This is a genomic window from Bradyrhizobium sp. 23AC, assembly GCF_054863025.1.
In genome coordinates this window covers 221,825-335,277 of sequence record NZ_JAVAYN010000002.1, presented here as the reverse complement: position 1 = coordinate 335,277, position 113,453 = coordinate 221,825, and the positions used below count along the sequence as shown (strand labels likewise).

General features: G+C 63.9%; 103 protein-coding genes and 4 pseudogenes. 55 read left to right on the top strand and 52 right to left on the bottom strand.

The window, feature by feature from the left end; translation table 11 throughout:
• Positions 1–109: 109 nt before the first annotated feature.
• The gene (locus tag RAD10_RS06750) at positions 110–256 is read right to left on the bottom strand and encodes a hypothetical protein (protein WP_461616829.1); all 147 of its coding nucleotides are present in this window, start codon (positions 254–256) and stop codon (positions 110–112) included.
• Between the two features lie 73 nt (positions 257–329).
• Here RAD10_RS06750 and RAD10_RS06745 point away from each other — a divergent pair, with 73 nt between their 5' ends.
• Positions 330–746, top strand: coding sequence for a hypothetical protein (locus tag RAD10_RS06745; RefSeq protein ID WP_461616828.1), 417 nt, complete (start codon positions 330–332; stop codon positions 744–746).
• Positions 747–828: 82 nt separating this feature from the next.
• On the opposite strand, the gene groL is transcribed toward RAD10_RS06745, so the two are convergent.
• Positions 829–2,478: a chaperonin GroEL gene (gene groL, locus RAD10_RS06740; RefSeq protein WP_234683541.1), complete on the bottom strand. Its 1,650-nt coding sequence runs from the start codon at positions 2,476–2,478 to the stop codon at positions 829–831.
• Between the two features lie 144 nt (positions 2,479–2,622).
• A pseudogene (locus RAD10_RS06735) lies at positions 2,623–2,941 on the bottom strand (co-chaperone GroES).
• Between the two features lie 287 nt (positions 2,942–3,228).
• Between RAD10_RS06735 and RAD10_RS06730 the strand changes: the two are divergent.
• Positions 3,229–3,477 carry a PilZ domain-containing protein gene (locus RAD10_RS06730; protein WP_461616827.1) on the top strand — a complete coding sequence of 83 codons (249 nt, stop codon included), beginning with the start codon at positions 3,229–3,231 and terminating at the stop codon, positions 3,475–3,477.
• A 74-nt stretch (positions 3,478–3,551) separates the two neighbouring features.
• Here RAD10_RS06730 and RAD10_RS06725 read toward each other — a convergent pair whose 3' ends face one another.
• Entirely contained in the window at positions 3,552–3,776 is a 225-nt protein-coding gene (locus RAD10_RS06725; protein ID WP_461616826.1) for a hypothetical protein, read from the bottom strand.
• A gap of 33 nt (positions 3,777–3,809) precedes the next feature.
• Between RAD10_RS06725 and RAD10_RS06720 the strand changes: the two are divergent.
• A pseudogene (locus RAD10_RS06720) lies at positions 3,810–4,637 on the top strand (IS91 family transposase); the annotation flags it as partial.
• Between the two features lie 385 nt (positions 4,638–5,022).
• Here RAD10_RS06720 and RAD10_RS06715 read toward each other — a convergent pair.
• Positions 5,023–5,445: a hypothetical protein gene (locus RAD10_RS06715; RefSeq protein ID WP_461616825.1), complete on the bottom strand. Its 423-nt coding sequence runs from the start codon at positions 5,443–5,445 to the stop codon at positions 5,023–5,025.
• A 297-nt stretch (positions 5,446–5,742) separates the two neighbouring features.
• On the opposite strand from RAD10_RS06715, the gene RAD10_RS06710 reads away from it, so the two are divergent.
• Entirely contained in the window at positions 5,743–5,952 is a 210-nt protein-coding gene (locus tag RAD10_RS06710; protein ID WP_461616824.1) for a hypothetical protein, read from the top strand.
• A gap of 288 nt (positions 5,953–6,240) precedes the next feature.
• Here RAD10_RS06710 and RAD10_RS06705 read toward each other — a convergent pair whose 3' ends face one another.
• Positions 6,241–7,047 (bottom strand): transglutaminase-like domain-containing protein, encoded by an 807-nt coding sequence (locus RAD10_RS06705; protein ID WP_461616823.1) that lies wholly within the window; start codon positions 7,045–7,047, stop codon positions 6,241–6,243.
• A 192-nt stretch (positions 7,048–7,239) separates the two neighbouring features.
• Here RAD10_RS06705 and RAD10_RS06700 point away from each other — a divergent pair, with 192 nt between their 5' ends.
• From RAD10_RS06700 to RAD10_RS06675, 6 genes and pseudogenes are all read left to right on the top strand, one after another.
• A complete protein-coding gene (locus RAD10_RS06700) occupies positions 7,240–7,509 on the top strand; it encodes a hypothetical protein (RefSeq protein WP_247279112.1) in 270 nt (89 codons plus the stop codon).
• Positions 7,502–7,824: pseudogene (locus tag RAD10_RS06695) on the top strand (hypothetical protein). The gene RAD10_RS06700 and the pseudogene RAD10_RS06695 overlap by 8 nt, the downstream one beginning before the upstream one ends.
• Positions 7,825–7,880: 56 nt before the next feature.
• Positions 7,881–8,060 carry a hypothetical protein gene (locus tag RAD10_RS06690; RefSeq protein ID WP_461617064.1) on the top strand — a complete coding sequence of 60 codons (180 nt, stop codon included), beginning with the start codon at positions 7,881–7,883 and terminating at the stop codon, positions 8,058–8,060.
• 852 nt (positions 8,061–8,912) lie between these two features.
• The gene (locus RAD10_RS06685; RefSeq protein WP_195785838.1) at positions 8,913–9,131 is read left to right on the top strand and encodes a 4-fold beta flower protein; all 219 of its coding nucleotides are present in this window, start codon (positions 8,913–8,915) and stop codon (positions 9,129–9,131) included.
• Positions 9,132–9,523: 392 nt separating this feature from the next.
• Complete coding sequence (locus RAD10_RS06680; protein WP_461616822.1) at positions 9,524–9,895, top strand: hypothetical protein; 372 nt, start codon at positions 9,524–9,526, stop codon at positions 9,893–9,895.
• 469 nt (positions 9,896–10,364) lie between these two features.
• Positions 10,365–10,502, top strand: a complete 138-nt coding sequence (locus RAD10_RS06675) for an SDR family oxidoreductase (protein ID WP_461617063.1) — start codon at positions 10,365–10,367, stop codon at positions 10,500–10,502.
• A 41-nt stretch (positions 10,503–10,543) separates the two neighbouring features.
• Here the strand turns inward: RAD10_RS06675 and RAD10_RS06670 are convergent, their stop codons facing one another.
• From RAD10_RS06670 to RAD10_RS06655, 4 genes are all read right to left on the bottom strand, one after another.
• Positions 10,544–10,744 (bottom strand): hypothetical protein, encoded by a 201-nt coding sequence (locus tag RAD10_RS06670; RefSeq protein ID WP_461616821.1) that lies wholly within the window; start codon positions 10,742–10,744, stop codon positions 10,544–10,546.
• Positions 10,745–10,784: 40 nt separating this feature from the next.
• Positions 10,785–11,027: a hypothetical protein gene (locus RAD10_RS06665; RefSeq protein WP_247279109.1), complete on the bottom strand. Its 243-nt coding sequence runs from the start codon at positions 11,025–11,027 to the stop codon at positions 10,785–10,787.
• Between the two features lie 107 nt (positions 11,028–11,134).
• Complete coding sequence (locus RAD10_RS06660; protein ID WP_461616820.1) at positions 11,135–11,386, bottom strand: hypothetical protein; 252 nt, start codon at positions 11,384–11,386, stop codon at positions 11,135–11,137.
• A gap of 38 nt (positions 11,387–11,424) precedes the next feature.
• Positions 11,425–11,622, bottom strand: a complete 198-nt coding sequence (locus RAD10_RS06655; RefSeq protein ID WP_461616819.1) for a hypothetical protein — start codon at positions 11,620–11,622, stop codon at positions 11,425–11,427.
• A gap of 800 nt (positions 11,623–12,422) precedes the next feature.
• On the opposite strand from RAD10_RS06655, the gene RAD10_RS06650 reads away from it, so the two are divergent.
• From RAD10_RS06650 to RAD10_RS06625, 6 genes are all read left to right on the top strand, one after another.
• Complete coding sequence (locus tag RAD10_RS06650) at positions 12,423–13,286, top strand: transglutaminase family protein (protein ID WP_461616818.1); 864 nt, start codon at positions 12,423–12,425, stop codon at positions 13,284–13,286.
• A 309-nt stretch (positions 13,287–13,595) separates the two neighbouring features.
• Positions 13,596–14,513 carry a class I mannose-6-phosphate isomerase gene (locus RAD10_RS06645; RefSeq protein ID WP_461616817.1) on the top strand — a complete coding sequence of 306 codons (918 nt, stop codon included), beginning with the start codon at positions 13,596–13,598 and terminating at the stop codon, positions 14,511–14,513.
• Positions 14,501–16,777, top strand: a complete 2,277-nt coding sequence (locus RAD10_RS06640) for a glycosyltransferase family 4 protein (protein ID WP_461616816.1) — start codon at positions 14,501–14,503, stop codon at positions 16,775–16,777. The genes RAD10_RS06645 and RAD10_RS06640 overlap by 13 nt, the downstream gene beginning before the upstream one ends.
• A 47-nt stretch (positions 16,778–16,824) precedes the next feature.
• Positions 16,825–18,123: a glycoside hydrolase family 130 protein gene (locus RAD10_RS06635; protein WP_461616815.1), complete on the top strand. Its 1,299-nt coding sequence runs from the start codon at positions 16,825–16,827 to the stop codon at positions 18,121–18,123.
• Between the two features lie 255 nt (positions 18,124–18,378).
• Positions 18,379–18,585, top strand: a complete 207-nt coding sequence (locus RAD10_RS06630; RefSeq protein WP_234683555.1) for a hypothetical protein — start codon at positions 18,379–18,381, stop codon at positions 18,583–18,585.
• Between the two features lie 33 nt (positions 18,586–18,618).
• Positions 18,619–18,798 (top strand): hypothetical protein, encoded by a 180-nt coding sequence (locus RAD10_RS06625; protein WP_234683556.1) that lies wholly within the window; start codon positions 18,619–18,621, stop codon positions 18,796–18,798.
• A 217-nt stretch (positions 18,799–19,015) separates the two neighbouring features.
• Here RAD10_RS06625 and RAD10_RS06620 read toward each other — a convergent pair.
• The 4 genes and pseudogenes from RAD10_RS06620 to RAD10_RS06605 all read right to left on the bottom strand — a co-directional run.
• A pseudogene (locus tag RAD10_RS06620) lies at positions 19,016–19,268 on the bottom strand (SOS response-associated peptidase); the annotation flags it as partial.
• 666 nt (positions 19,269–19,934) lie between these two features.
• Positions 19,935–21,293, bottom strand: a complete 1,359-nt coding sequence (locus tag RAD10_RS06615) for a tyrosine-type recombinase/integrase (RefSeq protein ID WP_461617062.1) — start codon at positions 21,291–21,293, stop codon at positions 19,935–19,937.
• A gap of 509 nt (positions 21,294–21,802) precedes the next feature.
• A complete protein-coding gene (locus tag RAD10_RS06610; protein WP_461616814.1) occupies positions 21,803–22,639 on the bottom strand; it encodes a universal stress protein in 837 nt (278 codons plus the stop codon).
• A gap of 64 nt (positions 22,640–22,703) precedes the next feature.
• Entirely contained in the window at positions 22,704–26,282 is a 3,579-nt protein-coding gene (locus RAD10_RS06605; RefSeq protein ID WP_461616813.1) for a GAF domain-containing protein, read from the bottom strand.
• A 358-nt stretch (positions 26,283–26,640) separates the two neighbouring features.
• On the opposite strand from RAD10_RS06605, the gene RAD10_RS06600 reads away from it, so the two are divergent.
• On the top strand, positions 26,641–26,946 hold the full coding sequence (locus tag RAD10_RS06600; protein WP_461616812.1) for a hypothetical protein: 306 nt from the start codon (positions 26,641–26,643) through the stop codon (positions 26,944–26,946).
• Positions 26,947–27,011: 65 nt separating this feature from the next.
• On the top strand, positions 27,012–27,473 hold the full coding sequence (locus RAD10_RS06595) for a DUF7662 domain-containing protein (RefSeq protein ID WP_461616811.1): 462 nt from the start codon (positions 27,012–27,014) through the stop codon (positions 27,471–27,473).
• A gap of 2,007 nt (positions 27,474–29,480) precedes the next feature.
• Here RAD10_RS06595 and RAD10_RS06590 read toward each other — a convergent pair.
• A complete protein-coding gene (locus tag RAD10_RS06590; protein ID WP_461616810.1) occupies positions 29,481–30,158 on the bottom strand; it encodes a hypothetical protein in 678 nt (225 codons plus the stop codon).
• Positions 30,159–30,387: 229 nt separating this feature from the next.
• Positions 30,388–31,287 (bottom strand): LysR family transcriptional regulator, encoded by a 900-nt coding sequence (locus RAD10_RS06585; protein ID WP_461616809.1) that lies wholly within the window; start codon positions 31,285–31,287, stop codon positions 30,388–30,390.
• A gap of 99 nt (positions 31,288–31,386) precedes the next feature.
• Between RAD10_RS06585 and RAD10_RS06580 the strand changes: the two genes are divergently transcribed.
• The 4 genes from RAD10_RS06580 to RAD10_RS06565 all read left to right on the top strand — a co-directional run bounded on the left by RAD10_RS06580 (position 31,387) and on the right by RAD10_RS06565 (position 34,722).
• Positions 31,387–32,592: an arabinose transporter gene (locus RAD10_RS06580; protein WP_461616808.1), complete on the top strand. Its 1,206-nt coding sequence runs from the start codon at positions 31,387–31,389 to the stop codon at positions 32,590–32,592.
• On the top strand, positions 32,589–33,374 hold the full coding sequence (locus tag RAD10_RS06575; RefSeq protein WP_461616807.1) for a carboxymuconolactone decarboxylase family protein: 786 nt from the start codon (positions 32,589–32,591) through the stop codon (positions 33,372–33,374). Before RAD10_RS06580 ends, RAD10_RS06575 begins: the two co-directional genes overlap by 4 nt.
• A 130-nt stretch (positions 33,375–33,504) precedes the next feature.
• Complete coding sequence (locus RAD10_RS06570) at positions 33,505–33,900, top strand: (R)-mandelonitrile lyase (RefSeq protein ID WP_198293688.1); 396 nt, start codon at positions 33,505–33,507, stop codon at positions 33,898–33,900.
• A gap of 48 nt (positions 33,901–33,948) precedes the next feature.
• Entirely contained in the window at positions 33,949–34,722 is a 774-nt protein-coding gene (locus RAD10_RS06565; protein WP_461616806.1) for an SDR family NAD(P)-dependent oxidoreductase, read from the top strand.
• A 122-nt stretch (positions 34,723–34,844) separates the two neighbouring features.
• On the opposite strand, the gene greA is transcribed toward RAD10_RS06565, so the two are convergent.
• The 3 genes from greA to RAD10_RS06550 all read right to left on the bottom strand — a co-directional run bounded on the left by greA (position 34,845) and on the right by RAD10_RS06550 (position 36,365).
• Positions 34,845–35,327: a transcription elongation factor GreA gene (gene greA / locus RAD10_RS06560; protein ID WP_461616805.1), complete on the bottom strand. Its 483-nt coding sequence runs from the start codon at positions 35,325–35,327 to the stop codon at positions 34,845–34,847.
• Positions 35,328–35,386: 59 nt separating this feature from the next.
• On the bottom strand, positions 35,387–35,872 hold the full coding sequence (locus tag RAD10_RS06555) for a hypothetical protein (protein WP_461616804.1): 486 nt from the start codon (positions 35,870–35,872) through the stop codon (positions 35,387–35,389).
• A gap of 145 nt (positions 35,873–36,017) precedes the next feature.
• A complete protein-coding gene (locus RAD10_RS06550; RefSeq protein ID WP_461617061.1) occupies positions 36,018–36,365 on the bottom strand; it encodes a hypothetical protein in 348 nt (115 codons plus the stop codon).
• 258 nt (positions 36,366–36,623) lie between these two features.
• Between RAD10_RS06550 and RAD10_RS06545 the strand changes: the two genes are divergently transcribed.
• Positions 36,624–36,857, top strand: coding sequence for a DUF3551 domain-containing protein (locus tag RAD10_RS06545; protein WP_028140385.1), 234 nt, complete (start codon positions 36,624–36,626; stop codon positions 36,855–36,857).
• A 67-nt stretch (positions 36,858–36,924) separates the two neighbouring features.
• Here RAD10_RS06545 and RAD10_RS06540 read toward each other — a convergent pair whose 3' ends face one another.
• Positions 36,925–37,455, bottom strand: coding sequence for a hypothetical protein (locus tag RAD10_RS06540; protein WP_461616803.1), 531 nt, complete (start codon positions 37,453–37,455; stop codon positions 36,925–36,927).
• A gap of 226 nt (positions 37,456–37,681) precedes the next feature.
• Positions 37,682–39,229 carry an acetolactate synthase large subunit gene (locus RAD10_RS06535; protein WP_461616802.1) on the bottom strand — a complete coding sequence of 516 codons (1,548 nt, stop codon included), beginning with the start codon at positions 39,227–39,229 and terminating at the stop codon, positions 37,682–37,684.
• A gap of 268 nt (positions 39,230–39,497) precedes the next feature.
• On the opposite strand from RAD10_RS06535, the gene RAD10_RS06530 reads away from it, so the two are divergent.
• A complete protein-coding gene (locus RAD10_RS06530) occupies positions 39,498–40,076 on the top strand; it encodes a L,D-transpeptidase (RefSeq protein ID WP_461616801.1) in 579 nt (192 codons plus the stop codon).
• A gap of 196 nt (positions 40,077–40,272) precedes the next feature.
• Positions 40,273–41,088 carry a DUF2927 domain-containing protein gene (locus RAD10_RS06525; RefSeq protein ID WP_461616800.1) on the top strand — a complete coding sequence of 272 codons (816 nt, stop codon included), beginning with the start codon at positions 40,273–40,275 and terminating at the stop codon, positions 41,086–41,088.
• 79 nt (positions 41,089–41,167) lie between these two features.
• Here RAD10_RS06525 and RAD10_RS06520 read toward each other — a convergent pair whose 3' ends face one another.
• The 4 genes from RAD10_RS06520 to RAD10_RS06505 form a co-directional block, all read right to left on the bottom strand.
• On the bottom strand, positions 41,168–41,974 hold the full coding sequence (locus tag RAD10_RS06520; protein WP_461616799.1) for a class I SAM-dependent methyltransferase: 807 nt from the start codon (positions 41,972–41,974) through the stop codon (positions 41,168–41,170).
• 119 nt (positions 41,975–42,093) lie between these two features.
• Positions 42,094–43,227, bottom strand: a complete 1,134-nt coding sequence (locus tag RAD10_RS06515; protein WP_461616798.1) for an alanine racemase — start codon at positions 43,225–43,227, stop codon at positions 42,094–42,096.
• A gap of 1 nt (position 43,228) precedes the next feature.
• The gene (locus RAD10_RS06510; RefSeq protein ID WP_461616797.1) at positions 43,229–43,882 is read right to left on the bottom strand and encodes a helix-turn-helix transcriptional regulator; all 654 of its coding nucleotides are present in this window, start codon (positions 43,880–43,882) and stop codon (positions 43,229–43,231) included.
• Positions 43,883–43,891: 9 nt separating this feature from the next.
• Positions 43,892–45,019: a threonine synthase gene (locus RAD10_RS06505; protein ID WP_461616796.1), complete on the bottom strand. Its 1,128-nt coding sequence runs from the start codon at positions 45,017–45,019 to the stop codon at positions 43,892–43,894.
• Positions 45,020–45,278: 259 nt separating this feature from the next.
• Between RAD10_RS06505 and RAD10_RS06500 the strand changes: the two genes are divergently transcribed.
• The 3 genes from RAD10_RS06500 to upp all read left to right on the top strand — a co-directional run bounded on the left by RAD10_RS06500 (position 45,279) and on the right by upp (position 48,574).
• On the top strand, positions 45,279–46,535 hold the full coding sequence (locus RAD10_RS06500; RefSeq protein ID WP_104465600.1) for a GTP cyclohydrolase II: 1,257 nt from the start codon (positions 45,279–45,281) through the stop codon (positions 46,533–46,535).
• 7 nt (positions 46,536–46,542) lie between these two features.
• Positions 46,543–47,781, top strand: a complete 1,239-nt coding sequence (locus RAD10_RS06495) for a URC4/urg3 family protein (protein WP_461616795.1) — start codon at positions 46,543–46,545, stop codon at positions 47,779–47,781.
• 163 nt (positions 47,782–47,944) lie between these two features.
• Complete coding sequence (gene upp / locus RAD10_RS06490; RefSeq protein WP_018317218.1) at positions 47,945–48,574, top strand: uracil phosphoribosyltransferase; 630 nt, start codon at positions 47,945–47,947, stop codon at positions 48,572–48,574.
• Positions 48,575–48,583: 9 nt separating this feature from the next.
• On the opposite strand, the gene RAD10_RS06485 is transcribed toward upp, so the two are convergent.
• Positions 48,584–49,696, bottom strand: a complete 1,113-nt coding sequence (locus RAD10_RS06485) for a M48 family metallopeptidase (RefSeq protein ID WP_461616794.1) — start codon at positions 49,694–49,696, stop codon at positions 48,584–48,586.
• Between the two features lie 3 nt (positions 49,697–49,699).
• Positions 49,700–50,854 (bottom strand): YjgN family protein, encoded by a 1,155-nt coding sequence (locus RAD10_RS06480; protein WP_461616793.1) that lies wholly within the window; start codon positions 50,852–50,854, stop codon positions 49,700–49,702.
• 417 nt (positions 50,855–51,271) lie between these two features.
• Between RAD10_RS06480 and RAD10_RS06475 the strand changes: the two genes are divergently transcribed.
• Both RAD10_RS06475 and RAD10_RS06470 read left to right on the top strand, forming a co-directional pair.
• Positions 51,272–52,537 carry a cytochrome P450 gene (locus RAD10_RS06475; protein WP_461616792.1) on the top strand — a complete coding sequence of 422 codons (1,266 nt, stop codon included), beginning with the start codon at positions 51,272–51,274 and terminating at the stop codon, positions 52,535–52,537.
• Between the two features lie 244 nt (positions 52,538–52,781).
• A complete protein-coding gene (locus RAD10_RS06470) occupies positions 52,782–54,056 on the top strand; it encodes a cytochrome P450 (RefSeq protein WP_461616791.1) in 1,275 nt (424 codons plus the stop codon).
• A gap of 248 nt (positions 54,057–54,304) precedes the next feature.
• Here the strand turns inward: RAD10_RS06470 and RAD10_RS06465 are convergent, their stop codons facing one another.
• Positions 54,305–55,225, bottom strand: coding sequence for a LysR substrate-binding domain-containing protein (locus RAD10_RS06465; RefSeq protein WP_461616790.1), 921 nt, complete (start codon positions 55,223–55,225; stop codon positions 54,305–54,307).
• A gap of 125 nt (positions 55,226–55,350) precedes the next feature.
• Here RAD10_RS06465 and RAD10_RS06460 point away from each other — a divergent pair, with 125 nt between their 5' ends.
• From RAD10_RS06460 to mdlC, 4 genes are all read left to right on the top strand, one after another.
• On the top strand, positions 55,351–56,520 hold the full coding sequence (locus RAD10_RS06460; protein WP_018317224.1) for an acyl-CoA dehydrogenase family protein: 1,170 nt from the start codon (positions 55,351–55,353) through the stop codon (positions 56,518–56,520).
• Positions 56,521–56,530: 10 nt separating this feature from the next.
• Complete coding sequence (locus tag RAD10_RS06455) at positions 56,531–57,634, top strand: CaiB/BaiF CoA transferase family protein (RefSeq protein WP_461616789.1); 1,104 nt, start codon at positions 56,531–56,533, stop codon at positions 57,632–57,634.
• A gap of 15 nt (positions 57,635–57,649) precedes the next feature.
• Positions 57,650–58,501: an HTD2 family dehydratase gene (locus RAD10_RS06450; protein ID WP_461616788.1), complete on the top strand. Its 852-nt coding sequence runs from the start codon at positions 57,650–57,652 to the stop codon at positions 58,499–58,501.
• Positions 58,502–58,637: 136 nt separating this feature from the next.
• Entirely contained in the window at positions 58,638–60,260 is a 1,623-nt protein-coding gene (gene mdlC, locus RAD10_RS06445) for a benzoylformate decarboxylase (protein ID WP_461616787.1), read from the top strand.
• Between the two features lie 13 nt (positions 60,261–60,273).
• On the opposite strand, the gene RAD10_RS06440 is transcribed toward mdlC, so the two are convergent.
• A complete protein-coding gene (locus RAD10_RS06440; RefSeq protein WP_461616786.1) occupies positions 60,274–61,050 on the bottom strand; it encodes an SDR family NAD(P)-dependent oxidoreductase in 777 nt (258 codons plus the stop codon).
• Positions 61,051–61,110: 60 nt separating this feature from the next.
• On the opposite strand from RAD10_RS06440, the gene RAD10_RS06435 reads away from it, so the two are divergent.
• Positions 61,111–61,569 (top strand): MarR family winged helix-turn-helix transcriptional regulator, encoded by a 459-nt coding sequence (locus RAD10_RS06435; RefSeq protein WP_461616785.1) that lies wholly within the window; start codon positions 61,111–61,113, stop codon positions 61,567–61,569.
• A 142-nt stretch (positions 61,570–61,711) separates the two neighbouring features.
• Here the strand turns inward: RAD10_RS06435 and RAD10_RS06430 are convergent, their stop codons facing one another.
• A complete protein-coding gene (locus tag RAD10_RS06430) occupies positions 61,712–62,506 on the bottom strand; it encodes an SDR family oxidoreductase (protein WP_461616784.1) in 795 nt (264 codons plus the stop codon).
• A gap of 53 nt (positions 62,507–62,559) precedes the next feature.
• On the bottom strand, positions 62,560–63,255 hold the full coding sequence (gene trhA / locus RAD10_RS06425; RefSeq protein WP_461616783.1) for a PAQR family membrane homeostasis protein TrhA: 696 nt from the start codon (positions 63,253–63,255) through the stop codon (positions 62,560–62,562).
• A 178-nt stretch (positions 63,256–63,433) separates the two neighbouring features.
• Between trhA and RAD10_RS06420 the strand changes: the two genes are divergently transcribed.
• Positions 63,434–64,903: a YcjX family GTP-binding protein gene (locus tag RAD10_RS06420; RefSeq protein WP_461616782.1), complete on the top strand. Its 1,470-nt coding sequence runs from the start codon at positions 63,434–63,436 to the stop codon at positions 64,901–64,903.
• Entirely contained in the window at positions 64,900–65,928 is a 1,029-nt protein-coding gene (locus tag RAD10_RS06415) for a YcjF family protein (protein WP_461616781.1), read from the top strand. The genes RAD10_RS06420 and RAD10_RS06415 overlap by 4 nt, the downstream gene beginning before the upstream one ends.
• 125 nt (positions 65,929–66,053) lie before the next feature.
• Here the strand turns inward: RAD10_RS06415 and RAD10_RS06410 are convergent, their stop codons facing one another.
• Entirely contained in the window at positions 66,054–67,661 is a 1,608-nt protein-coding gene (locus tag RAD10_RS06410; RefSeq protein WP_461617060.1) for a glycosyltransferase family 39 protein, read from the bottom strand.
• Between the two features lie 300 nt (positions 67,662–67,961).
• Between RAD10_RS06410 and RAD10_RS06405 the strand changes: the two genes are divergently transcribed.
• The 4 genes from RAD10_RS06405 (at position 67,962) to RAD10_RS06390 (ending at position 71,864) form a co-directional block, all read left to right on the top strand.
• Positions 67,962–69,695, top strand: coding sequence for an adenylate/guanylate cyclase domain-containing protein (locus RAD10_RS06405; protein ID WP_461616780.1), 1,734 nt, complete (start codon positions 67,962–67,964; stop codon positions 69,693–69,695).
• A gap of 239 nt (positions 69,696–69,934) precedes the next feature.
• Positions 69,935–71,134 (top strand): SorA family sulfite dehydrogenase catalytic subunit, encoded by a 1,200-nt coding sequence (sorA, locus tag RAD10_RS06400; protein ID WP_461616779.1) that lies wholly within the window; start codon positions 69,935–69,937, stop codon positions 71,132–71,134.
• A 12-nt stretch (positions 71,135–71,146) separates the two neighbouring features.
• Positions 71,147–71,455, top strand: a complete 309-nt coding sequence (sorB, locus tag RAD10_RS06395) for a SorB family sulfite dehydrogenase c-type cytochrome subunit (RefSeq protein WP_461616778.1) — start codon at positions 71,147–71,149, stop codon at positions 71,453–71,455.
• Between the two features lie 208 nt (positions 71,456–71,663).
• Complete coding sequence (locus RAD10_RS06390) at positions 71,664–71,864, top strand: cold-shock protein (RefSeq protein ID WP_008134691.1); 201 nt, start codon at positions 71,664–71,666, stop codon at positions 71,862–71,864.
• Positions 71,865–72,034: 170 nt separating this feature from the next.
• Here RAD10_RS06390 and RAD10_RS06385 read toward each other — a convergent pair whose 3' ends face one another.
• On the bottom strand, positions 72,035–72,496 hold the full coding sequence (locus RAD10_RS06385) for an Lrp/AsnC ligand binding domain-containing protein (RefSeq protein WP_461616777.1): 462 nt from the start codon (positions 72,494–72,496) through the stop codon (positions 72,035–72,037).
• A gap of 114 nt (positions 72,497–72,610) precedes the next feature.
• Here RAD10_RS06385 and putA point away from each other — a divergent pair, with 114 nt between their 5' ends.
• The 3 genes from putA (at position 72,611) to RAD10_RS06370 (ending at position 77,731) form a co-directional block, all read left to right on the top strand.
• The gene (gene putA, locus RAD10_RS06380; protein WP_461616776.1) at positions 72,611–75,610 is read left to right on the top strand and encodes a bifunctional proline dehydrogenase/L-glutamate gamma-semialdehyde dehydrogenase PutA; all 3,000 of its coding nucleotides are present in this window, start codon (positions 72,611–72,613) and stop codon (positions 75,608–75,610) included.
• A gap of 115 nt (positions 75,611–75,725) precedes the next feature.
• On the top strand, positions 75,726–76,931 hold the full coding sequence (locus tag RAD10_RS06375; RefSeq protein ID WP_091958009.1) for a CaiB/BaiF CoA transferase family protein: 1,206 nt from the start codon (positions 75,726–75,728) through the stop codon (positions 76,929–76,931).
• Positions 76,932–77,083: 152 nt separating this feature from the next.
• Positions 77,084–77,731, top strand: a complete 648-nt coding sequence (locus RAD10_RS06370) for a glutathione S-transferase family protein (protein ID WP_461616775.1) — start codon at positions 77,084–77,086, stop codon at positions 77,729–77,731.
• 4 nt (positions 77,732–77,735) lie between these two features.
• Here RAD10_RS06370 and RAD10_RS06365 read toward each other — a convergent pair whose 3' ends face one another.
• The 6 genes from RAD10_RS06365 to RAD10_RS06340 form a co-directional block, all read right to left on the bottom strand.
• Positions 77,736–77,900 (bottom strand): hypothetical protein, encoded by a 165-nt coding sequence (locus RAD10_RS06365; protein WP_018317242.1) that lies wholly within the window; start codon positions 77,898–77,900, stop codon positions 77,736–77,738.
• Positions 77,901–77,975: 75 nt separating this feature from the next.
• Complete coding sequence (locus RAD10_RS06360; protein ID WP_461616774.1) at positions 77,976–79,487, bottom strand: hypothetical protein; 1,512 nt, start codon at positions 79,485–79,487, stop codon at positions 77,976–77,978.
• Positions 79,488–79,579: 92 nt separating this feature from the next.
• Complete coding sequence (locus tag RAD10_RS06355; protein WP_461617059.1) at positions 79,580–80,569, bottom strand: hypothetical protein; 990 nt, start codon at positions 80,567–80,569, stop codon at positions 79,580–79,582.
• Positions 80,570–80,980: 411 nt separating this feature from the next.
• Positions 80,981–81,478 (bottom strand): TPM domain-containing protein, encoded by a 498-nt coding sequence (locus RAD10_RS06350; protein WP_461616773.1) that lies wholly within the window; start codon positions 81,476–81,478, stop codon positions 80,981–80,983.
• Positions 81,479–81,483: 5 nt separating this feature from the next.
• Positions 81,484–82,380, bottom strand: coding sequence for a TPM domain-containing protein (locus tag RAD10_RS06345; RefSeq protein ID WP_461616772.1), 897 nt, complete (start codon positions 82,378–82,380; stop codon positions 81,484–81,486).
• A gap of 138 nt (positions 82,381–82,518) precedes the next feature.
• Positions 82,519–83,127 (bottom strand): LemA family protein, encoded by a 609-nt coding sequence (locus RAD10_RS06340; protein ID WP_104464076.1) that lies wholly within the window; start codon positions 83,125–83,127, stop codon positions 82,519–82,521.
• Between the two features lie 270 nt (positions 83,128–83,397).
• Between RAD10_RS06340 and RAD10_RS06335 the strand changes: the two genes are divergently transcribed.
• From RAD10_RS06335 to RAD10_RS06325, 3 genes are read left to right on the top strand one after another with little or no spacing between them, the layout of a single operon-like run.
• Positions 83,398–84,252: an enoyl-CoA hydratase gene (locus tag RAD10_RS06335; RefSeq protein WP_461616771.1), complete on the top strand. Its 855-nt coding sequence runs from the start codon at positions 83,398–83,400 to the stop codon at positions 84,250–84,252.
• Between the two features lie 5 nt (positions 84,253–84,257).
• Positions 84,258–85,397: an acyl-CoA dehydrogenase family protein gene (locus RAD10_RS06330; protein ID WP_461616770.1), complete on the top strand. Its 1,140-nt coding sequence runs from the start codon at positions 84,258–84,260 to the stop codon at positions 85,395–85,397.
• A 15-nt stretch (positions 85,398–85,412) separates the two neighbouring features.
• Positions 85,413–86,609, top strand: coding sequence for an acyl-CoA dehydrogenase family protein (locus tag RAD10_RS06325; RefSeq protein WP_461616769.1), 1,197 nt, complete (start codon positions 85,413–85,415; stop codon positions 86,607–86,609).
• Between the two features lie 214 nt (positions 86,610–86,823).
• Here RAD10_RS06325 and RAD10_RS06320 read toward each other — a convergent pair whose 3' ends face one another.
• The 3 genes from RAD10_RS06320 to RAD10_RS06310 form a co-directional block, all read right to left on the bottom strand.
• Positions 86,824–89,148: a xanthine dehydrogenase family protein molybdopterin-binding subunit gene (locus RAD10_RS06320; RefSeq protein WP_461616768.1), complete on the bottom strand. Its 2,325-nt coding sequence runs from the start codon at positions 89,146–89,148 to the stop codon at positions 86,824–86,826.
• Positions 89,149–89,370: 222 nt separating this feature from the next.
• Positions 89,371–90,246 carry a dihydrodipicolinate synthase family protein gene (locus RAD10_RS06315; RefSeq protein ID WP_461616767.1) on the bottom strand — a complete coding sequence of 292 codons (876 nt, stop codon included), beginning with the start codon at positions 90,244–90,246 and terminating at the stop codon, positions 89,371–89,373.
• Positions 90,247–90,302: 56 nt separating this feature from the next.
• Positions 90,303–91,268, bottom strand: coding sequence for a VOC family protein (locus tag RAD10_RS06310; protein WP_461616766.1), 966 nt, complete (start codon positions 91,266–91,268; stop codon positions 90,303–90,305).
• 184 nt (positions 91,269–91,452) lie between these two features.
• On the opposite strand from RAD10_RS06310, the gene RAD10_RS06305 reads away from it, so the two are divergent.
• Positions 91,453–92,319 carry a S1C family serine protease gene (locus RAD10_RS06305; RefSeq protein ID WP_461616765.1) on the top strand — a complete coding sequence of 289 codons (867 nt, stop codon included), beginning with the start codon at positions 91,453–91,455 and terminating at the stop codon, positions 92,317–92,319.
• Positions 92,316–92,687 (top strand): response regulator transcription factor, encoded by a 372-nt coding sequence (locus RAD10_RS06300; protein ID WP_461616764.1) that lies wholly within the window; start codon positions 92,316–92,318, stop codon positions 92,685–92,687. The genes RAD10_RS06305 and RAD10_RS06300 overlap by 4 nt, the downstream gene beginning before the upstream one ends.
• Here the strand turns inward: RAD10_RS06300 and RAD10_RS06295 are convergent.
• The 4 genes from RAD10_RS06295 to RAD10_RS06280 form a co-directional block, all read right to left on the bottom strand.
• The gene (locus RAD10_RS06295) at positions 92,682–93,752 is read right to left on the bottom strand and encodes a sensor histidine kinase (RefSeq protein ID WP_461616763.1); all 1,071 of its coding nucleotides are present in this window, start codon (positions 93,750–93,752) and stop codon (positions 92,682–92,684) included. The two genes, RAD10_RS06300 and RAD10_RS06295, sit on opposite strands and share 6 nt — an antisense overlap.
• Positions 93,739–94,431, bottom strand: a complete 693-nt coding sequence (locus tag RAD10_RS06290) for a response regulator transcription factor (protein ID WP_018317258.1) — start codon at positions 94,429–94,431, stop codon at positions 93,739–93,741. Before RAD10_RS06290 ends, RAD10_RS06295 begins: the two co-directional genes overlap by 14 nt.
• 100 nt (positions 94,432–94,531) lie before the next feature.
• On the bottom strand, positions 94,532–95,053 hold the full coding sequence (locus RAD10_RS06285) for a hypothetical protein (protein WP_461616762.1): 522 nt from the start codon (positions 95,051–95,053) through the stop codon (positions 94,532–94,534).
• 296 nt (positions 95,054–95,349) lie between these two features.
• Positions 95,350–97,686 carry a Tex family protein gene (locus RAD10_RS06280; RefSeq protein WP_461616761.1) on the bottom strand — a complete coding sequence of 779 codons (2,337 nt, stop codon included), beginning with the start codon at positions 97,684–97,686 and terminating at the stop codon, positions 95,350–95,352.
• Positions 97,687–97,918: 232 nt separating this feature from the next.
• Between RAD10_RS06280 and atzD the strand changes: the two genes are divergently transcribed.
• Together atzD and RAD10_RS06270 are read left to right on the top strand one after the other, a co-directional pair.
• Positions 97,919–99,028 carry a cyanuric acid amidohydrolase gene (gene atzD, locus RAD10_RS06275; protein ID WP_461616760.1) on the top strand — a complete coding sequence of 370 codons (1,110 nt, stop codon included), beginning with the start codon at positions 97,919–97,921 and terminating at the stop codon, positions 99,026–99,028.
• 127 nt (positions 99,029–99,155) lie between these two features.
• Positions 99,156–100,625, top strand: coding sequence for an amidase (locus RAD10_RS06270; RefSeq protein ID WP_461616759.1), 1,470 nt, complete (start codon positions 99,156–99,158; stop codon positions 100,623–100,625).
• A gap of 176 nt (positions 100,626–100,801) precedes the next feature.
• Here the strand turns inward: RAD10_RS06270 and RAD10_RS06265 are convergent, their stop codons facing one another.
• Complete coding sequence (locus tag RAD10_RS06265) at positions 100,802–101,122, bottom strand: hypothetical protein (protein ID WP_165637419.1); 321 nt, start codon at positions 101,120–101,122, stop codon at positions 100,802–100,804.
• Between the two features lie 117 nt (positions 101,123–101,239).
• Here RAD10_RS06265 and RAD10_RS06260 point away from each other — a divergent pair, with 117 nt between their 5' ends.
• Together RAD10_RS06260 and RAD10_RS06255 are read left to right on the top strand one after the other, a co-directional pair.
• Positions 101,240–102,148 carry a PaaI family thioesterase gene (locus RAD10_RS06260; protein ID WP_461616758.1) on the top strand — a complete coding sequence of 303 codons (909 nt, stop codon included), beginning with the start codon at positions 101,240–101,242 and terminating at the stop codon, positions 102,146–102,148.
• A gap of 67 nt (positions 102,149–102,215) precedes the next feature.
• Positions 102,216–102,581: a hypothetical protein gene (locus RAD10_RS06255; RefSeq protein ID WP_461616757.1), complete on the top strand. Its 366-nt coding sequence runs from the start codon at positions 102,216–102,218 to the stop codon at positions 102,579–102,581.
• On the opposite strand, the gene poxB is transcribed toward RAD10_RS06255, so the two are convergent.
• The 3 genes from poxB to RAD10_RS06240 form a co-directional block, all read right to left on the bottom strand.
• Entirely contained in the window at positions 102,578–104,314 is a 1,737-nt protein-coding gene (gene poxB, locus RAD10_RS06250; protein ID WP_461616756.1) for a ubiquinone-dependent pyruvate dehydrogenase, read from the bottom strand. The genes RAD10_RS06255 and poxB overlap by 4 nt on opposite strands.
• Positions 104,315–104,422: 108 nt before the next feature.
• The gene (locus RAD10_RS06245) at positions 104,423–105,055 is read right to left on the bottom strand and encodes a 2-dehydro-3-deoxy-6-phosphogalactonate aldolase (RefSeq protein WP_461616755.1); all 633 of its coding nucleotides are present in this window, start codon (positions 105,053–105,055) and stop codon (positions 104,423–104,425) included.
• Position 105,056: 1 nt separating this feature from the next.
• Complete coding sequence (locus RAD10_RS06240) at positions 105,057–105,983, bottom strand: 2-dehydro-3-deoxygalactonokinase (RefSeq protein ID WP_461616754.1); 927 nt, start codon at positions 105,981–105,983, stop codon at positions 105,057–105,059.
• A 211-nt stretch (positions 105,984–106,194) separates the two neighbouring features.
• Here RAD10_RS06240 and RAD10_RS06235 point away from each other — a divergent pair, with 211 nt between their 5' ends.
• Entirely contained in the window at positions 106,195–107,292 is a 1,098-nt protein-coding gene (locus RAD10_RS06235) for an LLM class flavin-dependent oxidoreductase (RefSeq protein ID WP_091958104.1), read from the top strand.
• Between the two features lie 58 nt (positions 107,293–107,350).
• The gene (locus RAD10_RS06230; RefSeq protein ID WP_461616753.1) at positions 107,351–107,920 is read left to right on the top strand and encodes a flavin reductase family protein; all 570 of its coding nucleotides are present in this window, start codon (positions 107,351–107,353) and stop codon (positions 107,918–107,920) included.
• A 135-nt stretch (positions 107,921–108,055) separates the two neighbouring features.
• Here RAD10_RS06230 and RAD10_RS06225 read toward each other — a convergent pair whose 3' ends face one another.
• Positions 108,056–109,921, bottom strand: a complete 1,866-nt coding sequence (locus RAD10_RS06225) for a sigma-54-dependent Fis family transcriptional regulator (RefSeq protein ID WP_461616752.1) — start codon at positions 109,919–109,921, stop codon at positions 108,056–108,058.
• 225 nt (positions 109,922–110,146) lie between these two features.
• Entirely contained in the window at positions 110,147–113,452 is a 3,306-nt protein-coding gene (locus tag RAD10_RS06220; protein ID WP_461616751.1) for an acetyl-CoA carboxylase family protein, read from the bottom strand.
• Between the last annotated feature and the right edge of the window lies 1 nt (position 113,453).

Below are 113,453 nucleotides of genomic sequence, written 5' to 3'. Positions count from 1 at the left end.
ATCGCAGCCGCGCCCCGCTTCCCGCTCGGCCCTCCCCACCATCCCGCTGGACCGGCCGACCTGTTACGCAGTAGCCGCCGCCCGTCACCCGCGTCAGTTATGCGGTATTCTACTCCTCCGGATGGAAGCGGTTCGGTTCGACCAGACCCAGGTCCACGAGCCGGGTTATGATCTCATGGTCGAACATCGGCGGGCTGACCCAGGATTCGCCGACGAGCCTCCTCAGAAAATCGCGCTCCAAAACGGTCAGCTCCATCCTCGTCCTCGAACCAGGAACGGAGCCATCCGTGGTCCCGTTGACTCCAGAAGACAACATCCAGGAGGCCAACATGGCCATCGGAGATCGCGAGACATTCAGTCTGATCGGAAGCGACAATGTCGAGGGCACGAACGTGTACGGGACCGGCGGGGAAAAGGTCGGCTACATCGAGCGCGTCATGACCGACATGGATCTTGGCATAGCGGATGACGGCGAACGCGCCGGCGACGAACAGGCCGCGCAGATAGCGATCACCTTGTTAGTTATTAGCTGCATCAGTCGCCGAGAAAACCACTGGCAAAGTCGCCTTCTGAGAAACCACCGACGGAGCGACTTGGTCGGGGCATTGGCTTTCCTTGCTTGTCCCTGGCGCGGAGCTAGTTCAGACCTGCTCTGGTGTCACGCTCGCGGACGGGACGCAGTGCCTCGCCTACTTTTGACGGAAAAGGTCAGCAAGCACCATTGGATGAAAGCATATCAACAGTAGCGGATCGAGGTCCCAGAACGCAACGCAAAGGCCCGGCATTGTTGCCAGGCCTTTCTCGTTTTGATCGCCTCAAAGCTGGGACTTAGAAGTCCATACCGCCCATGCCGCCCATTCCGCCACCCGGAGGCATGCCGCCGCCCCCAGCGTTCTTCTTCGGCACTTCTGCCACCATCGCTTCGGTGGTGATCAGCAGCGCTGCCACAGAAGCCGCGTTCTGGATCGCCACACGAACGACCTTGGTAGGATCGATGATGCCCTTGGAGATCAGGTTGACGTATTCGCCGGTCTGGCTGTCGAAGCCGTAGGAGTACTGGTCCTTCTCCAGTATCTTGCCGACGATGACGGAGCCGTCCTCGCCCGCATTGATCGCGATCTGGCGCGCGGGCCAGGAGAGCGCCTTGCGCACGATCTCGACGCCGGTCTTCTGGTCGTCATTCTTGGTGCGCAGCCCCTTGAGATGTTCGGAGGCGCGCAACAGTGCGACGCCGCCGCCCGGTACGATGCCTTCCTCGACTGCAGCGCGGGTCGCATGCATCGCGTCATCCACGCGATCCTTGCGCTCCTTCACTTCGGTTTCGGTCGCGCCGCCGACGCGGATCACCGCGACGCCGCCCGCGAGCTTGGCCAGACGCTCCTGCAGCTTCTCACGGTCGTAGTCCGAGGTGGTCTCCTCGATCTGCGCCTTGATCTGGTTGACACGCGCCTCGATGTCGGCCTTCTTGCCGGCGCCGCTCACGATGGTGGTGTTCTCCTTGTCGATCATCACCTTCTTGGCGCGGCCGAGCATGGCGAGCGTGACATTCTCCATCTTGATGCCGAGATCTTCTGAGATCGCCTGTCCGCCGGTCAGGATCGCGATGTCCTGCAGCATGGCCTTGCGGCGATCGCCGAAGCCCGGAGCCTTGACGGCCGCGACCTTGAGACCGCCCCGCAGGCGGTTGACGACGAGGGTGGCGAGAGCCTCGCCTTCGACGTCTTCAGCGATGATGACCAGCGGCTTGCCGCTCTGCACTACGGCTTCGAGTAGCGGAAGCAGTTCATTCAACTGGGAAAGCTTCTTTTCGTTGATCAAGACATAGGCATCGTCCATTTCGACGCGCATCTTGTCGGCGTTGGTGACGAAGTAGGGAGAGATATAGCCGCGGTCGAACTGCATACCCTCGACGACCTCGAGCTCGGTTTCGAGCGACTTGGCTTCTTCGACCGTGATCACGCCCTCGTTGCCGACCTTCTTCATGGCATCGGCGAGGAACTTGCCGATCTCGGCGTCTCCATTGGAGGAAATGGTGCCGACCTGGGCGATCTCGTCGTTCGAGGTGACCTTCTTGGAGTTCTTGACGAGGTCGGCGACCACGGCGTCCACCGCCAGGTCGATACCGCGCTTCAGATCCATTGGGTTCATGCCGGCGGCAACTGACTTGGCGCCTTCGCGGACGATTGCGGCCGCGAGCACGGTCGCGGTAGTGGTGCCGTCGCCGGCAGCATCGGCGGCCTTGGAGGCGACTTCGCGCACCATCTGGGCGCCCATGTTTTCGAACTTGTCCTCAAGCTCGATTTCCTTGGCGACGGTGACGCCGTCCTTGGTGATGCGGGGCGCGCCGAACGACTTGTCGAGCACGACGTTGCGGCCCTTGGGGCCGAGCGTCACCTTGACCGCATTGTTGAGTATGTCGACGCCGCGTAGCATCCTGTCGCGGGCATCGACGCCGAATTTGACTTCCTTTGCTGACATAATCATCTCCGTTTTCAACTGGTCAGACCGCAAAAGGCCTCGCGACTAGGCGAGTTTCTTGAGGAATGAGATTTGAATTGCTGATCTTATCCTTCGAGACGCCGGCTGCGCCGACTCCTCAGGATAAGGAAATCTGGCTGGCGCTTAAGCGGCCTTTTTCTTGGCGGCGGACAGATCGGTGAGGACAACCCATGATGTCGCTCTCCTTCATGATCAGCAGCTCTTCACCATCGAGCTTGACCTCGGTGCCGGACCACTTGCCGAACAGCACGCGGTCGCCAACCTTGAGATCGATCGGGATCAGCTTGCCGGCTTCGTCGCGGCCGCCTGGGCCGACCGCTGTGATCTCGCCCTGCGAGGGCTTCTCCTTGGCAGTGTCCGGAATGATGATGCCGCCGGTAGTCTTCTCTTCGGCGTCGACACGCTTGACCACAACGCGGTCGTGAAGCGGACGGAATTTCATGGCGGTCCTCCTGGGTTTGGTTTTTGTTTGAAATTGGCACTCAGGACTGGCGAGTGCTAGCCATCTTTCGCACATAAGCGTGCGTTGCAGGCGCACAAGGCCTCATGAGAAATAATGCCATCTCAAGGGCCGCGTCTGATGACGCGACCCGAACCTTCCAGATGTTTGATGCTGCTAGCGGCTCGCACTGCATGGCACAGATACGATTCGATAGGAGAACAGTAGTTGCCAGCTTGCACGATTGGGCAAATGCTGCCTTCAAGAACAAAATTTCACGGGAGAGAAGCATGCCCGGTCTAGACGAAAAGCGAGGCACCCAGCGCCAGCAGACCCTAACGGCTGGAACGATCTCGCTTGATGGCTCTGGAATCGACTGCCTGGTCCGCAAAATGTCAGGCTATGGCGCAAATCTCGAGGTCGAAAGCCAAATCGGCATTCCCGACTCTTTCGACTTGGTTATCGGCACAGAGCGCAGCAATCACCATTGTCACGTTGTCTGGCGAAAGACACGTCGGATCGGCATCGCGTTCGATTGAGGCCTGAAAATCCGGCCGGCATGGAACCGGCGGACCACTATCGTGTCAATAAAGCGAACCGATTAGCGAACCCGCTACGCAGATTTTAGGCCGCTGACTACCTGATAAAGGCTGATCGAGCTTACGACCATGAGCACTAACCCCGTGAACGTCCAAGCCAATGGCGATCCAGCAATGACGGTGCCCACGACAATCCAAACACCAAAGGCCATTATTCCTGCCGATATCAGAAACGAGAGCATCGCATCCATGTTTCGTCCTTCTCCGCCTTTAGCAGCGGCCGCGCCGATGTTGAGCATTGCTTGGCACCGGGCGCTTCCCCCTGCAGCCCTTCTGCCGAGACCCTGATCACCATCGCCGCTGACCCCAAGCATCTCGGGGCTCGCGTCGGCGTTACCTCCGTGCTGCACACCTGGGGCTCGGCGCTCACCCATCATCCGCCCGTGCACATGATCGTGCCGGGCGGCGGCATCTCGCTTGATGGCAGCAAGTGGGTATCGTGTCGACCCGGCTTTTTCCTTCCGGTGCGCGTGCTCTCGCGGCTGTTCCGCCGGCTGTTCCTGGAGAAGCTCATGGCGGCGCACGCAGCCGGCCGCCTCAACGTCTTCGGCAATCATCCCCTGCTTGCCGACACGCAAGCCTTCGCGGCCCATCTGGCGCCGCTGCGCAGAAGCGAATGGGTGGTCTACAGCAAGCGCCCGTTCGGCGGACCCGAGGCGGTGCTGGCCTATCTGTCGCGCTATACCCATCGCGTCGCCATCGCCAACAGCCGCTTGATCGCCTTCGATCAACATGGCGTCACCTTCAAATGGAAGGACTACCGCATCGAGGGCCGCGATCGATACAAGTGCATGACGCTCGGGACCTTCGAGTTCATCCGCCGCTTCCTCATCCACGTGTTACCCAAGGGCTTGCACCGCATCCGTCATTACGGCCTGTTCGCTAAAGGCGCTTGCGCCAACAACGTCGCTCACGCCCGTGAACAGCTTGCCATGGCAAAACCTGAAGACCAGCCTGCCGCTGCCGCCGTCGATCCCAGCAGGCCCACTTGTCCATGCTGCGGCGGTCACATGATCATCATCGAGGTCTTCGCGCGCGGTGTAACGCCACGGCATCGGCCGACGCCTCCAACGAACCGCATCAGGATCGACACCTCATGACCGCGTCACAATCCTGCAAATCTGCTCGTCGTGATCGCCGGCTCTCGACCGGCCACGGCAGAGTGCGCTCAGATATCCGCCAGCCGTCGCAAATCGTCAGACAGCTTATGGAGTTCGGTGCCATCCGCCGCGCATTCGTCAGCGGATTCGCCGTCGCACAAATCGTTGCACCAGCTCGATCTCAATCAACGTGCTCACCCGCGGCGCTCAAATCCCCATAGCGCCTGCCGCACGGCCTTCCGTTCCCTTAAGCGCGGTTTCCTCCCTTGTAGGCTTTCGGACGCCGGCCCCGGCGTGCGCGGCACCACCTTCATGGGGCCGGCATCCGAAACCCTTCACATGAGCCGACATCGCTCCAATCAAGCGGCGATACTTGTCAGGCTCCTTAGCGGCCGTAGGGGAAGCAGCGGTTGCGATCGAGTGTGAGACCGAAATGCGCTCCCAGTGCAGCGATGGCCGCGTCCTGCTGAGGATAGGGATCGGCATTGGATGCGGCAACGATGATGATCCGGAACCCGCCGCGATCCTTGCCACCGGGTGGCAGCATCGCTGTAGTCAGTGCATTGCCCTCCCTGTCGCGCAGCGTGAGGAAAAGCGGCATCTCTCGCTGTACATGGGCCTCGAGGCCGATGTCGCGCTCGATCGCGTTGGGCCGCTCCGGACGCCAGGACTGGACTGCCTTCTCCCGCTCGCGGCGGAAATATTTCTCAACTGTGTGGCCCATCAGGCGCGACTCATGCACCGCTTCACCTTCCGTCTCGATACGGAACCACGTCTTGCCCTTCGGCGCGTCGCAAACATACTGCATTTCGCCCGTCCTGCGATCGACGCAATTCTAGGGCGGCGGGCCTGCAAAGCCAATATGAGACTCGCTCCCGTGTATAGGCGGACACCAAATTGGGGTGTACCAAGCTGTACCAATCTTGGTTTGGGCACCTAATCATCGGTTTGGTTCAGGTTTAGCCTGCGCAGGATACGGCCTTTGAGAAGCAACCAAAATTCTTTTTGATAAGAGGGGCTAAGAGTTCTTGATTGGACGTTGAAGTTCTAGTGAGCCCAAACAATACCAGGTCGACCGGAATAATCCTCTTCAAGGAGCGTCCCGATGCCTGACGTAAGGGAAAAGCAACGCGAAACCCGCCGGAAGATCATTCGCCAATGGGCGAAGCTTCCGAAGGATAAACGGGAGTCTATGGAGGGGATTTCTGAATTCGCCAGGACCGCCGCTCAGCAGAACGAGAACGCATTCGTCCGCAGTCGTCGCGATCCGTATCAGAAGATCATGGGATGGCTATTGCCGCGTGCTCATCTCTGAACGACTGAGTCCTCTGCACATCCTTCGAAGGCGACATCGGGTTCTTCAGCTTGACCCATGTGGCGAACGGCCCGCGCGATTTAGGGAGCAAACCACGCACCTTGCCGCAAACCACATTGAGCGGGATTTTGTAACTCCGATCAGGCGACGCCCGATTCCCGTTTAGGGTCAAAATGCGAAGAACTCAGGGTGAGCAAATCTGGTCCGCGATGCCCCAATAAGCAGACCTGGACCAGACGGGGCGTCACTTCGCTGATGGGCCAATCTCGGAACTGAGATCATCCTTCGTCACACGATCTCTTCGGTCCAGACCTTGAAGCTGACCAGTGTGTTTGGCCCGAACGTCTGGGTGATCGGCACATCGGAGGCGTCGCGGCCCTGCGCGATCAGGATGCGGCCGATCCTCGGCACGTTGTTGCGCGGATCGAAGGTGCGCCAGTGGCCGCCGAGATAGGCTTCGAACCAGCCGGCGAAATCGCCCGCGGCCCAAGGCTTTGGCGTGCCGATGTCGCTGAGATAGCCCGTGCAATAGCGCGCGGGAATGTTCATGCAGCGGCAGAACGCGACGGCGAGATGGGCGTAATCGCGGCAGACGCCCTTGCCTTCCGCGTAAGCCTCCCACGCCGTCTTGCTGGCGCGCGCATGCTCGTATCCGAACGCGACGTGACGGTGCACGAAATCGCAGATCGCCTGGACCCGTGCCCAGCCCGGCGGTGTTTTCTCGAACAATTGCCAGGCGATTTCCGAAAGCCGCTCGGTTTCGCAATAGCGGCTGCCGAGCAGATAGACCAGGGTATCCGCGGGCAGGTCCTCGACCGCATGCTGAACTGCAGAAGCAAACACCGGATCGGGCAGGCCGCTGTCGCGAACGACGCCATCGGCCGCAAGACGCACACGACCGGCGGGCGCAACCATGCGGCTGCACCAATTGCCGAACATGTCGCGATAGGGTCCGATCTCGATGGCGGGGTCGGTAGTGAGGAAGTCCGGCACGATCACATCGGACGCGCGCGTGAAGTGTGTGCCCAGCACCATGATCATCGGCGTCGGTTGCGGAAAATCGTAGAACATTTCGAATCCGACGCGAATCTTCATTCGAAATGCCTTTCAGGCTCCTCACAATTGAAATGGCTACGAAACGAACCAGTACAAGGCTTCGGCCGGGTTATTCGGTCAAATGCGGCCGGCAGCGGAAAAAACGATAGCTAATTGCCGCAAAAGCGCGCACGCTGCGACGATGTCCGCAAAACCTCATGACTTCGCGCGCAGATTCGCCGGGCTGCCGGCATGACCACGCGCACACGACGGGAAACGGTTCATTTCAGGCATCCCTTCCGCATCAAGGGTATCGACCGGCAGCTCGCATCGGGAGCTTACGAAATCATCACCGACGAGGAGATGATCGAAGGCCTTTCGTTTCCGTGCTTCCGGCGGGTCGCCACCATGATCATGGTGCCCGGCGCGCCGCCGCAACGATCCGCGATGGAGATGATCTCGATCAGTTCGATCGATCTGTCCGACGCGCAACGCATCGATGCGAGTGCGCCGCGTGACTGAGACCCCGATCGAGTTCGACAAACATCGCGGCATGGCGGCGCAGAAAGCCACCGATATCCGTCGCGTAGTTGCCGAAGTCGAGGCCAATGCGAAGCTGCTGCGTGACAAGCAGGGCGTTGTCGAATCGAGATCCTCGCCGCACCGGCCACCTCGTGGCCCGAGGCTGTGGCCAAGGCGCGTTACGTGCTCAACCTGTATTCCGCCGGCCTGCCGGCGGCCGACACCCATCACCGCGACCTGGTGTCCGCGGTGCTTGCGGACCTTACCCGACTTTCGGGGAAGAGACCTGAACAAACCAGTGTTTGGCTCAAGTGAGCACTTCATCCTGCCCGTTCGTGCCACGATGGAACGGCCTAACCGAAAGCACCATGATGCAAAGTCTCTCGCCTCGTCACGTCATGACAGAAGAATCGCTTCGTCTCGGTGTGGAATCCGGCTGGTACTCGACCAAAGTCAGCGGAACCTTCGTCTCGGGCCCGCATTCTTCCGAAGCCGACTGCTTGCGCAGGATCGCTGAAATCAATCCGCCGACAGCGAAAAAGAAGACCTAAGTCCGCTCTGTTTCGGGAGAAAGGTTTGATGCTCGCGCGCGGCAACATCCGGGGATATGAGGACGAACAGATGGGCCTGCTGTTTTTTATGCTGAACGGCGCTAGGGAAGTGAAAGGCCGTTGATCGCCTCTTGCTATTGTTTGAGACAAGGGACGTTGCCCGAGCGCGCCAAGAAGGTCCGTAAAGCGTGGTTAGCCGATAAAGATGCCAATCTTCGACGAACGCTATCAGCAGCATCACCATAACCGCCGTGTCCGCTTTGGTGCCAATGATGGATATCGGTAAAGATGAGATCGAATATCGCTGCGCTACCGTCGATGCCAATCAATGTTGATCGTTCGAGTGAGAAGCCGCCAGCCGCGCAATTCTGACCCTGCGGATCGAAACCGTGATTGCGCCGATCTAAAAATGGCGGAGTGCTTGAATACCGTGTCGATTGCTCGGAATTGACTCGTTACTGGACCGTTAAAAGGCGCAGGGTGATTTATCACCGTTTCGCGCTTTCGGCTGTTGTCGGTGACTGACAGTGTTGTGCTCCCGCCTTGGTGAAAGGGAGATCCTATGCCCAAGAATACCCCGCCTCCCATCTGCCCGAAGTGCAGCAGGCCTATGCGATTTGTGCTCGTGAAAACGGGAGGACGCAAATTCCGCTGCGTCGATTGCGATGTAACAGGTCTCCTTAAGTTGCCGGAGGTCACACAGCTTCTTACGGTCGAATTAGCATCCCGAGCTAAATTGCCTCCGTTGGCCATGGCGATGGTCGTCTGGATTTTCCGGCGTGGCGTCCGAATTGTCTCGCTATCTGGTTACAACAAGCGCAGCTTGGTTCCGGGGCCTCTGGGAGGTCAGTCATGAGTGGCAATATTTTTAATAGCAATGGCACCCGCGTTGGGGTGGTGGATGGCGCGACCATCTTCAGCCTTAACGGCCAAGAACTTTATCATCTAAAAGGGATCAATATCTATCGACTTTCCGGCGAGTTGGTCGGCCATCTAAACGGGACGCAAGGCTCCGATAAGCGGCTCGATCGTTCCACTGACAAGCTATTCTCCGCCAGAGTCAGTCCTTAAGACCCTGCCACAATGGTGATCGCCGAGACAGCTCTCTGCCTGGCCCATAATCTGGAGGCGGTCATGAACGTCGTCGGGACCAAGCCGCTGATAGCTGCAATCACGGCCTGAGACCGCGCTCAGAGACGACGGCACTGCTACCTTTGGACTGGAACTAAGAAGGTGCTGTACAGCATCAGGCCATCAGACTATCGTTGAATGGCAAGGTGGCAGTTGTTCGCCTTGAAGCTGTCCATGAAGCGGTGACTTCCGAGGTCGCTGCTCGTCGTCGTAGCGGCAGCTAGCGTGCCATCGGAAGGCGCAATCTCACACAGCTAGATGTTTTGCCAAGCGCGGACGCAAGCGGCGTCTGCGGCTGCGAACCCGCTTGTGCGCAAAAAAAGGAGACCATCATGAGAATGCCCGACATTTTGCAAGGTGAGGCGCGGACTCGCTTCCTCCAGGGAATCGCTTTCGGCGCTGTTGCGGCGATAACGATCGGATTTTCCTGGGGCGGCTGGGTCACCGGCGGTACCGCCCAAACCATGACCACAATGGCGGAGACCAACGGTCGGATGTCTGTCCTGGTCCCGATATGCGTCGCTCAGTTCACAGCGGCCGACGGCGCCGTCGCCAAGTTCAAGGCGGCGAGCTCCTATTCAAGGGACAACGTCATCGGCGAATTTGTGAAGACCGTTGCCTCCACGAGTATGGACTATTCATTCGCCAGGGCGTGCGCAGTCGGCGTAGAAGCTGAACTCTCAAAGACGGCCACAAAGAGCTGAGCGGTCGCTTCGCCAAGAAAGGGTCCAGCGAAATGAGCGCTCTCGGGTCCGGACGGCCTTCCTACCTTGTATATGGTTTGTTGGCCGTCATCCTATTCGGCGGTTATGTGCTGCTCAATGGCTTTCAAAACGACAATTCCGCAACTATGGCCCCGACCCTGACACTCAATCGTTGACGCCTCGCGCGGTTTTTCATTGGGAACCACACGGGCACGTCCACGCCGGCAAGTGAATCCGCCGCCTCGTTTGTCTGGAAGGCTACGCAGGCGGCGACCCATCGGCTTGCTTCCGATAGCGTACATCGGTGCCCGCTCCGAGAATGTTCGCTTTGCGGTCACAAGCGGCAGTCCGGCCGTTCTGTTTGTCAGGTCCGGTTCTCCTCTGAGAGCGGCCTATGCGGCCCCTCGTAGTCAGTTCGGCTGAGGGCCAATGAGCCGACAATGACCGCAATGGACGCGCTTCACTTCCGATCGCGAACCATTCCCATCATTGGGGCGAGCCGGAAGATCTCGCCGCGCTTGCGATGTGTCTGGCGTCACCGGTGGCGCGGTACACAACGGGCACGGTGATTCCGGTGAATGGCGGTTTGCGGCGGTATCAGTTCTAGGGCGGACGAGACGAACGCCCGCGACGAGACCTGGGCGTGGCTTAACTTCCTGACGGGCAGGACATCTCTCCGCTTATCGCGCGGTCCAAGGCGTCGATGAGTGTTTGTAGCTCGACGAATTTGTTGCGTGCACGCTCGGCCTTGTCGCGATCGAAGGGAGCGGCCAGTACGGTCGCATGCGCGTCCCTATCCTCGATCATGCGACTACGGGCTGTCTTCAGCGTCTCAAGTCGAGCGCTCATCAATATTCGCCTTCTTGTCGCTTTGATCCGAACCGAAGCCTCAATTGAAGGCCGCCGGTAGCTCACCCTTGCGAAAGATGACTGTAGGTTCATCGTCATAGTCGCCCATTTCGGGATCGCCACTCGACGAGAACGCAACAACAGCAAGCTTGCTCAACGCGAGCCGCTCCGCCGTTCGGAGCGCGGCACTTTCCGTTTTGCAGGCTATCGGAGAGTCCGGCTTCAGATGTCCGCCCTTGCCGGCGTTGAATGCCTGCACGATATAGATTGTTTCGCGGGCCACAAAGGCTCCTTTGACTGCTGACAAACGCGGGATGATGCCAACGACCGCAACGGCTCGCTTCGCCGCCTTCCCTGTCTCGCACTCCCACTACTGCGGTGTCGCAAATCTCAGCAGCCGCGACAGATATTCTTCAGCTTCGCTACACTTAGGGCCTCTTCCGCCGCGAATGGGTCCTTGTATGCCGCTCGCGATCCGTCGCTCTCGACCGTCACAGGCGCCTTGATTTTCGGAGGAAAAGCGGCGTCATAACAAGCGAGACGTCCGCTGGTGTTCTCGATCGTGCGGCAGTCGAGCTCGCGGGCGAGAGCGTCTTGCGCAAAAGTGCAGAGCGCAAACACCACAAGAAACGTCTTCATCATATGCCTCTCCGAACAACACTCATGAGACTCGTGCGGCCTCATGCCTCGAGCTGATCGAACTCATCGGACAGCAGGACGCGGCCTCGCGGCGTGCAAATCCGCACGTCCGAATAGCCCCTGTCCAGGAGCTCATTCGCCTTCTTCAAGGCGGCAGCGGTCGTGTCGTGGCCAAAATTGACGCGGCCCGATTGATGGTCCCCGCTGACCAGGAATTGCAGCTGCGTGGTCCTATCCATGCAAGACGGCCGCCGCGCACACTAGGAACAGAAGAAAGAGCGGAACTATCACCGGCGGCACGATCCAATCAGCCAGACGAAAACGCGGCATACGCGCTCCTCCTGTTCGGCGGGAGCGCTCGTCACCCTCAGTCACCGGTCGAAGCCGTGGGAAGGGCGGTGATATCACGACCCTACGCTGCTCCGTTGGGATTAGCGAGCTTTTAAAGCGCGGCCGGCGGCGGCGGATCATCGCAATCGATACGCCCGTCGTGGCGCGCTGAAATGAGGGTAGATTGTCGCCAAAATCGGTTCGGAGCTTCGGTGCCCAAGACGTGCGCCGCGCGATCATCGGGGCCAGACGTGCGCCGCGATCTGGGGGCCGGAGCACCGTCGAGGTCCGGCCGAAATCTCTCTGCTAGCTCTTCTACGCGCGATCAATGCAGGTAGAAAGACTTACCGCACCTCCGCGCGACCGTTGGCGGGAGGCAATAGTTCGCGCGCAGGAGACCGCTGTTTGCCATACTCAGCCCGTTTTATCGTCGGTTGATGGACAGCAGTGCGAACAGGGCTGAATCACCCTGAATCTGAGCAGCCTCCCGCGTAATTTCGAACCCCGACGCGATCTCCGTTGCACCGTCTGAAACGTTCCACTTCCAACGTCCCTGACCGGATTGCGACACGGCGACGTCAAGCAAGCGAACTGGGGATTTGGCCATAACAGCAATATGAGCCTGAGTTCCGCAGTTACAAGTGCGCCGTGCGCCGAGATCGCCTAGTCTGTCTCGGACTGCTCGTAGGCGTGGATATTGGAGCTCCTGTTGGTTGCGCTTCGAATTCAACACAAAACTACCTATCGTTTCCGCGGGTTGGTGAGCCTTGCACCACACCGCTTGATGCTTCGTCCACGCGAAAGTCGCGACCTTCGTCTCGCATCGCAGAACCTGACGATAACGCCGGTAGCGGTGCCGGCATGGGCACATGACGTCTTCGGCAATGCGGTCGCTGTGGCCACGTTCACGGCCATGACCGATATGCTCATCATCGACAGCGTGGCGAATATCTCACTCGAAACGGCTGATTGGCCGGTTTTTGCCATCGCCGCTTCGGCTATCTCCTACCCGTTCAGCTATTCCACTGACGAATGGACCGACCTCGGAGCACTGACTATCGCGCAATATCCTGATCCAGCCGAGCGGTTGCAAAACTGGGCGAGAGGTTTCATCCGCAGCAGTCCGACCGATACCCTTTCCCTGCTCAAGGACCTGAATGCCGGTATCGCGCAACGCATCCAGTATCAGAGCCGCGAAGTCGAGGGCACCCAATCGCCCAACGAGACGCTCGATCGTGGCTGGGGCTCGTGCCGCGACTTCGCGGTGTTGTTCGCAGAAGCCGCACGCAAGCTCGGCTTCGGTACGCGCGTCGTGTCGGGTTATCTGCACGATCCGAACCACGACCAGCTGGGTTCGGTCGACGCGGGCTCGACTCACGCCTGGGCCGAGGTTTTTGTCCCCGGAGCGGGCTGGACCACCTTCGACCCGACCAACCGCAGTGTCGGAGGCCGCAATCTGATCCCCGTTGCGGTCGCTCGCGATATCAGCCAGTGCACGCCGGTGTCAGGGAGCTTCCTTGGCAGCACTGACAGCTTTCTGAGCATGGATGTGAAGGTATTGGTCACCTCTTAATCAGAACATGCCGAACCGTCGACCGCGGCATGACCGAAGATAGTCATATCTATCCAGCAGGAAAGAGCGCACAGTCGGTGACGATTTCGTCGCCCGTCGAACGATGATGCCAACCTGGACGTCATCCTTCGCAGAACTGGCTTGCGGAACTGCGCTGCCATGCGAGTCGCCGTAAGCGGTGTTGGCAGCGGACGCCATTAGCGCAACCACATCACCGAGGCCAAGCCCACGCCGCTCTCTTTCTCGAAGAGAGAGCGTCGCCTGAATCGCGAGTGGTACGGCTTGCGCCGCAGAGGCCAGGGAGACCGAGTGTCGATCGAGCGCGCCATTGTAGAGGCCCGACGCAAGCCGTGGGGAAGCCGCAATTTGCTTCCCTGGAGCGACATCGTCGCCAGTGACGATCCGATCGGCGAATTATGGTTTCGGCGCGCGGACGCGAATTCTCCGAGGAGCGCTCTGCTGCTCAAACTTCTCTTCACGACCGAGCCGCTGTCCATTCAAGTTCACCCCGACGATACGTTCGCCCGATCAATCGGTCTGGCCAATGGCAAGACCGAGGCGTGGTACATTCTTTCGGCCACGCCCAGTGCCCGGGTTGCCATCGGATTGAAGCGCTCGCTCTCATCTACGGAGCTGCGAGCCGCCATTTTGGATGGCTCGATCGGTGGCCTCGTGCAGTGGCGTCCGGTTCGCTGCGGTGATGTTATTTTTGTTCCTGCCGGCACTATTCATGCGATCGGCGCGGGTATCGTTCTCGCCGAAATCCAGCAGCACAGCGACGCCACATTTCGCCTTTTCGACTACGGACGGCAGCGTGAGCTGCATCCCGACAATGCCGTTGCCGTTGCAAAGGCAGCGCCGGCACCGCGTCAATGGCCTTCGCGAAAACTGAATGAGACGCGAACGGCCCTCGTCACCAGTGCCCATTTTTTCCTTGAAAAAATCGATCTTGCCGCCGGCTCGGTCTGGACGCTCGACGCCAAAAACGAGGCGTGGATTGTCTTGATTAAAGGGCAAGGCCAGATCGCAGCAGCGACAATGTCCGCCGGTCATGCGGTCTTTGTCGAGGCGGATCAGCTTAGGATCGAGGCCGGCCCCGACGGCCTGACGGCGCTCCTCGCCTATCCCGGCCCACATGCAGATTCAGTTGCACTCGTTGAACATTACCCAGACATGCCCGGGCATCCCCGGCCGAAAACGGAGGAGGTGCAAACGTGGTTGCGCTAAATCGGGTCGCATTTATCGGAAATTCACTGCCTCGCCGGTGTGGCATAGCCACGTTCACTACCGATCTTCAGCACGCTGTCGCTGCCTCGCGGCCTGATCTGGAGACGGTCGTCGTCGCGATGACCGACCACGGCCAGGCCTATGACTATCCTTCTACCGTTGGATTTCAGATCAACGACGATCGGCCGGAGGACTATATTCGTGCGGCAGAGTTCTTGAACCGCGGCCGGTTCGAGGTTGTTTCGCTTCAGCATGAGTTTGGCATTTTCGGTGGCGACTGCGGCAGTCACATCCTGGCCCTGCTGTTGCGCCTGAATATGCCAGTCGTGACCACGCTCCATACCGTGCTCGCCGAGCCGACGAAGGTGCAACGCGAAGTCATCGTCCGGATTTCCGATATATCGTCCAAGATCGTGGTGATGGCCGAAAAGGGCCGCGAATTGCTGAGAACCGTTTATCAGGTGGTCGACGAAAAGATCGAGGTCATCGCGCACGGAATTCCGGAATTTGCGTTCGTTGAACCGGACGAGGCCAAAGCCAGGCGAGGTTTCAGCGGCCGGGCGGTCATTCTTACTTTCGGCCTTCTGTCGCACAACAAGGGTATCGAAGTCATGATCGACGCCATGCCCGCGATCCTGAAAAGCCGTCCGGATGCGGTCTATGTCGTGCTCGGCGCGACCCATCCGAACCTGATACGCGACCAGGGCGAAGCCTATCGCGACAGCCTCGTGGCGCGTGTTCGCAAGCTCGGCATCGACAGGCACGTCGTGTTTCTTGACCAGTTCGTCGACCAGCCGACGCTGCTCGATTTCATTTCGATGTGCGATGTCTATGTTACGCCGTATCTAAACGAAGCTCAGATGACGTCGGGCACGCTGGCTTACAGTTTTGGCTTGGGAAAGGCGGTCGTCTCCACACCATACTGGCATGCGCGCGAGCTGCTGGCCGACGGCCGTGGTATCCTGGTTCCGTTTGGAGATACCGCGGCAATTGGCAATGAAATCGCGAAGCTACTGACCAACACGGTGTTGCGGCAGGCCATGCGTAAGCGGGCCTATTCCAGCAGTCGTCCCATGACGTGGGAGCGGACAGCCGAACGTTATGTGTCGACGTTCGATAATGCCGGTCGCAGGCATCGTTTAAAGGCAATCGTGCGCTCGGACACCAGCACGCTGCTGCGCGATAGCCGCGCGCCACCGGAAATGCGCATCGGTCATTTCCTGTCGATGTGCGACGACACCGGATTGTTCCAACACGCCGTACATTGCGTGCCGGATCGCTCCCATGGCTATTGTGTCGACGACAACGCTCGCGCGCTGCTGCTGGCGTGCGCGCTCAACATTCCCGGCGAGCAGCGATTGCCGGAAGTGTTGACGGCCCGGTTTGCCGGCTTTGTCCAGCACGCGTGGAATCCCGACACAAAGCGGTTTCGCAATTTCATGGGCTTTAACCGCAGCTGGCTCGAGGATAGCGGCTCGGAAGACAGCCATGGCCGGACCTTATGGGCTCTCGGCGTCTGCGCGTTGACCGACGCGAATCTGTCACGGCGGAAATGGGCTGCGGCGCTGTTCGCCGAGGCTGCGCGGAGTGTGGAAGTCTTTCACTCGCCGCGTACCTGGGCTTTCGTGCTGCTGGGGCTCGACGCCTATTGTGCCGCCGCCCCTGGCGACGCGGGCGCGGCCGATCTCCGGCTTCGCCTGGCGGATAGATTGATCGCGATCTTCAATGCGGTCGAGACGCAGGACTGGATTTGGTTCGAAGAAGGCCTTGCCTACGATAACGCCCGTTTGCCGCAAGCCCTCATCCTGACCGGCATGGCGACCAAGAGTGCCATCTATCTGGACGCCGGCTTGAGATCGCTGCGCTGGCTGGTGAAGCAGCAAACTGCCGCGAGCGGTCAATTCCGGCCCGTCGGCACCGCAGGTTTTGGCGACACGCGCCGGAAGCCGAGGCCGTTCGATCAGCAGCCGCTCGAGGCTACGGCCACCATCGCCGCCTGTCTCGCCGCATGGCGTGCCGACCATGATAGCGAGTGGAAAGCCGAAGCCGCGCGTGTGTTCGCATGGTTCCTCGGCAGCAACGACCTTTCGATCTCGCTGGTCGATCTGGAAACCGGCAGTTGCCGGGACGGCCTGCATCCCGACCGTCCGAATGAGAACCGCGGCGGGGAATCGGCCGTGTCGTATTTGCTCGGCCTCTGCGAAATCAGGCAACTCGCCCGCCTGAGCGAAAGCCGCGTGCAGCCCGCGCCGCTGGTTGCCTGACGGCCTTCGATCATTTTCCCTCTCCTTGAAAACACTCCGAGGACGCTTTGTCGCAGTCTCCATTCCTGAACCGTCAGGCGCTTTATCTGCGGCCCGATCCAACGCGAGTCATCGTGCGCCCCTTCAAGCCGGCGACCGAACCGCGCGATCTCAACCCCACGGACAAGACCCGTGCGAACCACATCGTCGATCGGGTTCTGGCGCTCGATGCCGATGCGGCAGCCCGCCAACTCGACGATGTTCTTGAGAATTTCATCGGCCGGCACCGCAATTTGCTGCGGGCGTTCGAGGCACGTGCCGACGACATGGAAGATGCGCTGGCCGTCCACGCCTCGTTCACGCAAGCGCAACGCCAATTGGTCGGCGCCTATTTTCTCAATGAATATTCGTTCGAAGCGTCTGCCTTGTTCAACCCGAGTATCGTAGCGCATCCCGATCAGTCCGGCGCGCCTCCCGGTGCGTTACGCTTCATCCTGAGCCTTCGTGCCGTCGGAGAAGGCCACATCTCTTCGCTAACCTTTCGGTCCGGAATGATCGCGGCAGACGGAGCGGTCAGCGTCGATCCAACGACACGCCTGGCCTCGAGCCCGACCATTCTCGCGCAGACGCAGGGGCCAGCCGGGGACGATGTCGAGGTCGCTTTCCAAAGCGGCGAAGATATCAGCGAACGGGTCATCTTTCCCATTACCGCATCTCAGTCGAATGGCATTGAGGATGCACGCTTCGTGCAGTTCAGCGATGGCGAACGACAGGTCTACTACGCGACCTACACTGCCTATAGCGGCAGGGCGATCAGGTCGGAGCTGATTGAGACGTCCGATTTCGTGTCGTTCAGGCTGTCCACCCTGAAGGGCAGCGCCGCGCGCAACAAGGGCATGGCGCTGTTTCCGAAGAAGATCGGCGGCCGATATGCCATGATCGCCCGGCAAGACAATGAAAATCTCTATCTCATCTATTCCGACGACCTCCGTACATGGGACGATGGCGGCAACGCGGTTTTGAAACCCGAATTCCCGTGGGAGTTCGTGCAGATCGGCAATTGCGGATCGCCGATCGAACTGGATGAGGGCTGGCTGTTGCTAACCCACGGTGTCGGGCCGGTTCGAAAATATTCGATCGGGGCGGCGTTGCTGGACAAGAACGATCCCTCGAAAGTGCTTGCGCGCCTGCATGAACCCTTGCTTCGGCCCGACCCGTCCGAACGTGAGGGATATGTCCCAAACGTCGTGTACACATGCGGCGCGTTGCGACATCACGACAAGATCATTTTTCCCTACGCCGTCTCGGATACATTCTCAAACTTCGCGACGATCAACATCGCCAGTCTGATGAACGCCATGGAATGAACGATATTTTGTTGTAAAAGCAGAGATTGCAAATGGCCAAGTGAGAACCGCGGATCAGTAAATGATCGGTGCAATGAACGGCGGAGCGGCTCTCATCTGGTCTCGAAATATAAGAGTCATGCTTCCAGAAAGCGGCATCCGTCGGCGCTACCAGGATGTTCGTGAAGGGCTCAGAAGCGGAACGGCAACAGGATGTATTGCATTGCATCACAGTACGGCCCGCGTTAGAGCAGCTGTAGGTTTAGAGGTAGATCCATGTCATACGCCTACAAGCTGAATGAAGACGTTCGCCATCAGCCACAAGGGCCACAAGGACGTGCTGCTACTGAGCGTCCAATGATTTACACCATCGTTCAACATATGCCCATCGAGGCAGATGGACGTATTAGATACCGCATCAAGTGCAAATCGGAGAAGATCGAGCGAGTCGTTACGGAAGATCAGCTTTCCTATTCTCAGTGATATGGCGCGCTTTTTGACGGTAGGATTCTAGTTATGCTGAACGATCGCGAAAATATCCTGAGCGCGCTCCGCGAAAAACCACTCAAAGTCTACGAAGTCGTGAGACGCGCCAACATCGTGAATGAAGAAACTTGCCAATCCCTCCTGTTGAAGATGCGAGACGAAGGGTTGGTGAAGTTCGATATTCACAAAGGGCGATGGCTCATCGGATGATATTCGAGAAATTGCGGCGACCGTCCAGCGTTGTTCACTAAAACTCGCCCCGGCGATCAAGAACGCGCTGGAACTTGTTGGGCAGGGTTTAATTCGGAACGCTGCGCGGACCTTCCTTTATCTGCGTTCGATCGTCGTTCCCGGCGGTTAGCGTGGCAGGAATTTCGAATCGCTGGGGCACGGGCTTGTCCACATGTTCCGTGGGTCTGTGCAGAACCTATGTGGCCGGCGCTGGGTCTTCCTTCTCGCCAGTGGCGACAATTTTAAGCGCCCCGTCAGGAAGCTGCCTTTGCAGCGCCTTGGCTTCGTCCCCGGGGGGCTCGGAACCAGATGTCGTATTCTTCCGCCGCCGTCAGAATCACGGGCATCGCTTTCGGGTGGACGCGTTTCACCTCCGCATTCGGCTCGCAGGTCAGGAAACCGAAGATATCGGTGTTCACTTCGCCTTCCTTGGCCTCTTTCGGCCGCGTCGTCACCGATGCGGATCGTCAGACCAAGATGGAAGGGACATACTGCGATTGCGTGCGTCGTCTCCAGCGCATAGTGCACGGCCGAACCGAGATCATCAGCGAAGTTGCTTGCGAGCATGCGGGCCTCCTTCTCGGAGCCGAGGCCCAGTACAAGGTCGGGCCTCATCATCACCTCACCAGCCCCGACGAATATAGACTAGGCGATCTTTGATGTAGGACAACGCGAACGACGGAACCTTCCATCTTTAAGGAGCGGCTTAAGGATGGAACCTACTGCTGGACGTGCCGACCACCGGCCTCGATCCCGAACTGTCTCCCGCGCGCTGCGCAGTAAACTCAAGCGTTGATGATGCGCTGCAAATCTTCGTGCTCTTCGAAGGGAATGAATTTTCTCTTCCGGCGTGACCGCGGCTCCTCTTCCGCCTATTCGAGCACTTGGCTCCGAACCAGCTGATGTCGTTCATGCGTTGGCCGGACGCGATACGCTGCCGGGCAGCTCCAATTTGACGGCATTGGAGGTGGCCGCGGTCATCCGGCGCACGCTCGAAGCGCTGGAGCAGTGGAGGCGCGATCCGAACCACCTGCTGAAATGGCGTTACGTCGACGGGCGCCCGCTCTATCGCGCCGATGCAGTGCGCCACTATCTGGCTGGGCGCGATAAGCCCGCTAATCGCCCTGGGCCGCATAGTGCTCGCGGAGACGACCGAGCAGTTCGGCCTTGATCGTGTCGAGCGGATTCCTCCGCTGCAGGCGCACGACCTTGCCGACCCGTTTCGCACCGACCAGCTGCGCGATGTAGTCGTGAGCCGCCTCGAACGCCATCTTGCGGATGATCCACTGTTCGTCCTGATTGTAGACCTGATCGATCCCCCGCGGCTTTTGCCCGACACATAGCCGCTGGATCTCGTTGTCGTAGCCGCAGCGTGACATGATGGTTCGCAAGGTGCGCCTCAAGTCATGCATGGTGAATCTGGCGACGCCCGCTTCCTTGATTAGGCGGCTGACCATCTTGGTGAAGCCGGACATCTGGCCTCCGGTCTTCGGTGACGGGAAGACATAGTCGGAGGTTGCGCGCTGGAAATGCTTTGCGGCCGCGAGCACCTCGTCGACGAGGTGCGTGCGGGGCACATCGTGGTGCAGCCCCATCTTGGTCCATGCCTCATCGAAGGTAACGCGGTCATCCGTGATGTGTTTTTGCCACTGGATCATTGTTGGCTCGCTACGACGCGGACCACCGAGCAGGCACAGGCGTGTCAGGAGACCAAAGGCCCCGAGCTTGCCGGAGGCGTGCCAGACCTTGATGATCTCCTCATCGGTCAGCGCGCGGCCCTTGGATCGGCGTCCGACCCTCTGCGCACGGGTTTCCTTGGGAGCGCGATAACCGGCGAGCACGTTGTGCTCGACGTAACCTTCGCCGACACACCATTCGAGGAATGTGTGGACGTGCTTGCGCAAGTCCCTGGCTGCGCCGCGCTTGCCGATCTTGGCGATCTTATCCACCGCCGCCATGATTTGCCGCCGCGTCAGGTCGCCAATGGCGAGATCGACATGAGCCTTGAGACCGCGCCTGAGCGCCGACATCGCTGGCTTCCAATTGACGACTTGGCGTCCAGTCAGGGACGTTTCGTAGGGGCCGTCCTCAATGATCAGGTTCGCCAGCGTGGTGCGCTCCCTCTCGGCCAGTTGTTGCCGCTTGGCCTCGCGCTTGGCGTCGTTCGGATCGCCTCCCTTGACCACCTCGCCTGCGGCGATGGTGGCGGCTTGGCGCGCTGCCTTCTCGTTGAACTTGGGCCATGCACCCAGCGTCTTGCGTTGCGTGCCCCTCGCACCGGGCTTGGTGAACAGGTAGACCCAAGTCCGGCCGCCAGTCGCGCGCATCCTGATCGCCAGCCCTGGCTGCTCTGTGTCGTGCAGATAGTGTTGCGACTTGCCTGACGGCAGCGTGGCCGCACGTATCGTCGCGTCAGTGAGCCTCAGGTAGTTCGTCGTCACTCCGGCGCTGAGGTCGTTATCGCTCGCTTCCATCATTCCTGCCCTTTCTCAGTGCCCCGCGAGACGCCCCGGGGGAGGCCCGAGAAATGGGTCACAACCCGTTCGCTCCATGTTCCGACCCTATTGTGCCCAAAGGGAAAATTCACAGAGGGGCACAGCGGGGGCATACAAAATATAGAATGTCCAGCCATGGCCCACTATGGTCACATATGGACAATTAACCTCGTATCGCAGGGGTTTTTGCAATTTTACTATGGCGGAATTTGGTTGGCTGCGGTCTACCGATTGTGGTTCACACGGGAGAGGTCCAAGGTTCGATCCCTTGTGCGCCCACCATTCACTTTCCTGACCGCTGCCGGTTGCGGACGATCCACCCAGGCCTCAGGGCGGCGGGACCGCCCGTATCAAAAATGTCGAAAACAACCCCATGCACAGTAGCCGGCCTCAGTCGGATCAATGGGTTACGCCTTTTCCGAATCCTGGTTTGACCCGTCGGGCAAGACAGGAGCAGGGTTGCATGATCTGAAGAGAGGGGAGCGGCTCTAATGAGCCATCAAAACAGGCAGATCCGCATGCTCCATGATATAGCTGGTCGCCCCGCCGAATATCATTTGCCGCAACCGGGTGCGGGTGAAGGCTCCCTTGATCAAGAGGTCGCAGCCCTCAGCTCTAACGGCATCGAGGACTGCCTCTCCGGTGTCGCGATCCTCCAGTTCAACCGTTCTCGCCTGCGCTGCAATGTCATTGTACCGCAGTTGCTGGACGATCTGATCGGCAGACGGTCCTGGTACCGCTTGGCCGCCAACGACGGTTAGGACCGATACTTTTTCGGCCAGACGAAGCAACGGCATGGCAAATGCGTTTGCCCGAGCTTGCTCGGTACTACCGTTCCAATGGATCATAACATTTGTTGCGACGCTTCTTGGTGCATTCGATGGCACAAGTAGAACGGGCCTGCCGCTCTCAAACAGCGCGGACTCAATCGCGCGACGGTGAGGGCCCGCAGCATCAATGTCAGACCGTGCCATCACGATCAGATCGAAAGCGCGCCCATAGCTTCCGACAAAATCTTCGCCCTCAGGGGCGGTCTCCAGCCAGCCGAAACATGGTCGACCCAATCCAGCGGATCGAGGAACATCGTGCTTCAGCATGAATGCTTCGAAAAAGTCGCGCATGTCGTTCAATTCGGCTTCGCTCTTCACTTCATACGAATCTAACAGAATGCCGGTGGCCAATTCCGCGGCTAGATATTGAGGGATGCCGAACCGGAGCGGAAAGCCTTCGATATAGGCGCCGGTACGATGCGCGAGGCGTACAGCGACATCGAGCGTGGATGTCATCATCGGAATATTTTGAAGCGGGACCAAGAGCGTCTTCATTTTCGACCTCCGGTGTTTGCAGTGAATATCGACGCAGGATTCCTAGTTTCGCTTGAATTGATGCCTACGATAATTTCACGTCGCGTCGTTCCGGTGTGCCGCTACGCGGCAGCCTGATGATGAACTCCGTATAATCGCCGGGCTCGGTATCGACCTCGATGCTGCCGCCGTGCTGTTTCACGATGATGTCGTGGCAGATTGAAAGGCCAAGGCCAGTTCCTTCGCCTGCGGGCTTGGTTGTGAAGAATGGGTTGAATATTTTCTCTCTCACGTCGGCCGGGATGCCGGCGCCATTGTCGCGAATCCGGATCTCTACGGCGCCGCCGAGGTTTGTCGTCGTCGCGCGCAGCCTTGGCTCGAAGCCGTCGCCGGCGGCGTCCTTTTGTTTGCTCGCCGCGTAGAAGCCATTTGAAACGAGATTGAGGAACACCCGCGTGATTTCCTGCGGATACAGATCGAGCGCCCCCGCAGACGGATCGAGGTTCCTTTCGAGCGTGATATTGAAGCCTGCTTTCTCGGCGCGCGCTCCGTGATAAGCAAGGTTGAGGCTTTCCTCGAGGATGGCGTTGATATCGGCCGCGCGGCGTTCGCCAGACCCTTCGCGAGAGTGCAGAAGCATATTCTTGACAATGGAATCGGCGCGCGTTCCGTGCTGCACGATCTTTTCCAAATTGCCTTGTAGCATGTGTATCAGCACGTCGATGTCCAGCCTTGCTGCCTCGCCGAGTCCGGCTGAGCGCAGCGCGTCGCCGAGTTCTTCGATGAGTTCGGAGGAAAGCGCAGCAAAATTGTTGACGAAATTGAGCGGATTCTTGATCTCATGCGCAATGCCGGCGGTGAGTTGCCCGAGCGAGGCAAGCTTCTCGGTCTGGATCAACCGATCCTGCGCATTTCGCAATTCCTCGAGCGATTGTGACAGTTCCATAGTGCGCTCGCGCAGCTCGTTCAGCAGGCGTGCATTCTCGATCGCGATCACTCCTTGGTGTGCGAAATTGGACACGAGCTCGATCTGCTTGTCAGTGAAGGATCTAACTTCCTGGCGAAAGATCGTGATGGTGCCAATCAGCTCATCTTCCTTGAGCATGGGCACGATGACGAGGGTCCGTGCGCCGGCAAGGTCGGCAAGCGCGCGAACGTTCGGGTTGCCTTCGACGTAGGGCGGCTGAGTCCTGATATCGTCGATATGAACCGTCTGATGAGTTTTCTCGACGGTACCTAGCCCGCTCGCCGGATGTGGGCGGATGCTCTGGTATAGCCGGGTATCAACATAAGCTTGCGGCGCGTTGTGTAACGCAACCGTGCGAAAGCCGCCATCCTCGTAGAGATTCATGGTGCCGAAGCCGGCGCCGCAAATTCGCGTCGCGTTCTCCAGCATCTTGTGGAAGACCGGAGTCAATGCGCCCGATGAAGCGCTTATGATTTCCAGCACCTCCGACGTTGCCGTCTGCCGCTCCAACGATTCATTCAATTGTTCGAACAGACGCACGTTGCCGATGGCGATGACAGCTTGATCTGCGAAAGTCTGAAGCAGGGTGATCTGCTTCTCGCCAAATGGACGAACCTCCGTGCGACGAAGCACGATCGCACCCATGCTCTCGTCATCGCGCAACAGCGGCACGCTCAGAACGGTCCGAACGTTTGAGCGAAGCGCATATTCGCGTCCGGTCGGGAACTCCTCGCCTTCGGGCCCGAGCAGGTCGTGCACATGAACGGTGCGACGGTCGATAATCGCCCGGCCGGTGGGCGATTTGACACTGATCGCCCGCCGGCTCCACACCACGGGGACTTGTCCATGATGGGCCTGGATGACGATGTCGTCGCCGTCCCTCAGAACCACCAGTGCATCATATGCCTCGCAAAGCCCGCATGCGCTTTCCACGATCGCCTTGAGCACCGGACCGACCTCGGTCGGCGAGGAAGCGATAACCCGCAAGATATTGGCGCTGCCGGTCTGGTACGTCAGCGCCTCAGACAGATCTCGCGTTCTGGTCTGCAATTGTTCGAACAGCCGTACATTCTCGATGGCGATCACGGCCTGGTCGGCAAATGTGGCGACCAGCTCGATCTGTTTTTCCGTGAAGGGCTGCACGCGCTTGCGAGCGATTACGAGCGCGCCGATCGGCTCATTCTCGCGCAGAAGGGGAACACCGAGCGCCGTGCGCTGACCAGCCATGGTGACGGACTCGCGCAGGCCGTATTCGGGATCGGCAGCGACGTCGAGGATCTGCACTGGACGGCGCTCGAGTACGGCCCGACCTGTAACCGTGCTCCGGCCGGGCGTAATCGGGTGCCCCTGCAGAAACTCGATGTAGTCCTCGGAAAACCCCACCGCTGCGCCGGCTTGGTATTCATCGCCCTCGCGACGCATGATGAATGCCATCTCCGCTTCGCACAGCCGTGCCGCCGAATCGACCAGCGTGTTGAGCACGGTCTGCAGATCGAAGGTCGAGCGGCTGATCACCTTCAGCACATCGGCAGTCGCGGTTTGCTGCTGGAGCGATTCGGCGAGATCGCGCGTCTTCGCTTGGACCTCATCGAACAGCCGGACATTCTCAATCGCGATCACGGCCTGATCGGCGAAAGTGGAGACCAGGTCGATCTGCTTGTCCGTGAACGAGTTCACGGCCTTGCGACCCAGGAACAGCACGCCGATCGTTTCTCCGGATCGAAGCAAAGGTACGCCCAGGAGGGTCCGGTAACCGCCGGCCCTCTGCTGCTCGGGATAAGCGTATTCGGGATCAGCCAGAACATCCTGGATCTGGACAGCCTTGCCGGACAGCAGGACGCGCCCAACGACGCTGCCGCGTCCGGCATTGAGTCGAATGCCCGCCGAGACCTCGGCCCACTCGGGCGAGAAATTGTACCGAGTTGCATGATAGTAGGCGCCGTCGGTGTCCTGCCGGACGATTGCCGCCATGTCGGCACCACACAGCCACGCCGCCGATTCCGTGAGCGTGTCGAGAACCGTTTGCAAATCAAACGCGGAGCGGCTGATGACCTTCAACACATCGGCGGTCGCCGTCTGCTGCTGCAGCGATTCCCGCAAGTCGTCGGTGCGCGCCTGCACCTCATCGAACAGCCGCGCATTCTCAATGGCGATAACGGCCTGATCGGCGAAAGTCTGCAGAAGTTGCACATGATGCGGAGCGAAGGCACCCGGCTCGACCCGCGTTACGCTGATCATGCCGATCACCACGCCTCCGGTCGCGAGCGGAACGAACAACATGCTGCGAAAGCCGCGGGCGCGCGCGATGAATTTGATGTCGTTTGTCAGCGCTTCGGTATCGGGGGTCGGCACCACCTTACCGGCCCGCGTCCTTTCAAAACTCTCGAAATCGGCAATCGGCCGCGGAAACATCTGCTGCAAAGCTCGATCGGCGGCAGAATTCGTCGGCGTGAAGGCCGCCAAATGGGCAGTGCCGTCCATGAAGCGAAATACGGTCGTCGAAAAGCCGCCGAGCAAAGCATTGGCGCGCCTCGCGATTGCGTCGAATACCGGCTTCACCTCCGATGGCGAACTGGCAATGATTTTGAGGATGTCCGCGGTGGCGGTCTCGCGATCTTGTGCGGCGCGTAATTCGGCCAGGAGCCGCGCGTTCTCTTGCTGCAATTCCGCCACAACGCCCTGAGGAAGCGCGGCCATGATGAAAATCCAGGTCGCCAGCCGGTTCGCGGCCGACGTCAAAATCCAATCAAGAAAGCGTCGGAATTATTCCACCATCAGGTGCCTCCGACCAGACGTATCGTTAGTTGATTTTCAATCGACCACGCGTCAATTCGCCTCCGCGATCTACCGAAGCAGCGAGCTCCACAAGTCGCGCTGCTTTGGTCCACATGGTGGCAGATCGCCGGATCCAAGTGCGGCTATTGCGGCGGCTGATTTCGGACCGCCTCTAATCTCTCAATGCGAGATACGGGTTGATTTAATTTTGCGCTAGCTTTTTCCGCACCAATGCTTCAGACTTGCGTTTATTATAGATTTAATTCTTAAGGGCGTTCCGATGGGAAAACCTGCCGTTTCCCGCGATGCTTTCCGTGGGCTGTTTGCTTTATATGCTGCGAAGGCGCATCACGACCGTAAGACCGAGGGCGAACATCGTCTCTTGAAGCTGTTCGGATCTGCGGAAGATTTACCCGATGCTTTACTGCTGCAGTGCTCGGACAGAGCTGAGCTGCTCCGCTCTGAAACTGTTGCTCGCTTGGTGAGCCCGCGCGCCCGTCGAATCACGAACGGCAACGCTCAATATGACCATGCCAGCGACTTTCTGCACTCGCTACTGAGAGACCTTGAGCAAAAAGTGCACTAATCGATACTCGCTGCGCTATCGTCGCTGATCCAGGAGCAATTGAGTCTGGTGATGCGAGCCAACTCATGCTGGGGCGAAGCGGAGCGATCAATCAGCTGCAACCAGATACCCGGAGCATGGCAGGGACGCCTACGGGCCAACGTGACGAGCCGACTGTTATGTCCGTTTACGATCCACTACGGGAAGAGCTACAGCGCACAGGGCCGCAAACGATTCGGCTCACGTTCTCGGAAATTGAAGCAATTCTCGGCAGACCGTTGCCGCCGTCAGCGTACAAGTTCAATGCCTGGTGGGGAAACAGTTTGCGGAAAGCTGGGCACACGCAATCTATGGCTTGGCTCCATGCCGGCTTTGCGGCCAGGGTTTCATTAAGACAGCGAGCCGTGGAGTTCATCGATCTTGAAGAAACTCACCGCGCTGGGCTGTGCTCCGCCCGTACCGGCAAGATCCATCAGAGATCATCGCCAAGAGCGCACGTCAGGAGCGCATCGCGTCAATCGCGTGGGCTATCAGGACCGCAACGCTGACGCCGATAAGGATAACGAGGACCCAGTTCAAAAACACGTTCGCCTCCACCTTTGGAATTGAACGCGAGCAACTGTGCACAGTCAAAAACAACCGGCCAAAACTATTAATTTCGGCTTGGGTTGAGGATTCAATGTAACTGTTGCGTCCGTTGTCGGCCCTATCGATGGAATGCCATGAATAGAAGAACCCCGACAACGCACGCCGCGAGCGAGAGCAAGTAAATACCCACGGCAAATCCCGACTCATCTCGAACTGGAGATTTAAATGGGAACTCGCATTATGCGCCGGTCAAGTCCAAAGCTTACTGGAAACGGTTGATATGACCTTTAACCTTCCCGCTGCGGCAATCATGGCACGGCAGCCGAAAGTCTCTGCCGCGACACTCCAGCTTTAAATGACTGAATTAAATGCACTTTGCCATGAAAATTAGGCTTGATTTAATTCCGCTCTCACGCGACTGCGACCGGCGCATTCAAAGCAAGAAGCGCGCGATTTGCGTTGCTCGCACACGCCTTGCCGACGCCTTTTTCCACATTTATGACAAGCGGCCTCGGTTTGGGGCCGAGGTCGCCAACCTTGGGGAAGGTTTGCTCCCGACGGGGGCTTTTGATTTGGGGACTTGTCGGGAGCTTGGATTCGACTCGGAATTGGGAAAGTCGTTCCGCTTACCGAGCAAATAAAAGCGGCCTCAGCGAACGGGTGCCGGGGCCGCTGCATTTCCGACCATTCATTCAGCTCACCTGTCCTATCGGGGCTCGTCCTCATAGTCATCGGACTTGTAAGCGCTATCGGTCCACCTCATGGGTTGTCCCTACCTGATGCGAAAGGCAATAATGCTCATCGAATTGTCCTCGAAGAGCAGCCGTGGCCGCGCGCGTTCTTGAAGCAGTCTGGGCGGCTGAGGCCGGCCGGGCTCTGCTTCGGCTTAGAGAGCCTTTGGGCCAGAGCAAAACAGCAATCCACACTTCACGGTCGCGTGCACGAAACCATTTTGGCGGCCAAACGAAGCGGCGCTGAAACAACACCGTCCGATGCTGAGATGGAGTGAGGGAGGATTAAATGCGCAGCCTAATTTTCGGGGTAGCGCTCGTAGCGCTAGCAACGATCGGATCTTCATCGTTTGTTTCGGCCGCTCTTTCGGCAACGCGGGATGCGAAGTCCGCAACGATCTCAACGCGGTTCGCGCCAGCACCAAATGCTCCCACCTGCACTTTCGCCCCTAGGCCGCGGGCGGGTTTGAGCGTGCGTTCTTGAGCGGCTGTTTTCCGAACCATGGATCGGCACTCCGCTGATCGATCAGAACCTGATTCAATCTCAACGGCTTGAACGAATAACAATCGCGACCAAGAATAATTGCGCATTGTGCGTAGCTTGGGGATACCTGCTAATAGGTCAACGCATCTGCATTTTCCGAATCGACGTTCCATGGTCGCTGGCTCATGCGTCGTATTCGGGGGTGTAGGTGTGAGCCAGTTTCTATCGATGCTGCTGCTAACAACAGCCGTGGTTCTAACCGTCTGCTTCGGGGTGGCGGCCTGGCGCCTCTCTGACGAAAGGGACACCGACATTACTGGCCAGATCGCACGCCAGTCGTATGGATGGAAAGCGGCACCGGCCAGATAACCCTTTCGCTTGCCTCCTGCGCGCTCTCTGGCCTGAAATGCCGGTTGCGCTTCCCTGGCACGGTCCTTGCCAATCCCGGCCTATCTTTACCGGTCCTGGCAGGGAGCCGTTTCGCGATGAAACAGAAATCTCGAACCTCAAAGCCGCAAAGGCCTACACTGGCACACATAGCTTCCGATTTGGTGAGATTGCTTAAGGCAATACAGGATCTCGAGGGCCTCAGAGAGAAAGTCCGGCTAGCAGAAGCCGCTCGCGTATTGCACTAAGCTTGGCGGGTAGAGGCGCATTATTAACGTGTGGCTAGATCAGCGCCGTCGCCCTGAAGCCTGTCGATCGCAGGCGATCACGGCGCCCGCCGGCGGAGATGTAAGACGGAGCATGCTTCAGGCCGCGCGCTCCGGCCGCCAGGCCGCGTAGAGGCCAACAAGCGTCCCCATGGCGGCCAGCGCTGCCGCCAACAGCACCTGCAATTCGCCGTCATCGGTGGGGCCGACGGACGACACCAATCTGGTCACGATCACGAACAGGATGCCGACGGCGGCGGCCGCACCCACGCAGAGATAGGCGAGCTCTCGCGTCAGGCTGCGGCCGAGAAGTCCGAGCGCCGTGAAATACATCGCGCAGGCGTTGGGATGAACGAACAAGGCAATGCGCGCGTAAGCGCCATAGGCGTCGAACAGGGACTCGCATCGGCGCAGGGCCGCCTTCGAGGCCACCCGCTGCAGGAACGGCCTGAAGAAACGAGCCTGTCCGTAACTCAAGACGGCGCCCAGGATGATGGCGAGCCACGCCACCACAAAGACGGAAGCATCCGCCGACTTTGGATTGAGCGCCACGGACATCAGAATGAGGGCGGTTCCGGGAAAATAGCCGAAATACGGGAAGACCGCCTCCAGCAGCACGCAGACGAACATGAAGACCAGAAACCATGACGACCCGGTCGCGCCATGGACGATGGCGTTCAGATCGAAAAGGTTCGTCCTGTACAGGACGAGGTACATGCACATGGCCAGTACAGCCAGCGCGTAGAACGGCAACGCTCCCGACAGAAACCGTCTCATCCAACCATCGGGCTTTGTTTCGCGGACACGGCGGAGATCATCGATATCAGGACAAGACAACGGACACGCATGGCTCATGCTTTAGGCGAATGGGATTGCTCCTGCAATCCTCGCCTCACCCTGCACACCCCACGCAATCGATCAAATCTCGATGTTCTGCGCGCCTGAGGTGCTGGACGCGGTCATTCCGTTCGACTTGCCGATTCGACTTGCCGTTCTACTTGCCGTTCTACTTGCCGCGGTATCGCAGCGCCTCCACCAGCAGCGAGAAGGCCGGGGAAGGCTGGCGCCGGCTGGCATAGTAGAGATGATATCCCGAGAACGGCGGACACCAATCCGAGAGCACGCAGACAAGACGTCCCTCTGACAAATACGGCTGCACATGTCCCTCGGTGAGGTAGGCAAGGCCGAGGCCCTTCAACGCTCCGTTCAAGAGAAGCCCCGCGCTGTTGAACACGAGCTGGCCCTCCACCCGCACATTGAGCTCCCGCCCGTTCTTCTCGAATTCCCAGGCATACAGGCTGCCGCCGTGCGTGGGCAGACGCAGATTGAGGCAATTGTGCTGGGTCAGATCCTGCGGCGTCTTCGGCCGCCTGCGGTCGGCGAAATAGGACGGAGAGCCGACGACGGCCATCCGGAGATCGGGGCTGACGCGCACGGCGATCATGTCCTTGGCGACAAGCTCGCCGGGACGGATGCCCGCATCGACCTGCTGCGCGACGATGTTGGTAAGCCCGTAGTCGATGATGATCTCGACATGGATGTCGGGGTATTTGGGCAGGAGCTTTCCCAGCGCCGGCAGCAGGATTTCGCTGGCGGCATATTCCGTCGCGGTGAGCCGAACGGTTCCAGCAGGCTTTTCGCGAAACTCGCCGAGGGCAGCGAGATCGTTGTCCATCTCGGTGAACTTGGGGCCGATGCTCTGGAACAGCCGCTCGCCGGCCTGGGTCGGCGTGACGCTCCGCGTCGTTCGATTGAGCAGCCTGACACCCAGCCGCTCCTCCAGATTCCGGATGATCTGGCTCAGCGCGGACTGAGTCATGCCAAGCTTCGCCGCCGCGCGCGTGAAGTTGCGCTCCCGCGCCACGGCCAGGAAGGCAAGAAGGTCGCTCGCGTCGTCCCGATGCATTGATTAGTCACCCTAATAACTTCATTCGAAATCTATCACCTAATCAAGGCACGGCGAAGGTCCTAGGTTCGGAGCAGCCACCAGGAGCCCTGAATCAGCATGCCAGTGACAGTCATGCAGCCCGTCGCCTCGCTTCGCGTCACGGCGAATTTGCTGCCGATCATGGCGGTCGTCTTCGCAGCCTTCCTCGTCATCGGCATGGCGATGCCTGTGCTTCCGCTTCATGTGCACGACGGATTGGGGTTCGGCACGTTCGTGGTCGGCCTGGTCGCCGGCAGCCAGTTCGCGGCATCCCTGGTCTCGCGGCCATGGGCCGGCCACGTCTCGGACAGGAGCGGGGCAAAGCGCGGTGTCATCGCCGGCCTCATCGCGGCCGCAGCGTCCGGGCTGTTCTACCTGCTCTCGCTCGGCTTCACCGAGGCTCCACTGGCCTCGGTGACCATTCTGCTGCTGGGCCGCGGCCTGCTCGGCGCCGCCGAGAGCTTCATCATCACGGCCGCGGTCAGCTGGGGGCTGGTTCTCGTCGAGAGCGGCAACACCGGCAAGGTCATCGCCTGGGTCGGTTCGGCGATGTTCGCTGCCTTCGCTATCGGCGCCCCCGCAGGCTCAGCGCTTTACGCCGCCTACGGCTTTGCCGCGATAGCGCTCGCGACGAGCGCAGCGCCGCTGCTGGCTCTGCTGTTCGTGGTACAGCTTCCCGCGGCGGCGCCGGTGCAGCAAGTGCGCTTGTCGTTCGCCAAAGTGCTCGGCGCGGTATGGGTGCCGGGCCTCGGATCGGCCCTCGGCAGCGTCGGCTTCGGCGCGGTGACGACGTTCGTTGCCTTGCTGTTTGCCAGCCGGGGATGGGCCAATGGATGGCTTGCTTACACGGCCTATGCCCTCGCCTTCATCCTGGCGCGCGTCTTGTTCAGTCATCTGGCCGATACGATCGGCGGTGCCAGGGTTGCGCTTCTCTGTGCCTTGGTCGAAGCCGCCGGGCAGGCCCTGATCTGGCTTGCGGCACGACCCGAGATGGCACTGGCCGGCGCCGCGCTCACCGGGTTCGGCTTCTCGCTGATCTATCCCGGCTTCGGCGTCGAGGCCGTGCGCCGCGTTCCCGTGCAGAATCGCGGCCTGGCCATGGGCGCCTACACCGCCTTTCTCGACCTGGCGCAGGGGATCGCCAGCCCCGCGCTTGGATTGATCGCGACCGGAGCAAGGCTGAACGTTTTGTTTCTGGCAAGCGCCGTCACCGTGCTCTGCGCCGCGCTGGTCGCCTGGTGGCTGCTGGCGCACCCGTTCACCGTCGAAGGACATCCGCAATGAGAACGCTCGCAACCACCTTGTTGTCATTCTGGCTAATCGCCGGCGGCCCGGCCGCCGCGGACACGGCAGCCGTCAAAGGAGCAAATCCCATGTCGACATCGGAAGACATCCGCGCCGTTGCGCCGGCGCTCGAAGCCTACGCGCAAAAGTTCGTCATCGGCGATCTCTGGAAGCGCCCGGGTCTTTCGCCACGAGACCGCAGCATCGTCACGGTCGCGGCGCTGATCGCGCGCAACCAGACCGTGGAGCTGCCGGACTATCTCGCACGCGCGCTCGACAACGGGGTGAAGCCGGCGGAGATATCGGAGATCATCACGCACCTCGCCTTCTATACCGGCTGGGCGAACGCGGTGGATGCGATCCCGGCGGCGCGCGACGTCTTCAAGAGCCGCAACATCGGGGCCGATCAGCTCCCGCCGGCCTCTGGGCCGCAACTGCCGCTCGACGAAGCCGCGGAAAAGCAGCGGGCGACCCGCGTCGGCGAGCAGTTCGGGCAGATCACGCCAAGCCTCGTCCAGTACACGACCGACGTGCTGTTCCGCGATCTCTGGCTGAGGCCGGCGCTGGCACCGCGCGACCGCAGCGTCGTGACTGTGAGCGCGCTCATCGCGACCGGTCAGGTCGCGCAAATCACCTATCATTTGAACCGCGCGATGGATAACGGGTTGACGCGGGAGGAAGCCGGCGAGGTGCTCGGCCATCTCGCCTTCTACGCCGGCTGGCCCAACGCATTCTCCGCGGCGCCCGTGATCAAGGACGTCGTCGAAAAGCGGCCGCGCTGAGCGGAGACGTGCCGTGATCAGGCGCAGGGACGTGCTCATTGGCGGCAGCGCCGCCGTTGTCATCGGAATTTGCCGCGCGCAGGCGCGCGCGTCGGACACACAGGAGACGCACATGACCATGGACTTGGACATCGACATCAAGCGAAACGGATCGCGCCCGTCCCAGAAGGGACCGCAGGACTGGTTCACCGGCACGGTACGCATCGACCCGCTGTTTCAGGCCCCTGATCCGGCTCGGGTGGGCGCGGGCCAGGTCACCTTCGAGCCGGGTGCCCGCACCGCCTGGCACACGCATCCGCTCGGACAGACGCTCATCGTCACCGCGGGACTGGGTTGGGTTCAGCGCGAAGGCGGAACCATCGAGGAGATCCGGCCCGGCGACGTCGTGTGGTTTCCGCCGGGATTGAAGCATTGGCATGGCGCCTCGCCGACGACGGCGATGACCCATATTGCCATCCAGGAATCCTCCGGCGGCAAGAACGTGGACTGGATGGAGAAAGTGAGCGACGAACAATATCGGAAGTGATGGGCGGGCGCTGTAGAGTGCGTTCTGAGACATCGGGAGAAGCAGCGCATGGCGATCATCTTCATCACCGGGAGCACGGACGGCCTCGGCCGGGCGGCGGCGCAATCGCTCGTTGATCAAGGTCACCGCGTGGTGCTGCACGCGCGATCGGCGGATCGCGCCGCCGGTATCGGCGAGTTCGCGTCGCGTTGCGCCGGGATCGTGGTCGGCGATCTCCGCAGTGCCGCAGATGCAAGAAGCATCGCCGACCAAGTCAACGCGATCGGGCGCATGGACGCGATCATCCACAACGCCGGCGTCTACACGCGGCCGGGCCGTGGCGCGACGCCGGAGGGCCATGCCGAAACCCTGGCCATCAACACGCTTGCGCCGTACATGCTGACCGCCCTGATCGAGCGGCCCGACCGATTGGTGTATCTCAGCAGCGGATTGCATCGCGGCGGAGAGGGCTCGCTCGACGACCTCGATTGGACACAGCGGGCCTGGGATTCGGCCAAGGCCTATGCCGAGAGCAAGCTGCACGTTGTCGCGCTGGCGTTCGGTCTGGCACGACGCTGGCCCAAAGTGCTGAGCAACGCCGTCGATCCCGGATGGGTCCGCACCAAGATGGGTGGTTCGGGCGCCCCGGTCGATCTCCACACCGGACAACAGACCCAAGCCTGGCTCGCGGTGAGCGAGGAGCCCGCCGCCCTGGTCAGCGGGCGCTACTGGCATCATCTCCGGCGGGAGGAGCCGGCCAGTGAGGCGACCGATCCGGATTTTCAGGACGCACTCATCGAAAGACTGGGCAGGCTGACCGGAGTTCCGCTTCCGCAGGCCTAAAGCGCGACGAGATTTGGATGAATCATCATCGCGCTTTGGGTTGTTGTTTGCGCATGATCCTTCCGGAAAACCGCTTCGCACTTTTCCGGATCATGCTTTAGGCAGACCAATATGGGCCCGCCCTACCCGATCGACAGAATCTCGATCTCCTGCGCGCCCGTCCCTACGACGTCACCCACCGCCTTCCCCATCAGCGATCGCGCGACCGGCGCGACGAACGAGATCGTCCCCGCCTTGGGGTCGGCTTCGTCCTCGCCGACGATGCGGTAGGTCTGCACGCGGCCGTCGGTGCGGCTGAAGGTCACGGTGCTGCCGAAGGCGACCGTTTCGGTCGAGGTCGGATCGGGAATGAGCTGCGCCGTGCGCAGCCGTTCGGTGAGATAGCGGGCGTCGCGCAACGGCACCGCCGACTGCCGGCGCTTTTCGTTGACGTCCTCGATGGCCTGCGCGGCCTCATAGGCCTCGCGGGCCTGCTGAAGCTGCGTCTGCAACGCCTGCAGCCCTGCTTCCGTCACGAGGTTGGGATGCGGCGAGATCGGGCGATCCGGCAACAGCGTCTCGGACGCGGTTTCGGCGCTTTCTTCCTTGGTAAAGGCAACGCTCAATTCAAAGATCCTGTCGAACTGTCCGGGGGGCGGCGCTGCGCGCCGCCGATTGCCCCAGACTATATCTCAAGTTCGACGAAACGACGGAGCTTGAAGACGAGGTCCGGCATGGCCTGGCGGAACCGCGTCGCGTTCTGGAAATTGGTCGAAAACGGCGCGAAGGTGATCATGGCGTTCCAGTGCCTGTAACCGTAGACCGTGACCGAGGCGCCGGTCGCCGGGAAATTCTCCAGCTTGCGCAGCTCGCCAAGCACGAGATCGGCAATCGCTTCTGCCGGCAACAACTGCTTGCCATCCCGCGTCGTGGCGATTTTCGCAGGCGGCTCGACCGGTTCCGCAGTGGCCGGCGCAGCGTTGGCCGCATCCTCCTGCCCGGTCGACGTCGCCTCGGGGACGGGCGCGGCGACCGCGTCCGCTCCGTTCGACGGCACTGTCGGCGGACCCTCGGTGAGCCGCGGCGGTGCAACACTGTCTGTGCGCTTGTTGCCTCCAAGGATGCTGCTGATCATGGCCACAAGGCCAGCATCCTTCACGTCGTCACTCATCACTCCCCCCAGGCTTCGGCCTACTCTAGCACTGCGCTCGCAGACCGCCACCGGGGATATGAGGTCGGCAGCCGCCCGGCCAGCGCCCATCTGGGCAGGCACCGGCGACGCAACGGCTGATCACGTCGCGCCGCCGTGCGATCCGTCACTGCTTATCGAACGGAATATATTGCTGGTACTGCTTGGGCACCGAGCTGCGATAGCGCGCGGGCACGGTGCCGCTGTCGACGGAGTGGTCGATTTCCTGCCGCCGCGTCATCTTCTTCTTCGCCGGCTTCTTCGACGCGCTCTTCTTGGAGTCGGTCGGCTGGCTGGACGTGTCGGTGGTTGCACTCGGCGCCGCCGTCGTGGCCGGCGCAGTGGTTGTCGCCGCAGGCGCCGCGGTTCCGCCGGCCGCCGGCGCGCTTTGGGCCAGGGATTGGGCCAAGGCATGCGGCGTTTGCGTCGTGAGCGCCAGCGCTGCCACTGCAGCCAGCAAATATGTTTTCTGCATCAGAACCTCCAAATGCCTTGATCCGTATGAGGCAAGCCTAGTCCCACGGGATCGAGGCGTGCAAGTTCGCCGAGAATAGGTCGGAACCCGTGCGCGAACTGTGGCCGAGATCACAGTGCAAGCCGCTGGCTGCGTCATGATGTATCTCGCTTCGAACGCATCCGGCGTCGCGGACACCAACACAGCATGACCCCGCGTCAGACAGGCCACGGGAACGCCAAGGCTCGGTCGTTCCACCTAACATTGAAGGAGATCGAAATGCGTCGCACCATCCTCACGCTTGCATCGTTCGCAACGCTGATCGCCGCATCGTTGTCGGCGGCCCCGGCCCAGGCCGGAAGCGACAGATACTGCCTGCAGGGCCGCAACTGGGGTTATCCCGGCAACTGCCAGTTCGCGAGCTACCAGCAATGTGCGGCGACCGCCTCCGGCACATCGGCCTATTGCGGCATCAACCCGCGCTACGCGTACTCGCAGCCGTATCATTACTGATGACGTAGGTGGTGAGACTCCCTCTCCCGCAAGCGGGAGAGGGAGAGCACCTATTATGTGGCAACGATTAGCCCGACCTCTGCGTGCCGGCTCCCAATCCGCTTTCCCCGAGCCGCGTCGCGAACCAGAGCGAGAGCGGCTGATCGATTGCGGCGCTGACATACACCTCCGACATCGTCACATGATGCTTGTCCAGCACGAGCAGCACGCCGATCCAGTAGGGAAACCAGACATGCACGTCGGTCAGCGCCCGCAGCTTGTGCTGGTCGTGCTCAAGCGGGGTGTGATTGCTCGCCTTGCGGATCTCCACCGTGAGCAGATTGTTCGGGATCTCGCGCTGATGCACGACGACATCGGGGTAGATCGACTTGCCGAGATGGTCGTCGGTCGAGATGATGGTGCCGTGTGGCAGATGCAGCGTGCGCTCGCCGAGCCGGTCGTAATTGCAGTCGACCGACCAGCCGGAGAACTGCTTCTCCAGATGCACGGCGAAGCGATGCGTGACCGCGCGCTCGCCGATGTCCTTCTCGAACAGGAAGCCCTCGTGGGCATAGAAGTCCCGCAGCGCCGCGATCACCTTGTTCAGCTCGGTCTGCATGTTGCCCCCGGCCCATCACGCGCACTCCGTTGCGCTGAGGAGCGCGTGTGCGCTTCACACCCTCAGTGTCGTCCCGGCGAACGCCGGGACCCATACCGCGAGGTCTATCGAGCGCGCGCGGTGCGCGTACCGGACCCCAAGTCTTCGCCAAACCTCTCCCTGGGGTTATGGGTCCCGGCGCCCGTGCGCAATTGCGCACTAGGCCGGGACGACGTAGGGAGAGATCCTACATCTGGACTTCGATCAGCCGCGGCCCCGGCTCGGCGACGGCTTCGGCCAGCGCCTTGTTGAACTCGTCGGCATTGGTGACGGCGCGGCCGGGCACACCCATGCCCTTGGCCAGCGCCACGAAATCCAGCGTGGGCCGGTCGAGCCGGAGCATGTCGTTGGCGCGCTGGCCGGGCTCACCGGCGCCAACATTGTCGAACTCGCCGCGCAGGATCTGGTAGATGCGGTTGGCGAACACGATGGTGACGATGTTCAGGTTCTCGCGCGCCTGGGTCCACAGCGACTGGATCGTGTACATCGCGCTGCCGTCACCGACCATGGTGATGACCTTGCGGTCCGGGCAGGCGATCGCGGCGCCGATCGACAGCGGCGTCGAGAAGCCGATCGAGCCGCCCATGTTCTGCAGCCAGTCATGCGGCGCTGCGGCCGCCGTCGGCGGGAAGAAGCCGCGGCCGGTGGTGAGGGATTCGTCGACCATGATCGCGTTCTCGGGGATCGCACAGGCGATCGCCTGCGCGATCGAGACGAAGGTGAGCTCGCCGGTCGGCTTGATCAGCTCCTGCACCGCATGCGGCTTGACGTCCGTGGCGCTGGCCTTGACGGCGCCGGCGAGCGCTTCGAGGGCTGCGACCGAATTCTCGCCCCACGCAGTCATGCGATGGACGTCGCAGCCCTCGGGCTTGAGCATGCTCGGCTTGTTCGGATAGGCGAAGAACGCGACGGGGTCGTCGGACTCGATCAGCACGATGTGACGGAACTTGGCCAGCATCGGCAGCGCGTTCTCGATGACGTAGTGAATGCGGTCGATCGAGAAGCGGCCGCGGCCGCGCGCCATCTTCGGGCGGAAGGTCGGGCCCATCACGGTGCAGCCAGTCTTGGCGGCGATGCGCTCGGCCAGCGCCAGGCCCTGCTCGCTCAGCGCGCTGCCGGTCATCAGGAGCAGCGTGCCCTCGCCGTCACCGTGCAGGATCTTCGCGGCCCGCTCGACCGCCTGCGGCGAATAGCTGGCGCGCTGTTGCTCGTCTGGGACTTCGGCGATGCCGTCGGCCTCGTTCCAGGCGGTGTCGGCGGGCAGGATCAGGGTTGCGATCTGCCCCGGCGCGCTCTTGGCGGCGGCGATCGCCGCGGCGCCGTCGGCGGCCACCGATTTGGAGTTCGGCGAGGTCCGGACCCAGGACGACATCGGCCGGGCCAACCCCTCGATGTCGGAGGTCAGCGGCGCGTTGTAGTCGATGTGATAGACGGCATGCTGGCCGACGATGTTGACGATGCCCGAATTGGCCTTCTTGGCGTTGTGCAGGTTGGCAAGACCGTTGGCGAGGCCGGGGCCGAGATGCAGCAGGGTCGAGGCCGGCGTACCCTTCATGCGATAGTAGCCGTCGGCCGCGCCCGTCACCACGCCCTCGAACAGGCCGAGCACGCAGCGCATGCCGGGGACCCGGTCGAGCGCTGCGACAAAATGCATCTCGGAGGTTCCCGGGTTGGAGAAGCAGATGTCCACCCCGCCCTTGACCATCGTCCGCACCAGGCTTTCCGCACCGTTCATTCTTCTTGCTCCCGCAACCGCCGATTTCGAGTGAGGTATCCGACCAATCATTGTTCGCAGGCCCCGTCAAAGCAATAGAGGCCATCGCGGCCCTGCCCCGCGCGAGGATGCGCTGGCTTGGATAACGCTTTCCGGCAAATTGGCGCGGTTGCGGATCTGGTGACGTCAATCGTTAAGCATGGCGCCCCTCACGGGGCCGTGGCTTGCGAAAAGCCCGCGAATATGGCCTCTGGCCCTTGTTGAAGAGATTTTTTGCTGGGGGAATACAATGATCCGGTTTTTTGCCGCGCCGATTGCCGCCATCGCGCTCCTGACCGCCACCGCCGGCGGCGCACTCGCCGAAGAGTTCGACTCGCGCGACATCATGGGCGGCGGCCCGAACTTCTTCCGTTCCGGTGCCAACCCGGTCCCCCGCACCACCGTCATGTATAACGGCAATTACGCCCCCGGCACGATCGTGGTGAACACCAGTGAGCGGCGGCTGTATCTGGTGCTCCAGAACGGCCAGGCGCTGCGCTACGGCATCGGCGTCGGCCGCGACGGCTTCCGCTGGGGCGGGGTCCACAGGATCACTGCCAAGAAGGAATGGCCGGACTGGACGCCGCCGTCGCAGATGCTGGCCCGCCGGCCGGACCTGCCGCGCCACATGAAGGGCGGCGTCGAGAATCCGCTCGGCGCGCGCGCGATGTATCTGGGCTCGACGCTCTACCGCATCCACGGCTCCAACGAGCCGGAGACGATCGGCCAGGCGGTCTCCTCGGGCTGCTTCCGCATGACCAATGACGACGTCAGCGATCTCTACGGGCGCGTCTCGGTCGGTACCACGGTGGTGGTGCTGAACAACTAGACGCACGCTTCCGTAGGGTGGGCAAAGCCGGAGGCGTGCCCACCACTGACCGTGATTGCGGCGCGATGGTGGGCACGGCGCTTGCGCGCCTTTGCCCACTCTACGCCGCTGACCCAACAGCCACAGCGGGAACCCGCAGGGCGCGTGAATCTGCGGTCTTGTGCGCGCGACGTGAATACGGCAGCGTCGCACGACGATGAGCGCATTGAATCCGTCCTCGGCTGCCTTTCGCATCGCCCTGCTGGCGCTCGCCGCGTTCACCTGCGCGCCTGCCCCCGCGACCACGGCGGTGGCGGGCGAATTGCCTGCGGTGGCCTCGCGCCAGCGTGCCGAGAAGAGGAATTTTACCGACGGCGAGATCGTCGAGGGCTTCCTGAAGACGGCGTTCGGCGCCGAATATCATCTCGCCGGCCGCGTCGACCGCATTCGCAAGTTCGACGGACCGGTGCGCGTTTACGCCGAGAGCGACCGCACCGACCGCAAGACACAGCTCGCAAAAGTCGTGGCCGACATCGCCCATCGCGTGCAGCATCTCGACATCGCCATGATCGCGACCGCCGAAGCGGCCAATGTGCGGGTGAAGCTGGTACGCGACCGCGACCTCTTCCGCACCATTTCCAGCTTCTACGGCGCCGAGAAGGCGCGCGAGATCCGCACCTCGCTCGACCCGCAATGCCTGTCCGGCTTCCGCAAGAACGACAATTTCGAGATCGAGCATTCCGACGTCATCCTCACGGTCGACAACGGCGATTTCGTCTTCCTCGACTGCGCCTATGAGGAGCTGCTGCAATCGCTCGGGCCCATCAACGACACCGCGAGCGTGCCCTGGACCATGTTCAACGACAACGTCTCGATGGGCTATTTCGACGTCTACGACCAGTACATCCTCAATCTGCTGTACGATCCCCGCATCAAGCCCGGCATGACCGTGGCCGAGGTCAAGGCGGTGCTGCCCGCCGTGCTCGCCGACGTGCGCACCTGGGTCAAGCAGGTGAATGATCTGAAGGAGTGAAGGCGCTTGCTCGCTGCACCCTCTCTCCTTGTGGGAGAAGGAAAAGCACGTGCGATCGCGGCGGCTTATCGCTTCAGCCTCACACCTTCCTTGCCTTCGACATCAGGAACTGCTGGCGCATCACATTGTGGCCGGCGTCGAAATATTCCGAGATCAGCGCCTCGAACTCGGCTCGGAAGCTCTTGAGCTTGTCCGGCTCGTCCTTGTACTGGGCGACGAGCTTGATCAAAGGCCCGATCGTCGCTTCCATGGTGCGGCGGAAATGCTGCGGGCTGAGGGCGGACGGCGTCATCATGTCCATCTCGAAGGAGAGATCCTTCGTTTTCCCCGCGAGACGCTCGGCGACGATCTTCGGATCGCCCCACAACACCGGCGATGCCACGCCCTCGGGCGGAGGCAGATGGCGGCCGATCAGCGCGAACATCCGCCCGACATACAGATGCGGCGGCCAGGTGGAGAAGGCGATGGTGCCGCCGGGCTTCAGCACGCGCAGCATCTCGCCGATCGCGACGTCCGGACGCGGCGCGAACATGTGGCCGAACTGGCTGAGCACCACGTCGAACTCGTTGTCGCCATAGGGCAGGCTTTCGGCGTCGCCGTCCTTGAAGTCGACATCGAGGTTCATCAGTTGCGCATGCTCGCGGGCGCGTTCGATCAGGACCGGCGACAGATCGAGACCCCTGACCTTCGCACCGCGGCGCGCCGCCGTGATCGCGACCACGCCGGTGCCGCAGCCGACGTCGAGCAGCCTTTGGCCGGCGGCAACGCCGGCAAAATTTGCGAGCCTGGCCGCGCTGGGTGTCGTGAAGACCTCCATCGGAGTGAACAGCGACCAGGCTTCCTTCTGGACTGCCTTGAAAGCTGCAAACGGGTCCTGCGCAGTCATGGAACTCTCCCTTTGCTCGAGGTCGATCTTCATGAGGCTGGCGAAGGTCGCCGAAGGTTCAACGCACCTGCAAAGGCGGTGACGGGATCACAAATCCGCGTTCTCGGCGAATTTCCGCCCTACCAGCCGTTGATCCGCGGCCAGACCGCGGCTGCGCGGCCTTCACCATCCAGTACGTGATAGCAATCATACTGCGCGCCGGTGGCGCAGGCATGGTTGGTCAGGATGCGGATGCGGGCGCCGATCGGCAGGTCGGGCAACGCGGCATTCGAGCCTTTGCGCACCGCGACGATGCCGTGTTCCTGGTTGGCGTCGACGACGAGGAGATCCGGGTACAGCTTGCCGGAGATATCGCAGACCAATCCATAACCCTGATCGACCTTTTGCTTGGCCGTGCCGCGATCGCGCGACAGTGCCATCCAGCCGGCGTCCGTGATGATCCAGCCTTTTGCCTTCTGATGTCCGATCACGGTAGCGAGTACCGACAACGCGATGTCGCCGACGGCGACCGAACTGACGCCGGCCTGATAGAGATCGCCGAACATGAAGACGCCGGCCCGCACTTCGGTGACGCCGGTCAGATCGCGTGCGTAACGCGCGGTCGGCGTCGAACCCACGCTGACGATGGGACAGGGTAGACCCGCGCTGCGCAGCGCATCCGCCGCGGTGACTGCGGCAATGCGTTCGGCCTCCGCCGCATCCGCGATGGCTGCGGGATTATTCAGCGCGTAGCTGTCGCCGGCGTGGAGCAGTACGCCGCGTAACGTCGCGCCGCCCGCGACCAGACGCTTGCCGATGGCAACCAGCATTGCCGCATCGGTCGGCGCGACGCCGGAGCGATGGCCGTCCGCGTCGATCTCGATCAGCGCGGGGATCGCATCGCCGGTGAGTTTGGCATGCGCGGCGATGGCGTCGGCCTGCTCGAGGCTGTCGAGGATCACCGCGAGATCGGCGCCGGCTGCGCGGATCGCAGAGACGCGCGCCAGCTTCGCAGGCGCGATGCCGACGGCGTAGATGATGTCGCGCACGCCACCGGCGGCGAAATACTCCGCCTCGCGCAATGTCGAGACCGTCGCCGGCCCCGCAGGTGAAGACATGGCGATGCGCGCGACGTCGAGCGATTTTGCGGTCTTCAGATGCGGGCGGAAGGCCACGCCGAGGTGCGCCAGATGCGCCTTCATCCGCCCGACATTGGCCCGAAGCCGCGACTCGTCGAGCAGCAGGCGGGGCGTCTCCAGGCTCAACAGATCCATATCACCTCGCATCGGCATATACCGTGGCGCGCGACACCCCGAGATGGGCCGCGACGATGTCCGAGGAGCGGCGCAGCTCCATGCAGCCGGCCTCGCGCAATTCCCGCAGCAAAGTGCGGCGGTCTTCCGTGGTGAGCGCACGCGGCGTGGTGGCGCGGCGCGCGGCGAACTGGTCGATATGGGCGCGGATGGCGTCCGCGCCGACAGGGGCGAGATGCTCGCGCGGACTGTCCTTGGCATCGACGCTGACGAACTGGCCGATGGCGCTCTGCAAGCCCTGGAACAAGGTCAGGTCGATGTTGAGGCAGAGCGCGGCGATGTAAGCGCCATCCGCGCCCTTGATGCCGATGGAGGTGCTCTTGGCCTGCCGTCCGTCGGCAAAGCTGTTGGCGTAGTTCGAAATCACTTGCGCGTAATCAGGGTTGGCGATGCGGGCGAGGCCAAGCTCGGTCGCGCCCTGGCCGACCTTGCGACCCGACAGGTTGTTGTGAATGGCGACGATCGCGTTCCTGGGATCGGTGAGATCGTGCAGCACGACCTCGCAAAACGGCGCAAAGGTCTCCCCTAACCCGTGCGCGATCTGCTGCAACTGATCGAACAGCAGCTTTCGCTCAGTGGTGGCCTTGTTCGACGCTATGGATTTGCCCCGGCTCATCGCATGGCCCTACTGCACGAGATCGGCGACGGTGGTCGCGGCCTTCAGGCCGGTGCCGGTGAGGACCGCGACCGTGGTCTCGGTCGTCTTGATGGCGCCAGTGGCGAAGAGTTTGTCCAGTGCGGCGGCCGCGCTGGCGCTGGTCGGTTCGGCAAACAGGCCCTGCCGCGCAAGCCGGCGCAGGGCGGCGACGATCTCATCCTCGGTGAGCGCGATGGTGCCACCACCGCTCTCGCGCAACGCGCCGATGATCTCGCGCAGGCGCAAGGGGTTCTTGATGGCGGTGCCTTCGGCGATGGTCTTGTTCACCTCGCGCGCGACAGGCGCATTGACACCCGCCTTGAAGCTCGCATCGATCGGCGAGCAATTGAGCGGCTGCGCCGCGAATAGCCGCGGCAATTTTGTGATCTGCCCGGCTTTCAACAGCTCGCGGAAGCCGAAAGCGCATCCGAGCAAAGAGCTGCCGGCGCCGACGGGAACGATGACGTTGTCGGGGGCGCGGAAGCCGAGATCTTCCCAGATCTCATACGCAAGCGATTTGGTACCTTCGAGGAAGAACGGCTGCCAGTTGTGGCTGGCATAAAACGTCTGGCTCGACTGCCGGATGGCTTCCGCTTCCGACTCCTCGCGCGGTCCCTCGACGAGCTGCACCGTGGCGCCATAGGCGCGCACCTGCGCAATCTTCGCCGGTGAGGTCGAGGCGGGCGCCAAAATCTTCACGCGCATGCCGCCGGCGGCACCTAACCCCGCCATCGACGAGCCGCCATTGCCGGAACTGTCTTCCAGAATGGCATCGACGCCGATCTGCCGGAGGAAGGACAGCATTACCGCCGAGCCGCGGTCCTTGAAGCTGCCGGTCGGGTTGAACCATTCGAGCTTGAACAGCGGCCGCAGGTCACCCCAATCCTGCTGGACCAGCGGCGTGCACCCCTCGCCGAGGGTGATCGGCTTTGCGATCTCGACCGGCAGCGCCGCCCGATAGCGCCACAGCGATCGCGTGCGGCTGTCGATGTCGTCGCGCGACATCCCCGCCCCCGGCGTCACCAACACCGGCGTGCGCTCGTCCGAGCACCAGCGCGGCTGGTCCAGCGAATAGAGCTTTCCGTTGCGGGGATCGATGTAGCTGGCGGCGGACATGGCGTTCTCGGGGCGGGGGTTGATCTATACAATATGTCTAACTATATACGTTTTGTCCAGACAAGTGACGCCGCAGCTCCGCTGATGACGAGAATTTGGCCTCGAACGGCCGAGCCCGCCCGCCACGATTAACTTGTCTGTCGCGTCTTGCCGCTACAATATGTTGGATTGAGCTTGCGTCGCCGATGTTCCGCGTCGGCAACGCGACCGAGCCAGGCCCGTCCGAGCGGCGGGCCGTTGGCTTTTTGGGAGCCTGGACATGAGCCGCGCGAACCGTACCGATCACATCCGCCTGACCTCGCATCCGGAGCCGGGCCGGAAGTCCGCCTTCCCGATCCATTGGGGCGCCACCGACGCGCGCGCCCGCGGACCGATCATCGGCACGGTGTCGCGCGCCGGGGATCGCAACGTGATCGGCAGCCATGGCGGCTCCTATGCGATGTACCGCGCGCTCGCAGTGTCCGCCGGCGCGCTCGATCCGATTCGCAGGCCCGACCTCACCAACACCTTTCCGGCCGCGACCATCGGGCCGTTTCCGCAATGGAGCGATCCCACCAAGATCGTTGCACTCGATCCGTGGGGGCATCTGGTCGCCGAGAATTTCGGCAAGGAGATCGCAGAAGGCTCCGACATCCGCCCGAGCATCGCCGTGACGCGGGCGCGGCTCGACCTTCCGGAGATCCGCGAGGCGCTGGCCGCAAAACGCTTACGCGCCGACGGCGAGGTCGTGCATGCCAATGGCAGCGTCTCCGTCGTGAAGATCGCGATCGATCCGGTCTGGTACCTGCCGGGGCTTGCGGCGCGCTTCGGCACCGCTGAGACCGAGCTGCGGCGCACGCTGTTCGAGCAGACCGCCGGCATGTTCCCCGAGCTCGTGACGCGGCCGGACATGAAGGTGTTCCTGCCGCCGATCGGCGGCACCACGGTCTACATGTTCGGCGATGTGACGAAACTGCCGGACCATCGCACAAAGATCACCTGCCGCGTGCATGACGAGTGCAACGGATCCGACGTGTTCGGCTCCGACATCTGCACCTGCCGGCCCTATCTGATCCACGGCATCGAGGAATCCGCACGCGGCGCGCAGGAGGGCGGGCTCGGGCTCGTCGTCTACAACCGCAAGGAAGGCCGCGCGCTCGGCGAGGTCACCAAATTCCTGGTCTACAATGCGCGCAAGCGACAGGAGGACGGCGATGCGGCCGCCGCCTATTTCGAGCGCACCGAATGCGTCGCCGGCGTCCAGGATGCGCGCTTCCAGCAATTGATGCCGGATACGATCCACTGGCTCGGCCTGAAGCGCATCGACCGCTTCCTGTCGATGAGCGACATGAAGCATGACGCGCTGACCTCCCAAGGCATCGACATCGTCGAGCGCGTGCCGATCCCTCCGGAGCTGATTCCCGCCGACGCCTATGTCGAGATCGCCGCGAAGAAGGCGGCTGGCTATTACTCGACCGACATTGCGCCCGAGAAGGATGTGGACGGCGTGGTCGGGCGCTCGCTGGAAAAATACTGATCGCGCGATGGCGGACGCTTTGGAATTGCAAGCACGCTCGCTGCTCACCGCAGATGCGGTGCGCGCGCGGGCCGGGCAGATGCTGGAGATCGGCCTTGCCGGCGGCCTCCGCCACTTCACGATCGATCTCGACCGGATGGATGGCGTCGCGGAGGCCGTGCTCGCGGTGACGCGAAAAGCCTATCCGACGCTGGAGATTCCGTTCCATGCGCGCTGGCGGCATTTTGTGCTCGGCGGCGCCGACCGCTGGACCAAGTTTGCCGACGCGGCTACGTGGCCGGACCGCGCGGCGCGGGCGCGCGCGGAGTTCGACCTCGCCATCGTCAGCGTGCTGCTCGATGCCGGCGCGGGCGCGGCCTGGCGCTATCGCGATGCCATGAGCGGCGAGAGCATCGGCCGGTCCGAGGGGCTGGCGATCGCGAGCCTCGACATGTTCGCGGGCGGCCTTTTCTCGGGCGATGCGCGCGCGCCGTTCAGAGCCGATGCCGAGGTGCTGGCAAAACTGCCCCTCGCATCCCTCACCTCCGCCTTTCAGGTGAGCGGTGCCAATCCCCTGGTCGGGCTGGAGGGGCGCACCGATCTGTTGCGGCGTCTTGGCCGGCACGTCGCCGAGCGCGCCGACGTTTTCGGCTTGAATGATACGCCGCGCCCAGGCGGCCTGTTCGATCACATCGCGGCGCAGGCCAAGGGCGGCGCCATTGCCGCACCGGCGATCCTGTCGGCGGTGCTGAATCAGCTCGGACCGATCTGGCCCTCGCGGCTGGAGCTTGCCGGCATTCCGCTCGGCGATTGCTGGCGGCATCCGGCGATCAAGGCGGACGACGCAACGGAGGGCCTCGTGCCGCTCCACAAGCTGTCGCAATGGCTGAGCTATTCGCTGATCGAGCCGCTGCAGCGCGCCGGCCTCGATGTGACTGACATCGACGGCCTCACCGGGCTTGCCGAATACCGCAATGGCGGACTGTTCGTCGATCACGAGGTGCTGCGCCTGCGCGACGCCGTGGATGCCGACCGCGCGCATGCGGTGGACTCGCTGCTCGTGGTGGAATGGCGTGCGCTGACCGTTGCGCTGCTCGATCGCTTGGCGGAATTGGTTCGCGCCAAGCTCGGCCAGACGCCGGAGACATTGCCGCTCGCCAGCATTCTGGAAGGCGGCACCTGGGCCGCGGGCCGCGCCATTGCGTTTGCGCGCCGGCCCGATGGATCACCCCCGGTCAAGGTCATCAGCGACGGCACTGTTTTTTAGCCCTCTCCCCTTGTGGGAGGGGGTGCCTCGCGACAGCGAGGCGGGTGAGGGGTTCTGTCCGCGAACCCGTCTCTCAGTGAAGTTCGCGGAGACGACCCCTCATCCGGCGCTTCGCGCCACCTTCTCCCACAAGGGGAGAAGGGAAGAAGAAGAGCATCCCATCATGGAAGGCGTCACGATCGTCGATCATCCGCTGGTGCAGCACAAGCTGACGCTGGTGCGGGACAAATCGATTTCAACGAAGTCGTTCCGCGAGCTGATCAAGGAGATCGGCATGCTGCTTTGCTACGAGGTGACGCGCGATTTGCCGCTCGCGGATACCGTGATCGAGACGCCGCTGGCGACGATGCACTCGGCCAAGATCGCCGGCAAGAAGCTGGTGTTCGTGCCGATGCTGCGCGCCGGCACCACCTTCGTCGACGGCATGATGGACCTGGTGCCGACCGCGCGCGTCGCCCATATCGGGCTCTACCGCGAGCCGCACAGCTTTGCCGCGGTCGAGTACTTCTTCAAATCACCATCCGATCTCGGCGAGCGCCTCGCCATCGTGGTGACGCCTGTCGTCGCGACCGCCAACACGGCGGTGGCCGCGATCGACCGGCTGAAGGAGCGCGGCGCCAGGGACATCCGCCTCGCCTGCCTGATCGCAGCGCCCGAAGGGCTCGAGCGGCTGCGCGGATTGCATCCGGACGTTCCGATCTGGACTGCGGCGGTGGATGAAGGCCTCGACGAGAACGGCTTTATTTTGCCGGGCCTCGGCGACGCCGGCGACCGCGCTTACGGGACGCGGTAAGCGGAAAGCTCAAATTTTCCCGCTGCCGCAAATCCCCTTCAGTGACTGCCATTCCTTGTCCGTCAGCAGCGGCGGGCCGCTGGTGGGACGATCCTCTTTCGTCATGCGGGCGAGACGATCCTCGGTCAGCGGATGGCTGGCGAGGATATTTGTCAGGCCAGAGCCGCCCTCCTTGCCGGTGATGCGGAACATCAATTCAGCCGCAGGCTTCGGCGAGCGGCCGAGCTTGTGCATGATCTCGATCGCGAACGTATCGGCAGCGGTCTCGGCCTCGCGCGAATAGGAGGCTTCGACGACGGTGCGCGAGGCAAAGATCACGGCGGATGAGCCGGTCACGTCGCCGAACAACAGGCCGATCAGGAACGAGGTGCCACCGTTGTAGATCAGACTGCGCATGTTGTCATAATGCTTGAGGTGACCGAGCTCGTGGGCCAGGATGCCGGCGAGTTCGTCGGGGTTCTGCGCCTTGTCGAGCAGGCCCCTCAGCACGTAGACCTTGCCGCCGGGGAGCGCGAACGCGTTCGGCACCGCGGTTGGCAGCACGCCCGCCGTCATGGAATCGTCGTCGAGGCCTGCGGCATCGCGCAGGCGGTTGACCAGCTTTGTGAACGCGGCCCTGCCCGCGGGGTCTTCGCACACGCTGCGGCCGAAGATGGTCTTCACCTGGACTTCGGAGGCATCGCCGATGCGCCGCTCGATCGGTTTCGGCACCAGCGGTGCAAGCCGGTCGGCGGCGAGCGGCACACCGAACAGCACGACGCAGACGATGGAGACGGTGGCAGCCACCGACCAGCCGACGATTTTTGCGACGCCGCGGCGCGAGGTCCGGTGCTCGTCGAGATGGGTGCAGCGGACGGTCACGTCTGCCGCGAGTACAGCGTCGCGGATCTCGAGCCGCGCCAGCGGCGGCGCCGTGGTGCAGGCCAGACGCAAAATCCCGGGCGGACTGTCGGCGCGGCGAATGTCGGCATAGGACCAGCGAACCGGCGTTCCGCCCTCCTCAAGAATCTCGAGCGCATCGGCGAACGCCAGCGTCACCTGCCGCCGGCGGCTCGACGTGCCGTCGAAGAAGATGGTCGGCTTGGCGGCCTGCGCCGGGGCCTCGGCAAACACATCACTCACAGCTCAGAATCCCGCGACATCGAGCCCGTCGGCAAAACCTTCGCCGAGCGCGCTGGCAAGCTGACCGCTGCCGCGCACATCCGCCGCAGCCGCGATGTCGTGCACCTTGACGGTCTCCAGCACCTTGGCCCAGAGATCACGCTGAAGATAGACCCGCATGACGATGTTGATCGCAAGCGCCAGGGCGAGATAGCCTGCCACCATCATCATCACCATCGGGATGCTCCTGGCGGCACTGTCGGAGCCGAACACCTGATCGGCGGGAACGCCGCTCAGCGCTACGACCAGCAAGGCGCTGCCGCCGAGATAGGCGGAGAACACCATCGAGAGCAGCGTCCACCAGCCAATCACCTTCCAGTACAGGCCGTAGAACGCATCGTGCGGCAGGTCCGAGGACAGGCTGACGCCGCCGATGCGGATGCCGTCGAGCCACCAGCGCCATTCGCGCGCCTTGAATTCCGCATAGAAGAACGGCGCGAGCGGGAAGATCACCAGCGCGATCGGGCTGAGCAGCCACAGCCACCAGCCGCGCTTGAAGAAGGTCCAGCCGTTGCCCTCGAAATCGCCGCGGAGATCGCCGTAATGGGTGTGCTGCATCTTGTAGCGTTCGAGCGCGGCCGCGCGCCAGGGCAGCGCCAGGCCGAGCGTCAGGAACACCAGCAAGCCCCACGCCATGGCGCGGAACGAATAGGCCCAGCCCGAGCCGTCCATCCAGAAGCGGACGCCGCGCCAAACGGTGCGCGTCAACCGGTAACGTCGCGCGCGAAAAATCGCGAACTGGCCGAAGGCGTAGAAGCCGATGAACAGCGGCGTCGAGGCAAAACCCTGCCAGCGCTCGAACTCGATGCCGATCAGGAAGTAGGCGAGGTAGATCGGCACCAGGATCGCGAGCGCGAACAGGAAGCCGACCAGCAGCTCCTTGGCGCGGCCGGTATATTCGGCGGCATCGCCGTCGATCGCGGTGTTCGCCCACAGATGACGGCGGATGTCGGTGACGAGCCAGAACCGGTAGAAGCCGAAGGTGACGAGCTCCAGCATGGCACCCTTGGTGACCATTTTCCGGAACTCGGAGCGGTCACCGCTGAAATCGACCCGCGTGGGCGGCAGCGGCGGGGGTAAGGGCTCGGAGCCGATCGGCGTCCATTGCATGTCGTTCACGGCGGCAACCTCGGGATGCGGTCTTGATCGGGTCAAACTATAGATCAGAGGTTGGTCGGCCCCCAAGATGGCAGGGTTCGATTTACCTCGATTCCAGTCGGTTTCTGGCACGTTTTCACGACAAACGGTGTGCGGAGGGTCACGCTGACAGAAGTCCCGTAGCCCGGATGGAGCGGAAGCGTAATCCGGGACCGTGCCCCAAGCGACGCCGGCCCCGGATTGCGCGGAGCCTGTCATCGGGCGGCGCTTTGCGCCGACCCGTTGGCTCCATCCGGGCTACGCATCCACCCTCTCGCAAAGGTTGGATGTGACAAAACTCTCCCTTGCTCCGGCGCAGACAACCGGCTGTAATTACAAATCAAATACCGCAGCGCAGAATTCAACGAGAACGCGCGGTACGTGCCAGGGAGAACGGTCATGCATGGGACCATCGAGAGCGCGGCCAAGCTCGACGCACTTCGCGAGCGCGCCACGACACTGCCGCTGGAGCAATTCGATCCGGGCGATCCGGAACTGTTCAGGACCGATACGTTCTGGCCGTATTTCGATCGGCTGCGCCGGGAAGATCCCGTGCACTACTGCAAGGACTCGATGTTCGGCCCGTACTGGTCGGTGACGCGCTACAACGACATCATGGAGATCGAGACGAACCACGCGGTGTTCTCTTCGGCGTCTTCGCTCGGCGGCATCACCATCCGCGACATCGATCCGGACCTGCGCCGCGAGAGCTTCATCTCGATGGATCCGCCGCGCCATGCGGCGCAGCGCAAGACCGTGGCGCCGATGTTCACGCCGACGCACCTGGACAACCTCGCCCTCAACATCCGCAAGCGCTCGGCCGAGTGCCTGGACAATCTGCCCCGCGGCGAGGTGTTCGACTGGGTCGACCGCGTCTCGATCGAGCTCACCACTCAGATGCTGGCGGTGCTGTTCGACTTTCCCTGGGAGGACCGCCGCAAGCTGACGCGCTGGTCGGACATCGCGACCACGATTCCCGGCCCCGACGGACTTGTCGCCACCGAGGACGAACGGCAGGCCGAGCTGACCGAATGCGCCGGCTATTTCGCGCGGCTGTGGAAGGAGCGTATCGCGCAGCCGCCGAAGAGCGACCTGTTGTCGATGATGGCGCATGGCGCCGCGACGCGTGACATGGACGCCAAGAACTTCCTCGGCAATCTCGTGCTTTTGATCGTCGGCGGCAACGACACTACGCGCAACACCATGTCGGGCTCGCTCCACGCGCTGAGTCAGCATCCGGAACAGTATCGCAAGCTGCGCGAGAATCCCGCACTGCTCGACAGTTTCGTCCCCGAAGTGATCCGTTGGCAGACGCCGCTGGCCCATATGCGGCGCACCGCGCTCGCCGACTTCGAGTTCCGCGGCAAAGAGATCAAGAAAGGTGACAAGGTCGTGATGTGGTACGTCTCGGGCAACCGCGACGAAGAGGCGATTGAGAAGCCCTACGACTTCATCATTGACCGCGCCCGTCCGCGCACGCATCTGTCCTTCGGCTTCGGCATCCACCGCTGCGTCGGCCTCAGGCTTGCCGAACTCCAGCTCAAGATTATCTGGGAAGAGATCCTGAAGCGGTTCGACCATATCGATGTCGTCGGCGAACCCAAGAGGGTCTATTCGAGTTTCGTGAAGGGTCTGGAAGAGCTGCCGGTGAAGATTGCGGCTTAGATTGGCAGCAAGATGAGTTTGGACTGCACTCACACGGAAGCTGCGCCCCCTCTCCCGCTTGCGGGGGAGGGCTGGGGTGGGGGTGTCTCCTCGAGCGAGAACCCCCAAGAGGAAAGAACCCTCACCCGGCGCTACGCCGTAGCCGAGGCTTCGCCTCGGCGTTTCTTAAAAGTCGGCTGCCGGCGGCGGCCTGTACCTCTCCCGCAAGCGGGAGAGGTTAAGCAGAAACACTGGAGCCACGACGATGAACATCCAAGCGCCGGTTAAAGTGGACAAGGCCGAACGCATGCGCAGGGCCCGCGAGGAGGCCTATGCGACGCCGTTGGCGCAATTCCACCCCGGCGCGCCCAGGCTGTTCCAGGACGACACGCTGTGGCCGTGGTTCGAGCGGCTGCGCAAGGAAGAGCCGGTGCATTACTGCACCAACGCGCCGATCGAGCCGTACTGGTCGGTGGTGAAATACAACGACATCATGCATGTCGACACCAATCATGGCATCTTCTCCTCGGACTCGACGCTCGGCGGCATCTCGATCCGTGACGTGCCGGAAGGCTACGACTATCCGAGCTTCATCGCGATGGACCAGCCCAGGCATTCGTCGCAGCGCAAGACGGTGTCGCCGATGTTCACGCCGACACATCTGGACGAGCTGGCAAAGCTGATCCGCCAGCGCTCGCAGACCGTGCTCGACAATCTGCCGCGCAACGAGACCTTCAACTTCGTCGAGCGCGTCTCGATCGAGCTGACGACGCAGATGCTGGCGACCCTGTTCGACTTCCCCTGGGAGGAGCGGCGCAAGCTGACGCGCTGGTCGGACGTTTCGACCGCGCTGCCCAAGAGCGGCATCGTCGCCTCCGCCGAAGAGCGCCGCCGCGAGATGGACGAATGCTACGCCTACATGTCCAAGCTGTGGAACGAGCGCGTCAACTCGGCACCGCGCAACGATCTGCTGTCGCTGATGGCGCACAACGACGCCACACGGCACATGGACCCCGACAACCTCATGGGCAACATCATCCTGCTCATCGTCGGCGGCAACGATACCACGCGCAACACCATGACCGGCTCGGTGCTGGCGCTGAACGAGAACCCGGAGCAATACGACAAGCTGCGCGCCAATCCGGAGCTGATCGACTCCATGGTACCCGAGGTGATCCGCTGGCAGACGCCGCTGGCGCATATGCGCCGCACCGCGTTGCAAGACACCGAGATCGGCGGCAAGCACATCAGGAAGGGTGACCGCGTGGTGATGTGGTACGTCTCCGGCAACCGCGACGAGGAGATGTTCGACAAGCCGAACGACTTCATCATCGATCGCCCGCGGCCGCGCACGCACCTCTCCTTCGGCTTCGGCATCCACCGCTGCGTCGGCATGCGCCTCGCCGAGCTGCAGCTGCGCATCGTCTGGGAAGAGATGCTGAAGCGCTTCGACCGCATCGAGGTGGTCGGCGAGCCCAAGCGGATCTATTCGAGCTTCATCAAGGGATATGAGACGCTGCCGGTCAGGATTCCGGGGTAGCGACCACCTTGGGGGCAAACCAGCCTTCTCAATCTCCGCTGTCATGCCCCGCGAAGGCGGGGCATCCAGTACGCCGCGGCCTATCGATTCGAACCGCACGGCCTCTGGGATACTGGATTGCCCGCTTTCGCGGGCCATGACAGCAGTGGCTGAGGCGCGAGGTTGCCCAGCTATAAAATTTCGGCATGACAGCTCGCGCCAGATGCGAAGGCAAGGCGGCGCCTGACTGTTCTACGACACAAGCGCATCTAACTCAATTTGATGTCCCAGACGCCTTCCTTGCGGCAGGCGGCGACTTCCTCGCGCAGGAGCGCCGTGACGGCGAGCGAGGCCGTCGAGACCGGGCGGTCGATCGGAGAAGCGAAAATGAGCTCGCGCGTCATCGGCTTGGATACCGGCGCGGTTTCCAGCCGCCCGTCCGCGACCTCGCCGTGGACCGACGACGGCGGCAGCAGCGCGAAGCCGAGCCCCTCCTCGACCAGGCTGGTCAGCACGCGAAACGAATCCGCCTCGAGCTGGACGTCGAGCTTGATCTTGCGCTGCGCGGCCGCGTGCTCGATCAGCGCGCGGAGGCCGTGGGAATGACTGGGCAGCACCAGCCGTTGCCGCAGCAACCAGCCGATGTCGACGTTCTTCTTGCGGGCGAGGCCGCAGCCGCGCGGGCCGACCGCCACGATGTTGTCGCGCCCCAGGCTCTCCACGTTGAGATGCAGATCGGCCGAGCGGCCATAGAGGATGGCGAGATCCATCTCGCCGCGATGCAGCCATTCGACGAGATGGCCGCTGTAGCTCTCGACGATGCGCAGCGAGATGCCGGGAAATCTTTCGACGCAGCGCCGCGCAAAGCGTGCCGACAGCACGCAGCTCACGGTTGGAACGAGGCCGAGCACGACCTGGCCCGACGGCGGCCCTTTGGACGACTGGATGTCGTCGCGGATCTGGTCGATCTGCCGGACGATGCCGGAGGTGCGCGCCAGCAAGAGACGACCCGCATCCGTCAACACCATGCCGCGGCCGTTGCGGGTGAAGAGTTCAGTGCGCAGCTCGTGTTCCAGCAGCTTGATCTGCCGGGAGAGCGCCGGCTGCGCCACGCGCAGCGTGTCGGAGGCCTTGGACAGGCTGCCGAGCTCCGCCACGCAACTGAAGGTCCTGAGCTGCCGGAAATCCATGCTTGCCAATCCTGGAAGGCTACTCCATACGCTATAACAAATGAGCATAGGGGGCTGGCGTTGTTTTCACAACGCCTGAGGATCGGCCGGCGTTATCTTAACTGCCGCTAAGAACTGGAAACGCCATGAGTGAAGAACACCACACCGAAGATTACGCCGACATCCGTGAAGCCGTCGCAAAGCTCTGCGCCCAGTTCCCCGGCGAATATTGGCGCAAGCTCGATCGCGAGATGGCCTATCCCAAGGCGTTCGTCGACGCGCTGACAGCGGCCGGCTATCTCTCGGTGCTGATCCCGGAGGAATATGGCGGTGCGGGGCTGAAGTTGTCCGCGGCGGCCGCGATCCTCGAGGAGATCCAGCGCGCGGGCTGCAACGGCGGCGGCTGCCACGCCCAGATGTACACGATGGGCACCGTGCTGCGGCACGGCAACGCCGAGCAGAAAGCAAAGTATCTGCCGAAGATCGCGAGCGGCGAACTGCGCCTGCAGGCCTTCGGCGTCACCGAGCCGACCAGCGGCACCGACACCTCCTCGCTGAAGACCTTTGCGCGCAAGGACGGCAACGACAGCTACATCGTCAACGGCCAGAAGATCTGGACCAGCCGCGCCGAGCATTCCGATTTGATGGTTCTGCTGGCGCGCACCACGCCGAAGGAGCAGGCCAAGAAGCGCACCGACGGTCTTTCAGTGTTCATCGTCGACATGCGCGAGGCCAAGAACAATGGCCTCGAGATCCGCCCGATCCGCACCATGATGAACCATGCCACCACCGAAGTGTTCTTTACTGACATGAAGGTGCCGGCGGAGAATCTGATCGGCGAGGAAGGCAAGGGCTTTCGCTACATCCTCTCCGGCATGAACGCCGAGCGTATCCTGATCGCCGCCGAATGCGTCGGCGATGCCAAATGGTTCATCGCGAAGGCAACGAACTACGCCAAGGAGCGCAGCGTGTTCGGCCGGCCGATCGGCCAAAATCAAGGCATCCAGTTCCCGATCGCCAAGGCCTATGCCTCGATGCGCGCGGCCGAGCTGATGGTGAAGGAAGCCACGCGCAAATACGAGGCCGGGCTCGACTGCGGCGCGGAAGCCAACATGGCCAAGATGCTGGCGGCGGATGCGTCCTGGGAAGCGGCTAATGCCTGCATTCAGACCCATGGTGGCTTTGGCTTTGCCGAGGAGTACGACGTCGAGCGCAAATTCCGCGAGACGCGGCTCTATCAGGTGGCGCCGATCTCGACCAACCTCGTGCTCTCCTTCGTCGCCGAGCATGTGCTCGGCATGCCGCGCTCGTACTGAGGCCACCATCATGGGAGCATTGGACGGGATCAGGGTGATTGCGGTCGAGCAGGCGGTGGCGGCGCCGTTCTGCTCCTCGCGGCTGGCGGATGCCGGCGCCGAGGTGATCAAGATCGAACGGCCCGAGGGCGATTTCGCCCGCGGCTATGACGCGGCGGCCAAGGGCCAGAGCAGCTATTTCGTCTGGCTCAACCGCGGCAAGCAATCGGCGGTGGTCGATCTCGCGACGAAGGAAGGTTGCGCCGAGCTGGAGAAGCTGATCGCAAGCGCCGACGTGCTGATCCAGAACCTCAAGCCGGGCTCGATGGACAAGCTCGGCTTCTCGCGCGAGCGGCTGCTGAAGGACTATCCAAGACTGATCTCCTGCACCATCACCGGCTATGGCGACGAAGGTCCCTACGCGCATCGCAAAGCCTATGACCTCCTGATCCAGGCCGAGAGCGGCCTCGCCTCGATCACCGGCAATCCCGATGGCGCCTCGCGCGTCGGCATGTCGATCGTCGATGTCGCGACCGGCGCCACCGCGCATGCGGCGATCCTGGAAGCGCTGATCGGGCGCGGGCGCACCGGCAAGGGCTGTGACATCCGCATCTCCATGTTCGACGTGATGGCGGACTGGTGCACCGTGCCCCTGCTCAACTCCGAAGCCGGCAATCCACCCAAGCGCATGGGCCTGCGCCATCCTTCGATCGCGCCCTATGGCGTGTTCACCTCGAAGGACGGCAAGGACATCCTGATCTCGATCCAGAGCGAGCGCGAGTGGAAGACGCTCTGCGCCAAGGTGCTGGATCAGCCCGGTTTGCCCGCCGATCCCCGCGTCGCCAACATGGTCGAGCGTGTGCGCAACCGCGACTTCACCGATACGACGGTGGCGGATATCTTCGGCAAGATGACGCGCGACGAACTGCTCAAGCGGCTGTCGGATGCCGATATCGCCTTTGCCGAGGTCAACACCATGGCCGACCTCACCAACCATCCGCATCTGCGCCGCATCGAGGTCGACACGCCGCAGGGACGTGTCAGCTATCCCGCCCCGGCGCCGATCATCGTCGGCGAGACGCGCGCTTACGGCGCTGTGCCCGCCATCGGCGAAAAGCCAAAGTCCAAGACGTAAGAAGAGCGAGGCGTCATGACCGAGAAGCTCGACATCGATCACTTGCGGCAATGGATCGGCCGCAGCACGGAGGCCACCGACATCGTCACCGCGCAGCTCGTGATGAGCCTGCGCGCGACGCTGTTCCAGGAGGTCGGCGAGCCCAAGACGGGAGACGCCGCGCCGTTCACGGTGCATTGGTGCCTGGCGCAGCCGGTGTTTCCGATGTCGATGCTCGGGCCCGACGGCCACCCCACCCGCGGCGGCTTCCTGCCGCCGGTGCCGCTGCCGCGCCGGATGTGGGCCGGCGGCGAGATCGAGTTTTTGCAGCCGCTGCAGGTCGGCGATGAATCGACGCGGACCTCGCGCATCGCCGACGTGCAGGTGAAATCGGGTTCGACCGGCACGCTGTGCTTCGTCTCGGTCGAGCACAGCATCTCCTCGCCACGCGGCGTTGCCATCCGCGAGCGGCAGGACATCGTCTATCGCGAGATGACGAGCAGCGCGCCGGCTGGCGCCAAGGCCCCGCCTCCGCCGCCGAAGGCGCAGCACCGCGAGACCCATATCTCCGATCCCGTGCTGCTGTTCCGCTATTCCGCGCTGACCTTCAACGGCCACCGCATCCATTACGACCGCGACTACGTCACCAAGGTCGAGGGCTATCCGGGCCTGATCTTCCACGGCCCGCTGCAGGCGGCGCTGATCATCGAGATGGCCGCCAAGCTGCACGGCGGCAAGGCGCCGAAGAAGTTTTCGTATCGCGGCCTGCAGCCGCTGTTCGAGGGCACCGAGTTCTCGGTCAACGCCAACGAGACCGAGGCAGGCATGGAGCTGTGGACCGCGAATGCGGCGGGGCAGCCGACGATGAAGGGCACGGCGGTGTGGTGATAGATTCACCGTCATTCCGGGACGGTCCAAAGGACCGGACTATGGTGCGCAATTGCACACCTGAGAATCTCGAGATTCCGGGTTCGCTTCGCGCCCCGGAATGACTGCTCAATAACAAGCATTCGGGGACGGAAACATGGCCAAGAACGGTAAGACCGGCAGCAAGTCCGTCACCGTAAAGCAGGCGACGCTCGACCTGCTGCGATCGTTCGGCATCAAAAAAGTGTTCGGCAATCCCGGCTCGACCGAGCTGCCGTTCCTCAGCGACTGGCCCGATGACATCGACTACGTGCTGGCGCTGCAGGAGGCCTCCGCCGTCGGCATGGCCGACGGCTATGCGCAGGCAACCCGCAATGCCGGCTTCGTCAATCTGCATTCGGCCGCCGGCGTCGGCAACGCGCTCGGCAACATCTACACCGCGCATCGCAACCAGACCCCGCTGGTGATCACCGCGGGCCAGCAAGCGCGCTCGATCCTGCCGCTGCAGGCGTTCCTTTATGCCGAGCGCGCGTCGGAATTTCCGCGGCCCTACGTCAAATATAGCGTCGAGCCGGCGCGGCCCGAGGACGTGCCGGCTGCGATCGCGCGGGCTTATTACACCGCGATGCAGCCGCCGTGCGGGCCGACCTTCGTGTCGATCCCGATCGACGACTGGGCGCATGCCTGCGCGCCGATAGAGGCGCGCAAGGTCAGCCGGGAAATCGGGCCGGAGCTTGGGCCGATGAAGGCGCTGGTCACAGCGCTCGGATCCGCAAAGAACCCTGCCCTCGTCGTCGGCCCCGGAATCGATCGCGCCGGTGCGGTCGATTTGATGGTGCGCGTGGCCGAGAAGGCGAAAGCCAGCGTCTGGGTCAGCCCGTTCTCGGCGCGCTGCTCGTTCCCCGAGCGGCATCCGCAATTCGCGGGCTTCCTGCACGCCTCGCCGGCGCAACTCTCCGACGCACTGCGCGAGCATGATCTCATCGTCGTGATCGGTGCGCCCGTGTTCACCTTCCATGTTGAGGGCCATGCCGCAATCTTCGACGGCGGCACGACGATTTTTCAGATCACCGACGATCCGGATGCCGCGGCGGTGACGCCTGTCGGCACCAGCATTGTCGCGACGATGAAGCCGGCACTCAGCCTTCTGCTCGACCTGCTGCCGGAGAGCAAGCGCACGACGCCAAACGGCCGCACGCTGCCGCCGGCGCCGCAGGCCTCCGACCCGCTGCCGGTCGAGTTCCTGCTGCACTCGCTGTCGCAGGCGATGCCGGAGGGCGCGTCAGTCGTCGAGGAGATTCCCTCGCACCGGCCGGCGATGCAGAAATTCATGCCGATGCGCGGCCAGGATTCTTTCTACACCATGGCGAGCGGCGGCCTCGGCTATTCCCTGCCCGCCGCCGTCGGCATGGCGCTCGGCAAGCCGAACAGCCGCACGGTCTGCCTGATCGGCGACGGCTCGGCGATGTACTCGATCCAGGCGCTGTGGACCGCCGCACAGCGCAAGCTGCCGCTGACCATCGTCGTCATCAACAATTCCGGCTACGGCGCGATGCGCTCGTTCAGCCAGGTGATGCAGGTGCGCAACGTGCCGGGGCTGGAGCTGCCGGGGATCGATTTCGTGCGGCTCGCCGAAGGCATGGGATGCCATGCGGTGCGGGTCAGCAAGGCCGCGGAGCTCGGCGAGGCGCTCAAGCGCGGGATGGCATTTGAGGGGACGAGCCTGGTCGAGGTCGTCGTGGATTCGGCGGTGCCTGTGCTGTACGGGCAGAAGCACTGACGCTGTCGTCGCGCTACGACGCCAGAAATCCCCCGTCCGCCGCGAGCACGTGCCCGACCACATACGACGACGCATCCGACGACAGCCACACCACCGCCTCGGCCACCTCCTCCGGGCTCCCCATCCGCCGCAGCGGCAGGCCAGCACTCACCGTTGCGATGTCGCCGACGCCGGCGCGCAGCATCATGTCGGTGACGACGCGGCCCGGCGCGATCGCGTTGATGCGGATGCCGCGCGGGGCGTTCTCCAGCGCCGCCGAGCGCGTCAGCGAGATCGCGGCGGCCTTGGAGGCCGAATAGAGCGAGAAGCCGGGATTGGGATTGCGCACGCCGCTGACCGAAGCGTTGACGACGATGCTGCCGCGCCCTTGCGCCAGCATGGCCGGCAGCTGGTGGCGCAGGCACAGGAACAGCGCGCGGACATTGGTGTCGAACACGCTATCATAGATCTCCGTCCCCTGCTCTTCCAGCGGCGCGCGGCGCTCCTGGAAGCCGGCATTGTTGAAGGCGACGTCGAGCCGGCCGCAACGTTCGATCGCCGCGCGGACGAGGCGCGCGACGTCGTCCTCGCGCGTGATGTCGGTCTTGAGTGCGATCGCCTCCGCGCCGAGTTCGCGGCAAGCGGCGGCGGTGGCCTCGATCTCGGCCTCGCGCCGGCCCGCCACGATGATCGCCTCGGCGCCTTCGGTCGCCATCCGCAATGCTGTGGCGCGGCCGATGCCGCTGCCGCCGCCCGTGACGAGGCAGACCTTGCCCCGCATCCGCTGACCTGCCGGCAAAGTTCCGCTCATGGCTCACTCCAAAACCCTTGCGCGCGCCGCTGCGCGCATATAGTTGTATGATACAACTATATGCCGGGAGTCAAGATGGTCGAGCTTGCGCTGATCGACGACATTCGCGCCGCCTCGCGGTTGATGGTGCGCGAGCTCGGCTTCATGGATGCGACGGTGGCGGCCTCGGACTATCCGCCCTCGGCCGTGCACACCATCCTGGAGATCGGCATCCGCGGCCCGATGACCTCAGCCGAGCTCGGCGATTTCCTGCGGCTGGAGAAGTCCAGCGTCAGCCGCCTGGTGCGCAAGCTGATCGATTGCGGCGAGCTCAGAGAGACGCCGGATGAGAATGATGCACGCAGCAAGTTATTGTCGTTGACGGCGAAGGGGCGGCGCACGCTGGAGGCGCTGCATGCGTTCGGCCGGCAGCAGGTGCGCGGCGCGCTGGCGGCGCTGACGGCGGCGGAACAGCGCACCGTGCGCGAGGGGATGATGCTCTATGCGCGGGCGCTGCGGGCGAGCCGGGGGGGAGAATGAGAAGGAGTCGGCAACGTAGCTGGCTGTCATCGCCCGCGAAGGCGGGCGATCCAGTATTCCAGAGACCACAGTGATTGAATCGAGAAGCCGCGGCGTACTGGATGCCCCGCCTTCGCGGGGCATGACAGCATCAATGTGGCAACTACTTCCCGAACTCGTCCCGCATCCTGGCCTGGATCTTGGCCATGCCGCCGAGCCAGCGATCATAATTCTCGGTCTTCTTGCGCATGTAGCCGAGCACCTGCGGATGCGGCAGGATCAGGAACGTCTCCTGCTCGAGGCCGGCGAGTACGTCTTTCGCCACCTGCTCCGGCGTGAGATCGCCGTCGCCGGATTGCGGGCCCTTCGGGATCGAGCGCAGCATGTTGGTGTCGACACCCTGCGGGCAGAGGATCGAGACCTTGATGTTGTCGGCCTTGTGCGAGATCGCGAGATTCTCGGCAAAGCCGACCGCGGCGTGCTTGGTGGTGGAATAAGCGGGGCTGCCGACCTGGGACAGCAGGCCCGCGGCCGAGATCGTGTTGAGGAAATAGCCACCGCCGCGCGCCTTCATGCGCGGGATCAGATGCCGCGCCGCATAGACATGGGCCATGACGTGGATCGCCCAGCTGCGCTGCCACGGCTCGTCCGAGGCGCCGCCGGCATTGACCGACATCGGATCGAAGCCGCCGCCGATGCCGGCATTGGAGCAGAACAGGGCGATGGGGCCGAACTGCCGCTCGGTCTCCTCGATGACGTGCGAGATGTCTTTCTCCTGCGCGACATCGCATTTGAAGGCCGCGCCATCCACCATGGCCGCGACCGCCCGCGCATTGGCGGCGTCCATATCCGCGACGACGACCTTGGCTGCGCCCGCATTGTAAAACGCCTCGCACAGCGCCTTGCCGATGCCGTTTGCGCCGCCCGTGACGACCACCACCTTGCCGGTCACCTGCATGCGACGTCTCCTCTTGTCTTATACCGCTTCTTGGAAGACCCCTTGGGCCTTGCTCAGCTCAACATGAGGTCGAGCACCGCGGTATAATGGCACGCCGCGCCGGCCAACACAAAGCCGTGCCAGATCGCATTCTGGAAACGCAGCCGCCGCCAGGCATGGAAGATCACGCCAAAGCTGTAGAGCAGCCCGCCCGCAAGGATGAAGCCCAGCACCAGCGCGGGCAGCGCCTGGACCACGGCGTCGTAGAGCATCACGCCGCTCCAGCCCATCGCGAGATAGATGCCGACCGAGACGCGGTCGAACCGGCCGGGGTAGAAGAGCTTCAGCACAATGCCGAGGATGGCGACGCACCAGACGCCGGCGAGCAGCACCAGCGCGAATCCGCTGTCCTTCACCTCGAGGATGAACGGCGTATAGGTCGCCGCGATCAGCAGATAGATCGCGGAGTGGTCGAACCGCCGCAGCAGCCATTTGGCCGGCGACACCGGCCAGAGATTATAGGTCGCCGACAGCACCAGCATCGAGAGCAGGCCGGCGACGTAGATCAAGACGCCGACGATATCGATCGTACTGGCATAGACCACCGTCAGCACCACCAGCACGGTCGCGGCGATGATGCCGAAGAGGACGCCGATCGCGTGGATGACGCCGTCGGCGATCAGCTCGGCGCGGTCGTAATTCCAGCCGATCACGTCGGCTGCGGCGTGGACGGAGGTGGATGCGAACTCTTTCAGTTGGAAGACGGTCATGGCAATCCGCAAGATGAGGCAATGTCCTCTTGTATGGGTCTTTCGGGATCGGCGCGTCGTTCAAACGGCTGATTTTCCGACAAAGACGGTGGAAGTATGGAGCTTGATTTTCTTCACGCAATTGCCACTTTTGTGATCGGTCACACAGTCCCGCCGCCCCCGATCCATTAACGTTCATATGGCATTCAGTTTCCAGGATATGGTCGAAGAAGCGCGCTTGTCCGCGCAGGCGCTGATCGACTATGGCGAGCACTTCTTCAACCCGACTGTGCGGTTAGGCGTTACCGGCCTGTCGCGGGCCGGCAAGACCGTGTTCATCACCGCGCTGATCCACGGCCTGACCCGCGGCGGCCGGTTTCCGGTGTTCGACGCTTACGCCTCGGGCCGGATCGCGCGAGCGCATCTGGCGCCGCAGCCCGACGATGCCGTGCCGCGGTTTGCCTATGAGAGCCATCTGCGCGCGCTGATTGAGGAGCGACGCTGGCCGAATTCGACTGTCGACATCAGCGAGCTCAGGCTCGTCATCGACTATCAGCGCCCGAACGGCGCCGACCGCACGCTGACGCTCGACATCGTCGACTATCCCGGCGAGTGGCTGCTCGACCTGCCGCTGCTGCAGAAGAGTTTCGAGCAATGGTCGGCGGAGAGTCTTGCGCTGTCGCGCGAGGCGCCGCGCGCGCATCTCGCCAGCGAATGGCACACGCATCTGGCAACGCTCAAGCCCGACGCGCGCGAGGACGAGCAGGCGACGCTGACGGCCGCAAAACTCTTCACCGATTACTTGCGCGCCTGCCGCGACGAGCGCTTTGCGATGAGCCTGTTGCCGCCCGGCCGTTTCCTGATGCCCGGCAATCTCGCAGGCTCTCCGGCGCTGACCTTCGCGCCGCTCGACGTGCCCATCGGCGGCCAGGCGCCGGACGGATCGCTGTGGGCGATGATGGTGCGCCGCTTCGAGGCCTACAAGGACGTCGTGGTGCGGCCGTTCTTCAGGGATCATTTTGCCCGGCTCGATCGCCAGATCGTGCTGGCCGACGCTCTGTCCGCGTTCAACTCCGGACCCGAGGCGTTGCACGATCTCGAAGCCGCCCTTGCCGGCATTCTCGATTGCTTCAACATCGGCCGCAGCACGATCCTCTCCAGCCTGTTCCGCCCGCGCATCGATCGCATCCTGTTTGCGGCGACAAAGGCCGACCATCTGCACCATTCCAGCCACGACCGGCTGGAGGCCGTGCTGCGCCGCGCCGTCTCGGGCGCCGTTGCGCGCGCGGAAAATACCGGCGCGGCGATCGACGTGGTGGCGCTTGCCGCGGTGCGTGCCACAAGAGAAGCTCAAGTCGCGCGCGGCCGCGACAAATTGCCGTCGATCCTGGGAACACCGGCCGCGGGCGAGAGTGCCGGCGGTGAATTCTTCGACGGCAACACGGAGGTTGCGACCTTCCCGGGCGACCTGCCGCTGGATCCCGAGCCACTATTCAACGGCAATGCCGCATTCCGCGGCCTCGCAACCCAGACCGCCGGGACAAGCGATTTCCGTTTCCTGCGCTTCCGCCCGCCCACACTCGACCGCGAGGGCACCGAGCCGCCGACGCTGCCTCACATTCGCCTCGACCGTGCCTTGCAGTTCCTGATCGGAGACAAGCTCGCATGAACGACCGATCGAAGCCACGGCGGCCGGCAACGTTCCGGCTCGACGATCCCGGCGTCGTCGTCACCGAAGCCGACGAGACCAGCCGGCTCAGCCGCGCCACCATCCAGATCACGCCGGAGCCTGATCCGGCGATGTTGCCGGTGCCGATCGAGGCCGCGCGGCCGGCGCGGCGCGGATTTCCCTGGGGTACGCTGTTCTGGTCAGGCCTCGCCGGGCTGACGCTGCTCGGCACCGGGCTCGGCGTGGTGCATCTGATCGAGGACCTGTTCGCGCGCAGCGAAACGCTCGGCTACGTCGGCCTCGCCTTTGCGCTCGTCACCGCGCTTGCGCTTGCGGTGGTGATCGGCCGCGAGGCATTCGGTCTGGCGCGGCTGGCGACGATCGAGCAGCTGCACCAGCGCGCCGCCGCTGTGCTCGCCAGCGACGACCGCAAGGAAAGCCGCGTCATTGTGCAGGATCTGCTCAAGATCGCGCACCAGAATCCGCAGCTCGCACGCGCCCGCGCGACGCTGGAGAGCCACACCGGCGAGATCATCGACGGCGCCGACATGATCCGGCTCGCCGAACGCGAGTTGATGTCGCCGCTGGATGCGGAGGCGCGGCGTCTGGTGTCGTCAGCCGCGCAAAAGGTTTCGATCGTGACCGCGGTGAGCCCGCGCGCCGCGATCGACGTGATGTTCGTGTTCGTCGCCGCGCTGCGCCTGATCCGCCAGCTCGCTTATCTCTATGGCGGCCGCCCCGGCGCGCTCGGCATGATCCGCCTGCTCCGCCACGTCATCGCCCATCTCGCCATCACCGGGGGCATGGCCGCGAGCGACAGCTTGGTGCAGCAGATGCTCGGCCACGGCATCGCGGCAAAGCTGTCGCAGCGGCTCGGCGAAGGCGTGCTGAACGGATTGCTGACGGCACGGCTTGGGCTCGCCGCGATCGACGTCACGCGCCCGCTGCCCTTCGCGGCCCTGCCGCCTCCGAAACTGTCGGACCTGGCGACGGATCTGCTGCGGAAGAAGGACGAGGAAGAGTAGCGGCAAGACGGGTGAGGGCTCTTCCCGCAAGACCGGAATCGTAGGGTGGGCAAAGGCGCGCTTGCGCCGTGCCCACCATCTCTCTCGATCGCAAAAACGCGTGGGCACGCTTCGCTTTGCCCACCCTACGATACCGCCCGTGTGGAGAAATCACCCCACACCGCTCGCGCTGCGCGCACGCGCTTCTCAAACTCCCCCGCCAGCACCTTCCACTGAAACAGCGGCGAATCCTTCGGCGGCGACAGCTCGGGGGTCCAGCCGGTTAGCTTTTCGATCACATAAGTGTCCGCGAGAAAACCGCGCCAGCGGCGCTCGACTTCGCCGAGCGGCTCGCGCTTGGCGGGGATGTTCTCCCACAGCGATGCGCGATCGTCGGGCTCGCGCCCGACATAGATGCCCGCATGCCCCTTGATCCGGTCCAGGCCGGGATCGCGGAAATCCTGGAAGCGGCCGCGCTCGTTGATCTCTACGACGGGCACGCGGCCCCGGAACAGCCAGCGCATCATGGCATAGGTGCGGTAATCCGTGGTCGCGATCCAGGTCGCGCCTGTTTGGTCGAGTGCGGCCTGCGCGCGCGCGGCGACCTGCTCGTAGCCGGCTTCCGCGCCGATCGGGTCGATCTTGCCGAGCAGATTCCAGGGCGCGGCGACATAATAGAGGAACACGATCACGACAAAGGCGATGCCGGAGCCGATCGCTGTCCTCGCCCAGAACAGCGAGGAGTTGAGCATGCGTGCCGACCAGCCCTCCTTCGCCATCGTTGCGAGGTTCACGGCCGCGGCGGCGAAGCCGACCGGCCACATGAACATCGGCCAGGTGTCGCCGACCCTGAGCGTCGTCGACTTGAAGAGGAAATAGGCGAACGGCACCAGCACCGCCGTCGACAAGAGAATTCCAACGGGCTCGCGCGCGCAATAGCCGCGCCATGCCGTCAGCACCAGCCCGGTCAGCACCACCGGCAGCATGACGAAGCCGACCAGGCCGAACTGCAGGCCGATAAAGTCACCGATGGTCCGCAGCGAGATGCCGTAATTGGCGGTGGCACGTACGCCCTGGAAACGAAACGAGGCCCAATCGTGCTGCGCGTTCCAGATCAGCACCGGGGAGAACACGAGGGTCGCAACCAGCACGGCGAGATAAGGATAAGGGCTGCGCAGCCAGCGCCAGCGCCAATCCGGCACCAGCAGAAAGGCGGCAACCGCGGGGGCGAACATGATGGCGGTGAACTTCGACAGCATCGACAGACCGGCGAACAGACCGGCCGCAAGCCACCAGCGTCCGTCGCCGCTCTGCACGAGCCGCACCAGCGACCACATCATCGCCACCGCAAACGGGATCATGGCGACATCGGGCGCCACCTTGGCCATCAGCAGGCCGTAGTAAAGCGCAGCTTCCGGCATCAGCACCGCGAACAATACGGCGCGCACATCATGGGTGAGGCGGCGGACGATGTCGGCGAGCAGGAGCTGCGTGACGAGCATCGCGACGATGCCGCCGAAGCGAACCCCGAGCGTGGTGTCGCCGAAGATCGCGGTTCCGAAACGGATCAGCCAGGCGATGCCCGGGGGGTGATCGAGGAAGCTGAGTGCGCCCTCCTTCGACCAGGTCCAGTAATAGGCCTCGTCGGTGCGCAGCTCGATCGCGGAGGCGTAGACGATGCGCAGCAGCGTCATCGCGGCGATGATCGCTACGGCCATGACGAGGGGACGGCGCGAGGCGCCGACGGAGGGCATGGTGATGTCAGGGGCTGTCGTCACGGCCGCGCTTTTCGCCAACCTGGGAGGGGGAGTCAATGCGGGGGGATGGGCAAGCGGCGATCCCAGCCTCAACGCAGACGCCGTAGGGTGGGCAAAGCGAAGCGTGCCCACCATCAGGATATGGTAGAAAAAACGGTGGGCACGGCGCGCAAGGGCGCGCCTTTGCCCACCCTACGATTTCGTAACCTTACCGCGCATGTGATCCCGCAGCCTGTCCACGGCGGGAATTAAACGCTACGCTGGCTGTTCTCCTTCATGAACTGATACAACCGAATCATGGCCACCGCTGCTGCATCCATCTCCGAACTCGTCCGCGGGACTAGCGTGCGGCAGGTGCGGCTCGTCTGCGGCGTGATCCTGTTCTGTTATGTGATCAGCCATTTCATCAACCATGCGCTCGGCAATATCTCGGTCGAGGCCATGGAGGCCGGGGTCTACTACCACACCGCCTTCTGGCAGTTCCTCCCCGTCTCGATCGTATTCTACACCGCCGCGCTCACGCATATGGGGCTCGGCATCTATGCGCTGTATCAGCGCCGGCAGTTCCGCTGGCGAACGATCGAGCCGCTGCAGCTCGTGCTGGGCTTGAGCATCCCCGCATTGGTCATGGCACACGTGGTCGGGGTGCGGCTCGGCTACACGCTATACGATCACCAGAAGCTCTATCCGCAGGAGCTCTATCTGTTCTTCGTCGCAGCGCCGGGCCGGCTCTGGCAGATGACGATCCTGCTTCTCATTGCCTGGGTGCACGGCTGCATCGGAATTTATTTCTGGCTCCGCCTCAAGCCGTTCTTCACGCGCGCCGCGCCCTATCTGCTCGCCGCCGCGGTGCTGGTCCCGACATTGTCGCTGCTCGGCATCTACCAGGGCGGCCGCAGCGTCGCGATCGAGGCCGATGACGGGGAATGGCGCACGCATAATCTCACCCGACGCCAGGTCGGCACAGTCGCGGAAGGCAACACGCTCGATCGCATCACCGGCGCCTTCACCGTCACCTATTTTGGGCTGCTTGGCCTGGCGCTGGCCGCACGCGGCGTGCGGGCCTGGCGCGAGCGGCGCGGCGGCATGATCGCGCTGTCCTACGGCAACGGCAGGACGGTGCGGGTTCCCAAAGGCCTCTCCGTGCTGGAAGCGAGCCTGCGCCATAATCTGCCGCATGCCAGCGTCTGCGGCGGCCGCGCCCGCTGCTCGACCTGCCGCATCCGCGTCATCGGCGATCATGGCGTCCTGCCCGAGCCGTCGCAGCGCGAGGCCTTCGTGCTGACCCGCGTCGGCACCAACGACCCCTCGATCAGGCTGGCCTGCCAGCTGCGGCCGACGTCGGATCTCTCCTTCTTCCAGCTGTTCACCCCGCAAACGTCGTCGGCCAACGCGCAGGCCTCGGCGCCGGCGAGGATCGGCCAGGAGCGCTATCTCGTCAGCCTGTTCGTGGACATGCGCGGCTCGACCCAGCTCGCCGAGAAGCGGCTGCCGTTCGACACCGTCTTCATCGTCAACCGCTTCCTCGGCGCGGTGTCGCAGGCCGTGATCGAGAATGGCGGCCAGCCGAACCAGTTCGTCGGCGACGGCATGCTGGCGCTGTTCGGGCTCACGGCCGATCCGCAAACCGCCTGCCGGCAGGCGCTGAAGGCTGCCAGCGGCGTCGCCACCCATATCGACGAGCTGAACCAGCTGTTGAGCCACGATCTTCGCCAGCCGATCCGCTTCGGCATCGGCATTCACGGCGGCGAGGTCATCATCGGCGACATCGGCTATCGCGATCACATCGTCTTCACGGCGCTGGGCGATGCCGTCAACGTTGCCGCCCGCCTGCAGGACATGACCAAGACGCTGGCCTGCGAGGCGATCGTCTCGGACGAAATCCGCAGCACGGCGGGCCTCGCCGACGATACGCTGCCGCAACAGGAGGTCGCGATCCGCGGCCGCGACGAGCCGATGGCCGTGCGCGTGGTCGCGGACGCGCGGGAGCTGGCGGCGCTGGTCGATCGCAGCGAGCGCGTCGCGGCGTAAGGCGTGCCACACGAGCGGTGCGCTCCCTCTCCCGCCTGCGGGAGAGGGTTGGGGAGAGGGCGCGCGACGGCATTGAGTCAAGCAACCAACGTCGTCGCCACGTAACACCGGCGTGCTGCAACGCAGCGACATGGGCCTGCTGCGAAAGCACGAATTGACTTCGTTCAAATCGTTGCGACAGATGAGCGCGGCTCGCGGTGATGACCGCGAGCCAACGAAAAGCTCCGGGAGGGGACCAGATGTTCGATCGACGCGACCTGCTCAAAGGAGCGGGGCTTGCCACACTTGCGGCCACACTCAATTCCACCAAGGCGCTGGCACTCGATACCGTGACCCTGCCCTTCGCCAATGGCGAACGGCCGCTGGTGAAATATCCGCAGAAGCGAGCGATGATTGGGCTAACCAGCCGGCCGCCGCAGCTCGAGACGCCATTCGCGATCTTCAACGACGGTCCGATCACGCCTAACAACGCGTTCTTCGTGCGCTATCACCTCTCGGACCTGCCCTACAATCTCGACCCCGACAAGTTCATGCTGGAGATCAAGGGCAAGGTCGACAAGCCGCTGAAACTTTCACTGAAGGACATCAGGAAGATGAAGGCGACCGAGATCGTCGCCGTCAACCAGTGCTCCGGCAACAGCCGCGGCTTCTTCGAGCCGCGCGTCGCCGGCGGCCAGCTCGCCAACGGCGCGATGGGCAATGCGCGCTGGCGCGGCGTGCCGCTGAAAGCGGTGCTGGAGATGGCCGGCGTGCAGAGCGGCGCCAAGCAAGTCACCTTCAACGGCATGGACGGGCCGGTCAGCGACAAGACGCCTGACTTCGTCAAGGCACTCGACATCGCTCACGCCACCGACGGCGAGGTCATGCTGGCCTACGGCATGAACGGCGAGGACCTGCCGTTCCTCAACGGCTTTCCGCTGCGCCTGATCGTGCCCGGCTATTACGGCACCTACTGGGTGAAGCACCTCAACGAGATCACCGTCATCGACAATGTCTATGACGGCTTCTGGATGAAGTCGGCCTATCGCATTCCTGATACGCCGAACAATTCGATCGAGCCCGGCACTGCGCCGAAGGCAACGATCCCGATCAACCGCTTCACCATCCGCTCCTTCATCACCAACGTGCCTGATGGCGCCAAGCTGAAGGCGGGACGCACGACACTGCGCGGCATCGCATTCGACGGCGGCAAAGGCATCAAGCAGGTCGAAATCTCCACCGACGGCGGCAAGACCTGGGCCAGCGCCAAGCTCGGCAAGGATCTCGGCAAATATTCGTTCCGCGAATGGATGCTGCCGGTGAAGCTCGCTTCCGGTCAGGTCGAGTTGAAGGTCCGCGCCACCGGCAATGGCGGCGAGACGCAGCCGGATACGCCGCGCTGGAACCCGGCGGGTTATCTACGCAACGTCGTCGAAACCGTCCGCGTCACCGTGGCCTGAGGGAGAATGATCATGCAGCGCACCGTTCCCCTCGCCGCCACCCTCGCCCTCGCCGCCTTGGCGGGTTCAGCACTTGCAGCACCGGTCAATTACAAGACCCCCGACGAGGTCGCCGCATTCAAGCCCGGGCCCAATCTCGAAGTGGTGCAGGGTAATTGCAGCGCCTGCCACTCGGCCGACTACGTCAAGACGCAGCCGCCGATGAAGGACAAGAAAGGCTTCTGGCAGGCCGAGGTGACCAAGATGATCAAGGTCTATGGTGCACCGATCGACGATGCCGATGTCGGCAAGATCGTCGATTACCTGGCCGCGACGTATTGACTGACTGCGCGCAGCACGCCGGCCATTTGACCGCGAAACGGGCAAAACCGGCAAAAACGCCGCGAAGTTGAGCGGAATTCGGCGAAAGGCCGATGTGGTTTGAGCTACCAAGCCGGCCACATTCCGCGTATCCTGTTAGGACCGAACCGGCCGGTTGGCGGGGACTGGCGGTTCGAGATCTCGGAGGAAGACCCGCGGAGAAGTCGTGATGGCTAAAGGTACGGTCAAGTGGTTCAACCCGACGAAGGGTTATGGATTTATCCAGCCTGCGTCGGGCGGCAAGGATGTGTTCGTGCATATCTCGGCAGTGCAGAAAGCCGGTCTGTCGTCCCTGAACGAAGGACAGACGGTGGAATACGAAGAGATCGCAAACCGGGGCAAGACCTCCGCAGAGAACCTCAAAGTATAAGCCCGCCAGCTTTTGCTGCCTCCCGGATCGATCCGGGAGCCGGGCCAAGAAAATTTTAGAAGACGGCCGGTGCATTCGACGACAGGCGTTGCGACTGCACACGGAGAGCTATTTTCCCGCGAGGACCGCTCGTTCAACGCCTCAGCAATGACAATCGCGACGGCACTTCGTCAGCCCACCGGTAACGGTGCGTCGCGCTTGATCTCCTCCATCACCGCATAGGTCCGCGTCTCGCGCACGCCCGGCATCGACAGCAGGGTCTCGCCGAGGAAGCGTCGATACGCCGCCATGTCCGCGAGCCGCGCCTTCACAAGATAGTCGAAGCCGCCGGCAACCATGTGACACTCCAGCACCTCGGGCGCGAGTTTCACGGCGCGCGCAAAACGCTCGAAATTGTCCGGCGTGGTCTTGTCGAGCAGCACCTCGACGAACACCAACAAACCGAGGCCGAGCCGGTGCGGGTTGAGCCGCGCGCCATAGCCTTCGACAAAGCCCTCCCGCTGCAAGCGCTTCAGCCGCTCGCCGATCGAGGTTGGCGACAGCCCGATGCGCTCGGCGAGCCCGACATTGGCGATGCGCCCATCCTCCTGCAAGATCGAGAGGATCTTCCGGTCGATTCGATCGAGTTCCATGGTTTATCAGGACAAGTTGCTTATCGACTTCATTTTCTAAGGCAAATCGGCTAGATTGTCTATCGAACTACGGTCACGCGGGCCTTATCCTGGATTTTAGCCACAGGACACGCCATGCCGAACATCCCGCCGCCCTTCACCGCCCCCTACGCGCCCGATGATGCCGAGATCGCCGCGCGCCTGTTGCCGACATCGCATCTGTCCCCGCCGCAGGAGACCCGGATCGACCGCACCGCGACGCGGCTGATCGAGGCGATCCGCAAGCGCGACGACCGTCTTGGCGGGGTCGAGGACATGCTGCGGGAGTTCGCGCTCTCGACCAAGGAGGGGCTCGCGCTGATGGTGCTGGCCGAGGCCCTGCTGCGCGTGCCGGACACGCGCACCGCCGACCAGTTCATCGAGGACAAGCTCGGCGAGGGCGACTTCATCCACCACGAGACCAAGTCCACCGCCTTCCTGGTCAACGCCTCGGCCTGGGCGCTCGGCCTGTCGGCGCGGGTGATCCAGCCCGGAGAGACGCCAGACGGCACCATCGGCCGTCTGGTGAAGCGGCTGGGGGCACCTGCGGTACGTACCGCCACACGCCAGGCGATGCGGCTGATGGGCAATCATTTCGTGCTGGGCGAGACCATCGAGCAGGCGCTGGAGCGGGGTAAGCCGCGCTCCGGCCAGAAGCCGCGCTATTCCTTCGACATGCTCGGCGAAGGCGCCCGCACGGCGGCGGACGCCAAGCGCTATTTCGATGCCTATGCGAGTGCGATCGAGACCATCGGCAAGGCTGCGGGCAGCAATCCCCTGCCCGACCGGCCCGGCATCTCGGTCAAGCTCTCGGCGCTGCATCCGCGCTTCGAGGCGATCAGCCGCGACCGCGTGATGGCCGAGCTGGTGCCGCAACTGCTCGATCTCGCGCAGCGCGCCAAGGCGCATAACCTCAACTTCACCGTCGATGCCGAGGAAGCCGACCGGCTGGAGCTGTCACTCGAAATGATCGCGGCAACGCTCGCCGATCCCTCGCTGGCCGGCTGGGACGGATTTGGCCTCGCGATCCAGGCCTATCAGAAGCGCGCCAGCGCGGTGATCGATTACGTTGACGCACTCGCGCGCGCGCATGACCGCAAGCTGATGGTCCGCCTCGTCAAGGGCGCCTATTGGGACACCGAGATCAAGCGCGCGCAGGAACGCGGGCTCGAGGGCTATCCCGTGTTCACGCGCAAGGCGATGACGGATCTGAACTACGTCGCCTGTGCGACCAAGCTGCTGGCCCTGCGGCCGCGCATCTTCCCGCAATTCGCCACCCACAATGCGCTGACGGTCGCGACCGTGCTGGAGCTCGCCGGGAAGAGCGGCGGCTTCGAATTCCAGCGCCTGCACGGCATGGGCGAAGCGCTCTACGAGCAGCTCGCCAAGGATCATCCTGACATCGCCTATCGCACCTATGCCCCGGTCGGCAGCCATCGCGACCTGCTCGCCTATCTGGTGCGGCGTCTCCTGGAGAACGGGGCCAACTCGTCGTTCGTGGCGCAGGCCGCCGATTATCGCGTGCCTGTTACGGCGCTGTTGCAGCGTCCGGCGGACGCCATCGTCCGGCCGCAAGCGGCGGCACATCCCAAAATCCCGTTGCCAGGCGATCTGTTCGCGCCGGAGCGGCGCAATTCGCGCGGCGTCGAGTTCGGCGCACCCGTCGCGCTCGATCATTTGCTCGCCGACGTCAAAGCCGAGGCGACCGAACTCGAGCCAATCGCCGACGCGACACCGGATCAAGCCAATGCAGCGGTGACTGCTGCGCGCGCCGGCTTTACCGCCTGGAGCCGGACGCCGGCGAGCACGCGTGCGGCGGCGCTGGAACAGGCTGCGCATCTCCTGGAGAGCCGCAGCGCCCGCTTCATCGCGCTGCTGCAGGCCGAGGGCGGCAAGACGCTCGAAGACGCGCTGTCGGAGCTGCGCGAGGCCGCCGATTTCTGCCGCTATTATGCCGCAGAGGGCCGCAAGCTGTTCGGCGTTGATGCGGCGATGCCGGGCCCGACCGGCGAGAGCAACGCGCTCGCGATGCGTGGCCGCGGCGTCTTCGTCGCGATCTCGCCGTGGAATTTTCCGCTGGCGATTTTCCTCGGCCAGGTCACGGCCGCGCTGATGGCCGGCAACAGCGTAATCGCAAAACCGGCCGAGCAGACCCCGCGCATCGGACGCGAGGCCGTGGCCCTGCTGCACGAGGCCGGCATCCCGAAAGATGCGCTGCATCTCGTTGTCGGCGACGGCCGTATCGGTGCCGCCCTGACCGCGCACGCTGATATCGCGGGCGTCGTCTTCACCGGCTCGACCGAGGTCGCCCGCAGCATCAACCGGACGCTCGCCGCCAAGGATGGGCCGATCGTGCCGCTGATCGCGGAAACCGGCGGCATCAACGCCATGATCGCGGATGCCACCGCGCTGCCCGAGCAGGTCGCAGACGACGTCGTGACCTCCGCGTTCCGCTCCGCCGGCCAACGATGCTCCGCGCTGCGGCTGCTGTTCGTGCAGGAGGACGTCGCCGACCGCATGATCGAGATGATCGCGGGCGCGGCACGCGAGTTGAAGATCGGCGATCCCTCTGATGTCGCGACCCATGTCGGCCCGGTGATTGACGCGGAGGCCAAGCAGCGGCTGGACGCCCATATCGCGCGGATGACGAGCGAGGCGAAACTGCACTTTGCCGGCACGGCGCCGCAAGGCTGCTTCGTCGCGCCGCATATCTTCGAGCTCAGGGACGCCGGCCAGCTTACCGAGGAAGTGTTCGGCCCGATCCTCCACGTCGTGCGTTACCGTGCCGAAAACCTCGAGCGCGTGCTGCGGGCGATCGAGCGCACCGGCTACGGCCTCACCCTCGGCGTCCATTCCCGCATCGACGACACCATCGAAGCCATCATCGATCGCGTGCAGGTCGGCAACATCTACGTCAACCGCAACATGATCGGCGCCGTGGTCGGCGTGCAGCCGTTCGGCGGCAACGGCCTGTCCGGAACCGGCCCCAAGGCCGGCGGCCCGCACTACCTCGCGCGCTTCGCGACGGAACAGACGGTGACGATCAATACGGCCGCAGCCGGCGGCAACGCGGCGTTGCTTGCGGGGGAGGAGTGAGGCCCTGCGCCCGGCGCCGTTGCATCCCGCGGAAACATCGGTCTAATGCTCGCATGACGAGCCCGCGCCAATTCCAGCGCGCGGGAAACGACAAGAGCGAGGGAGCAACGCCGCGATGGAAAAAGGCATCTTTTCGGGCCTGAAGGTTCTGGACTGCGCGAGCTTCATCGCAGCGCCCGCGGCCGCGACCGTGCTGTCGGATTTCGGCGCCGACGTCATCAAGATCGAGCCGCCCGGTGCCGGCGATCCCTACCGCAATCTGCCGAACCTGCCGGGCTACCCGACCGGCGAGCACAATTTCGCCTGGCTGCTGGAAGCCCGCAACAAGAAGAGCATCGCGCTCGACCTTGCCAAGCCGGAGGCGCAGGCCGTGCTCTACAAGCTGGTGGAAGAGGCCGACGTCTTCATCACCAACATGCCACCGCCGGTGCGCGCCAAGCTCGGCATCACCCATGATCACCTCGCCCATCTCAACGACCGGCTGATCTACGCCTCCTTCACCGGCTATGGCGAGAAGGGCGAGGAGGCCAACAAGCCCGGCTTCGACAGCAACGCCTATTGGGCGCGCTCCGGCCTGATGGACCTGGTCCGTGCCGACACTGACACCACGCCGGCCCGCTCGGTCGCGGGCATGGGCGACCACCCCTGCGCCATGGCGTTCTACGGCGCCATCGTCACCGCGCTCTATCAGCGCGAGAAGACCGGCAAGGGCTCGCACGTCGCCTCCAATCTGATGGCGAACGGCGTGTGGGCCGCGAGCGTGCTGGCGCAGGCAAAACTCTGCGGCGCCAAGTTCGGCGAGCGGCGTCCGCGTGAGCGCGCGCTGAACGCAGTCGCCAACCACTATCAATGCAAGGACGGCCGCTGGCTGATCCTGTCGCTGCTGAGCGAGGAGAAGCAGTTTCCGACGCTGGCCAAGTGCCTGGGACGCGAAGACCTCATCACCGATCCGCGCTTCGCCACCAAACCCGACCGTCACGCCCGCTCGGTAGAGCTGATCAAGATCTTCGACGAGACCTTCGCGACCAGGGATCTTGCCGAATGGCGCAAGATTCTCGACGGCAACGGCCTCGTGTTCGGCGTCGTCGCCATTCTAGATGACATCCCCAACGACAAGCAGATGCTCGACAACGAGGTGCTGGTGCCGTTTGAGAACGACACCATGCTGACCATCTCCAGCCCGATCTGGATCGACGGCACCAAGAAGGTGCAGCCGCGCAAGCCGCCCGCTGTGGGCGAGCACAGTGACGAGATTTTGCGCGAGGCGGGATACGACGAGACCGCGATCAAGCAACTGCGGTCGTCGGGGGCTGTGGGATAGGAGCGCGCCGTTCTAACCCCGTCATTGCGAGCGCAGCGAAACAATCCAGAATCCCACCGCGGATGCATTGCTGGATTGCTTCGCTACGCTCGCAATGACGATGCCGGGCGATCTCGCTATAAACTACCGGCAAAACAACGCCGCGAGGTCCCATGCCCAGCTACCGCCTGCACTACTTCCCCGAATCCGGCAACAGCTACAAGCTGGCGCTGATGCTGACGCTTTGCGGCGAGAGGTTCGAGCCGGTCTGGACCGACTTCGGCGGCGGCGTCACGCGCACGGCGGAATGGCGCAAGGCCGTCAACGAGATGGGCGAAATCCCGGTGCTTGAAGTCGACGGCGTGAAGATGACGCAGACCGCGCCGCTCCTCTTGAAGCTCGCCGAGCAATATGGGCGCTTCGGCGCCGCAACGGAGGACGAAAAGTTCGAGCTGCTGCGCTGGCTGTTCTGGGACAACCACAAGCTCACCGGCTACATGGCAACCTATCGCTTCATGCGCGCCTTCACCGAGAAGAACGATCCGCAAGTGCTGAAGCACTTTCGTCGCCGGCTCGAGGATTTCCTCGGCATCCTCGACGGGCATCTTCAGCACAACGCCTTCGCGATCGGGGCGAAGCCGACGGTCGCCGACATCTCGATGATGGCCTATCTGCATTATCCGAGCGACGAGCACGGCTTCGATTTCGCGGCGAGCCATCCCGCCATCCACGCCTGGCTCGGCCGCATGGCCGCACTGCCCGGCTGGAAGCCGGCGTATGAGCTGCTGCCGGGCAAGCGGATGACGAACTACGCGAAGTGAGAAACTACCTCAACGACAGCCAGCCGAGCGTGAACAAAATCCCGCCGACGATGACAGCCATCGCGATCGCCCAGATGCTGACGCGGGCGCTGCCGGTGACCTGCTTGACTTCCTCATTGCGCGCAATTTCGCGATTGCGCTCCTTGTTGGCGTCGCCAGTATTCGTCATGAATCATCCAAATCGCTTTGTCGTTTTGCGCATGATCTTGTCGGAAAACCGCTACACGCTTTTCCGGATCATGCGCTAACGCGTCTTGATGAAGCACATGCCGATGCGGCGCGAGGCCGCGGCAGCCTGACAGGTGAGACCGTTAGCACAGCTCCATGACGTAAAACTCTCATCTCGCGTTCCCGATCCCGCATCTTGCAGGGAACAATGCGCGCCCCAGCCGTCCTGATACTCGCTCCCGGCGAGCTCCTGGCTGCCGCGGGTCTGCGGCCGGCTCGCAAATCCACGTGAGAAATCAGGGCGTTTGCCCGCGGCGAACGCGGTCAGGATGTCGCGGCGGCGGGGCTGGTCGCCGAGAAAGTGCGGCGAGGCCGGTACAATGGTGGAATTCGACGGCTTGTCCGCCAGCCAATCGACACCCGGAAAGTGAAAGCCGCCGATGCCGCGGGTCTGGTGGCAGCCTGAGCAGGTGACGTCGTTGAGACGGCGCTGGAAGCCCGCGACCGAGCGGATGTTTTGCATGTCGCCGCGCGCGACCGCCTGCTTCAACGCACCGACCACGTCGTTATCGGTGAAGACCGCTTTGCTCTCCCCTTCAGCCTGCATCATGCCGAACTCCGGCTGCAGTGCCGAAGCATCGAGGCCGGCCGGCGTCGGCACCACCGCGCTTCTGGCCAGGAATTGCTCGGGGATCAGCACGGTGCCGCGATCGAACTCGCGAAGATGCTCGGGTGCGAGCAGCCAATCCTTGAAGTCGCGCCGAAGCGCATCGTCCGCCATGATGCGGTCGCGGTCGATCTGGTTCTCGAGCGTCGATTCCTCGAAGGCCTTCGTGGCGGAATTGTACTTGAACACCTTGAGCAGATAGTCGGAGCGGAAATCATGCAGCGCCGACTTCGCCGCGACCGAGAGCTGGATGTTGGTCTCGATGCGATCGAGCATGGCGTCGTCTCGACTGCCGATCAGCTCTTGCCAATTGCCGTTGTCGAGCCAGCGCCGCGCGAGCTCGGCGCAGGTGATCGGCTTGCCGTTCGCGTCCGTCTGGCGCGCATCGCGCGCCTTCATCACCAGATTGAGCGTCATCGGCAGCCGCGTCGCGGTTGTGCCGTCGAGACGCGCCAGCCGATAGATCAGGCGGATCTCGCCGCAGGAATCCTCCGACGCATAGGCGCGGTCCATGCGGTTGACGATGCCGGCCAGCACGAAGCGCGTGTCGCGGGATTTCAGCACGGCCCGATCGAACAGCTGCACGTCAAAGCCCTCGCCGACGCCGATGGTCTCGCTCGGATAGGCCGCCTTCTGCCTGATGATGTAGCGGTCGAACTCCGCATCGATCGCCGGCGGAATGTCCTTGATCTGAGACAGCTCTGAAAACAGCCGGTCGGTCGTCAGCGGCCCATCCGCCTTGCGCTCTGGCGATAACAGGCGCGGGAGCGTGAGAGCGTTGCCCTCATCGAGCCTGCGCAGCAGATCGGGATCGGTGATGGCGGTGCCGCGCGTCAGCGGCGCGGTCTCCGCGGCCGATAGCGCGGCGGTACCGCCGAACAACACGGCGGCAGCAAGGAGAATTCGCAACGCGCGGCTCATGCCTGAGGTAACACCGCGGCGGTCCGCCTATTCAAGCAAAAAGGCGCTTCACATGGTGGTGAAGCGCCTTTCGAAAGTCGTATCTGGGCCGCTCAGCGCGCGACGATCAGGCCCTTGCTGGTGACAACCACCCAGCGGCCGTCCTGGCGGCGGATCGCATCGACGCGGCCAAGGCCGGGGATGGGATCGCCGGGATAGACCTCGTAGAGCCCGTCGCGGCCCTCGATCAGCGCACCGCCATTGGCGGCGTTGCGCAGCCGCCAGCCTTCGACCGTCGGCAGGCGGCCGACCTCGGTCTTGGGCGCGGCAGCCACTGGGGCCGGTGCGGCGGCGGCGGTCGCAACCTGGGTCGGCGCGATCGAGCCGGTGGTCTCCTTGGGCACCGCTGCTGCGGCCTGCGCGGGGGCGGCGGGCGGCGTGGCGCGGAGCTTGTCGACGGTCTCGGACAGTTTTGCGATTTTGGCCATCGGCTCGGCTTGCGCCTTCTCGAGCTTGTCGAGGCGGTCATTGGCCCGGTTGAACTGGGTGACGCCGGTTTTCGAGCTGTGCTCGACATTGGCCTTGAGCGCGACGAGGTCGGCATCGATCCGGGCGACCGACGCATCCAGCGCGCTGGTGTCGGCGATCTGCACCGGCGCTTGGGCCGGGGCGGCGAAATGCATCATGCCGGCAGTTGCGAGCGCGCCGCTGATGGCGCCGACGCCGGCGGCGATCGCCACCACCGCGGCCATCGCCGACAGGCGGCGCTTGCTGCCGGTCTCGCGCGGCTCCTCCGCCTTCACATGCGGGGCAAAATCCTCACGGTCCCAGGAGCGTTCTGACGGCGCCATGACGATGAGCTTGCCGGGCTTCGGTTCAGGCTTGGCTTCGGCTTTGGCTTCGAGCTTCGGCACCTCGATCCGCGACGCCTCGATCTTTGGCGGCTCGACCTTGATCGGATCGGGCTTGACCGGATCAGGTTTGGGCGGCGCCTCATGGTCCGGGGCAATCGAGGGAGCCTCGATCCCAGCGGCCTCGACGGCCTGCGGCGCGGTCGCCGCAGCTTCGACGACGCCGGTGTCCTGGGCAGCCTGCTCGGGCATTGGTTCGCTCACGGCTCAAATACTCCAGTCTGGGTTGACCTTTTGGTAACTTTCATTGCTTGCGAAATCCTTACCTGCGGACCCGCTTACCGAAATTTTAGGAAGTTATCCGGGGCCGAATTTGGCCGGGAAAGTGGAACCGGTGTGGCGGGCGTGAAACAAATTGTAATCGGGTGAAGATGAACGGCGGAGCAACGGGAGACTCACGGCGCGACCTCCAACCCGTCATCCCCGCGCAACGACGAAGCCGTTGTCGCTGGAGGCGCGAGTGGCGCGGTGCGTAGCACCGCGCCGGGAGCCTCGAAGGATGAACGGCCGAGCTGCTGCTATAGCCGGGCCGTCGCCCTTCGAGGCTCGCCGAAGAGGCGAGCGCCTCAGGGTGACGGTCGGAGAACGGAACGCGCCCGTCCGTCACATCACGACCGGCGCATCCGGCAGCTCGTTTGCATGCGGACCTCGCGGCGGAAAATGCCGCGCCAGTTCGCGCGACACCGCCGCGATGCCGTCGATCACGCCGCGCTCGAACTGGCCCGACCTGAACTCCGCCTCCATCGCGCGGCAGATGCTCTCCCAGCCTTCGGCCCCGACCTTGGCGTGGATGCCGCGGTCGGCGACGATCTCGACATCGCGGTCGGCGAGCAGGAGATAGATCAGGACGCCGTTGTTATGCGCGGTGTCCCAGATGCGCAGATGCGCGAACACGTCGAGCGCGCGATCGCGGGCCGGCTGGTTGCGGAACAGCGGCGCGCCGTCGAGTGCGCCTTCGACCACGAAGCGGACCTGGCCGGAATGGGTGATCTCGCCCTGCTTGATCGCCTGCTCGATGCGGGCGAGCACGGCCGGCGGAAAGATCTGGTTTGCCCGCCAATGATGCTGCACCAGATGTCTGGCAATGCGCTTGATACTCATGACCGCTACCAGCTCCCCGAGGCGCCGCCGCCGCCAAAACTGCCGCCACCGCCGCTGAAGCCGCCACTGTCACTGGAAGACGATCCGCTGCTCCAGCCGCCCGACGAAGAGCCGCTCGACCACGAGCCGCCGCGCGAACGGCCAGTGCCCGGCGTGATCGCCGAAAACAGATCGGCGACGAATCCGATGATGAAGCCGAGCGCTCCGACAGCCATGGCGAGCGCGAAGGAGCCGAGAATGAACCAGGTCAGCCCTGCGATGATGCCCCCGGTCACCAGGGATCCGAGCAGTCGCCCCAGCATGGCCCGGAAGAACCCGCCGACCCCGATCGAGGCGAACAGCGTCACGATGAAGATCGGCGCAAGATCGTCCAGATTGCCGAAGTTGACGGTGGGAGAAGGAACCGGCAACGGCTCGCCGTCGATGACGCGGATCATGCGATCGACGCCATCCGAGATGCCGCCGCCGAAATCGCCCGTCCGGAATTTCGGTGTGACGATCTCGTCGATGATCCGCCGCGAGGTGACGTCGGTGAGCGCGCCTTCGAGGCCGTAGCCGACCTCGATGCGCAAATGCCGGTCGTTCTTGGCGACGACGAGGATCGCGCCGTCGTCGACCTTCTTGCGGCCGATCTTCCAGGCCTCCGCAACGCGGATCGAGAATTGCTCGATCGTCTCCGGCTGTGTGGTCGGCACGATCAGGACGGCGATCTGGCTGCCCTTGCGTGTTTCGAAGTCACGCAGCTTTTGCGACAGCGCGGCCGTCTCGCTGCTGGACAGCGTCCCAGTCTGATCGACCACGCGGCCGGTGAGCTCGGGGATGGCGACGTCGGCTGAGGCGGGGAGCGCGAAGGCGAGGACGAGTGCCGCAACGGAAACCGCGCGCCACACACTCAGTGTCATCGCCCGGCTTGACCGGGCGATCCAGTATTCCAGAGACGCCAGCGAGATACGGAGAGGCCGCGGCGTACTGGATTCCCCGCTTTCGCGGGGAATGACGGCGGTGGGTGGAGCTTGGCGCATTCGCAAAACGGCGCGCGCTTACTTCGACGGCGCCGGCGACGGGTTGAAATCGACCTTCGGCGCGGTCGAGATTTCCTTCTCGTTTGCGACCGAGAAGTTCGGCTTCTCCTTATACCCGAACATCATCGCAGTGAGGTTGCTCGGGAACGAGCGGATGGTGACGTTATAATCCTGCACCGCCTTGATGTAGCGGTTGCGCGCCACCGTGATGCGGTTCTCGGTGCCCTCGAGCTGCGACATCAGATCCTTGAACAGCGCGTCCGACTTGAGCTGCGGGTAGTTCTCGGTGACGACCAGCAGCCGCGACAGCGCGCTGGAGAGTTCGCCCTGCGCAGCCTGGAACTTCTGGAAGGCGGCCGGATCGTTCAGCACCTCGGGCGTCGCCTGGATGCTGCCGACCTTGGCGCGGGCATTGGTGACGCCCAGCAGCACGTCCTTCTCCTGCTGGGCAAAGCCCTTCACCGAGTTGACGAGATTGGGCACGAGGTCGGCGCGGCGCTGATACTGGTTCACGACCTCGGACCAGTTGGACTTGATCTGCTCGTCCTCGCTCTGGATCGCGTTGTAGCCGCAATTGGTGAGGCTCAGCGAGGCCAGCGCCGCCAGCACGGTCAGGATCTTGCGCATTAAATTTCTCCCGGTGGAATCCCGTAACTCAATATCAGATAGCGATAACGCGGTGCCAGCTTTTCGGGTTCATTCCGGGGCGCGAAGCGAGCTATCGTGCGCCCTTGCGCACCTGAAAATCTCGAGATTCCGGGTCTGGTCCTTCGGACCATCCCGGAATGACTGCGCTGGATGAGCGCACCCCAGCCGACTGACGCAAGCCTCTTGCCTATCCCTGACCGACATAGTCAACTCGACGAAACAATAAGATAGAACACCGGGGGGAACGCGATGACCTCGTTCGAGACCATCCTCGTGGAGAGGCCGGATCCGGCGATCGCCCGGATTGTGATGAACCGGCCCGAGGCGCGCAACGCGCAGAACCTGCAAATGACCTACGACCTCAACGCCGCCTTCGACGCCGCGGTGCAGGACGATTCGGTCAAGGTGATCATCCTCGCCGGCAACGGCCCGCACTTCTCCTCCGGCCATGATCTGCGTCCCGGCAGCAAGAATACCGCCGGTGTCGATTTTCCACCGATCGGAAATTGGGGTGGTTTTGCCGAACCAAATGCCCATGGCCGCTTCGCGCGCGAGCAGGAAATCTATCTCCAGATCACCCGGCGCTGGCGCAATCTGGCAAAACCAACCATTGCCGAGGTGCACGGCAAGTGCATCGCCGGCGGGCTGATGCTGGCCTGGGCCTGCGACCTCATCATGGCCAGCGACGATGCGCAATTCTGCGATCCCGTGGTGACCATGGGCGTCTGCGGCGTCGAATGGTTCGTGCATCCCTGGGAGCTCGGTGCGCGCAAGGCCAAGGAGTTCCTGTTCACCGCCGACAACTGGAGCGCCGAGGTGGCACAGCAGCTCGGCATGGTCAATCAGGTCGTGCCGCGCGCGGAGCTTTCTGCGCGCACGCTGGAGCTGGCGCGCAGGATTGCGGCAAAGCCGGCCTTCGCGCTGAAGATGACCAAGGAAGCGGTGAACCGCTCGGTCGACGTGATGGGCCAGCCCGCCGCGATCGACCAGGCCTTCGCGCTGCATCAGCTTTGCCATGCCCACAACCTTCAGGAGTTCGGCATGATCGTCGATCCCTCCGGTCTGCATCCCTCCGTGCGCAAGCCGCCGGCGGCCGCGGAGTAATAGCGATGGATCTCAATCTCAGCGACGAACAAAGGCTGCTGCGCGAGAGCGCGGAGCGCTTCGTGGCCGGAAGCTACGATGCCGATCACCGCCGCAAGATGGCGAACGATCCGCTCGGCTTCAGCCCGGCCGTGTGGAAACAATTCGCCGAGCTTGGCTGGCTGGCGCTGCCGATCGCCGAGGAGTTCGGCGGGCTCGGCGGCGGCGCCGTCGAGATCAGCATCTTGATGGAAGCCTTTGGCCGTGGGCTGGTGACGGAGCCCTATATCGCGACGGTCGTGCTGGGGGCTGCACTGATCGACCGCTGCGGCACCAATGAACAGAAGCAGGAGAGCCTGCCGAAGATCGCGGATGGATCACTGAAGCTTGCGTTGGCGCATTCCGAGCGCGCGGCAAGGTTCGATCTCGCCAGGGTCGCAACCACCGCCGACCGGACCGCGCAGGGCTGGCGCCTTGCCGGAAGCAAGATCGCCGTGCTCGACGGTCATGCCGCCGACGAGATCATCGTCTCCGCGCACATTCATGATCATCAGAGGCCTTCGGGACGGATCGGCCTGTTCCTCGTGCCGGCGACGACGCCTGGCCTCGTCGTCAGCGACTATCCGCGCCTCGGCGGCGGACGCGCCTGCAACATCGAGCTGTCCGACGTGCATCTGCCGGAGGATGCCCTGCTCGGTGACGGTCACGACGCGCTGCCGGCCATCGAATGGGCTGTCGACTGCGCCATGGCTGCGCTCGGTGCGGAAGCCGTCGGCATCATGCAGACGCTGCTGGACACCACGCTCGAATACACCAAGATCCGAAAGCAGTTCGGACGGCCGCTGTCGGCCAACCAGGTGATCCGCCATCGCCTCGCCGACATGGCGATGCAGGTCGACGAGTCACGCTCGATGGCGCTGCGCGCCGCGCTCAAGGCAGATGCCGCGCCGGTCGAACGGACACGGGCCGCGTCCGGCGCGAAAGCCAAGATCGGCAAATGCGCGCGCTTCGTCGGCGAGCAGTCGATCCAGCTCCACGGCGGCATGGGTGTCACCGAGGAGCTCGAGGTCGGCGCCTATTTCAAGCGGCTCGTCGCCTTCGACACGCTGTTCGGCGGCAGCGCGCACCACTATGCCCGTCACGCCGAACTTGGCCGCAAGGCCTGATACCGGGAGAGCCTCATGGACCTGTCGTTCAATGCCGAGGAGCGCGCCTTCCAGAGCGAGGTGCGCGGCTTCATTGCCAAGAACCTCACCGAGGAGGTGAAGCGCGCGACTGCGCTGACGCCGTCGGTGTTCTCCGACCCTGACATCGGCATGGCCTGGCAGCGCGCGCTACACAGGCAGGGCTGGGGCGCGCCGGGCTGGCCGGTCGAACATGGCGGCCCGGCCTGGACGCCGGCGCAGCGCTGGATCTTCGAGACGGAGTCCGCTCGGGCCGGCGTGCCAAATGTCAACGTGATGGGCGTGAAGATGGTCGGGCCGGTCATCATCGGCTTCGGCTCGCCCGAGCAGAAGAACTTCTACCTGCCGCGGATTCTCTCCGGCGAGGATTACTGGTGCCAGGGCTATTCCGAGCCGGGCTCCGGCTCCGATCTCTCCTCGCTGAAGACACGCGCGGTGCGCGATGGCGACGACTACATCATCAACGGCACAAAAATCTGGACCACGCATGCGCATCACGCCAACCGCATGTTCGCGCTGGTGCGCACCAGCGACGGGCCGCGGCAGCAGGACGGCATCAGCTTCATCCTGATCGACATGAAGACGCCTGGAATCACCACGCGTCCCATCCTCACCATCGGCGGCGACCACGAGGTCAACCAGGTATTCTTCGACGACGTCCGCGTGCCCGTCGCCAACCGCGTCGGCGAGGAAGGCAAGGGCTGGACCTACGGCAAATATCTGCTCGAGTTCGAGCGCGGTTCGGGCATCGCCTCGGCCAAGCTGCGCGAGGGGCTGAAGGCGATTTCGGATCTCGCCGAGTCGGACCTGACCGGCCGCGCCATCGACAGCCCCGATATCGCGGCGCGCATCTCCGAGGTGGAAGTCGATATCGATGCACTTGAGATGACCGAGCTGCGCGTGCTCTCTGCGCTGCAAACCGGGCAGAATCCCGGCGCGGTGTCGTCGATCCTGAAGCTGCGCAACAGCGAAATCCGCCAGGCCGTGACGCGGCTCGGGGTCGACGTGATCGGCCACGACGCCCTCGCCGTCGAGCCCATGCGGCCGCTCTACAAGCTCAACCACGAGCCGGCGACGCCGGAGGAGATGCTGACAATGGTGCCGGAATATCTCAACGGCCGCGCCTACACCATCTTCGGCGGCACCTCGGAGATCCAGCGCGACATTATTGCGAAGATGATGTTGGGGATTTGAGGGGCACAAAACGCACCACACACCCGGTGTCGTCCCGGACAAGCGAAGCGCAGATCCGGGACCCATAACCACAGGGAGAGGTTATGGCACGAGCTGATCACCACGAGTGTTCGCCAAACCCTGCCCTGTGGTTATGGGTCCCGGGTTCGCGCTTTGCGCGCCCCGGGACGACAGTTGAGTGTGCGGTGACAGCCAGCGCAACAACGCGCTGCGCTCAGCCCGCCACCTTCGCATCCCTGATCGCCTGCCAGATCTTCTGCGGCGTCAGCGGCGTGTTCAGCTGGGTGACGCCGAGCTCGGCGAGCGCGTCCATCACGCCGTTGGTGACGCAAGGAGGGCCGCCGATGGCGCCGGATTCGCCGCAGCCCTTGGCGCCGAGCGGATTGGTGCGGCAGGGCGCGGAATCATCCAGCGTCACCACGATCGGCGGCACGTCGTCGGCGCGCGGGATGCAGTAATCCTGGTAGCTGGCGGTGAGGAGCTGGCCGTCGGCGTCATACGAGACGCCTTCATAGAGCGCCTGGCCGATGCCCTGCGCGACACCGCCATGGATCTGACCGGTGACCAGCATCGGATTCACGGCGACCCCGACGTCGTCGACGGTGGTGTAGCGCACGACCTTGGAGACGCCGGTCTCGGGGTCGATCTCGACCTCGCAGATATGCGTGCCGTTCGGCCAGCTGGGACCATCGACCTCGCCTTCGGAATCGACGCTGAGCTTGGCGCCGCTCTCCTTCTCGGCGATGTCGAACAGGCTGATGCGGCGGTCGGTGCCGACCACGGTGAGCATGCCGCCCTGATATTCGATGTCCTCGACCGAGGTTTCGAGCACGTTCGCCGCCTTCTCGCGCGCCTTCTGGATGAGGTCATTCGAGGAGACCGCGACCGCCGTGCCACCGACAAACAGCGAGCGCGAGCCGACACTGCCAAAGCCCATCGCGAGATCGGTGTCGCCTTGCACGACATCGATCTTGTCCATGGCAATGCCGAGCGTGTCGGAGATCATCTGGGTGTAGGTGGTCTGCAGACCCTGCCCCATCGCCATGGTGCCGGAATGCAGGACGACGCGCCCTTGCGAGGTCGCGTGCAGGCTGACCTTCTCGGTGTGGGCGCGGCCGCCGGTCCATTCGATGTAGGAGGTGAGACCGCGCCCGTAGAGCAGGCCCTTCTTCTTCGCCGCCTTCTTGCGCGCGGCAAAGCCGTCCCAGTCCGCGAGCTTCACGGCGCGGTCGAGCATGTGCGCGAAGGCACCGGAGTCATAAACCTGGCCCGCGGCATTGGTGTAGGGCAGCTGCGCCGGCTTGATGTAATTGGCTTTGCGGATCGCGCGCGGATCGATGCCGATTTTTCGCGCGGCGGCGTCGAACAGGCGCTCGACGATGAAGACCGCTTCGGGCCGGCCGGCGCCGCGATAGGCGCCGACGGGCGCGGTGTGGGTCATCACCGACTTCACCTCGAAATGCACCAGCGGCAAATCGTAGACGCCGGTCTGCACGAACGGGCCGAGCACCAGCGGGATGATGTTCGCCGCGCCCGAGGAATAGGCGCCGGTGCAGCCGATCGACTTGACGCGATAGGCCAGCACCTTGCCCTTCTCGTCCAGCGCAAAGGAGGCAGTCGAGGTGAGATCCCGGCCGTGGGTGCCGCCGACGAACTCGTCGGTGCGGTCGCCGCGCCAGCGGATCTTCTTGCTCAGCTTGGTCGCGGCATAAGCGACGATGCCGTCCTCGGGATAGAGGTTGGTCTTCTGGCCAAAGCCGCCGCCGATGTCGCCGACCAGCACGCGGACGCTGTCCTTGGGACGCTTCAGCACGGCTTCGGCGAGCACGTCGCGGGTCGAGGCCGGCGTCTGCGACTGCACATGCAGCAGCAGACGGCCGGTCTTCTTGTCGATCTCGGCAATGGTCGAGCGCGGCTCCATCGCCGACGGCACGAGGCGCTGGCTGACGAGATCGAGCTCGACGGTGTGCGCGGCCTTGGCGAACGCTTCGTCCACCTTGGCGGCGTCGCCGTAAGACATCGCGCCGACGATGTTGTCGGGCGCCTCCGGCCACACCACGGGCGCACCGGGCTTCACGGCCTCGACCGGATCGACCACCGCCGGCTGCACGTCGTACTCGATGACGATCGCCTCGGCCGCGCTCTGCGCCTCCACGCGCGATGACGCCACAACGGCAGCCACGGCCTCGCCGGCGTAGCGCACGACCTCATGGGCGAGCAGCCGGCGCGGCGGCACTGTCATCGGCTTGCCGTCGGGGCGCTTGAAGATGCTCAGCGTCGGGATGCTGCCGACATCGTCCTTGACGAGGTCGGCGCCGGTGTAGATCGCGGTCACGCCGGGCATCGCGGCGGCTGCACTGGTGTCGATCGAGACGATCTTGGCGTGGGCATGCGGCGAGCGCAGCACGTAGAGCCACAGGGCGCCGTCGCCCGGCTTGTCGTCGATGAATTGCCCCTTCCCGGTCAGCAGCCGCTGGTCTTCCAAACGCTTGACGGGCTGCCCCGCTCCGAAACGCAAATTGCCGGGAAGAATGTTCATTCCGTGGGGTCCTCAGGGTCTCTTGAAATGCGGCAGCCTTTTAGCGGATCGAGGCATGCGAGGCCAGCCGCGGTTTTGGGCTGGATATCCACGATTTCGGCATGCCGTCTCGGAAATCTCCGACCTCGTAGGGTGGGCAAAGGCGCACTTGCGCCGTGCCCACGATCTCTTTGACGTCGAGAAAAGTCGTGGGCACGCTTCGCTTTGCCCACCCTACGGAAGCTACGCAAGCTCCCGCAGCGCCGCCTCCACCACCTTGCGCGCCTCGGCGGTCAGTGCGGCCTGCGGCGGGACGGGGTCGCCGACGTCGTAGCCCTGGATCGAAAGCCCCGCCTTGATGCAGGCGGCGAGATTGAAGCGGGCGAAGGCCTCGTTGATGCGCCACAGCCGGCGCTGCAGCACCATGGCCTCGTCCCAGTGGCCGGCCTTGCAGAGGTCGTAGAGCGCGACACTCTGGCGCGGGATGATGCAGGCCGGTCCCGCCATCCAGCCGAGCCCGCCGATCAGCATCACCGCGGCCGGGATATGGGCGGAGGCCGAGAACACCCGCAAGGCATCGCCGCAGCGGTTCATGATCGAGAGCAGCCGGCCGGTGTTGGTCGAGGCGTCCTTGATATAGCCGATGCGCGGATGCTCGGCGAGGCGCGCGATGGTGTCAAGGGTGAGGTCGGAGCGCTGGAATTGCGGATTGGTGTAGATGACGACGGGAATGTCGACGGCATCCGCGATGGCGCGGAAATAGGATTCGACCTGGGCGTCACTGAGCGGAAAATACGCCTCCAGGATCGCCAGGATGCCGTCGGCCCCACATTTCTGGTAGGCCCTCGCCTGCGCCACCGCATCCGCCGTCGAGGTCGAGGCGACGCCCGCAATCACAGGCACGCGGCCCTTCGCGGCCTCGATCGTGGTCTGCACGACCGCCGTGCGTTGCGCGGCACTGAGATAGGCGAACTCGCCGGTCGAGCCCAGCGGCGTCAGCCCGTGCACGCCGGCGCCGATCAGATTATCACAGAGCTTTGCGAGCACGTTCGTCCGCACCGTACCGTCGGCATCGACGGGGGAGACGAGGTAGGGGAAGACGCCGTGGAATTCGGACATGTCGGGGGCTCCGGAAGCTGGCACCCGACGGGTCTTAGCAATGCCCGCCCCCGCGATCAAACCTTGAGCAAGCGTACTCGCGTGCCCCAGGGATCAATCGCCTCCACGCCGTCGGCAAGCGCCGTGACCTTCGCACCGCCCTTGCGCAGGCGCTCTTCCTGCGCGGCGAGCAGCTCCGGCTTGGCCATGACCAGCGAGAACCAGGCGAGACCTGTCATCTGATCGTCGCGCTGGCCGGCGCCCTGGCTCTGCCAGACGTTCATGCCGAGGTGATGATGATAGCGCCCCGACGACAGGAACGCCGCGCCGCTGCGGCTGCGGGTCGGATCGAGGCCAATCGCGCCATGATAGAAGCCTCCGGCCTGCGCGAGATCGCCGACGCGCAGATGCATGTGGCCGATGCGCATTCCGTCCGGTGCCCTGGCGTAATCAGGCACGCGCGTATTGGTCAGCGACAGGAGATCGGGAATGTTGAGCTCGTCGGACGCCATCTTCACGCTGCCCTCGCTCCATTGCCATTGCGAGGGATCGCGGTCGGCATAGACCTCGATGCCGTTGCCTTCGGGATCGTCGAGATAGACGGATTCGCTGACGAGGTGATCGGCGAAGCCCGACAGCTTCACGCGGTGCGAGGCCGCGTGCACAAGCCAGCGCGCCAGATCCTTGCGGGTCGGCATCAGGAAGGCGGTGTGATAGAGGCCGGCGGCATTGCGCGGCTCGATTTCCGCATCGGGGCGGGCCTCCAGCACCAGCAGCGTGACGCCGGCCGTACCAAGCTTCGCCGCAGTCGCCGAGCGCTCCATCACCGTGAGGCCGATCACATCGCGGTAATAGTCCGCGACCTTGTCGAGATTCTTCACCCGGAGCGTGACCATGCCGACCCGCATCGGCGTGCGGCTGGCATAGGTCGGTCCGCCGCCTTGCGGCGTGCCCTCGGCCCGTGCGGCAGCTGCGGCGGCCATGGCAAGCGAGGTCGCGCCGGCGAGTTGCAGCAGGGTGCGGCGGGTGAGGTCGATGGTCATCAGTCAGGGCTCGCTGAAACTGGTTGAGGCCGTGCGGCGCAATGTCGAGCCGATTGCTACACGTTCCCGTGAGCGGCTCCCAATCACATGTTCGTCGGCCGTAACAGGCGGTGTCCTGACCACCCGGCCAGTTTCGCGATTCCTCGCGACATCCCAGATTGAGGGCAGCTTACAGGAGCCAGCCATGACTGACCCAACTCCCCTGTCCTCACTGTCATCCGCCCTTGCGGATGTGGTGGCGCGCACTGCGCCCTCAATCGTCTCGGTGCATTCGCATCGCTCCCGTGCCACCGGCTTTGCGTGGAAGCCAGGCCTGATCGTCACCGCCGACGAGGCGCTGGCCGATGAGGGCGAGGTCGAAATCGGCTTGCCCGACGGCAGCCGGGCGGCCGCCACGATCGTGGGCCGCGACCACACCACCGATATCGCGCTGCTGCGCACTGAGGCCGCTGCTACGCCGGTCAAGCTCGCCGCAACGGTCCCGCCCCTCGGCGCGTTGTCGATCGTGGTGGCCACCAACCGCGAGACGCCGAGTGCCGCGCTGGGGATGGTATCGGCGTCCGGCAGCGGCTGGCGCTCCTTGCGCGGCGGCGAGATCGATGCGCGGATCGAGCTCGATGTCCGCCTGCGCGGCAGCCAAGAGGGCGGCCTTGCGCTCGATGCATCGGGCGAAGCCTTTGGCATGGCCGTGCTCGGGCCGCGGCGCGTGCTGGTGATCCCGACGGCGACGATCGAGCGCGTCGCGGCGCAGCTCGAAACGCGCGGCCGCATCGCTCGCGGGTATCTCGGCCTCGGGCTCCAGCCGGTCCGGCTCGACGATGGCATCGGCGCCATGGTGATGAACGTCGACAAGGCCGGCCCTTCGGCCGCGGCCGGCATCCGCCAGGGCGACGTCATCGTGGCAGTCAACGACCAGAAGCTGTCAGGCGTGCGCGCGCTGTCGCGGACGCTGGGGCCGGCGAGCGTTGGCGCGGTGGTCGATGTCGCTGCGCGCCGCGGCGGCGAGCCGATCAGCTTCAAGGTCACGGTCGGCGAGAGGCCAGAGGCGTGAGCGAGGACCGGACGCCGGAGATCGTGCTTGCCCTGGAGATCGATGACCCCGCCCTCGCCGATCGCCTGGCGGCCCTGCTCGGCAGCGTTGCCGGGCTGCGTCTTGCCGGGCCCGGCGAGACGGCCGCGGCGACGGTCGTCGCCCGCGATCCGCGCATGATGCCCGCCGACATCGCGCTGACGCAGCGCGAGCTCGACGTGCTGGCGCTGATGGCCGAGGGCGCCTCCAACAAGATGATCGCCCGCCGGCTCGGCATCTCCGTGCACACCGTCAAATTCCATGTCGGCTCGCTGCTCGACAAGCTGGACGCCACCGGCCGCACCGACGCGGTGGCGCATGCTGCGCGCCGCGGCGTGATCGAGCTATGATGTCGCGGGGAAGCGGAGCTCGACCGTCAGGCCCGGCGCATTATCACTTAGCGCTACTCCCGCGCCGTGAAGGCGCGCGACCGCGGCAACGAGGCTGAGACCGAGCCCGTTGCCCGGCGTGTAGCGGCTCTGCTCGAGCCGGTAGAAGCGCTTGAAGACGTGATCGCGCTCCTCTGTGGGAATGCCCGGACCATCGTCGGCGATGGCGATCACGGCGCCGCCATCGACGCTGCGGCAAGTCACGGTCACCTGCCCGCCTTTGCAGCCGTGCTTGATCGCGTTGTCGACGAGATTGGCGATGGCATCGAACAGCAGGTCGCGATCGCCGGTGATTGGGACCTGGCGGTCTCCGGCAAGGCTGAGGCGCGTTGAGACCTGCTCGGCTGCGGCATCGTAGAGCTCGACGACCTCGCCGGCGATCTCGGCGAGGTCGAGCGCGCGGAAGGCGCCGGTGCGGGCGCGGGTCTCGATCTCGGAGATCCGGGTGATGGAGGCGAACATGCCGAGCACGGCGTCGAGATCGGCGATGGTGTCGCCGATCAGCGCGGCATCCGCCTCGCTGTTGCGTTCGTGGTGATAGGCCTTTTCCAGCCGACCGCGCATCCGCGTCAGCGGCGTGCGCAGATCGTGGGCGACGTTGTCGCTGACCTGCTTGACCTCGCCCATCAGCGTCTCGATGCGGTCGAGCATCTGGTTGAGGTTCTCGGCGACGCGGTCCCATTCGTCATGGCTGCCGCGCAAGGGGATGCGCTGGTCGAGGCCTGAGAGCATGATGGCGCGGCTAGTGGCGTTGATCTCCTCGATCCGCCCGACCGTGCGCCGCGTCACCAGCACGGCGGCGAGCCCGGCGAGCACCAGCAGCAGCACGGCAACCGCCACCATCGCAAGCTCGATCATCGCGGTGAAGCCGCCGTGATCGCCGGCGTCGCCGACCCGGCTCCGCACATAGGCGATCGTGCCGAAATAGACATAGGCCATGATCGCCGCGACGATCAGCCCGAACGCCGCGATCGCGATCAGCGCCAGGCGGAAGGTCGAGGAGCGGAGCGTCTTAACCAGGAGCACGGAGGCAATATCCGATGCCGCGGATGGTGTGGATGAGCGGATAGGCCTGGGCATCGTCGACCTTGCGGCGGACGCGCCCGACATAGACGTCGATGATGTTGGTGGAGGGGTCGAAATGCAGGTCCCAGACGTGCTGGAGCAGCATCGCGCGGGAGACGACCCGGCCCTCGTTGCGGACGAGATATTCGAGCAGCTGGAACTCGCGCGGCAGCAGCGGGATCTTGCGGCCCCGGCGGCTGGCGTTGCGTGCGATCAGGTCGATGGCGAGATCGCCGACCCGCAGCAGCGTCTCCTTGGCGATGGTCTCGCTGCGGCGGCCGAGCGCCTCGAGCCGCGCCAGCAATTCGGTGAAGGAGAACGGCTTGACGAGATAGTCGTCGCCGCCGGCGCGCAGGCCGCGGACGCGATCATCGACCTCGCCGAGCGCGGAGATGATCAGGAACGGCGCGGCGACGCCATCGTCGCGCAATTGCCGCATCACGCTGATGCCGTCGATATCGGGCAGCATGCGGTCGATCGTGATCACGGCATAATCGCGCGCGGCGCCGTGGCTCAGGGCTTCACGGCCGCTCGCTGCGAGATCGACGTCGTAGCCGGAGGTCGTCAATTCCTCGACGAGCTGGCCTGCGGTTTCCGGATCGTCCTCGACGACCAGGATGCGACGGTGACCTCCGGTCATGCAAAACTCCGCGCGACGATCGCCACCAGACTATCCCGTTCCGGGGCTGGACGGAACCGCCCGGTGGCGATCGCGACAATGGTGCGGTACGGCGATGCGACTACCAATAGTCTCCGCACACATTGACCCATTGCCATCCATAGGGCGTCCAGCTCCTGCGCCAGCAGCCATCGTTGTAGTAGTTGGCATAGATGAACGGCGCGCCAACGAAGGCGAACCGGTGGAAGCGATGATGGTGGAAAAAGGCATGGCGGCCGATGAAGGTCCTGCCGTGCCAGCCCGTGCCGGCAAACCGCGGTCCAAAGGCGGCGCGGGTCGCCAGCGGAGCTCCGGCAAAGCGGGGTCCGATGGCGGCGCGGGCGGCCATCGGCGAACCGACGAAGCGGGCACCGCCGAAATGGGCGCCGCCCATCCCGCCAAATCTCATGCCCCCGCCACCCATGCCGCCACCGCCGACATGCATGCCGCCACCACCGAAGTGGCCACCGCCGCCATGGCCGCCACCGCCGAAGCCGCCGTGACCTCCGCCACCCATGCCGCCACGGGCCAGCACGGGTGAAGCTGCCGCCATCGCTGCGGCGACCGTCACCGCGGTGAGGCTTTTGAGAAGCCTGTTGTTCATCGAAGCATCCTCCTTGCAGTGCGGCGGTCTTAACGCCGCACGAGGATGATCAGATGAGAGCAAGGGGGCGGCGCCTTCAACTTACAAACGCGCCAGATTCTGACGCGGGTGTTAGGGAGAGGGCGTCCAACTCTCTCCCCGTCATTGCGAGGAGTTCTTGCGACGAAGCAATCCAGGATCTTTCCGAGGAGGGATTCTGGATTGCTTCGCTGCGCTCGCAATGACGATGTGGAGCGAGTTCGCCGTACATCCAGCAGTTGACCTCTCCCCGCAAAGGGCGGGGAGAGGTAAAGACCTCACGCCCGCTTGCCGTTGTTCTTCTCTGCCGCGCGGCGCAGCGCTTCGGCGAGGGCGCCGCCGCCGGAAGATTCTTGCTTGCGCGGGGCGGACGACGTCATGCGCGAGGGATTGCGCGCGCTGTTGTCGCGCTGCATGCCGGGGGCGTCCTTCTTGGCGCCAACCTCGTCGTCGAGACGCAAGGTCAGCGAGATGCGCTTGCGCGCGACCTCGAAGTCCAGCACCTTCACCTTGACGATGTCGCCGGGCTTCACCACCTCCCGCGGATCCTTGATGTAGGTCTTGGACATCGCGGAGATGTGCACGAGGCCGTCCTGGTGCACGCCGATGTCGACGAAGGCGCCGAAGGCGGCGACGTTGGTCACGGTGCCCTCGAGGATCATGCCCTTCTGGAGATGCTTGATCTCCTCGACGCCTTCCTTGAACACGGCGGCCTTGAACGCCGGACGCGGATCGCGGCCGGGCTTTTCCAATTCCTTTAAAATGTCGGTGACGGTCGGCAGACCAAAAGTCTCGTCGACGAAATCCTTCGGCTTCAGCGTGCGGACGATCTCGCTGCTGCCGATCAGCGCCTTGATGTCGCTCTTGGTGGCGCTGAGGATCCGGCGCACCACCGGATAGGCTTCCGGATGCACGCCGGAGGCGTCGAGCGGGTCCTCGCCGCCGAGGATGCGCAGGAAGCCGGCGCACTGCTCGAACGCCTTCGGCCCGAGCCGCGACACCTCCTTGAGCGCCTTGCGCGACTTGAACGGGCCGTTGGCGTCACGGTGCGCCACGATGCTCTGAGCCAAGCCCGAGCCGACGCCCGACACACGCGCCAGCAGCGGTGCGGAGGCGGTGTTGACGTCGACACCGACGGCGTTCACGCAGTCCTCGACCACGGCGTCGAGCGATTTTGCGAGCTTGGCCTGGCCGAGATCGTGCTGATACTGGCCGACGCCGATCGCCTTGGGCTCGATCTTGACGAGCTCGGCGAGCGGATCCTGCAGACGCCGCGCGATCGAGACCGCGCCGCGCAGGGTGACGTCGAGACCGGGCAATTCCTCCGAGGCGAAAGCCGAGGCCGAATAGACCGACGCGCCGGCTTCCGACACCACGATCTTGGTCATCTTCAGCTCGGCCAGACCCTTGACGAGATCGCCCGCGAGCTTGTCGGTCTCGCGCGAGGCGGTGCCGTTGCCGATCGCGATCAGCTCGACACGATGCTTCAATGCGAGCTTGCCGAGGATCGCGAGCGACTCGTTCCACTGCCGCTGCGGCTCGTGCGGATAGATCACGGCGGTATCGACGACCTTGCCGGTCGTATCGGTGACGGCGACCTTGACGCCGGTGCGATAGCCGGGATCGAGCCCCATGGTGACACGGGTGCCGGCCGGCGCCGCCAGCAGGAGATCGCGCAAATTGGAGGCGAACACGCGCACGGCCTCGGTCTCGGCGGCGTTCCACAGCCGCATGCGCAGGTCGATATTGAGATGCACCTGGATCTTGGTGCGCCAGGCCCAGCGCACGGTGTCGATCAGCCAGCGGTCGCCGGCGCGCTTGAGGTCGGCGATGCCGAACCGCTTCATGATCTTCAGTTCATAGGCGCTGGGCACGCCCGGCGGCGGCGCCTCGGCCTCGGCCTGGATCTGCAGGTCGAGGATCTCCTCCTTCTCGCCGCGGAACATCGCGAGGATGCGGTGCGAGGGCAGCTTGGTCAGCGGCTCGGAGAACTCGAAATAGTCGGCGAACTTTTCGCCCTCGGTCTTCTTGCCGTCGCGCACCTTGGAGGCCATGCGCGCATTGGTCCACATTTCCTCGCGCAACGCGCCGATCAGATCGGCGTCCTCGTCGAAGCGTTCGACCAGGATGGCGCGGGCACCGTCGAGCGCGGCGGCACCATCCGCGACGCCCTTGTCGGCGTTGATGAAGCCTTCAGCCACGACCTTTGGATCGTTGGTCGGCTCCGCCATCAGCTGGTTGGCGAGCGGCTCGAGGCCGGCTTCCTTGGCGATCTCGGCCTTGGTGCGGCGCTTCGGCTTGAACGGCAGATAGATGTCTTCGAGGCGGGCCTTGCTGTCGGCGGCGAGAATCGAGGCCTCGAGCGCGGCATCGAGCTTGCCCTGCTCGCGGACTGATTCGAGGATGGCCTTGCGGCGGTCCTCGAGCTCGCGCAGGTAACCCAGGCGCTCCTCCAGGGTGCGCAATTGCGCGTCGTCGAGCGCACCGGTCGCTTCCTTGCGGTAGCGGGCGATGAAGGGAACCGTGGCGCCGCCATCGAGCAGCGTCACCGTCGCCTCGACCTGCTCCGCCCGAACCCCAAGCTCCTGCGCAATTTTCTGGTTGATATTTGCCACGCGAGAATTCCTCTATCCAAGCACGCAACGCGGGGGCGAACCACCGGCCACGGGACGCCGCTTATGGACCAACCGGGGCTGATTCATCAAGGTACGGCCTAGCATCGTCGACAGAGGATTTTTTGTCGAGATGATGCGATCTCGCCACATTCGTAAGTGCGCGGCGGCTTGACATCAGCCCCGCGTTCCGCGCCTCCTTCTCTGCCGGGCTACTGAATTCCGAGGACTTATCATGCGTACGACATCGGTCGGCGTCTTCAGGATCGCCACCATCGGCCCCGGCGACGTCTCCGGCCTCATGAACCTGATCGGCTCCGGCACGATCGATCCCAGGTCGATCCTCGCCATTCTCGGCAAGACCGAAGGCAATGGCGGCGTCAATGATTTCACGCGTGAGTACGCTGTCAGCGCGCTGTGCACGGCGCTGGCGCCCAAGCTCGGCCTGTCGCCGGAGGCAGTCGAGCAACGCATCGCCTTCGTGATGTCCGGCGGCACCGAGGGCGTGCTCAGCCCGCATCTTACGGTGTTCACGCGCAGCAAGGTCGAGCGCCCGGCAGGCCCGTCCGACAAGCGCCTGTGCATCGGCATGGCGCACACGCGGGACTTCCTGCCCGAAGAGCTCGGCCGCTCCGCGCAGATCACCGAGACGGCCAAGGCCGTGCAAGTCGCGATGACGGATGCCGGCATCACTAATCCCGCCGACGTCCATTTCGTGCAGATTAAGTGCCCGCTGCTGACCAGCGAGCGTGTCGCGGCGGCAAACGCGCGCGGCAACAAGACGGTGACGACGAGCGCTTACAGCTCAATGGCCTATTCGCGCGGCGCCTCCGCGCTGGGCGTTGCGGCCGCACTCGGCGAGATCGGCTCCGATGTCCGCGACGAGGATGTGCTGCGACGCTACGATCTCTTCTCCAAGGTGGCCTCGACCTCATCGGGCATCGAGCTGATCCATAATGTTGTCATCGTGCTCGGCAAATCGACGTCGTCGGCCAGCGAGTTCGTGATCGGGCATGCCGTGATGGAGGATGCCATCGACGCCGCGGCGGTGGTATCGGCGTTGAACAGCGTCGGGCTTGGCTTGGCCCCGCAGAGCATCGCGGACCGCGAGCTCGTGAACATCTTCGCCAAGGCGGAGGCCTCGCCTGATGGCAGCGTGCGCGGCTTCCGCCACACCATGCTCGAAGACACCGACATCAGCTCGACACGCCATGCCCGCGCCGCCGTTGGTGGCCTGATCGCGGGCCTTGCCGGTACCGGCGCGGTCTACGTGTCTGGTGGCGCCGAGCATCAGGGACCGGCCGGCGGCGGACCGGTTGCAGTGATCGCGCGACTGTCGGATTGATAGGGCCGGCATCCCGAATCCTCGCGACCCCTCCGCCCGGCGCAACCCTGCCCCTCGCGCCGACTCAGTTGATTCACGCGGTCCCATGCGAAAAAGGTGGCGCCAAATCTGAGGAGATTTGGACTTCATGACTTTGCCGATGAGCTGGACGGAATGGGCGCAGCACGATGGCGTCGCGCTGGCGGGGCGGGTCCGCAAGGGCGAGCTGACGGCGAAGGAATTGGCGCGCCAGGCCGCCGCGGGTGTCGCCAAGGTCAATCCGGCGCTGTCGGGCGTGGTCGAGCTGTTCGAGGACGTGATCGCCGATCCCGCCAGGGACGGCGCCAATCTCGCAGGTCCGTTCGCCGGCCTGCCCTTCCTGATGAAGGACCTCGGGCCGACCATGAAGGGCCGGCTGCAGGAAATGGGCTCGCTGCTGATGCGCGGCAATCGCGCCGCGGCCGACACGTTCCTCACCGGCAAATTCCGTCAGGCCGGCCTCAATTTGATCGGACGCACCACGACGCCGGAATTCGGCGTGTGCTCTTCGGCCGACAATCCCGCCGTCTACGTCACGCGCAATCCCTGGAATACCGACTACACCACCTGCGGCTCCTCGGCAGGCAGCGCCGCGATGGTCGCCGCCGGCGTGGTGCCGATCGCGCATGCGACCGACGGCGGCGGCTCGATCCGCATTCCCGCCGGCGTCAACGGCAATATCGGGCTGAAAGTCTCGCGCGGCGTGTTCTCGCTCGCCCCGCACATGTCGGACCTCACCGGCCTCGTCTCGATCCAGGGCTGCCAGTCGCGCTCGGTGCGCGACACCGCCGCCTTCGTCGATCATGCCCGCGGGCCTGCGCCCGGCGAGTTCATGCCGTTCTGGACCACGGCGCAGCCTTATTCCGAGATGATCAAGCGCGATCCCTCGAAGCTGCGCATCGCGTTGTCCCATACATGGGGCAACTACACCGCGACGCCCGAGATCGCAGCCGAGCTGGAGAAGGCCGGACGCTTCCTCGAAGGCCTCGGCCATCACGTCGACTATGCGCTGCCGGAGATCGACCTTCCCGCCGCATTCGAGGCGCAGACCACCTGCTACATCTCGAACTTCGCCGTGGTGATCTCCAACATGCTCGCCGCCCGCGGGCTGGAAAAGCCGCCGGAAGATCTGATCGAGCCGATGAACATCCGCATCTGGGAAGCCGGCCGGCACACCAGCTTCGCCGAGCGGGCGAAGATGCAGGGCGTGTTCAACACCACCTCGCGCGGCTTCGGTGCCTTCTTCGAGCAATGGGACGTGATCCTGACGCCGATCACCGCTCTGCCGACGCCGAAGGTCGGCACCAGGGAATACCTCACCATTTCCGACAATCCTGATGTGCGCGACTGGTTCGACAATCTCTGGCGCTTCTTTGCCTTCACGCCGCTGGCCAATCTCTGCGGCATGCCCGCGATCTCGATGCCGATGGCCAGCCAAGACCACGGCCTGCCGCTGGGCATCCAGGCCATCGCCAAGCAGGCCAATGACGGCCTATTGCTGCAACTCGCCGCCCAGATCGAGCGCGCGCTCGACGGCAAGTGGAACGGCGGCAAGAAGCCGAAGGTGCATGTGGGCTGAGGCTTGGCTGTTCGTTTCGGCCTTGCGCTTGCGGCCATCCTTCGAGACGCCCGCCGTTGGCGGGCTCCTCAGGATGAGGTCTGATTTCGCAGCGATATCTTAGACCCTCATGGTGAGGAGCGCCGCCTTGCGGCGCGTCTCGAACCATGAAGGCCGACGCAGTCGCACCACCAGCTTCAATTCTTCACCGTCGGGATCTCCTCCGTCACCGGCTGCTGCTGGCCCTGCCGATACATCGCCAGCGCCTTGTCGAGGGCTTCGCGCAGCGCCAGCGCCGCGGCCACGCTGCAGCGCAGGTGCGCGGTCTGGATCACGTCGACCCTGACGGCGGCACCGACCGGCATCAGGAGGTTCGCGGCGAGCTCGATCTGGATCGCGCCGTTGTGATGGCCGAAGCAGGACGCGCCGTCGAAATAGATGATCGGCGCCCGCTCCGAGCTGGAGCTCGAAATGGTGACGGGCCCCTGATTGTTGGCGGGCGTTTCGGGGTCGGCCATGGGCGCTCCTTGCGGCTAGTCGGCGAACGAAGCGCCCACCATCGGTGCTTCGGCCTGCTCTGTCGAGGCCAATTCGGGGTTTTGCGCGGCGCCCGACACTGGTCTAAAACGTCCCCCATGAGCACCATACCGACCACGCTCCCGTTCGAGGAACTCGCCGACGCCATCAAGGGCCGCCGCTCCGATTACGGCCATATCAGCGGGCTCCAGCTCGATCGCTTTGCACCTGGCGAGGCCTGGTCGAGCCTGCCCTACCGGCCCGTCTTCGTCGGCGACACCGAGACCGGCGTGCTGCATGGCGGCGTCGTCACCGCGATGCTGGACGAGAGCTGCGGCATGGCGGTGCAACTTGCGCTCGACGGCACGCGCGCGATCGCAACCCTCGACCTGCGCATCGACTATCAGAAGCCGGCGACGCCCGGCCTCGACATCAAGGCGCATTCCGTGTGCTACCGCACCACGCGCTCGATCGCCTTCGTGCGCTCCACCGCCTATCAGGAGTCCGAGGACGATCCGGTAGCGACTGCGACCGCCTGCTTCATGATCGGCGCCAACCGCACCAACATGCTCGCCGACCGCAGGATGGATGCGCGCAGCATCCCAGTGCTGGAAGCGCCGGAAGATCCGGATGGCCCCTTCGCGCGCAGCCCGTTCGCGCGCGCTCTCGGCATCCGTCTCAACGACGACGGTACGCTGACGATGCCGTTCTCACCAAAAATCATCGGCAACCCGATCCTGCCTGCGATCCATGGCGGCATGACCGGCGCCTTCCTCGAGACCACCGCGATCATCGGCGTCGCGCGCGAGCTCGGCGCCGCCGCGCCGCCCAAGCCGATCGGGCTCACCGTCAACTATCTGCGCTCCGGCCGTGCGCTCGATACGTTTGCCAACGTCTCGATCGTGAAGCAGGGCCGGCGCATCGTCGCCTTCGAGGCGCGCGCCTGGCAGGACGATGCGGACAAGCCGATCGCCACCGCCTTCGGCCATTTCATGCTGCGCCCGACGCCCGGAAGTGACGAGGAATAAGCGCATTTTGACTTGACGGCCGCAGCTCCGGCCACAACGATAGCACGTCCCCGCGAGAGGTATTGGATTGCGGCATCCGCTCGACATCGTCGCCATGTTCGCCGCACTCTGGCTGCTGGCCTCGATGATGCTCGACGCGTTGACGCCAAAGGAGCTGACCGCGATCATGATCGGCGTTGCGATCGGCCCCGCGATCGTCATCACCGCCGTGTTCTACTACCTGCGCTGCCCGCGAACGGACTTTGCGGTGATATTCGCAGCGCTCTGGCTGATCTCGGACATCGCCATCGCCTTCGTCTCGTCGAAGGAGCTGCCGCACTTCCTGATCGTACTCGGCTTCGTGCCCGCCCTGCTGATCGGCTCAGTGATGCACTGGCAACGCTTCCAGAACCGCCACGGGCGGCTGCCAGCGCCTTCGGTGAAGCGGGGCTAACGCGGCAATAGGTTCGTCTTCGCGAGGTCGAGAACTTCGTCGCCGCGGCCGTTCATCACCGCACGCAGGACCCAGAGGCTGAAACCCTTGATCTGTTCGGTGGTGATGGTCGGCGGCATCGACAGCTCCTGCTTGGCGGTGACGACATCGAGCAGCGCCGGCCCGTTATGGGCGAGCATCTCCTTCACCGCGCCCGGGAGCTCGCCGGGATCCTCGACGCGCTTGGCAAAAATGCCCATCGCGCGCGCCATCGCCGCGAAATCGGGATTCTCCAGGTCGACATTGGTATCGACGAAGCCCGCCGCCTTCATCTCCAGCGCGACGAAGCCGAGCACGCCGTTGTTGAAGATCACGACCTTCACCGGCAGCTTCTCTTGCGTCAGCGTGATCAGATCGCCCATCAGCATGGTGAAGCCGCCGTCCCCCGACAGCGAGATCACCTGGCGGCCCGGCTGGGCGGCCTGCGCGCCGATCGCTTGCGGCATCGCGTTGGCCATCGAGCCGTGCACGAAGGAGCCGACCAGCCGGCGGCGGCCGTTCATGTCGAGATAGCGCGCGGCCCACACCGTGGGCGTGCCGACATCGGCGGTGAAGACCGCGTCGTCGGAGGCATGATCGCTGATGACTTTTGCGAGATATTGCGGGTGGATCGGCTTGCTGCCCGGCGTGCCCTTGGCGAGCGAGTCCAAACCCTCGCGCGCCTTCTTGTAATGCGTGACGGCGTCGTCCAGATGCTTGCGCTGCGTCTTCGCTTTCAGCAGCGGCAGCAGCGCTTCGATGGTGAGCTTGACGTCGCCGACGAGGCCGAGATCGATCTTGCAGCGTCGTCCCAGATTTTCCGGGCGGATGTCGATCTGCGCGATCTTCGCATCGGTCGGAAAGAATTGCTTGTAGGGAAAATCGGTGCCGAGCATCACCAGCGCGTCGCAGGCGTGCATGGCGGCATAGCCCGAGGAGAAGCCGATGAAGCCGGTCATGCCGACGTCGTAGGGGTTGTCGTATTCGACGTGCTCCTTGCCGCCGAGCGCATGCACGATCGGGCTCTTCAGCGCTTCGGCCAGCTGCATCAAGGGCGCATGCGCGCCGGCGCAGCCGCGGCCGCAGAACAGGGTGACGCGCTCGGTGCCGTTGAGGAGGTCGGCGAGCGCCTTCAGCTCATCCGCCTGCGGCACCACATGGGGCGCCGACAGCGCGAGTCCGCGCGTGGTCGACAGCGCGCGCTTCGGCGGGCTGCGGAACGCGACGTCGCCGGGCATGGCGACGACGGCGACGCCGCGCAGGCCCACCGCCGCGCGGATGGCATTCTCCAGCACGTAAGGAAGCTGGCTCGGGTCCGAAACCAGCTCGCAATAATGGCTGCATTCGCGGAACAGGTTCTGCGGATGGGTCTCCTGGAAATAGCCACCGCCGATCTCGGCGGTCGGGATCTGCGCCGCGATCGCCAGCACGGGAACGCGGCTGCGATGTGCGTCGAACAGGCCGTTGATCAGATGCAGATTGCCGGGACCGCAGGAGCCCGCGCACACCGCAAGGCTTCCGGTCATCTCGGCTTCGCCGGCGGCGGCGAACGCTGCGACCTCCTCGTGGCGGACATGGATCCATTCGATGGTGCCGCGGCGGCGCAGCGCCTCGGTCAGGGCGTTCAGGCTGTCGCCGACGATGCCGTAGATGCGCTTGACGCCGGCCTGCTCGAGCGTTGCCACGAACAGATCGGCCACGTTGTTGATCGCCATGTCGGTCTCCTGATTCAGCCAGTCACATCACACGATGCGCAAATGTCAGCATCGCGACTCCATGTGGCACAATAGGCTATGTCAGGATCACGGCTAGTTGTTGTCCGTTCAATCTTTCTGAATTGCCCGATCGTAAGCCACGATCGTCGCCTTCGCGCGCGCCGCGACATCGGCTGCGCTCATGCCGGGCTTGTAGAGGCTGGAGCCGAGCCCGAAGGCGGTGACGCCGCCCTTGATGTACTCCGCAAAATTCTGATCGGAGACGCCGCCGACGGCCGCGATCATGACGCCTGACGGCAGCACGGCGCGGATCGCGGCGATGCCGGAGGCACCTAACACGCTGGCCGGAAAGAACTTCAGGCCCGATGCGCCCGAGCGCGCAGCAAGCAGCGCCTCGGTCGGCGAAAACACGCCGGGCAGCGTGACCATGGCGTATTGATGCGCACGCACGAGCACCTCCGTGTCCACATTCGGCGAGACCATCAGCTTGCCGCCGACGTCATTGAGACGATCGACATCCGCGGTCGCCAGCACCGTGCCGGCGCCGATCAACACGCCCGGCGGTGCCTGCTTCACGGCCATTGCGATGGAGCGGAACGGATCGGGCGAGTTCAGGGGGATCTCGATCGCGGTCATGCCGGCTTCGATCAGCACGGCGACGATCGCCTCGGTCTCCTCGGGCTTGACGCCACGCAGGATCGCAACCAGCGGCCGCTTCATCGGCGGAAAGGGAACGCTCATCTCAAAAATCCTTTGATTTCGCCCAGATCGCGGCAGCTGCCATCGAAAGGCCGCGGCGGACGGCTTCATCCGCATCGACCGGACTCGCGCTGACCGACAGCGCCTCGAACGCCAGCCGGTACAGCATCGCAAGCCGCCCCGAGGCAATCAGCTTGATACCCGCTTGTGGCACCGTGCCGGAGAGTCCTGCCGCCAGCTCGACGCCGATCAATGTGCCCGACAGCGTCTCGCGCGCCGCGGCAGGCGTGCCGCCGAACAGCAGCTGCCGTGATCGCGCGCCGAACAAGAGATTGGCGGCGAACGCCGGCGCCTCATACGCGGCCTTCACCGCCGCCTTGAAGCTCGCGACATCCTCGGCGTCATCGGCACCGGCTACCGCGAGCGACAGGATCGTCTCCCGCGAGACGGCGCTGAACAGCTCGCCGGTCATGAAGGTGGAGAAGCGTTCGACGATGCCGTCCTTCACGCGCACCCATTTCGAATGCGTGCCGGGCATGCAAACCAGCGCCTCGCCCGCGGCATCCAGGCCGAGTGTGCCGAGCAGCTGCGTTTCTTCGCCGCGCATGACGTCCGGCGCGGCTGCATCGCGCTGCGCGATGCCCGGCAGGATGCGGATGTCGCGCGCTTCGCCGGGGACGCGCACGGCCTGTTTCAGGACGGCCGAGAGCGGCGTCGGCGTGTCGACATAGCCGGCTTCGACCCAGCCGTTCCTGGCACCGGCCATGCCGCAGACGAGAACCGGCAGATGATCCGGCGCCTCAATCGCCGCAAGATGCGATCGCAGCACGGCGGCAAAGCCGGCCTTCGCCGCCGCCAGCATGCCCTCGCCGCTGCGGCGCTCGGTCAGCACTTCGCCGGCACGATCGACCAGCCACAGCCGGAAACTGCTGGTGCCCCAGTCCACCGCGACATAAGCGGGTTCGGTCATTCTGTCCTCGTCTCACGGCCGGGACGCCGTCTCGCGACAATGAGACGACGTCTTGCGGGTCTACCGCCGAGATACCGGCTATTGTGCGGGCAAACCAGCCCCTTTCTCCGCAATTCGACGCTCCGACGCGCTGGCACAGCGCTTGCTGAAGCTTCTCCGCTCAACTCCGTCAACGCGCGACAAGACGCGTCAACATCAGATGAGGAAACCCATGGAGATCGGCTATTTCACGATGCCTTCGCATCCGCCGGAGTGCGGCCTGAAGGAAGGGAACGATTGGGACCTGCAGGTCATGCGCTGGCTCGACGAGCTCGGCTATCAGGAGGCCTGGGTCGGCGAGCACCACACCGCGCCCTGGGAACCCAATCCCACGCCGGACCTCCTGATCGCGCAGGCCCTGATGCAAACCAAGAAGCTCCGCATCGGGCCGGGCGGATTCCTCCTGCCCTATCACCATCCGGCCGAGCTCGCCAACCGCGTCGCGATGCTCGACCATCTCTCCGAGGGCCGGCTCAATTTCGGCGTCGCGGCCTCCGGCCTGCCGAGCGACTGGGCGATGTTCAACGTCGACGGCATGAGCGGGCAGAACCGCGACATGACGCGCGAGGCGCTGGAGATCATCCTGAAGCTCTGGACCGAGCCCGCCCCCTTCACCCACAAGGGCAAGTTCTGGACGGTGACCAAGCCGGACACGATGTTCGACTTCCTCAAGCCCCACATCAAGCCGTTGCAGGCGCCGCATCCGCCGATCGGCGTCGCCGGGCTGTCGAAGAACTCGGACACGCTAAAACTCGCCGGCGAGCGCGGCTTCATTCCGATGAGCCTCAACCTCAACCCGGCCTATGTCTCGAGCCATTGGGACTCCGTCGAGATCGGCGCCGCCAAGACCGGGCGCAAACCGAACCGTGCGGACTGGCGTCTGGTGCGCGAGGTGTTCGTCGCCGACACCGACGAGGAAGCCTGGAAGCTCTCGACGGGTGACATGATGGGCCGGATGATGAGCGAGTATTTCCTGCCGCTGCTCGGCCATTTCGGCTTCAAGGATTATCTCAAGCACGCGCCCGATGTCCCCGACAGCGACGTCACGGTCGAATATTGCGCCAAGCGGAACTGGATCGTCGGCTCGCCCGCAACCGTCGCCGAGAAGATCGAGAAGATCTACGACGAGGTCGGCGGCTTCGGCGTGCTGCTGGTGTTCGGCTTCGATTACAAGCACAAGGCCGAGGCTTGGCATCACTCGCTCTCGCTGTTGAAGAACGAGGTGATGCCGCGCCTTGCGCATCTCGGCTCCGCGAAGAAGGCGGCTTGACGCTCAGCGGGTGCGGCGCGATCGTGTCGCACCCGCTTCTGTTTTCGGAGATTTCCGCGTGACGGTCGACGCCAATCCTCTCGACGCAAAGGATTTCAAGCAGGCGATGCGCCAATGCGCCGGCGCCGTCGCGCTGGTCACGGTCGGCGCCGAGCACGGCAACCGTACGGGATTGACGGTGACCTCGGCCTGCTCGCTGTCGGACTCCCCGCCGTCGCTGATCGTCTGCGTCAACCGCAACGCCAGCGCGCATGCGCGCATCCGCGAGGAAGGCGCCTTCGCGATCAACTTCCTGCACGAGGACCACGCCCTGCTCGCGCTCACCTTCAGCGGCCAGAAGGGCGTCAACGGCGACGACCGTTTTGCGTTCGGACAGTGGACGCGCGGGGCCACGGGTGCGCCGGTGCTGACGGATGCGGTCGCCGCATTCGATTGCGTGCTGGCGCAGGAGTTCGAGACGACGACGCATTCGATCTTCGTCGGCGAAGTGCGCGGCGTGTCGCATTTGGCGTCCGCAGCGCCGCTGGTGTACCTGCGCAGCAGTTTTCACACGCCGCACGAGATGCGCGAAACGGTGACGGTCGGCGACCTCGATTCACGGCATCTGAGCTGGACGGATTTTTCGTAGCTGGCGCCGACATCGTAGGGTGGGCAAAGGCGCGCTTGCGCCGTGCCCACCATCGATCAACATCACAACAAGAGCGGTGGGCACGCTTCGCTTTGCCCACCCTACGATATCTGCGGTCGCGGAGACAGCTGAACGCTACTGCGCCGTTTCGATCTTCAGCAGCTTGATCTTCCGATAGAGCGTCGCGCGGCTCAGCTTCAGTGCCCGTGCCGCTTCCGTGACGCGGCCGCCGTGCTTACGCAGGGCTTCGACGATCGTGGCGCGTTCGGCCGCTTCGAGGTCCGGCTCCGTTCGCAAACCGAACGGCGGCAGGTCGAGATCCGCATCGGTGATCACCCCGTTCTCCGCGGTGCAGCCGGCGAGCCGCAGCACGTGGCGAAGCTGGCGCATGTTGCCGGGATAGGGATAGGCCGAGAGTTGCGACCACGCTTGGTCCGAAAGTCTGCAGGTCGGCGCCTCCTCGCGCGCGATCTGGCGGATGACGTCGTCCCGGTCGGCACGCTCGCGCAAAGCCGGCAGCCGCACCTCCAGGCCGCGCAGGCGGAAATAGAGATCGGCGCGGAAGCCGCCTTCTTCGGCCATGCGGCCGAGATCGCGGTGGGTGGCGCTGATGAGGCGGATGTCGACGGCGACAGGCTTGAGCGCGCCGAGCGGCCAGACCTCGCGGTTTTCCAGCACGCGTAGCAACCGCGTCTGCAGCGCGATCGGCATGTCGCCGATCTCGTCGAGGAACAGCGTGCCGCCGTCGGCCTGCACGATCAGGCCCTTCGAGCCGTCGCGCCGCGCGCCGGTGAAGGCGCCGGCCTCGTAGCCGAACAGTTCGGCGTCGATCAGGCTCTCCGGCATCGCCGCGCAGTTCAGCGCCACATAATTGCTGCGCGCGCGGTTGCTGGCGGCGTGAATAGCGCGCGCGAACACGTCCTTGCCGACGCCGGTCTCGCCATGGAGCAGCACCGGCAAATTGTGATCGCCTATGCTTCGGAGCCGCTTCACGCTTCTGATCAGCCCGGGATCACGGCCGGCGAGCCGATGCAGCGCATCGAAGCGATCGACGGGCTCATCGCGGCGCGGCGCATACGGACGCACCGATGATCTCGCCCGCAGCGGCGGCGCAACATGCCCCTGCCCTAACCCACTGCCATCGGCGCGGCGCAGCTCAACGACACCGTCCGCGCCGCGGGCGGCATGATGATCGAACTTGACGTAGCGCGACAGATCGATGCCGGACGCGATCAAGCCGTCGGTGAGACCCAGCAATGCACGCGCCGAGCGGCAGGCGCCGACGATGCGGCGATCGTCGTCATAGGCGAGCAGACCGCTGCCGCCGTCGCCCGGCACGGTCGCGATCCAGGCGTTGCGGAAATGACCGCGGAAGATCGCGCCCTCCATGCGCCGCGTCGCCTCCATCGTCACCGCGAGCGCGAGCTGATGCGCCATGCGCCCGAGATCCTCGCGGCAAGAGGTGATGTTCACGGCGCCGGCGAGGCGACCGGCGTGGTCGAACAGCGGCGCCACGGCGCAGGAGAACATGTGCCACTGCGCGCGAAAATGCTCGTCACGATGCACCAGGATCGGCTTCTGCTCCGCAAGTGCGGTGCCGAGCCCGTTGGTGCCTTCGAAAGCCTCGGAAAAATTCGAGCCGGTATAGACCTTCCAGCGCATGAATATTTCAGTATCGGCCGGGCCGGGCAGTCGGCTCCACAGCATCGTGGCGCTGGGGTCGGCGAGATTGACGCAATAGCCGGCCTCGCGCAGCACCCGCGCGAGGTCTTCGAGCTCCGGCGTCGCCAGCCGGATCAGCTGCTCCATCGGTTCGGCGACATGCCGGACCTCGGCCTCGGTCAGCGTCTGCGGCGGGCCCTGGCGGGCGGGGTCGAGCTTGTGGCCGATCAGGCAGCGCCGCCAGGAATCGGCAATGCGCGAAGAGGCATCGACGTCGGCCAATTGATTGGCGACGGACAAGACACGGGCGACATGGTTCGAGGCCGACAGGCTGGCCATCGCGGACGTCTCCACCCTGTATTATTATGCAAAGTCTGGCACCACAGGCGGGGATGTCAATCGGGAACCGGGAATGGCTTGGAGGCACGCTGCCTCTTCTCGTCATCCCGGGGCGATGCGAAGCATCGAACTAGGGTGCGCCCTTGCGCACCCGAGGATCTCGAGATTCCGGGTTCGCGCTGCGCGCGCCCCGGAATGACGGGCTCATCTATTGCTGCACCGCCCTCACCACGTATCGATGCACGGTCGCTTCTTCCCGACCCTGGCCGCCGGCTTCGGCACCGAGCGCAAGCCGGCCATGATCCAGCGGCGCGTCTCGGCGGGATCGATGACGTTGTCGATCTCGAACACCGATGCGATCGAGACCGCCTTTCCGTTGGCATAGAGCTCGGCGACCTTGTTGCGATAATAGGTTTCGCGCTCCTCGGGATCAGTGATCGCCTCCATCTCCTTGCGGAAGCCGAGACGGACATAGCCCTCTAAGCCCATGCCGCCGAACTCGCCGGTCGGCCAGGCCGCTGTGAAGAACGAGGCGTGGAAGCCGCCGCCGATCATCGACTGCGCACCGAGACCATAGCCCTTGCGCAGCACGATGCCGAACAAGGGCACGGTGAGGCTCGCGCCCGTCACGAACATGCGCGAGACGTGGCGCACGATCGCGGTTTTCTCCGCTTCCGGGCCGACCATGAAGCCGGGCGTGTCGCAGAGCGAGACGACGGGCAAGTCGAACGCGTCGCAGAGCTGGAGGAAGCGCGCGGCCTTGTCACCGGCATCGGCATCGATGGCGCCGCCAAGGTGACGCGGATTGTTGGCGATCAGGCCGAACGGCTTTCCTTCGATGCGGATCAGCGCGGTGATCATGCCGACGCCGTAGTCGCGGCGCAGCTCCAGCACGGAATCCTTGTCGGCAACGAGATCGATGACGCTGCGGATGTCGTAGACGCGCAGCCGGTTCTCGGGGATGGCGCGGCGGAGCAGGCGCTGGTCGGCGGCCTCCCACTCCGTCACCGCGCCCTGGAAATAGGACAGATACTTTTGCGCGACGGATGTCGCCTCCTCCTCGTCCTCGACGAGGATGTCGATGACGCCGTTCGGGGACTGGAACGAGACAGGGCCGACCTCGGCCGGATGATAGACGCCGAGCCCGCCGCCCTCGATCATCGCGGGGCCGCCCATGCCGATCGAGGCGTTCTTGGTGGCGATGATCACGTCGCAGCAGCCGAGCATCGCGGCGTTGCCGGCGAAGCAATAGCCCGAGACGACGCCGATCACGGGCACGAGGCCGGAGAGCCTTGCGAACTGCACGAAGGACGGACCGTCGAGCCCGGTCATACCGAGCCGGTCGGTGTCGCCGGGCCGGCCGCCGCCGCCCTCGGCGTAGAACACCAGCGGCACACGCCAGTCTTCCGCAAGCGTCAGCATGCGGTCGATCTTCTTGTGGTTCATGTGGCCCTGCGTGCCCGCGAGCACGGTGTAGTCATAGGCCACCACGATGCAGCGCGCGCCCTCGGGTCCGAATTTCTCGCCATTCACCGTGGCGACGCCCATGACGAGACCGTCAGCCGGCGTGTTCTTGATGAGATCGTCGAGCTTGCGGCGGCGGCGCTGCGCCGCGATGGCAAGGCTGCCATATTCCATGAACGAGCCTTCGTCGACGAGCTGGGCCACGTTTTCACGGGCGGTGCGCTGGTTGGTGTTGCGGCGGCGCTCGACCGAGGCGGGGCGATTCGTATCCAGCGTGTTGGCCTGGCGCGCTATCAGCTCGGCAAGATCGGGACGGATGTGGTCGAGATCGATGTCGGCTTCAGCCGTTGTGCTATCGGCCGCAACATCAAGCGGCTCCAGATAGAGGATCGCCTCGCCATGCATCAGCGTGGCACCGTCGCCGGCGGCGAGCGTCATGACACGGCCGCCCTGCTCAGCCATCACCAGATGCTCCATCTTCATGGACTCGATCACGGCGAGCTGCTGGCCGGGGCGCACGATCTCGCCTTCCTTCACCTGAATGGTGACGATGGTTCCCTGCAAGGGTGCTGCGACCATCACCGTGCCTTCAGGCACCACTTGCACGACGTGCGTCTCGGCACCGTGAACACCACTTCCCTCGGTTGGCGCAAAGTAAAGCGGCTTGGCCGCGCCATCGGCGGCATCCACGAGCTTGCCGATATTGCGATCGATGAAGTCGGTCGCGATGCGGTTGGTCCTGAAATCGGGATGCGCGAGCACGGCCTGGAGGAAGGCGATGTTGGTGACGACGCCGTCGATCCGGAATTCGCGCAGGGCACGCGAGGCTTTTGCAACGACATCATGCCAGGCTTCGCCCGGCGTATGCACGATGACTTTCGCAAGTAGCGAGTCGAAGGCCGCGCTGGTCTTGTAGCCGGCGTAACCAAAACTATCGACGCGCACGCCGGGCCCCGACGGCGGCTCGAACAATGCGAGCACGCCGCCGGTCGGATGCGTGGCGCCCGTCTCGTCCAGCGTTTCCATGTTGACGCGAAGCTGCATGGCATGGCCGCGCGGCTTCGGGATCGATCCCTGCGCAAGGCCAAGCGAGGCGAGCGTGCTGCCCGCCGCGACCGCAAGCTGGGCACGGACGAGATCGAGCCCGAGCACCTCTTCGGTCACGGTGTGCTCGACCTGAAGCCGCGGATTGGCTTCGATGAAGGCAAAACTGTCCTCGGCCGTGCCGTCGACCAGGAACTCGAACGTGCCGAGATTGTCGTAGGCCGCCGCCGTCGCAAGCTGCTTCGCCGCCTCGATGATGCGGCCGCGCAAGGGATCGCTCAGCGACGGGCTCGGCGCCACCTCGATCAGCTTCTGGTGCCGGCGCTGGATCGTGCATTCGCGCTCCCAGAGATGAGAGATCGCGCCGTGACGATCGCCGATGATCTGCACCTCGATATGACGCGCCTGCCGGATCAGCCGTTCGGCATAGACGCCATCGAAGCCGAACGCAGCCTTGGCCTCGGACTGGCAGCGCGCATAGGCCTCCGTGAGATCGGCCGCGTTCTCGACCACGCGCATGCCGCGCCCACCGCCGCCGGCCATAGCCTTGATCACGATCGCAGCATTGCCGCCGAGGGAGCTGAAGAACGCCGTGATCTCCTCCAGCGAGGACGGCCCGCTGGTGCCGGCAATGATCGGCACGCCGCAGCGCTTTGCCAGTTGCCGTGCCGCAACCTTGTCGCCGAACAGCTCGAGCGCCGCCGGTTTCGGCCCGACGAACGTCAGGTCTGCGTCCGCGCACGCCTTGGCGAATGCGGCGTTCTCGCTGAGGAAGCCGTAGCCGGGATGCACGGCGTCGCACCCGACGCTTTTGGCCGCCTTCACCACCGCATCGATGTCGAGATAGGCCCGGGCGCCGCGGCCGGGGATGTCGACCGCCTCGTCGGCAACGCGGACGTGCAGCGACAGCGCATCATCCGTGGGATGGACCGCAACGGTCGCGATGCCGGCGTCGGCCGCCGCGCGCGCGATGCGGATGGCGATCTCGCCGCGATTGGCGATCAGGAGCTTCTTGAACGACATC

Excerpts from the sequence above, each read along its gene's own strand:
- RAD10_RS06750 (WP_461616829.1), bottom strand. The coding sequence starts at position 256 with ATGGAGCTGACCGTTTTGGAGCGCGATTTTCTGAGGAGGCTCGTCGGC.
- RAD10_RS06745 (WP_461616828.1), top strand. The coding sequence starts at position 330 with ATGGCCATCGGAGATCGCGAGACATTCAGTCTGATCGGAAGCGACAAT.
- groL (WP_234683541.1), bottom strand. The coding sequence starts at position 2,478 with ATGTCAGCAAAGGAAGTCAAATTCGGCGTCGATGCCCGCGACAGGATG.
- RAD10_RS06730 (WP_461616827.1), top strand. The coding sequence starts at position 3,229 with ATGCCCGGTCTAGACGAAAAGCGAGGCACCCAGCGCCAGCAGACCCTA.
- RAD10_RS06725 (WP_461616826.1), bottom strand. The coding sequence starts at position 3,776 with ATGCTCAACATCGGCGCGGCCGCTGCTAAAGGCGGAGAAGGACGAAAC.
- RAD10_RS06715 (WP_461616825.1), bottom strand. The coding sequence starts at position 5,445 with ATGCAGTATGTTTGCGACGCGCCGAAGGGCAAGACGTGGTTCCGTATC.
- RAD10_RS06710 (WP_461616824.1), top strand. The coding sequence starts at position 5,743 with ATGCCTGACGTAAGGGAAAAGCAACGCGAAACCCGCCGGAAGATCATT.
- RAD10_RS06705 (WP_461616823.1), bottom strand. The coding sequence starts at position 7,047 with ATGAAGATTCGCGTCGGATTCGAAATGTTCTACGATTTTCCGCAACCG.
- RAD10_RS06700 (WP_247279112.1), top strand. The coding sequence starts at position 7,240 with ATGACCACGCGCACACGACGGGAAACGGTTCATTTCAGGCATCCCTTC.
- RAD10_RS06690 (WP_461617064.1), top strand. The coding sequence starts at position 7,881 with ATGCAAAGTCTCTCGCCTCGTCACGTCATGACAGAAGAATCGCTTCGT.
- RAD10_RS06685 (WP_195785838.1), top strand. The coding sequence starts at position 8,913 with ATGAGTGGCAATATTTTTAATAGCAATGGCACCCGCGTTGGGGTGGTG.
- RAD10_RS06680 (WP_461616822.1), top strand. The coding sequence starts at position 9,524 with ATGAGAATGCCCGACATTTTGCAAGGTGAGGCGCGGACTCGCTTCCTC.
- RAD10_RS06670 (WP_461616821.1), bottom strand. The coding sequence starts at position 10,744 with ATGAGCGCTCGACTTGAGACGCTGAAGACAGCCCGTAGTCGCATGATC.
- RAD10_RS06660 (WP_461616820.1), bottom strand. The coding sequence starts at position 11,386 with ATGATGAAGACGTTTCTTGTGGTGTTTGCGCTCTGCACTTTTGCGCAA.
- RAD10_RS06655 (WP_461616819.1), bottom strand. The coding sequence starts at position 11,622 with ATGGATAGGACCACGCAGCTGCAATTCCTGGTCAGCGGGGACCATCAA.
- RAD10_RS06630 (WP_234683555.1), top strand. The coding sequence starts at position 18,379 with ATGTCATACGCCTACAAGCTGAATGAAGACGTTCGCCATCAGCCACAA.
- RAD10_RS06625 (WP_234683556.1), top strand. The coding sequence starts at position 18,619 with ATGCTGAACGATCGCGAAAATATCCTGAGCGCGCTCCGCGAAAAACCA.
- RAD10_RS06615 (WP_461617062.1), bottom strand. The coding sequence starts at position 21,293 with ATGGAAGCGAGCGATAACGACCTCAGCGCCGGAGTGACGACGAACTAC.
- RAD10_RS06610 (WP_461616814.1), bottom strand. The coding sequence starts at position 22,639 with ATGAAGACGCTCTTGGTCCCGCTTCAAAATATTCCGATGATGACATCC.
- RAD10_RS06605 (WP_461616813.1), bottom strand. The coding sequence starts at position 26,282 with ATGGCCGCGCTTCCTCAGGGCGTTGTGGCGGAATTGCAGCAAGAGAAC.
- RAD10_RS06600 (WP_461616812.1), top strand. The coding sequence starts at position 26,641 with ATGGGAAAACCTGCCGTTTCCCGCGATGCTTTCCGTGGGCTGTTTGCT.
- RAD10_RS06595 (WP_461616811.1), top strand. The coding sequence starts at position 27,012 with ATGCTGGGGCGAAGCGGAGCGATCAATCAGCTGCAACCAGATACCCGG.
- RAD10_RS06590 (WP_461616810.1), bottom strand. The coding sequence starts at position 30,158 with ATGAGACGGTTTCTGTCGGGAGCGTTGCCGTTCTACGCGCTGGCTGTA.
- RAD10_RS06585 (WP_461616809.1), bottom strand. The coding sequence starts at position 31,287 with ATGCATCGGGACGACGCGAGCGACCTTCTTGCCTTCCTGGCCGTGGCG.
- RAD10_RS06580 (WP_461616808.1), top strand. The coding sequence starts at position 31,387 with ATGCCAGTGACAGTCATGCAGCCCGTCGCCTCGCTTCGCGTCACGGCG.
- RAD10_RS06575 (WP_461616807.1), top strand. The coding sequence starts at position 32,589 with ATGAGAACGCTCGCAACCACCTTGTTGTCATTCTGGCTAATCGCCGGC.
- RAD10_RS06565 (WP_461616806.1), top strand. The coding sequence starts at position 33,949 with ATGGCGATCATCTTCATCACCGGGAGCACGGACGGCCTCGGCCGGGCG.
- RAD10_RS06555 (WP_461616804.1), bottom strand. The coding sequence starts at position 35,872 with ATGAGTGACGACGTGAAGGATGCTGGCCTTGTGGCCATGATCAGCAGC.
- RAD10_RS06550 (WP_461617061.1), bottom strand. The coding sequence starts at position 36,365 with ATGCAGAAAACATATTTGCTGGCTGCAGTGGCAGCGCTGGCGCTCACG.
- RAD10_RS06545 (WP_028140385.1), top strand. The coding sequence starts at position 36,624 with ATGCGTCGCACCATCCTCACGCTTGCATCGTTCGCAACGCTGATCGCC.
- RAD10_RS06540 (WP_461616803.1), bottom strand. The coding sequence starts at position 37,455 with ATGCAGACCGAGCTGAACAAGGTGATCGCGGCGCTGCGGGACTTCTAT.
- RAD10_RS06535 (WP_461616802.1), bottom strand. The coding sequence starts at position 39,229 with ATGAACGGTGCGGAAAGCCTGGTGCGGACGATGGTCAAGGGCGGGGTG.
- RAD10_RS06530 (WP_461616801.1), top strand. The coding sequence starts at position 39,498 with ATGATCCGGTTTTTTGCCGCGCCGATTGCCGCCATCGCGCTCCTGACC.
- RAD10_RS06525 (WP_461616800.1), top strand. The coding sequence starts at position 40,273 with ATGAGCGCATTGAATCCGTCCTCGGCTGCCTTTCGCATCGCCCTGCTG.
- RAD10_RS06520 (WP_461616799.1), bottom strand. The coding sequence starts at position 41,974 with ATGACTGCGCAGGACCCGTTTGCAGCTTTCAAGGCAGTCCAGAAGGAA.
- RAD10_RS06515 (WP_461616798.1), bottom strand. The coding sequence starts at position 43,227 with ATGGATCTGTTGAGCCTGGAGACGCCCCGCCTGCTGCTCGACGAGTCG.
- RAD10_RS06510 (WP_461616797.1), bottom strand. The coding sequence starts at position 43,882 with ATGAGCCGGGGCAAATCCATAGCGTCGAACAAGGCCACCACTGAGCGA.
- RAD10_RS06505 (WP_461616796.1), bottom strand. The coding sequence starts at position 45,019 with ATGTCCGCCGCCAGCTACATCGATCCCCGCAACGGAAAGCTCTATTCG.
- RAD10_RS06500 (WP_104465600.1), top strand. The coding sequence starts at position 45,279 with ATGAGCCGCGCGAACCGTACCGATCACATCCGCCTGACCTCGCATCCG.
- RAD10_RS06495 (WP_461616795.1), top strand. The coding sequence starts at position 46,543 with ATGGCGGACGCTTTGGAATTGCAAGCACGCTCGCTGCTCACCGCAGAT.
- upp (WP_018317218.1), top strand. The coding sequence starts at position 47,945 with ATGGAAGGCGTCACGATCGTCGATCATCCGCTGGTGCAGCACAAGCTG.
- RAD10_RS06475 (WP_461616792.1), top strand. The coding sequence starts at position 51,272 with ATGCATGGGACCATCGAGAGCGCGGCCAAGCTCGACGCACTTCGCGAG.
- RAD10_RS06470 (WP_461616791.1), top strand. The coding sequence starts at position 52,782 with ATGAACATCCAAGCGCCGGTTAAAGTGGACAAGGCCGAACGCATGCGC.
- RAD10_RS06465 (WP_461616790.1), bottom strand. The coding sequence starts at position 55,225 with ATGGATTTCCGGCAGCTCAGGACCTTCAGTTGCGTGGCGGAGCTCGGC.
- RAD10_RS06460 (WP_018317224.1), top strand. The coding sequence starts at position 55,351 with ATGAGTGAAGAACACCACACCGAAGATTACGCCGACATCCGTGAAGCC.
- RAD10_RS06455 (WP_461616789.1), top strand. The coding sequence starts at position 56,531 with ATGGGAGCATTGGACGGGATCAGGGTGATTGCGGTCGAGCAGGCGGTG.
- RAD10_RS06450 (WP_461616788.1), top strand. The coding sequence starts at position 57,650 with ATGACCGAGAAGCTCGACATCGATCACTTGCGGCAATGGATCGGCCGC.
- mdlC (WP_461616787.1), top strand. The coding sequence starts at position 58,638 with ATGGCCAAGAACGGTAAGACCGGCAGCAAGTCCGTCACCGTAAAGCAG.
- RAD10_RS06440 (WP_461616786.1), bottom strand. The coding sequence starts at position 61,050 with ATGAGCGGAACTTTGCCGGCAGGTCAGCGGATGCGGGGCAAGGTCTGC.
- RAD10_RS06435 (WP_461616785.1), top strand. The coding sequence starts at position 61,111 with ATGCCGGGAGTCAAGATGGTCGAGCTTGCGCTGATCGACGACATTCGC.
- RAD10_RS06430 (WP_461616784.1), bottom strand. The coding sequence starts at position 62,506 with ATGCAGGTGACCGGCAAGGTGGTGGTCGTCACGGGCGGCGCAAACGGC.
- trhA (WP_461616783.1), bottom strand. The coding sequence starts at position 63,255 with ATGACCGTCTTCCAACTGAAAGAGTTCGCATCCACCTCCGTCCACGCC.
- RAD10_RS06420 (WP_461616782.1), top strand. The coding sequence starts at position 63,434 with ATGGCATTCAGTTTCCAGGATATGGTCGAAGAAGCGCGCTTGTCCGCG.
- RAD10_RS06415 (WP_461616781.1), top strand. The coding sequence starts at position 64,900 with ATGAACGACCGATCGAAGCCACGGCGGCCGGCAACGTTCCGGCTCGAC.
- RAD10_RS06410 (WP_461617060.1), bottom strand. The coding sequence starts at position 67,661 with ATGCCCTCCGTCGGCGCCTCGCGCCGTCCCCTCGTCATGGCCGTAGCG.
- RAD10_RS06405 (WP_461616780.1), top strand. The coding sequence starts at position 67,962 with ATGGCCACCGCTGCTGCATCCATCTCCGAACTCGTCCGCGGGACTAGC.
- sorA (WP_461616779.1), top strand. The coding sequence starts at position 69,935 with ATGTTCGATCGACGCGACCTGCTCAAAGGAGCGGGGCTTGCCACACTT.
- sorB (WP_461616778.1), top strand. The coding sequence starts at position 71,147 with ATGCAGCGCACCGTTCCCCTCGCCGCCACCCTCGCCCTCGCCGCCTTG.
- RAD10_RS06390 (WP_008134691.1), top strand. The coding sequence starts at position 71,664 with ATGGCTAAAGGTACGGTCAAGTGGTTCAACCCGACGAAGGGTTATGGA.
- RAD10_RS06385 (WP_461616777.1), bottom strand. The coding sequence starts at position 72,496 with ATGGAACTCGATCGAATCGACCGGAAGATCCTCTCGATCTTGCAGGAG.
- putA (WP_461616776.1), top strand. The coding sequence starts at position 72,611 with ATGCCGAACATCCCGCCGCCCTTCACCGCCCCCTACGCGCCCGATGAT.
- RAD10_RS06375 (WP_091958009.1), top strand. The coding sequence starts at position 75,726 with ATGGAAAAAGGCATCTTTTCGGGCCTGAAGGTTCTGGACTGCGCGAGC.
- RAD10_RS06370 (WP_461616775.1), top strand. The coding sequence starts at position 77,084 with ATGCCCAGCTACCGCCTGCACTACTTCCCCGAATCCGGCAACAGCTAC.
- RAD10_RS06365 (WP_018317242.1), bottom strand. The coding sequence starts at position 77,900 with ATGACGAATACTGGCGACGCCAACAAGGAGCGCAATCGCGAAATTGCG.
- RAD10_RS06360 (WP_461616774.1), bottom strand. The coding sequence starts at position 79,487 with ATGAGCCGCGCGTTGCGAATTCTCCTTGCTGCCGCCGTGTTGTTCGGC.
- RAD10_RS06355 (WP_461617059.1), bottom strand. The coding sequence starts at position 80,569 with ATGCCCGAGCAGGCTGCCCAGGACACCGGCGTCGTCGAAGCTGCGGCG.
- RAD10_RS06350 (WP_461616773.1), bottom strand. The coding sequence starts at position 81,478 with ATGAGTATCAAGCGCATTGCCAGACATCTGGTGCAGCATCATTGGCGG.
- RAD10_RS06345 (WP_461616772.1), bottom strand. The coding sequence starts at position 82,380 with ATGACACTGAGTGTGTGGCGCGCGGTTTCCGTTGCGGCACTCGTCCTC.
- RAD10_RS06340 (WP_104464076.1), bottom strand. The coding sequence starts at position 83,127 with ATGCGCAAGATCCTGACCGTGCTGGCGGCGCTGGCCTCGCTGAGCCTC.
- RAD10_RS06335 (WP_461616771.1), top strand. The coding sequence starts at position 83,398 with ATGACCTCGTTCGAGACCATCCTCGTGGAGAGGCCGGATCCGGCGATC.
- RAD10_RS06330 (WP_461616770.1), top strand. The coding sequence starts at position 84,258 with ATGGATCTCAATCTCAGCGACGAACAAAGGCTGCTGCGCGAGAGCGCG.
- RAD10_RS06325 (WP_461616769.1), top strand. The coding sequence starts at position 85,413 with ATGGACCTGTCGTTCAATGCCGAGGAGCGCGCCTTCCAGAGCGAGGTG.
- RAD10_RS06320 (WP_461616768.1), bottom strand. The coding sequence starts at position 89,148 with ATGAACATTCTTCCCGGCAATTTGCGTTTCGGAGCGGGGCAGCCCGTC.
- RAD10_RS06315 (WP_461616767.1), bottom strand. The coding sequence starts at position 90,246 with ATGTCCGAATTCCACGGCGTCTTCCCCTACCTCGTCTCCCCCGTCGAT.
- RAD10_RS06310 (WP_461616766.1), bottom strand. The coding sequence starts at position 91,268 with ATGACCATCGACCTCACCCGCCGCACCCTGCTGCAACTCGCCGGCGCG.
- RAD10_RS06305 (WP_461616765.1), top strand. The coding sequence starts at position 91,453 with ATGACTGACCCAACTCCCCTGTCCTCACTGTCATCCGCCCTTGCGGAT.
- RAD10_RS06290 (WP_018317258.1), bottom strand. The coding sequence starts at position 94,431 with ATGACCGGAGGTCACCGTCGCATCCTGGTCGTCGAGGACGATCCGGAA.
- RAD10_RS06285 (WP_461616762.1), bottom strand. The coding sequence starts at position 95,053 with ATGAACAACAGGCTTCTCAAAAGCCTCACCGCGGTGACGGTCGCCGCA.
- atzD (WP_461616760.1), top strand. The coding sequence starts at position 97,919 with ATGCGTACGACATCGGTCGGCGTCTTCAGGATCGCCACCATCGGCCCC.
- RAD10_RS06270 (WP_461616759.1), top strand. The coding sequence starts at position 99,156 with ATGACTTTGCCGATGAGCTGGACGGAATGGGCGCAGCACGATGGCGTC.
- RAD10_RS06265 (WP_165637419.1), bottom strand. The coding sequence starts at position 101,122 with ATGGCCGACCCCGAAACGCCCGCCAACAATCAGGGGCCCGTCACCATT.
- RAD10_RS06260 (WP_461616758.1), top strand. The coding sequence starts at position 101,240 with ATGAGCACCATACCGACCACGCTCCCGTTCGAGGAACTCGCCGACGCC.
- poxB (WP_461616756.1), bottom strand. The coding sequence starts at position 104,314 with ATGGCGATCAACAACGTGGCCGATCTGTTCGTGGCAACGCTCGAGCAG.
- RAD10_RS06245 (WP_461616755.1), bottom strand. The coding sequence starts at position 105,055 with ATGAGCGTTCCCTTTCCGCCGATGAAGCGGCCGCTGGTTGCGATCCTG.
- RAD10_RS06240 (WP_461616754.1), bottom strand. The coding sequence starts at position 105,983 with ATGACCGAACCCGCTTATGTCGCGGTGGACTGGGGCACCAGCAGTTTC.
- RAD10_RS06235 (WP_091958104.1), top strand. The coding sequence starts at position 106,195 with ATGGAGATCGGCTATTTCACGATGCCTTCGCATCCGCCGGAGTGCGGC.
- RAD10_RS06225 (WP_461616752.1), bottom strand. The coding sequence starts at position 109,921 with ATGGCCAGCCTGTCGGCCTCGAACCATGTCGCCCGTGTCTTGTCCGTC.
- RAD10_RS06220 (WP_461616751.1), bottom strand. The coding sequence starts at position 113,452 with ATGTCGTTCAAGAAGCTCCTGATCGCCAATCGCGGCGAGATCGCCATC.